This is a genomic window from Nonomuraea sp. NPDC049269 (genome assembly GCF_043197155.1).
In the GTDB taxonomy this organism is placed as follows: domain Bacteria; phylum Actinomycetota; class Actinomycetes; order Streptosporangiales; family Streptosporangiaceae; genus Nonomuraea.
The window spans coordinates 111,640-225,446 of sequence record NZ_JBICSO010000006.1 but is presented as its reverse complement, the minus strand read 5'-3'; the positions used below and the strand labels follow the sequence as shown (position 1 = coordinate 225,446).

General features: G+C 69.8%; 102 protein-coding genes, 1 tRNA gene and 1 pseudogene (1 of these 104 running past the window's edge). 60 read left to right on the top strand and 44 right to left on the bottom strand.

Annotated elements, in window-relative coordinates; genetic code table 11:
• The first annotated feature begins 45 nt into the window (after nt 1-45).
• The 17 genes from ACGFNP_RS32905 (at nt 46) to ACGFNP_RS32825 (ending at nt 15,921) form a co-directional block, all read left to right on the top strand.
• On the top strand, nt 46-444 hold the full coding sequence (locus tag ACGFNP_RS32905; RefSeq protein ID WP_358328325.1) for a signal peptidase I: 399 nt from the start codon (nt 46-48) through the stop codon (nt 442-444).
• 52 nt (nt 445-496) lie between these two features.
• A complete protein-coding gene (mfd, locus tag ACGFNP_RS32900; RefSeq protein ID WP_393325317.1) occupies nt 497-3,985 on the top strand; it encodes a transcription-repair coupling factor in 3,489 nt (1,162 codons plus the stop codon).
• A 26-nt stretch (nt 3,986-4,011) separates the two neighbouring features.
• Entirely contained in the window at nt 4,012-4,629 is a 618-nt protein-coding gene (locus ACGFNP_RS32895) for a SurA N-terminal domain-containing protein (RefSeq protein WP_393325315.1), read from the top strand.
• 2 nt (nt 4,630-4,631) lie between these two features.
• Nucleotides 4,632-5,576, top strand: coding sequence for a MazG family protein (locus ACGFNP_RS32890; RefSeq protein ID WP_393325313.1), 945 nt, complete (start codon nt 4,632-4,634; stop codon nt 5,574-5,576).
• Between the two features lie 122 nt (nt 5,577-5,698).
• A complete protein-coding gene (gene eno, locus ACGFNP_RS32885; RefSeq protein WP_358328336.1) occupies nt 5,699-6,976 on the top strand; it encodes a phosphopyruvate hydratase in 1,278 nt (425 codons plus the stop codon).
• Between the two features lie 123 nt (nt 6,977-7,099).
• Complete coding sequence (locus tag ACGFNP_RS32880; protein WP_358328339.1) at nt 7,100-7,492, top strand: septum formation initiator family protein; 393 nt, start codon at nt 7,100-7,102, stop codon at nt 7,490-7,492.
• The gene (locus tag ACGFNP_RS32875) at nt 7,473-7,994 is read left to right on the top strand and encodes a DUF501 domain-containing protein (protein ID WP_358328342.1); all 522 of its coding nucleotides are present in this window, start codon (nt 7,473-7,475) and stop codon (nt 7,992-7,994) included. Before ACGFNP_RS32880 ends, ACGFNP_RS32875 begins: the two co-directional genes overlap by 20 nt.
• Nucleotides 7,985-8,977 (top strand): Ppx/GppA phosphatase family protein, encoded by a 993-nt coding sequence (locus ACGFNP_RS32870; RefSeq protein WP_358328345.1) that lies wholly within the window; start codon nt 7,985-7,987, stop codon nt 8,975-8,977. Before ACGFNP_RS32875 ends, ACGFNP_RS32870 begins: the two co-directional genes overlap by 10 nt.
• A gap of 176 nt (nt 8,978-9,153) precedes the next feature.
• A complete protein-coding gene (locus tag ACGFNP_RS32865) occupies nt 9,154-10,587 on the top strand; it encodes a hypothetical protein (RefSeq protein ID WP_393325309.1) in 1,434 nt (477 codons plus the stop codon).
• Between the two features lie 68 nt (nt 10,588-10,655).
• Nucleotides 10,656-11,450, top strand: coding sequence for a uracil-DNA glycosylase (locus tag ACGFNP_RS32860; RefSeq protein ID WP_358328350.1), 795 nt, complete (start codon nt 10,656-10,658; stop codon nt 11,448-11,450).
• Between the two features lie 96 nt (nt 11,451-11,546).
• Nucleotides 11,547-12,863, top strand: coding sequence for an NAD(P)/FAD-dependent oxidoreductase (locus ACGFNP_RS32855; protein ID WP_358328353.1), 1,317 nt, complete (start codon nt 11,547-11,549; stop codon nt 12,861-12,863).
• An 86-nt stretch (nt 12,864-12,949) separates the two neighbouring features.
• Nucleotides 12,950-13,462 (top strand): glycine cleavage system protein R, encoded by a 513-nt coding sequence (locus ACGFNP_RS32850; RefSeq protein WP_214639633.1) that lies wholly within the window; start codon nt 12,950-12,952, stop codon nt 13,460-13,462.
• Nucleotides 13,459-13,983 (top strand): peptide deformylase, encoded by a 525-nt coding sequence (locus ACGFNP_RS32845; RefSeq protein WP_393325306.1) that lies wholly within the window; start codon nt 13,459-13,461, stop codon nt 13,981-13,983. The genes ACGFNP_RS32850 and ACGFNP_RS32845 overlap by 4 nt, the downstream gene beginning before the upstream one ends.
• Nucleotides 13,984-14,032: 49 nt before the next feature.
• Nucleotides 14,033-14,105 (top strand) — tRNA-Leu (locus tag ACGFNP_RS32840).
• Between the two features lie 171 nt (nt 14,106-14,276).
• Nucleotides 14,277-15,065, top strand: coding sequence for a Bax inhibitor-1/YccA family protein (locus ACGFNP_RS32835; protein WP_358328357.1), 789 nt, complete (start codon nt 14,277-14,279; stop codon nt 15,063-15,065).
• Between the two features lie 156 nt (nt 15,066-15,221).
• Nucleotides 15,222-15,455: a DUF4287 domain-containing protein gene (locus ACGFNP_RS32830; protein WP_214639636.1), complete on the top strand. Its 234-nt coding sequence runs from the start codon at nt 15,222-15,224 to the stop codon at nt 15,453-15,455.
• Nucleotides 15,456-15,510: 55 nt separating this feature from the next.
• Entirely contained in the window at nt 15,511-15,921 is a 411-nt protein-coding gene (locus ACGFNP_RS32825) for a PPOX class F420-dependent oxidoreductase (RefSeq protein WP_358328361.1), read from the top strand.
• A gap of 129 nt (nt 15,922-16,050) precedes the next feature.
• Here ACGFNP_RS32825 and ACGFNP_RS32820 read toward each other — a convergent pair whose 3' ends face one another.
• The 3 genes from ACGFNP_RS32820 to ACGFNP_RS32810 form a co-directional block, all read right to left on the bottom strand.
• Complete coding sequence (locus ACGFNP_RS32820) at nt 16,051-17,268, bottom strand: acetyl-CoA C-acetyltransferase (protein WP_358328364.1); 1,218 nt, start codon at nt 17,266-17,268, stop codon at nt 16,051-16,053.
• Between the two features lie 77 nt (nt 17,269-17,345).
• Entirely contained in the window at nt 17,346-18,692 is a 1,347-nt protein-coding gene (locus tag ACGFNP_RS32815) for a PQQ-binding-like beta-propeller repeat protein (RefSeq protein ID WP_393325302.1), read from the bottom strand.
• 58 nt (nt 18,693-18,750) lie between these two features.
• Nucleotides 18,751-19,734: an SGNH/GDSL hydrolase family protein gene (locus tag ACGFNP_RS32810; RefSeq protein WP_358328369.1), complete on the bottom strand. Its 984-nt coding sequence runs from the start codon at nt 19,732-19,734 to the stop codon at nt 18,751-18,753.
• A gap of 129 nt (nt 19,735-19,863) precedes the next feature.
• On the opposite strand from ACGFNP_RS32810, the gene ACGFNP_RS32805 reads away from it, so the two are divergent.
• Nucleotides 19,864-21,234 carry a cystathionine beta-synthase gene (locus ACGFNP_RS32805; protein WP_393325300.1) on the top strand — a complete coding sequence of 457 codons (1,371 nt, stop codon included), beginning with the start codon at nt 19,864-19,866 and terminating at the stop codon, nt 21,232-21,234.
• On the opposite strand, the gene ACGFNP_RS32800 is transcribed toward ACGFNP_RS32805, so the two are convergent.
• Nucleotides 21,231-22,088, bottom strand: coding sequence for an NAD(P)-binding domain-containing protein (locus tag ACGFNP_RS32800; RefSeq protein WP_358328375.1), 858 nt, complete (start codon nt 22,086-22,088; stop codon nt 21,231-21,233). The two genes, ACGFNP_RS32805 and ACGFNP_RS32800, sit on opposite strands and share 4 nt — an antisense overlap.
• 66 nt (nt 22,089-22,154) lie before the next feature.
• On the opposite strand from ACGFNP_RS32800, the gene ACGFNP_RS32795 reads away from it, so the two are divergent.
• A complete protein-coding gene (locus ACGFNP_RS32795; protein ID WP_393325298.1) occupies nt 22,155-25,892 on the top strand; it encodes a BTAD domain-containing putative transcriptional regulator in 3,738 nt (1,245 codons plus the stop codon).
• Here ACGFNP_RS32795 and ACGFNP_RS32790 read toward each other — a convergent pair.
• A pseudogene (locus tag ACGFNP_RS32790) lies at nt 25,815-26,435 on the bottom strand (sensor histidine kinase); the annotation flags it as partial. The gene ACGFNP_RS32795 and the pseudogene ACGFNP_RS32790 overlap by 78 nt on opposite strands.
• Before the next feature lie 587 nt (nt 26,436-27,022).
• Here ACGFNP_RS32790 and ACGFNP_RS32785 point away from each other — a divergent pair.
• Entirely contained in the window at nt 27,023-27,232 is a 210-nt protein-coding gene (locus ACGFNP_RS32785; protein WP_358328380.1) for a hypothetical protein, read from the top strand.
• 169 nt (nt 27,233-27,401) lie between these two features.
• The gene (locus ACGFNP_RS32780; protein WP_358328383.1) at nt 27,402-28,541 is read left to right on the top strand and encodes a cystathionine gamma-synthase; all 1,140 of its coding nucleotides are present in this window, start codon (nt 27,402-27,404) and stop codon (nt 28,539-28,541) included.
• On the opposite strand, the gene ACGFNP_RS32775 is transcribed toward ACGFNP_RS32780, so the two are convergent.
• Together ACGFNP_RS32775 and ACGFNP_RS32770 are read right to left on the bottom strand one after the other, a co-directional pair.
• A complete protein-coding gene (locus ACGFNP_RS32775) occupies nt 28,538-28,969 on the bottom strand; it encodes a DUF2269 family protein (RefSeq protein ID WP_358328386.1) in 432 nt (143 codons plus the stop codon). The two genes, ACGFNP_RS32780 and ACGFNP_RS32775, sit on opposite strands and share 4 nt — an antisense overlap.
• A gap of 10 nt (nt 28,970-28,979) precedes the next feature.
• Nucleotides 28,980-29,105: a hypothetical protein gene (locus tag ACGFNP_RS32770; protein WP_263655728.1), complete on the bottom strand. Its 126-nt coding sequence runs from the start codon at nt 29,103-29,105 to the stop codon at nt 28,980-28,982.
• A 140-nt stretch (nt 29,106-29,245) separates the two neighbouring features.
• Between ACGFNP_RS32770 and ACGFNP_RS32765 the strand changes: the two genes are divergently transcribed.
• The gene (locus ACGFNP_RS32765) at nt 29,246-29,668 is read left to right on the top strand and encodes a DUF6292 family protein (RefSeq protein ID WP_358328389.1); all 423 of its coding nucleotides are present in this window, start codon (nt 29,246-29,248) and stop codon (nt 29,666-29,668) included.
• A 28-nt stretch (nt 29,669-29,696) separates the two neighbouring features.
• Here the strand turns inward: ACGFNP_RS32765 and ACGFNP_RS32760 are convergent, their stop codons facing one another.
• The 3 genes from ACGFNP_RS32760 to ACGFNP_RS32750 form a co-directional block, all read right to left on the bottom strand.
• Nucleotides 29,697-31,652 carry a hypothetical protein gene (locus tag ACGFNP_RS32760; RefSeq protein ID WP_358328895.1) on the bottom strand — a complete coding sequence of 652 codons (1,956 nt, stop codon included), beginning with the start codon at nt 31,650-31,652 and terminating at the stop codon, nt 29,697-29,699.
• 30 nt (nt 31,653-31,682) lie between these two features.
• Nucleotides 31,683-32,435: a hypothetical protein gene (locus tag ACGFNP_RS32755; protein WP_393325294.1), complete on the bottom strand. Its 753-nt coding sequence runs from the start codon at nt 32,433-32,435 to the stop codon at nt 31,683-31,685.
• 63 nt (nt 32,436-32,498) lie between these two features.
• Nucleotides 32,499-33,890, bottom strand: a complete 1,392-nt coding sequence (locus ACGFNP_RS32750) for a sigma 54-interacting transcriptional regulator (RefSeq protein WP_393325292.1) — start codon at nt 33,888-33,890, stop codon at nt 32,499-32,501.
• A 171-nt stretch (nt 33,891-34,061) separates the two neighbouring features.
• Here ACGFNP_RS32750 and ACGFNP_RS32745 point away from each other — a divergent pair, with 171 nt between their 5' ends.
• On the top strand, nt 34,062-35,246 hold the full coding sequence (locus tag ACGFNP_RS32745) for an FIST N-terminal domain-containing protein (RefSeq protein WP_358328898.1): 1,185 nt from the start codon (nt 34,062-34,064) through the stop codon (nt 35,244-35,246).
• Between the two features lie 4 nt (nt 35,247-35,250).
• Here ACGFNP_RS32745 and ACGFNP_RS32740 read toward each other — a convergent pair whose 3' ends face one another.
• Both ACGFNP_RS32740 and hppD read right to left on the bottom strand, forming a co-directional pair.
• The gene (locus ACGFNP_RS32740) at nt 35,251-36,666 is read right to left on the bottom strand and encodes a M1 family metallopeptidase (protein ID WP_393325290.1); all 1,416 of its coding nucleotides are present in this window, start codon (nt 36,664-36,666) and stop codon (nt 35,251-35,253) included.
• A gap of 145 nt (nt 36,667-36,811) precedes the next feature.
• Nucleotides 36,812-37,921 carry a 4-hydroxyphenylpyruvate dioxygenase gene (gene hppD / locus ACGFNP_RS32735; protein WP_358328397.1) on the bottom strand — a complete coding sequence of 370 codons (1,110 nt, stop codon included), beginning with the start codon at nt 37,919-37,921 and terminating at the stop codon, nt 36,812-36,814.
• A gap of 103 nt (nt 37,922-38,024) precedes the next feature.
• Between hppD and ACGFNP_RS32730 the strand changes: the two genes are divergently transcribed.
• Together ACGFNP_RS32730 and ACGFNP_RS32725 are read left to right on the top strand one after the other, a co-directional pair.
• Nucleotides 38,025-38,504 carry an Lrp/AsnC family transcriptional regulator gene (locus ACGFNP_RS32730; protein WP_358328400.1) on the top strand — a complete coding sequence of 160 codons (480 nt, stop codon included), beginning with the start codon at nt 38,025-38,027 and terminating at the stop codon, nt 38,502-38,504.
• 145 nt (nt 38,505-38,649) lie between these two features.
• Nucleotides 38,650-40,713, top strand: a complete 2,064-nt coding sequence (locus ACGFNP_RS32725; RefSeq protein ID WP_393325287.1) for a transglycosylase domain-containing protein — start codon at nt 38,650-38,652, stop codon at nt 40,711-40,713.
• Here the strand turns inward: ACGFNP_RS32725 and ACGFNP_RS32720 are convergent.
• Nucleotides 40,699-42,663 carry a thioredoxin domain-containing protein gene (locus ACGFNP_RS32720; RefSeq protein ID WP_393325285.1) on the bottom strand — a complete coding sequence of 655 codons (1,965 nt, stop codon included), beginning with the start codon at nt 42,661-42,663 and terminating at the stop codon, nt 40,699-40,701. The genes ACGFNP_RS32725 and ACGFNP_RS32720 overlap by 15 nt on opposite strands.
• Nucleotides 42,664-42,759: 96 nt before the next feature.
• On the opposite strand from ACGFNP_RS32720, the gene ACGFNP_RS32715 reads away from it, so the two are divergent.
• Complete coding sequence (locus ACGFNP_RS32715; RefSeq protein ID WP_358328408.1) at nt 42,760-43,911, top strand: hypothetical protein; 1,152 nt, start codon at nt 42,760-42,762, stop codon at nt 43,909-43,911.
• On the opposite strand, the gene ACGFNP_RS32710 is transcribed toward ACGFNP_RS32715, so the two are convergent.
• Genes ACGFNP_RS32710 through mca form a run of 3 tightly spaced genes read right to left on the bottom strand, consistent with a single transcriptional unit; the run spans nt 43,897 to nt 45,274 of the window.
• Nucleotides 43,897-44,190 (bottom strand): GNAT family N-acetyltransferase, encoded by a 294-nt coding sequence (locus ACGFNP_RS32710; protein WP_358328410.1) that lies wholly within the window; start codon nt 44,188-44,190, stop codon nt 43,897-43,899. The two genes, ACGFNP_RS32715 and ACGFNP_RS32710, sit on opposite strands and share 15 nt — an antisense overlap.
• Complete coding sequence (locus tag ACGFNP_RS32705; protein WP_358328413.1) at nt 44,191-44,355, bottom strand: hypothetical protein; 165 nt, start codon at nt 44,353-44,355, stop codon at nt 44,191-44,193.
• Nucleotides 44,356-44,389: 34 nt separating this feature from the next.
• Nucleotides 44,390-45,274, bottom strand: a complete 885-nt coding sequence (gene mca, locus ACGFNP_RS32700) for a mycothiol conjugate amidase Mca (protein ID WP_358328416.1) — start codon at nt 45,272-45,274, stop codon at nt 44,390-44,392.
• A 134-nt stretch (nt 45,275-45,408) separates the two neighbouring features.
• Between mca and ACGFNP_RS32695 the strand changes: the two genes are divergently transcribed.
• From ACGFNP_RS32695 to ACGFNP_RS32655, 9 genes are all read left to right on the top strand, one after another.
• Nucleotides 45,409-45,828, top strand: coding sequence for a DUF4307 domain-containing protein (locus ACGFNP_RS32695; RefSeq protein WP_358328419.1), 420 nt, complete (start codon nt 45,409-45,411; stop codon nt 45,826-45,828).
• Nucleotides 45,829-45,936: 108 nt separating this feature from the next.
• A complete protein-coding gene (gene greA / locus ACGFNP_RS32690) occupies nt 45,937-46,437 on the top strand; it encodes a transcription elongation factor GreA (protein ID WP_219534083.1) in 501 nt (166 codons plus the stop codon).
• Between the two features lie 137 nt (nt 46,438-46,574).
• Nucleotides 46,575-47,717 carry a C40 family peptidase gene (locus ACGFNP_RS32685; RefSeq protein ID WP_393325281.1) on the top strand — a complete coding sequence of 381 codons (1,143 nt, stop codon included), beginning with the start codon at nt 46,575-46,577 and terminating at the stop codon, nt 47,715-47,717.
• Nucleotides 47,718-47,789: 72 nt separating this feature from the next.
• Entirely contained in the window at nt 47,790-48,311 is a 522-nt protein-coding gene (locus ACGFNP_RS32680; RefSeq protein ID WP_393325279.1) for a hypothetical protein, read from the top strand.
• A 250-nt stretch (nt 48,312-48,561) separates the two neighbouring features.
• A complete protein-coding gene (locus ACGFNP_RS32675) occupies nt 48,562-50,427 on the top strand; it encodes a phosphoenolpyruvate carboxykinase (GTP) (protein ID WP_358328425.1) in 1,866 nt (621 codons plus the stop codon).
• Nucleotides 50,428-50,515: 88 nt separating this feature from the next.
• On the top strand, nt 50,516-51,349 hold the full coding sequence (locus ACGFNP_RS32670; RefSeq protein ID WP_358328427.1) for an amidohydrolase family protein: 834 nt from the start codon (nt 50,516-50,518) through the stop codon (nt 51,347-51,349).
• Between the two features lie 19 nt (nt 51,350-51,368).
• Complete coding sequence (locus tag ACGFNP_RS32665; protein WP_358328430.1) at nt 51,369-51,905, top strand: hypothetical protein; 537 nt, start codon at nt 51,369-51,371, stop codon at nt 51,903-51,905.
• Nucleotides 51,906-51,987: 82 nt separating this feature from the next.
• Nucleotides 51,988-52,749 carry an isoprenyl transferase gene (locus tag ACGFNP_RS32660; protein WP_358328433.1) on the top strand — a complete coding sequence of 254 codons (762 nt, stop codon included), beginning with the start codon at nt 51,988-51,990 and terminating at the stop codon, nt 52,747-52,749.
• A gap of 207 nt (nt 52,750-52,956) precedes the next feature.
• Nucleotides 52,957-54,276, top strand: coding sequence for a PhoH family protein (locus ACGFNP_RS32655; RefSeq protein ID WP_358328436.1), 1,320 nt, complete (start codon nt 52,957-52,959; stop codon nt 54,274-54,276).
• Between the two features lie 9 nt (nt 54,277-54,285).
• On the opposite strand, the gene ACGFNP_RS32650 is transcribed toward ACGFNP_RS32655, so the two are convergent.
• The 3 genes from ACGFNP_RS32650 to ACGFNP_RS32640 are packed head-to-tail and all read right to left on the bottom strand — an operon-like array spanning nt 54,286 to nt 56,874.
• The gene (locus tag ACGFNP_RS32650; RefSeq protein ID WP_393325275.1) at nt 54,286-54,798 is read right to left on the bottom strand and encodes a hypothetical protein; all 513 of its coding nucleotides are present in this window, start codon (nt 54,796-54,798) and stop codon (nt 54,286-54,288) included.
• Nucleotides 54,791-56,203, bottom strand: coding sequence for a HAMP domain-containing sensor histidine kinase (locus ACGFNP_RS32645; RefSeq protein ID WP_358328442.1), 1,413 nt, complete (start codon nt 56,201-56,203; stop codon nt 54,791-54,793). Before ACGFNP_RS32645 ends, ACGFNP_RS32650 begins: the two co-directional genes overlap by 8 nt.
• Nucleotides 56,200-56,874 carry a response regulator transcription factor gene (locus ACGFNP_RS32640; protein WP_358328446.1) on the bottom strand — a complete coding sequence of 225 codons (675 nt, stop codon included), beginning with the start codon at nt 56,872-56,874 and terminating at the stop codon, nt 56,200-56,202. The genes ACGFNP_RS32645 and ACGFNP_RS32640 overlap by 4 nt, the downstream gene beginning before the upstream one ends.
• A 361-nt stretch (nt 56,875-57,235) precedes the next feature.
• Here ACGFNP_RS32640 and ACGFNP_RS32635 point away from each other — a divergent pair, with 361 nt between their 5' ends.
• On the top strand, nt 57,236-57,859 hold the full coding sequence (locus ACGFNP_RS32635; RefSeq protein ID WP_358328449.1) for a lytic transglycosylase domain-containing protein: 624 nt from the start codon (nt 57,236-57,238) through the stop codon (nt 57,857-57,859).
• 70 nt (nt 57,860-57,929) lie between these two features.
• On the top strand, nt 57,930-59,927 hold the full coding sequence (locus ACGFNP_RS32630) for a glycosyltransferase family 2 protein (RefSeq protein WP_358328452.1): 1,998 nt from the start codon (nt 57,930-57,932) through the stop codon (nt 59,925-59,927).
• Here the strand turns inward: ACGFNP_RS32630 and ACGFNP_RS32625 are convergent.
• Genes ACGFNP_RS32625 through ACGFNP_RS32605 form a run of 5 tightly spaced genes read right to left on the bottom strand, consistent with a single transcriptional unit; the run spans nt 59,917 to nt 65,958 of the window.
• Nucleotides 59,917-61,047 carry a tannase/feruloyl esterase family alpha/beta hydrolase gene (locus ACGFNP_RS32625; protein ID WP_393325272.1) on the bottom strand — a complete coding sequence of 377 codons (1,131 nt, stop codon included), beginning with the start codon at nt 61,045-61,047 and terminating at the stop codon, nt 59,917-59,919. The genes ACGFNP_RS32630 and ACGFNP_RS32625 overlap by 11 nt on opposite strands.
• Nucleotides 61,047-62,045, bottom strand: a complete 999-nt coding sequence (locus ACGFNP_RS32620; protein ID WP_393325270.1) for an alpha/beta fold hydrolase — start codon at nt 62,043-62,045, stop codon at nt 61,047-61,049. Before ACGFNP_RS32620 ends, ACGFNP_RS32625 begins: the two co-directional genes overlap by 1 nt.
• Nucleotides 62,042-63,313, bottom strand: coding sequence for an MFS transporter (locus ACGFNP_RS32615; RefSeq protein ID WP_358328459.1), 1,272 nt, complete (start codon nt 63,311-63,313; stop codon nt 62,042-62,044). Before ACGFNP_RS32615 ends, ACGFNP_RS32620 begins: the two co-directional genes overlap by 4 nt.
• 30 nt (nt 63,314-63,343) lie before the next feature.
• Complete coding sequence (locus ACGFNP_RS32610) at nt 63,344-65,203, bottom strand: helix-turn-helix domain-containing protein (protein WP_393325267.1); 1,860 nt, start codon at nt 65,201-65,203, stop codon at nt 63,344-63,346.
• Nucleotides 65,204-65,205: 2 nt separating this feature from the next.
• Nucleotides 65,206-65,958 carry a 3-hydroxybutyrate dehydrogenase gene (locus ACGFNP_RS32605; RefSeq protein ID WP_358328465.1) on the bottom strand — a complete coding sequence of 251 codons (753 nt, stop codon included), beginning with the start codon at nt 65,956-65,958 and terminating at the stop codon, nt 65,206-65,208.
• A gap of 214 nt (nt 65,959-66,172) precedes the next feature.
• Between ACGFNP_RS32605 and trpD the strand changes: the two genes are divergently transcribed.
• Nucleotides 66,173-67,255, top strand: coding sequence for an anthranilate phosphoribosyltransferase (gene trpD, locus ACGFNP_RS32600; RefSeq protein ID WP_358328468.1), 1,083 nt, complete (start codon nt 66,173-66,175; stop codon nt 67,253-67,255).
• Between the two features lie 9 nt (nt 67,256-67,264).
• On the opposite strand, the gene ACGFNP_RS32595 is transcribed toward trpD, so the two are convergent.
• The 3 genes from ACGFNP_RS32595 to ACGFNP_RS32585 all read right to left on the bottom strand — a co-directional run bounded on the left by ACGFNP_RS32595 (nt 67,265) and on the right by ACGFNP_RS32585 (nt 71,765).
• On the bottom strand, nt 67,265-68,656 hold the full coding sequence (locus ACGFNP_RS32595) for a class II fumarate hydratase (protein WP_358328471.1): 1,392 nt from the start codon (nt 68,654-68,656) through the stop codon (nt 67,265-67,267).
• A gap of 62 nt (nt 68,657-68,718) precedes the next feature.
• A complete protein-coding gene (locus ACGFNP_RS32590; protein WP_358328474.1) occupies nt 68,719-70,620 on the bottom strand; it encodes a serine/threonine-protein kinase in 1,902 nt (633 codons plus the stop codon).
• A gap of 35 nt (nt 70,621-70,655) precedes the next feature.
• Complete coding sequence (locus tag ACGFNP_RS32585; protein WP_358328477.1) at nt 70,656-71,765, bottom strand: serine/threonine-protein kinase; 1,110 nt, start codon at nt 71,763-71,765, stop codon at nt 70,656-70,658.
• Between the two features lie 818 nt (nt 71,766-72,583).
• On the opposite strand from ACGFNP_RS32585, the gene ACGFNP_RS32580 reads away from it, so the two are divergent.
• Complete coding sequence (locus ACGFNP_RS32580; RefSeq protein ID WP_214639679.1) at nt 72,584-72,772, top strand: DUF5999 family protein; 189 nt, start codon at nt 72,584-72,586, stop codon at nt 72,770-72,772.
• Between the two features lie 83 nt (nt 72,773-72,855).
• On the opposite strand, the gene ACGFNP_RS32575 is transcribed toward ACGFNP_RS32580, so the two are convergent.
• Nucleotides 72,856-74,508, bottom strand: a complete 1,653-nt coding sequence (locus tag ACGFNP_RS32575; RefSeq protein WP_393325263.1) for a fumarate hydratase — start codon at nt 74,506-74,508, stop codon at nt 72,856-72,858.
• Between the two features lie 164 nt (nt 74,509-74,672).
• Nucleotides 74,673-75,536, bottom strand: coding sequence for a DMT family transporter (locus tag ACGFNP_RS32570; protein WP_393325261.1), 864 nt, complete (start codon nt 75,534-75,536; stop codon nt 74,673-74,675).
• A 68-nt stretch (nt 75,537-75,604) separates the two neighbouring features.
• Here ACGFNP_RS32570 and ACGFNP_RS32565 point away from each other — a divergent pair, with 68 nt between their 5' ends.
• A complete protein-coding gene (locus ACGFNP_RS32565; RefSeq protein ID WP_393325259.1) occupies nt 75,605-76,993 on the top strand; it encodes a PLP-dependent aminotransferase family protein in 1,389 nt (462 codons plus the stop codon).
• Nucleotides 76,994-77,081: 88 nt separating this feature from the next.
• Here the strand turns inward: ACGFNP_RS32565 and ACGFNP_RS32560 are convergent, their stop codons facing one another.
• From ACGFNP_RS32560 to ACGFNP_RS32545, 4 genes are all read right to left on the bottom strand, one after another.
• Complete coding sequence (locus tag ACGFNP_RS32560) at nt 77,082-78,242, bottom strand: MFS transporter (protein WP_358328488.1); 1,161 nt, start codon at nt 78,240-78,242, stop codon at nt 77,082-77,084.
• A 34-nt stretch (nt 78,243-78,276) separates the two neighbouring features.
• Nucleotides 78,277-78,954, bottom strand: a complete 678-nt coding sequence (locus tag ACGFNP_RS32555) for a DUF998 domain-containing protein (RefSeq protein WP_358328491.1) — start codon at nt 78,952-78,954, stop codon at nt 78,277-78,279.
• A 64-nt stretch (nt 78,955-79,018) separates the two neighbouring features.
• Nucleotides 79,019-79,813 (bottom strand): SDR family NAD(P)-dependent oxidoreductase, encoded by a 795-nt coding sequence (locus ACGFNP_RS32550; protein ID WP_358328494.1) that lies wholly within the window; start codon nt 79,811-79,813, stop codon nt 79,019-79,021.
• Nucleotides 79,810-80,517: an SDR family oxidoreductase gene (locus tag ACGFNP_RS32545; protein WP_358328498.1), complete on the bottom strand. Its 708-nt coding sequence runs from the start codon at nt 80,515-80,517 to the stop codon at nt 79,810-79,812. Before ACGFNP_RS32545 ends, ACGFNP_RS32550 begins: the two co-directional genes overlap by 4 nt.
• A gap of 74 nt (nt 80,518-80,591) precedes the next feature.
• Between ACGFNP_RS32545 and ACGFNP_RS32540 the strand changes: the two genes are divergently transcribed.
• Both ACGFNP_RS32540 and ACGFNP_RS32535 read left to right on the top strand, forming a co-directional pair.
• The gene (locus tag ACGFNP_RS32540; protein ID WP_358328501.1) at nt 80,592-81,143 is read left to right on the top strand and encodes a TetR/AcrR family transcriptional regulator; all 552 of its coding nucleotides are present in this window, start codon (nt 80,592-80,594) and stop codon (nt 81,141-81,143) included.
• A 77-nt stretch (nt 81,144-81,220) separates the two neighbouring features.
• Nucleotides 81,221-81,871, top strand: a complete 651-nt coding sequence (locus tag ACGFNP_RS32535) for a DUF1707 domain-containing protein (protein WP_358328504.1) — start codon at nt 81,221-81,223, stop codon at nt 81,869-81,871.
• Between the two features lie 9 nt (nt 81,872-81,880).
• Here ACGFNP_RS32535 and glpX read toward each other — a convergent pair whose 3' ends face one another.
• Nucleotides 81,881-82,915, bottom strand: a complete 1,035-nt coding sequence (glpX, locus tag ACGFNP_RS32530) for a class II fructose-bisphosphatase (RefSeq protein WP_358328507.1) — start codon at nt 82,913-82,915, stop codon at nt 81,881-81,883.
• 82 nt (nt 82,916-82,997) lie between these two features.
• Between glpX and ACGFNP_RS32525 the strand changes: the two genes are divergently transcribed.
• The 3 genes from ACGFNP_RS32525 (at nt 82,998) to ACGFNP_RS32515 (ending at nt 84,473) form a co-directional block, all read left to right on the top strand.
• Nucleotides 82,998-83,609, top strand: a complete 612-nt coding sequence (locus ACGFNP_RS32525; protein ID WP_358328510.1) for a TetR/AcrR family transcriptional regulator — start codon at nt 82,998-83,000, stop codon at nt 83,607-83,609.
• A gap of 11 nt (nt 83,610-83,620) precedes the next feature.
• Entirely contained in the window at nt 83,621-84,157 is a 537-nt protein-coding gene (locus ACGFNP_RS32520) for a DUF4245 domain-containing protein (RefSeq protein WP_393325255.1), read from the top strand.
• A 79-nt stretch (nt 84,158-84,236) separates the two neighbouring features.
• Nucleotides 84,237-84,473, top strand: coding sequence for an exodeoxyribonuclease VII small subunit (locus tag ACGFNP_RS32515; RefSeq protein ID WP_358328516.1), 237 nt, complete (start codon nt 84,237-84,239; stop codon nt 84,471-84,473).
• Nucleotides 84,474-84,534: 61 nt separating this feature from the next.
• Here ACGFNP_RS32515 and ACGFNP_RS32510 read toward each other — a convergent pair whose 3' ends face one another.
• Complete coding sequence (locus ACGFNP_RS32510) at nt 84,535-84,945, bottom strand: nitroreductase family deazaflavin-dependent oxidoreductase (RefSeq protein WP_358328519.1); 411 nt, start codon at nt 84,943-84,945, stop codon at nt 84,535-84,537.
• Between the two features lie 87 nt (nt 84,946-85,032).
• Here ACGFNP_RS32510 and ACGFNP_RS32505 point away from each other — a divergent pair, with 87 nt between their 5' ends.
• Nucleotides 85,033-85,629: a helix-turn-helix domain-containing protein gene (locus ACGFNP_RS32505; RefSeq protein WP_358328522.1), complete on the top strand. Its 597-nt coding sequence runs from the start codon at nt 85,033-85,035 to the stop codon at nt 85,627-85,629.
• A gap of 8 nt (nt 85,630-85,637) precedes the next feature.
• Here the strand turns inward: ACGFNP_RS32505 and xseA are convergent, their stop codons facing one another.
• Together xseA and ACGFNP_RS32495 are read right to left on the bottom strand one after the other, a co-directional pair.
• Entirely contained in the window at nt 85,638-86,903 is a 1,266-nt protein-coding gene (gene xseA, locus ACGFNP_RS32500) for an exodeoxyribonuclease VII large subunit (protein WP_358328525.1), read from the bottom strand.
• A gap of 27 nt (nt 86,904-86,930) precedes the next feature.
• A complete protein-coding gene (locus tag ACGFNP_RS32495) occupies nt 86,931-87,965 on the bottom strand; it encodes a hypothetical protein (protein ID WP_393325252.1) in 1,035 nt (344 codons plus the stop codon).
• Nucleotides 87,966-88,063: 98 nt separating this feature from the next.
• Between ACGFNP_RS32495 and ACGFNP_RS32490 the strand changes: the two genes are divergently transcribed.
• A complete protein-coding gene (locus ACGFNP_RS32490; RefSeq protein WP_214639695.1) occupies nt 88,064-89,029 on the top strand; it encodes a 4-hydroxy-3-methylbut-2-enyl diphosphate reductase in 966 nt (321 codons plus the stop codon).
• Nucleotides 89,030-89,293: 264 nt separating this feature from the next.
• Here ACGFNP_RS32490 and ACGFNP_RS32485 read toward each other — a convergent pair whose 3' ends face one another.
• On the bottom strand, nt 89,294-89,803 hold the full coding sequence (locus tag ACGFNP_RS32485) for a DUF6542 domain-containing protein (RefSeq protein ID WP_358328530.1): 510 nt from the start codon (nt 89,801-89,803) through the stop codon (nt 89,294-89,296).
• Nucleotides 89,804-89,816: 13 nt separating this feature from the next.
• Complete coding sequence (locus ACGFNP_RS32480) at nt 89,817-91,019, bottom strand: DNA recombination protein RmuC (protein ID WP_358328901.1); 1,203 nt, start codon at nt 91,017-91,019, stop codon at nt 89,817-89,819.
• A 164-nt stretch (nt 91,020-91,183) separates the two neighbouring features.
• On the opposite strand from ACGFNP_RS32480, the gene ACGFNP_RS32475 reads away from it, so the two are divergent.
• From ACGFNP_RS32475 to ACGFNP_RS32415, 13 genes are all read left to right on the top strand, one after another.
• Entirely contained in the window at nt 91,184-91,957 is a 774-nt protein-coding gene (locus ACGFNP_RS32475) for a hypothetical protein (protein WP_393325249.1), read from the top strand.
• Nucleotides 91,958-91,968: 11 nt separating this feature from the next.
• On the top strand, nt 91,969-93,045 hold the full coding sequence (ychF, locus tag ACGFNP_RS32470) for a redox-regulated ATPase YchF (RefSeq protein ID WP_358328536.1): 1,077 nt from the start codon (nt 91,969-91,971) through the stop codon (nt 93,043-93,045).
• An 84-nt stretch (nt 93,046-93,129) separates the two neighbouring features.
• The gene (locus tag ACGFNP_RS32465; RefSeq protein WP_358328539.1) at nt 93,130-93,429 is read left to right on the top strand and encodes a hypothetical protein; all 300 of its coding nucleotides are present in this window, start codon (nt 93,130-93,132) and stop codon (nt 93,427-93,429) included.
• Nucleotides 93,430-94,057: 628 nt separating this feature from the next.
• Entirely contained in the window at nt 94,058-94,810 is a 753-nt protein-coding gene (locus ACGFNP_RS32460; RefSeq protein WP_358328542.1) for a conjugal transfer protein, read from the top strand.
• A 72-nt stretch (nt 94,811-94,882) separates the two neighbouring features.
• Nucleotides 94,883-95,137, top strand: a complete 255-nt coding sequence (locus ACGFNP_RS32455) for a hypothetical protein (protein WP_358328904.1) — start codon at nt 94,883-94,885, stop codon at nt 95,135-95,137.
• A 56-nt stretch (nt 95,138-95,193) separates the two neighbouring features.
• Nucleotides 95,194-98,403 (top strand): TcpE family conjugal transfer membrane protein, encoded by a 3,210-nt coding sequence (locus ACGFNP_RS32450; RefSeq protein WP_393325246.1) that lies wholly within the window; start codon nt 95,194-95,196, stop codon nt 98,401-98,403.
• 47 nt (nt 98,404-98,450) lie between these two features.
• Entirely contained in the window at nt 98,451-100,931 is a 2,481-nt protein-coding gene (locus ACGFNP_RS32445) for an ATP-binding protein (protein ID WP_358328548.1), read from the top strand.
• Nucleotides 100,928-103,228: a type IV secretion system protein gene (locus ACGFNP_RS32440; RefSeq protein ID WP_393325243.1), complete on the top strand. Its 2,301-nt coding sequence runs from the start codon at nt 100,928-100,930 to the stop codon at nt 103,226-103,228. Before ACGFNP_RS32445 ends, ACGFNP_RS32440 begins: the two co-directional genes overlap by 4 nt.
• 2 nt (nt 103,229-103,230) lie before the next feature.
• Nucleotides 103,231-103,860 (top strand): hypothetical protein, encoded by a 630-nt coding sequence (locus tag ACGFNP_RS32435; RefSeq protein ID WP_358328553.1) that lies wholly within the window; start codon nt 103,231-103,233, stop codon nt 103,858-103,860.
• Nucleotides 103,857-104,957 carry an NlpC/P60 family protein gene (locus tag ACGFNP_RS32430; RefSeq protein WP_393325241.1) on the top strand — a complete coding sequence of 367 codons (1,101 nt, stop codon included), beginning with the start codon at nt 103,857-103,859 and terminating at the stop codon, nt 104,955-104,957. Before ACGFNP_RS32435 ends, ACGFNP_RS32430 begins: the two co-directional genes overlap by 4 nt.
• Nucleotides 104,954-105,346, top strand: coding sequence for a (deoxy)nucleoside triphosphate pyrophosphohydrolase (locus ACGFNP_RS32425; protein ID WP_393325239.1), 393 nt, complete (start codon nt 104,954-104,956; stop codon nt 105,344-105,346). The genes ACGFNP_RS32430 and ACGFNP_RS32425 overlap by 4 nt, the downstream gene beginning before the upstream one ends.
• Before the next feature lie 855 nt (nt 105,347-106,201).
• On the top strand, nt 106,202-107,170 hold the full coding sequence (locus ACGFNP_RS32420) for a hypothetical protein (RefSeq protein WP_393325237.1): 969 nt from the start codon (nt 106,202-106,204) through the stop codon (nt 107,168-107,170).
• Between the two features lie 74 nt (nt 107,171-107,244).
• On the top strand, nt 107,245-108,642 hold the full coding sequence (locus ACGFNP_RS32415; RefSeq protein ID WP_393325235.1) for a hypothetical protein: 1,398 nt from the start codon (nt 107,245-107,247) through the stop codon (nt 108,640-108,642).
• A gap of 329 nt (nt 108,643-108,971) precedes the next feature.
• Here ACGFNP_RS32415 and ACGFNP_RS32410 read toward each other — a convergent pair whose 3' ends face one another.
• The 5 genes from ACGFNP_RS32410 to ACGFNP_RS32390 form a co-directional block, all read right to left on the bottom strand.
• Nucleotides 108,972-109,787 (bottom strand): oxidoreductase, encoded by an 816-nt coding sequence (locus ACGFNP_RS32410; RefSeq protein WP_393325233.1) that lies wholly within the window; start codon nt 109,785-109,787, stop codon nt 108,972-108,974.
• A gap of 14 nt (nt 109,788-109,801) precedes the next feature.
• The gene (locus ACGFNP_RS32405; protein WP_393325231.1) at nt 109,802-110,602 is read right to left on the bottom strand and encodes a class I SAM-dependent methyltransferase; all 801 of its coding nucleotides are present in this window, start codon (nt 110,600-110,602) and stop codon (nt 109,802-109,804) included.
• 3 nt (nt 110,603-110,605) lie between these two features.
• The gene (locus tag ACGFNP_RS32400) at nt 110,606-111,310 is read right to left on the bottom strand and encodes a TetR/AcrR family transcriptional regulator (RefSeq protein WP_393325229.1); all 705 of its coding nucleotides are present in this window, start codon (nt 111,308-111,310) and stop codon (nt 110,606-110,608) included.
• A 116-nt stretch (nt 111,311-111,426) separates the two neighbouring features.
• Nucleotides 111,427-112,179: a succinate dehydrogenase/fumarate reductase iron-sulfur subunit gene (locus ACGFNP_RS32395; RefSeq protein ID WP_225300743.1), complete on the bottom strand. Its 753-nt coding sequence runs from the start codon at nt 112,177-112,179 to the stop codon at nt 111,427-111,429.
• Nucleotides 112,176-113,807, bottom strand: the 3' portion of a protein-coding gene (locus tag ACGFNP_RS32390) for a fumarate reductase/succinate dehydrogenase flavoprotein subunit (RefSeq protein WP_393325227.1). 258 nt of this gene lie beyond the right edge of the window; the window shows 1,632 of its 1,890 coding nt (coding positions 259-1,890); its start codon lies off the right edge, out of view; it ends in the stop codon at nt 112,176-112,178. Before ACGFNP_RS32390 ends, ACGFNP_RS32395 begins: the two co-directional genes overlap by 4 nt.

Genomic DNA, 113,807 nt, shown 5'->3' with positions numbered 1-113,807 from the left:
AATCGACGCCAATTAGTAAGGCATTTCCCTGCTAGCTTCTGCGCCGTGAGTGATCTCGTGTACGTGGGCAACGCGAACGTCGACGCCGCGATGGACCATGGCTGGCTCCTGGGTCATTTCAAACCCTACGGGGACCCGAGACACAGCAATGACGTGGAAATCAAATGGGGCACCCACCTTCCGGGCGACGAGCGCGCCGAGTGGGTGAAAGGCGAAGAACGTACGGCGCTGCTGATCCTCATCTCGGGCCGCTTCCGCGTCGAACTACCGGGGAGAAGCGTGCTGCTCGCCGAGCGAGGCGACTACGTGGTCTGGGGCAAGGGCGTGGACCACTCCTGGCGCGCGGAGGAGGAGTCGGTGGTCCTGACGGTCCGCTGGCCGTCCGTCCCGGGCTACAAGGTCGCCGAGCAGGACGGGGGCGTGGGGCAGATGCGAATAGAGTAGAGGCACCCCCACGCCCGCCGGCTGGGGGTAATCGTCGTGGGGCTATCGAAAAATGAGTCTGTCCGGGCTTCTTGATCTTGTCATCTCCGACCCCAAGCTGACCGCCGCTCTGGAAGAGGGCGGAGACATCTCACTGGTGGCGCCGTCCGCGCTGCGGCCGTTCGGGGTGGCCGCGCTGGCCGGGCACGATCAGCGGGCCGTGCTGGCGATCACCGCCACCGGCCGCGAGGCGGAGGACCTGGCGAGCGCGCTGACCAGCCTGATCGAGCCCAGCTCCGTGGCCGTCTTCCCCGCCTGGGAGACGCTGCCGCACGAGCGGCTCTCCCCGCGCAGCGACACCGTGGGACAGCGGCTGGCGGTGCTCAGGAGGCTCTCGCACCCGGTCAAGGACGACCCGTCGGCCGGGCCGCTCAGCGTGGTCGTGGCCCCGATCAGGGCGCTGCTCCAGCCGATCATGAAGGGTCTGGGCGACCTGGAGCCGACCCGCCTGCGCGCGGGTGACGACGCCGACCTCGACGAGGTCGTGCGGCGCCTGGTCGAGAACGGCTATCACCGGGTCGACATGGTGGAGAAGCGGGGCGAGGTGGCGGTCCGCGGCGGGCTGCTCGACGTGTTCCCGCCGACCGAGGAGCATCCGCTGCGGCTGGAGTTCTGGGGCGACACCGTCGAGGAGATCCGCTGGTTCAAGGTGGCCGACCAGCGGTCGCTGGAGGCCGCGGACGGCGGGTTGTTCGCGCCGCCCTGCCGTGAGCTGCTGCTCACCGCCGAGGTCAGGGAGCGGGCGCGCGAGCTGGGCCGGGAGCACCCGGCGCTGGCCGACGTGCTCGACCAGCTCGCCGAGGGGACGCCGGTCGAGGGCATGGAGGCGTTCGCGCCCGTGCTGGCGGGGGAGATGGACCTGCTGGTCGACCACCTGCCCGCCAACGCCGCGGTGTTCGTCTGCGACCCCGAGCGGATCAGGAGCCGGGCCGAGGAGCTCGTCCGCACCTCGCAGGAGTTCCTGGAGGCGTCGTGGATCAACGCCGCGGCCGGGGGCGAGGCGCCGATCGATCTCGGCGCGGCGGCGTTCCGCTCGCTCGAGGAGATCCGCGGGCACGCCGACGTGCTGGGGCAGCCGTGGTGGACGATGGCGCCGTTCGGGGCCGGGGTCGAGCTCGACGCGCAGGACTCCGAGGCGTACCGGGGCGACACCAGGAAGGCGCTCGACGACGTCAAGGGCTGGCTGGCCGAGGACAAGGCGGTCGTGCTGCTCAGCGAGGGGCACGGCCCGGCCGAGCGCATGGTCGAGGTCCTCAAGGGCGTGGACGTTCCCGCCCGGTTGGTGAAATATCTGGATAAGTCGCCAGATCCGAAGGTTGTCCATGTCTCGACGGGGTTGATCGAGCACGGGTTCATCACCCCCAACCTCGCGGTGCTCACCCACCTCGACCTCGTCGGCCAGAAGGCGTCCACCAAGGACATGCGCCGCCTGCCGTCCCGCCGCCGCAACATGGTCGACCCGCTCCAGCTCAAGGTCGGCGACCACGTGGTGCACGAGCAGCACGGCGTCGGCCGCTACGTCGAGATGGTGCAGCGGACGGTCCAGGGCGCGACGCGCGAATACCTGGTCATCGAGTACGCCAAGGGCGACCGCCTGTACGTGCCGACGGACCAGCTGGACGAGGTCACCCGCTACGTCGGCGGCGAGGCCCCGACGCTCAACCGGATGGGCGGCGCCGACTGGGCCAAGGCCAAGTCCCGGGCGAAGAAGGCGGTCAAGGAGATCGCGGGCGAGCTCATCCGCCTCTACTCCGCGCGCATGGCCTCGCCCGGCCACGCCTTCGCCGCCGACTCCCCGTGGCAGCGTGAGATGGAGGACGCCTTCCCGTACGCCGAGACCGGCGACCAGTTGGAGGCCATCGACGAGGTCAAGCGCGACATGGAGCGCGGCGTCCCGATGGACCGGCTGATCTGCGGCGACGTCGGCTACGGCAAGACCGAGATCGCGGTGCGGGCGGCGTTCAAGGCGGTCCAGGACGGCAAGCAGGTGGCTGTGCTGGTGCCGACCACGCTGCTGGTGCAGCAGCACATGTCGACGTTTACCGAGCGGTTCTCCAGCTTTCCCGTCGCGCTCAGGCCGGTCTCCCGCTTCCAGACCGACGGCGAGGTCAAGGGCACCCTGGAGGGGCTCCGCAGCGGCGCCGTGGACCTGGTGATCGGCACCCACCGGCTGCTCAGCCCCGAGGTCAGGTTCAAGGACCTGGGGCTGATCATCATCGACGAGGAGCAGCGGTTCGGCGTCGAGCACAAGGAGGCCATGAAGCACCTGCGCACCCAGGTGGACGTGCTGGCCATGTCGGCCACGCCTATCCCGCGCACGCTGGAGATGGGCCTGACCGGCATCAGGGAGATGTCGACCATCCTCACCCCGCCGGAGGAGCGGCACCCGATCCTCACCTTCGTCGGACCGTACGACGAGAAGCAGATCGCGGCCGCCATCAGGCGCGAGCTGATGCGTGACGGTCAGATCTTCTTCGTGCACAACCGGGTGGCCTCGATCAACCGGGTGGCCGCCCGGATCAGGGAGCTGGTGCCCGAGGCGCGCATCGCGGTGGCGCACGGGCAGCTCAACGAGCACCAGCTGGAGAAGATCATGGTCGGCTTCTGGGAGCGCGAGTACGACCTGCTGGTCTGCACCACGATCGTGGAGTCCGGCCTCGACGTGCCCAACGCCAACACGCTGATCGTCGACCGGGCGGACAACTACGGCCTCTCGCAGCTGCACCAGCTGAGGGGCCGGGTCGGGCGAGGCAGGGAGCGGGGTTACGCCTACTTCCTCTACCCGCCGGAGAAGCCGCTCACCGAGACCGCCCACGAGCGGCTGGCGACGATCTCGCAGCACACCGAGATGGGCGCGGGCATGTACGTCGCGATGAAGGACCTGGAGATCCGCGGCGCGGGCAACGTGCTCGGCGCCGAGCAGTCGGGCTTCATCGCGGGTGTCGGCTTCGACCTGTACGTTCGGCTCATGGCCGAGGCCGTGCAGGAGCAGAAGGCCAAGCTGTCCGGCGTGGAGGTGGCGGAGGAGCACCACGACGTCAAGGTCGAGCTGCCGATCAACGCGCACATCCCGCATGACTACGTGACCTCCGAACGGCTGCGCCTGGAGGCGTACAAGCGGATCGCCGCCATCTCGGCCGACATCCACATCGACGAGGTCCGCGCCGAGCTGACGGACAGATACGGCAAGCCGCCCGTCGAGGTGGAGAACTTGCTGGCCGTCGCGCGTTTCCGCATCCGGGCCCGCCAGGCCGGGCTCACCGATGTCACGCTGATGGGCCAGAACATCAAGTTCGGCCCGGTCAGGTTGCGGGAGTCGCAGCAGGTACGCCTCGACCGGCTGTACAAGAAGGCCATCTACAAGCAGGCGGCGGAGACGCTGCTGGTCCCGGCGCCGAAGACCAAGCCGCTGGGCGGGCAGCCGCTTCGCGACCTCAACCTGCTCAAATGGTGCGGGGACCTGGTCGAGGCGATGTTCCTTGAGCCGGCGAGGGTAAGCTAGCCGCGGTTTTGTCGGAAAGGACGCACGTGAAGTCGATTCGAGTGGCAGTGGCCGCTGCAGTGGTGGGTGTCGCGCTGACCGCCTGCTCCTCGCCCATGGAGGCCGGTGCCGTGGCCGTGGTGGGGCATGAGCGGATCTCGGCGCGCGACCTGAACAAGAACGTCCAGGCGTACGAGGCCGCGCTGCGGAAGGTCAACATCGAGCCGTCGCAGCTCGGTGTGTCGGTCAACCAGTTCGTCCTGTCCAGGATGGCCGAGCAGAGCCGGCAGCAGCAGCTGGCCGACAAGTTCGGGGTGCAGGTCAGCGACACGGAGATCGACACCGCCGCCCAGGACAAGGGTGAGCAGCAGACGCCCGAGATGAACCTGCTGTCCAAGGCCGTCGACCCGACCGACCCGCGCGGCTACCTGCGGGCGATGATCGGCGTGAACAAGGTGATCGAGAAGTTCGGCGGTTCGCAGAACCAGCAGGCCGTGGAGAAGTTCAAGGTCGAGTACAACGCGCTCGCCCCGGTCTTCAGCCCCCGCTACGGCAAGATCGGGCAGCAGGGCTTCGTCGACGCCGGCCGCTTCGGCAAGCCGTCGGAGACCACCGAGCAGACCGACCAGGCCCAGCAGCAACAGCAGCAGCAGTCGCAGGGCTAGTCGTGCCGCTGATCGTCGTCACCACCTCGCCGCGGGTCGCGCCCGGTCTGCTGAGCCACCAGGCGTGGCAGGCGTTCGGTTCGGGCCCCGTGCTGACCGGGTCCGAGGATCATCCGCAGCTGCCCTACCTGGCCGAGGCCGGGGTCGAGGTGGCCGTCGTCACGCCCGACCCCGCCGCGCTGGCGCGGCGGGCGGTGACGGAGACGGTGGTCTGGCTGGCCGCCGCCGACTCCGAGGACTTCATGCGCTCGGTCGGCCACGCCGCCGTCGCGATGGCCGAGCCGCCGCTGATCGAGGTGGTGCCGGGCTCGTACGATCTGCCGGGCGCGCGGGTGCTCGACCTGGTCGCGGTGATGGACCGGCTGCGCACCGAGTGCCCGTGGGACCGCAAGCAGACGCACGAGACCTTGGTGCCGTACCTGCTCGAAGAGGCATACGAGGTGCTGGAGACGATCGAGCAGGGCGACTACCCGGCGCTCCGCGAGGAGCTGGGCGACCTGTTGCTCCAGGTGGCCTTCCACGCGCGGGTGGCCGACGGGTTCGACATGGACGACGTGGCCGAGGGGATCGTCGAGAAGCTGGTGCGGCGCCATCCGCACGTGTTCGGCTCGGTGCGGGCGGAGACCGCCGACGAGGTGAACGACAACTGGGAGGCGATCAAGGCGGCCGAGCGCGCGTCGAAGGGCGACGCCCCGTCGGTGCTCGACGGGGTGCCGATGGGGCAACCCGCGCTGTCGCTGGCGGCCCAGTTGGTGCGCCGGGCCGAGCGCGCAGGCGCCCCCGATGGGCTGGCTGCCGCGATCGGGCAGGGGGTGGGGCGCGAGCTGTTCGACCTCGTCCGCCGCGCCCAGGACGCGGGCCTCGACGCCGAAGCCGAGCTCCGCGCCGCCGCCCGCTACTACCGTGACCGCGTGCTCCGCTGGGAGTCCGGGCGCGAGTCGCCGTAACCCCGCCGCCACGCGGGTTCTCCGGGGATTTGGCGGAGTGTCATGCTTCCGGCTGCTGCCTGGTCCCGGCCGACCGATAGGCTCTGAAGGCATATTTGCCTTTCGATTTAGGAGCGCTACCCGTGGCTACCATCGAGGTCGTATACGCTCGCGAGATCCTCGACTCCAGGGGCAACCCGACCGTCGAGGTCGAGGTGATCCTCGACGACGGCGGCAGGGGACGCGCGGCGGTGCCCAGCGGCGCGTCGACCGGCCAGTTCGAGGCCGTGGAGCTGCGTGACGGAGACGAGCGTTACGGCGGCAAGGGCGTGGAGAAGGCCGTGCTCGCCGTCACCGACGAGATCTTCGAAGAGATCAACGGCATCGAGGCCGAGGACCAGCGCATCATCGACCAGATCATGATCGACCTCGACGCGACGCCCAACAAGTCCAAGCTGGGCGCCAACGCCATCCTGGGCGTCTCGCTGGCCGTGGCCAAGGCCGCCGCCGACAGCGCCGAGCTGCCGCTGTTCCGTTACCTGGGCGGCCCCAACGCCCACGTGCTGCCCGTGCCGATGATGAACATCCTCAACGGCGGCGCCCACGCCGACACCAACGTCGACATCCAGGAGTTCATGATCGCGCCGATCGGGGCGCCCACGTTCCGCGAGGCCGTGCGCATGGGCACCGAGGTCTACCACGCGCTCAAGGGCGTGCTGAAGGAGAAGGGCTACGCCACGGGGCTGGGCGACGAGGGCGGCTTCGCGCCCAACCTGCCGTCCAACCGCGACGCGCTCGACCTGATCCTGGTCGCGATCGAGCGGGCCGGCTACACGCCGGGCGAGGACGTCGCGCTGGCGCTCGACGTGGCCGCGTCCGAGTTCCACAAGGACGGCGTCTACACGATCGACGGCAAGGGCGTGTCGGCCCAGGAGCTCATCGCCTTCTACGCGGACCTGGTCGACAACTACCCGCTCGTGTCGATCGAGGACCCGCTCGACGAGGAGGACTGGGCCGGCTGGAAGGCCATCACCGAGGCCATCGGCGACAAGGTCCAGCTCGTCGGCGACGACCTGTTCGTGACCAACCCGGAGCGGCTCGGGCGCGGCATCGCCGAAGGCACCGCCAACGCGCTGCTGGTCAAGGTCAACCAGATCGGCACCCTGTCCGAGACCCTCGACGCGGTAGACCTGGCCCACCGCAGCGGCTACCGGTGCATGATGAGCCACCGTTCCGGCGAGACCGAGGACACGACGATCGCCGACCTGGCCGTGGCGGTCAACTGCGGCCAGATCAAGACCGGCGCCCCCGCCCGCTCGGACCGGGTGGCCAAGTACAACCAGCTCCTGCGCATCGAGGAAATTCTCGACGACGCCGCTCGCTACGCGGGTCGCGCGGCTTTTCCGCGCTTCCGGCGCTAGTTTCGGGTACGGCTCGCGGCATGGCGGGTGTGCCGCGAGCCGCTCAGAATCGGCGAACACGACTGTCCGCCCAGGCCTGGGCCGGTCGCCACGCCGGGCCGGGCACTGAGGGGGTATGGAGCGTTGGCGAAGAGGCCACAACTGACCGGACGGGCCGCCATCCTCGCGATCGTGGTGTGCGCGATCGCCATGAGCCTGGCCTATCCTGTGCGCGAGTACATCGCGCAGCGCCGCGGCATCGCGGAGTTGCAGGCGGAGAAGGCGCGGGTCGAGGCCGACCGCCAGGCGCTGGCCGCTCAGGCGGAGCAGATCCGCGATCCCAACTGGATCAAGCGGACGGCCAAGGAACGGCTGCACTACTGCGGGCCGGGCGAGAAGTGCTACGTGGTCATGGACGCCGAGCCGGACAAGACCGAGAAGACGGTCAAGCAGCCCGCGACGCGGCCGCCGTGGTACCAGACGCTGTGGGAATCGGTCGAGGCCGTCGACACGGGCCATGGCCGCAAGGCCGGATAAGACGGGGAGAGCGTTGGACAGCAGTGACGTCGAAGCGGTGCAGCGGCAACTGGGGCGCCCGCCGAGAGGGCCGCGCGAGGTGGCGCACCGCTGCCCGTGCGGCAACCCCGACGTGGTGGAGACCGCGCCGAGGCTGCCCGACGGCTCACCGTTCCCCACCCTCTACTACCTGACCTGCCCCAAGGCGGCCTCCGCGATCGGCACCCTGGAGGGCTCGGGGCTGATGCGGGAGATGCAGGCCAGGCTGGCCACCGATCCCGAGCTGGCCGCCGCCTACCAGGCCGCTCACGACGACTACGTGGCCAGGCGCGACAAGGCGGCGGAGGATCAGGGCCTGGAGCCGCTGCCGCGCGACATGCAGAGCACCGGCGGCATGCCGCTGAGGGTGAAATGCCTGCACGCGCTCGTCGCGCACGAGCTGGCGGTGCCCGGATCCAACCCGTTCGGCCGGGAGGCGCTGGATGCCCTCCCCGATTGGTGGAGTGACGGACCATGCGTGTAGCCGCCGTTGACTGCGGCACCAACTCCGTACGCCTGCTGATCGCCGACATCGCCGACACCGGCCATGAGGTTTCCGACGGCACGCGGGCCCACGGCGGGCCGGTCGACGTCGAGCGGCGGATGGAGATCGTCCGGCTGGGCGAGGGGGTCGACAAGACGGGGCGACTGGCTCCCGAGGCGCTGGAGCGGACGTTCGCCGCGATGCGGATCTACCGCAAGCTCATCGACCAGCACGGCGCCACGGCGACCCGGGTGGTGGCGACCAGCGCGACGCGTGACGCCGCCAACAGGCAGGAGTTCGTCGACGGGGTGCGCGAGATCTTCGGGGTCGAGCCCGAGGTGGTGACGGGCGCGGAGGAGGCCGAGCTGTCGTTCGTCGGCGCGACCAGAGGGCTGGTCCGCTTGTCGCGCGAGACCGGGATGCCGCAGGGGCCGCTCCCGCCCTACCTGGTCGTCGACATCGGCGGCGGCTCGACCGAGTTCGTGGTCGGCTCCGAGCACGTCATCGGCGCGCTGTCGGTCGACATCGGCTGCGTACGGCTGACGGAGCGTCACCTGCGCACAGCGGGGGCCGCCCCGGAAGAACCGCCGTCGGTGCGCGCGCTGGAGGCCATGGTGGCCGACATCGAGGCCGCGCTCGATCGGGTGGCCGAGGCGGTGCCGGTTCGGGAGGCGCACACACTGGTCGGTCTGGCCGGCTCCGTCACGACGGTGGCGGGCATCGCGCTCGACCTTCCCGCGTACGTTCCGGAGCGGATCCATCACTCCCGGATCACCGCCCAGCAGGTTCACGACGTCACCCGGCGACTGCTCGCGATGACCCATAGTGAGCGGGCCCGGATTCCGGTGATGCATCCCGGAAGAGTTGACGTGATTTGTGCCGGAGCGCTGATTCTGGACCGCCTCGTACGGCGTTTCGCGTTTCCGCAGGTAGTCGTGAGTGAACACGACATCCTTGATGGAATCGCCTACTCCATAGCCTGATATTTCGACGAAACCCGGACATACGGGGTTTTCAGTTGTGTTGAGCGTGCAATCAGTTTTGTGCTTAGGTATGGGCAGCATTGCGGGGGCTTTGCCATATCGCCGGACACGGATGGTGTCGGCGTGGCAACCGTTCCCGAGCGCGTCTTTTCCCTAACGGAATGGAGCACTCTCAGATGAAGTCCTCTCCTTTAGCGCGGAAGGCGGCGGCGTTCGGCGCCTCCACCGCCGTGCTGGGCGCCATGATCGCGGGGCTGGCAGCCGCTCCCGCGCAGGCGTCCACCCAGGCCACCGCGGGTAAGGCCAGCACCGCGGCCACCTCCTCCAAGGCCCGGCCCAAGGTCTCGGTGTCCACGCCCAAGGCGTCGACCCGCGACTACGACGGTGCCTGCCCGGTCAAGGTCGGCATCACGGCCAAGGTCAACGTCAAGCTCGACGGCAAGACCGACCTCGCCTACCGCTGGCTCCACGGTGACGGCTCCAAGGGCAAGGTCAAGGTCCTGAAGCTCAAGGGCCACGGCACCAAGTCGGTCAAGATCGGCCAGACGCTGTCCTTCGACGAGGACGTCAAGGGCTGGGAGGCCGTGCAGGTCCTCAGCCCCCGCAAGGTGACGTCCAAGAAGGGCTACTTCTCGGTCAGTTGCCAGAAGGAAGTCGTCATCGACGACAACGGTGACGACAAGAAGGTCTCGGTCAGCGCCTGGGCCGACCCGAGCTCGTACACCGGCCCCTGTACCCCCGGCGACAAGATCAACTTTGTTGGCCGGATCAAGGTCAGCGACCCGTCGTGGGTCAGGTACCGCTGGGTGCTGGACGGCCGCGTCGTCGACTCCGGCAACGCCAGGGTGCGCCACTCGCGGACCGTCTCCTTCGGGTACTCGCCGCGGGTCAGCGAGCGCGGCTACGCCCTGCTGCAGGTCGTCGGTAACGACGGTCGCTCGTCCGACCGGGCCTACTACAAGGTCACGTGTGAAGACCCGGCTCCCTCGGTGAAGGTCACGGCCACCAACCTGGTGACCGCCACCAACAACGACGGCTGCAAGGTCGGCGCGCACGCCACCATCAACTCGACCGGCCGTGCGCGGGTCGAGTACGTGTGGTCGGTCAACGGCAGGCCCGTCGACAAGGACGCGGTCTACTTCGGCCGCGAGGGCTCGCGTACCGTCGACCTGTCGGACCGCGTTCTGTCCGGTGACGCGACCAAGGGTGGAAAGGTCACCCTGACCGTCTCCGGTCCGAGCAACAACGACTCGATCACGCAGTCCTACGCCGCGTGCGTGGCGCCGAAGCCGAAGATCACGGTTTCGAGCATCACGGTCGGCCAGCGCAACGACTTCTGTGCCGACAAGCGCGGCCCGGGCGTCGACTTCAAGGCCACGATCTCCAGCTCCGCTCCGACCACCGTCAAGTACTACTGGGTGATCGACGGCAAGCGGGAGAACCCGGACCTTGAGCGTCAGGTCAGCGGCAGTGTCGACGTGACCTGGGGCATCGCCGGCGCGCAGAGCGCCAACGAGACCAAGGGCTCTGTCTCGCTCGTGGTCGTCAGCCCCGACGCCGCGTCTTCGGCCACCGCCTTCTCGGTGACCTGCCCGAAGCCCAGCGTCTGATCGGTTGAACCGAACCGGGTGGTGCCCTCCGGCGCCACCCGGTTTTTCGTTGTCGCTACCGTTGCGACGTGAGCTTCGTACCTCCCGGCACCGGCTGGCCCGGCGACCCGGCGACCGCTGACACCCCGGTCGCCCACGACCCCGCCGACGTGCGCCGTCTGGCCGCCGCCGGCGGCACTCTGGCGGAGCTCACCGCCGCGCAGTCCGTGTGCCGGGCCTGCCCGCGCCTGGTGGAATGGCGCGAGGACGTGGCCGAGGTGAAGCGGCGCGCGTTCATGGACGAGACGTACTGGGGGCGGCCGGTCGCCGGGTGGGGCGACGACGAGCCGCGTGTCCTGCTCGTCGGCCTCGCTCCGGCCGCGCATGGGGGCAACAGGACCGGGCGGATCTTCACGGGTGACCGCAGCGGCGACTGGCTGTTCGCTTCGCTGTACCGCGTCGGCCTCGCCGTACAGGAGACGAGCACGCACGCCGGTGACGGGCAGAGGCTGATCGGCGCCCGGATGCTGGCCTCGGTGCGGTGCGCGCCGCCCGCGAACAAGCCCACGCCCGAGGAGCGGGCCACCTGCCTGCCGTGGATGTCCCGTGAGCTCGCGCTGACCGCGCCGAGCGTGCGGGTGGTCGTGGCGCTGGGCGGGTTCGCCTGGCAGGCCATGTGGCCCGCGCTCAAGGAGGCCGGTTACTCGCTGCCGCGCAGTAGGCCGCCGTTCGGGCACGGCGTCGAGGTCCAGGTCTCCTACGGCCAGGCGCCGGTGACCCTGCTGGGCTGCTATCACCCCAGCCAGCAGAACACCTTCACCGGCAGGGTGACCGCCCGGATGCTCGACGACGTCTTCGCCAGAGCCAGGGAGCTGGGGGTGTGACGTGTCGCACGACCTGGGGATTGGCTTTTGGGGATGTCTTTGACGTAACCTTGTGAATAGTTTCACAAGCTCCCCCGCAAGGGATGGGACCAGAGGATGAACAAGCACATTCTGATCGTCGGCGGCGGTTACGTCGGCCTCTACACGGCATTGCGACTGCAGCACAAGCTCCGCACGGAGCTGCGCGACGGCGAAGTGCGCATCACGATCATCGACCCCCACTCCTACATGACCTACCAGCCGTTCCTGCCTGAGGCGGCGGCCGGCAACCTCTCCCCGCGGCACGTGGTCGCCCCGCTGCGCCGGGTGCTGCCCAAGGTGAGCGTGCTCAACGGCACGGTCACCGCGATCGACCACGGAGAGCGGTCCGTCACCTTCCAGCCGGCCAAGGGCGAGCCCCGCCAGATCGCCTACGACGTGATCGTGATGGCCGCCGGCTCGATCTCGCGTACGCTGCCGATCCCGGGGCTGACCGACATCGGCATCGGGTTCAAGACCGTGGGCGAGGCCATCGCGCTGCGCAACCGGGTCCTGCACCTGCTCGATGTCGCCGAGTCGACCGAGGACGTGGAGGCGCGCCGCCGGGCGCTCACGTTCGTCGTCGTCGGCGCGGGCTTCGCGGGCGTCGAGGCGCTGGCCGAGCTCGAGGACATGGCCAAGCACTCGACCCGCTACTACCGCAACATCAAGCCGGCCGACATCCGCTGGGTGCTGGTGGAGGCCACGAACCGGGTGCTGCCCGAGGTCGGCCCAGAGATGGGCAAGTGGACGCTGGAGCAGCTGCGCGAGCGCGGCATCGAGGTGAAGCTCGACACGCGCCTGGAGTCGTGCGAGGGCGGCCACGTGGTGCTCTCCGACGGCACCGAGTTCGACGCCGAGACCCTCGTGTGGACCGCGGGCGTCAAGCCCAGCCCGGTGGTCAACGACGGCGGTCTGCCGCTCGACGAGCGCGGCCGGATCAAGACCACGACCAGGCTGACCGTCGCGGGCGTCACGGACGCCTTCGCCGCCGGTGACGCGGCGGGCGTGCCCGACGTGACGAACCCCGGCCAGTATTGCGCGCCCAACGCCCAGCACGCCGTACGTCAGGCCAAGGTGCTGGCCGACAACCTGGTCCGCCATCTGCGGGGGCAGGAACTGGTCGACTACCGCCACAAGTATGTCGGATCGGTCGCCGGTCTCGGTCTGCATCAGGGGGTCGCGAACGTCTATGGCGTCAAGCTTCGCGGATTCCCTGCGTGGTTCATGCACCGCACTTACCATCTGTCGCGGGTGCCGACGCTGAACCGCAAGGTCCGTGTCGTCGTCGACTGGACGCTGGCCTTGTTCTTCAAGCGGGAGACCATCTCACTGGGCGAGATGGAGCACCCGCGCGACGGGTTCAGGGCCGCCGTGGCGACGACCCGCCGCTAGCCGCCAGCTCGTGTACAGCAGCGCCCCGGTGCGGCCGCGTCGGGGCGTTCCGGCATCCTCGGCCTCGATAGAGAGGGGACCCACGAGTGGGGCTCTCAGCGGTGACGGTGCTCGGCGTGGACCGGCCCGGCGTGATCGCCGCGGTCACCGGCTCGCTCGCCGACTGCGGGGCGAACATCCAGGACTCGACCATGACGCTGCTCGGCGGCCATGTCGCGATGATGCTGCTGGTCTCGGGCGATCTGAGCGCCGAGGAGCTCTGCAAGCACCTCTGCGCGCCGGAGCTGGTGGTGACCGCCTCGGCCGTCGAGGCCCGCCGTTATTTCGGCAGGCGGCCGACCGGTCTCGGCTACGTCCTGACCGTTCACGGCCCCGACCGGCCGGGCATCATCTCGGCCATCAGCGCCGTGCTCGCCTCGGTGGGCGGCAACATCACCGGCATGAGCACTCGGCTCACCGGCCGGCTCTACGTCCTGATCGCCGACGTCGAGTTGCCCGAGGAGGTCGATGTAGCCGGGCTGATGCGCCGGCTGGCCACGGTCGGCTCGGGTCTCGAGTCCGAGATCACCTTCCGCCCCGTTGAACCGGACCTGCTGTGACCTGGCCGGACGGGATCGTCCGCGGCGTCCTCGACGCTCCGCACCCGCTCCTGTCCGCCCGGGCCCAGCAGGTGGACCCAACAGACCCCCGCGTGGTGGCCGCGGCGGCCGACCTCCTCGCCACCCTGCGCAGCGAGCCGAGGACGGCGGGCCTGGCTGCCCCCCAGATCGGGCTGAGCTGGCGGCTGATCGCCTTCGACGCCGCGGGGCACCCAAGGGGTCGGTCCTGGGCCGGCGAGCTCGTGGTGGTCAATCCACGCCTCGCTGAGGCGTCCCGCTGGAGCGCGGGGCGCGAGGGGTGCGTCTCGATCGCGGATCTTACCGGTGACGTACGGCGAGCGACCCGTATCACAGTGTTCGGCAGCTTGCCTGGGACGGGAGATCCCGTCACCATCGAGGCGGATGCATTCGAAGCTAGGTGCATTCAGCATCAACTGGACCATCTCGACGGCGTTCTGTTCCTGGACAGAGTGCCAGGAGCCCTATCACTTCACCGCAGACTTCACAGTTGTGACGCCTGATACGAAGTTGTGCTCCTCGGGAGCATGGTCCGTTTCGTATGATTGCGGCGCCCCCGTAGCCCAAAGGCAGAGGCAAACCCCTTAAAAGGGTTGTAGTGCGGGTTCGAATCCCGCCGGGGGCACCCGCGTCTACCATAGGAAATGCCCCATTAAACAACCCACAGTAACCGCGGGAACTCAGGAACGCACTCGTTCGTTGTCCACCACGCTGAAGTCTCGAAACCACATAGATCTGAGCGCCGGTTGACCTAGGCGACGCCGGGTCCAATAAGCTCGGCGCACAGGAGGCAGCGATGGAGAGCAAGAACCCCGTTTTCAACAGGTCAAGGCAGTCGGCCGGGTGGCAGGGCACGACGCCGACGCCCGGCGACCTGCAGAACATGTACGACTCGCCGTCGTACGCCCCTTCGGCCCCGCCCGCCTACCGGACGATGACGATCGACGACGTCGTGGTCCGCGGATTCATGACCCTGGGCACGCTCGTCGTGGCCGCGGCCGCGGCCTGGTATCTGAACGTCTCCCTGGGTGTGGCCATCGGCGCGGCCATCGTCGCGCTCGTCCTGGGGTTGATCGCCTCGTTCAGGATGAGCACCAACCCGGTGTTGATCCTCAGCTACGCCGCGTTCGAAGGAATCTTCCTCGGCGCGATCAGCAGCGCCTACGAGAATCTCTACAACGGGATCGTGCTCCAGGCGGTGCTCGGCACCGCGTTCGCTTTCGGCGGAGTCCTGACCGTCTACGCGTTGCGCATCGTCAGGGTGACGCCGAAGTTCATCCGGTTCGTGGTCGCCGCCGGCATCGCGGCCATCGGGCTGATGCTCGTCAACCTGATCGCCGGCTTCTTCGTCGCGGGCGGCATCGGCCTGCGTACCGACTCCCCGCTCGGCTGGATCTTCAGTGTCGCGATGATCCTGCTCGGCTGCTTCTTCCTGCTGCTCGACTTCAACTCGGTCGAGGAAGGCGTCCGGCAGGGCGCGCCGGAGAAGTTCGCCTGGCAGTGCGCCTTCGGGCTCACGCTGACCCTCGTGTGGATCTACCTCGAGGTCCTGCGGTTCATCAGCATTTTCACTCGCAGCGACTGACCGTTCGCCTCCTGGACCCCGTCGAACCGGCGGGGTCCTTCGCTTTGCGCGACCGAAAATCTACCCGCCGTCACAAAATGGTCGGAGGTTGGGGCTTGTCAATCCGGGGGACGTGTTGCAGTGTCGAGCAAAGGACCTTAATCCGTGGAGGTGCCCATGTCCTTGAACCACTCACCGGAGACGCACACGAAGCTCATCGCCAGGGTCCCAACGATAACGGGACGCGAACTCCCAGAGTGGTTTCAAGCCATCGACAACGGCCCGTCCTTCCTGAGGTGTGACGAGCGGGCCAACTGGCTCGCCGACGAGCACGGGCTGACCCATGGCTACGCCGCCGCGATCGTGCACGAACACGAGCGGTTCCGCCATAACCGCACGGGCTTCCTGTAGGCCCGCACTCCGATCCGCGCCCGTGCCGTTGGCACGGGCGCGTAATCATGGGTGCATGGACCTAGACGACGCACGTGACTTCCTGCGGCACAACCACCGCGCCATCCTCCTCACCAGGCACGGCGACGGCCGTCCGCAGATGTCCCCGGTGGCGGTGGGCGTGGACGCCGAGGGCTACCTCGTCATCAGCACCAGGGAGACGGCCGCGAAGACCCGCAACATCCGCCGCGACAACAGGGTGGCGATCTGTGCCTTCACGGACGCCTTCTACGGGAACTGGATCCAGGTAGAGGGCGAGGCGGAGATCATCTCCCTCCCGGATGCCATGGATCACCTGATCGCCTACTACCGCGGCATCTCGGGCGAACATCCGGACTGGCCGGACTACGAGGCGGCGATGGTCCGCGACAAGAGGGTCATCGTCCGGGTGACTCCGGTTCAGGCCGGGCCGGACCGCCACGGGTAGGGGAAGTCCGAAGAAGACGGCCAAGGACGCGCACGTCACGGCGGGCGGCCCGCATCGCCGGAGGAGCGTTCCCCTGGACGGGCGCCAACCCCGTATGGCGGTTGGCGCCCACCGGGCCGGCCGTAAAAGCTAGGAAAGGCGTTCCAGGACCATCGCCATGCCCTGCCCGCCGCCCACGCACATGGTCTCCAGGCCGATCGACTTGTCGTGATGCCGGAGGCTGTTGATCAGCGTGGAGGTGATGCGCGCGCCCGTCATGCCGAACGGGTGCCCGACGGCGATCGCGCCGCCGTTGACGTTGAGCCGGTCGAGGTCGATGCCCAGATCCCGGTAGGAAGGGATGACCTGCGCGGCGAACGCCTCGTTGATCTCCACCAGGTCGACGTCGTCGATCGCCATCCCCGCGCGGGCGAGCGCCTGCTTCGAGGCCTCGACCGGGCCGAGGCCCATGATCTCGGGGGACAGGCCCGTGACGCCGGTGGAGACGATCCGCGCCAGCGGCGTGATGCCCAGTTCGGCCGCCCGCGTGTCGCTCATCACGATGACGGCGGCGGCGCCGTCGTTGAGCGGGCAGCAGTTGCCGGCCGTGACCGTGCCGTCGGGGCGGAAGACCGGCTTCAGCCCCGCCACCCCCTCGTACGTGGTCCCGGCCCGCGGGCCGTCGTCCTTGCTGACCACGGTGCCGTCGGGGAGCGTCGCCGGGGTGATGTCCTTCTGCCAGAAGCCGTCGGCCAGCGCCTTCTCGGCGAGGTTTTGCGAGCGTACGCCGAACTCGTCCTGGTCGCGCCGGGTGACGCCCTTGATCTGGGCGAGGTTCTCGGCGGTCTGGCCCATCGCGATGTAGATGTCGGGGATCGTGTCGTCCTCGCGCGGGTCGTGCCAGGTCCGCCCGCCCTCGGCGAACGCCTTGCTGCGCCCGATGGCGTCGTGGAAGATCGGGTTCTGGGTGTCGGGCAGCGAGTCGGAGTTGCCCTTGACGAACCGCGACACCATCTCCACGCCCGCGGACACGAACACGTCGCCCTCGCCCGCCTTGATCGCGTGGAAGGCCATCCTGGTGGTCTGCAGCGACGACGAGCAGTAGCGGGTGACGGTGGTGCCCGGCACGCTGTCGAGGCCGAGCATCACCGACACGACGCGGGCCATGTTGAAGCCCTGCTCGCCGCCGGGCAGGCCGCAGCCGAGCATGAGGTCGTCGATCGTGGTGGGGTCGAGCTGGGGCACCTTGGCCAGCGCGGCCTTGATCATCTGCACGGTGAGGTCGTCGGGACGGATGTCCTTCATCGAACCCTTGAAAGCCCGCCCAATGGGTGAGCGCGCGGTAGCGACGATCACAGCTTCAGCCATCTTCATCCTCCTGTGTCCGGCCTTTAGAACTATATTCCAGTCCTATCGGCAGGGCACGGTGGCCCCGGCCCGGGTTGCTAGCCGTACATGCCCGGAGCCGTGGCCGCGCCGTCGTTGACCGCGTGGACGCCGCCCTTCTCGTCCCGCCAGAGGCGCCAGCCGTCCTGGCTGCCGGTGAACCAGGGGGGCGGTGCCGCCGAGGTCCCGAGCCGTTTGCCGGTCGACAGGTCGTACTCGCAGATGGCCGCTATCGAGTAGAAGCCGGGGGCCTGGGCGCGGAGCGGGAGCGGCTTGGGGTCGGTGACGCAGAAGGACCAGCCGCGCTGGTTGTCGACCGGGACCGAGGTGCCCGTCGTCAGGTCGAAGGCGGCGCCCTTGGCGTCGTGCTTGAGGAAGCCCAGCCTCTCCATGTGGTCGGGGAAGGCCAGCCACCAGCCGGAGCCGGGCACCTCGGAGGCGGCGATCTGGCCGACGACCCGGCCGCTCTCCGAGTCGAGCCGGGCGAAGCCGCCGTAGGTGCCCTGCTGGTCGACCGGGCGCACTACGGGGGCGTATCCGGGGCTGCCGCTGGGGTAGACGCGGACGACCGAGGGACGCATCCAGTTGATCGTGCCGTCGCCGATCTTGACGGAGAACAGGCCGAACGTGGAGACCTTCTTCGTCTGCGGGTTCGTGTAGGGGGCGACGTAGCCGATCAGGTTGTCGCTCGTCGAGCCGAAGGCCCATCCGCCCGACATGTCGATGCCGGGACCGAGCGCCTGCTCGATCGGCTGCTGCCACTGCAGCTTGCCGGTCTTGAGCTCGTACGACTCGATCATGGGGTGGGCGGCCAGGCGGAGCAGCAGCACCCGGTCGGCGTCGGACCACTCGACCTCGGCGATGCCGGGCAGCTTCCACAGCTGCTTGCCGGTGGCCGGGTCGAGCACCACCACGCGGGCGCTGGCGAGCGCGGTGTGCTCCGACAGGCAGATGTAGGTGCCGCAGCGCTGGGGGCCGAACGTGGAATGCACGGGCCGCGTCCACTTCTGCGTGCCGGTGCGCGCGTCGCGGGCGACGAGGGCGGCGTTCCAGCGGCCCTTCTTGGCCGGGTCGATCGCCACGACGACGGCCTGGCCGGGGGCCGTCTCCACGATGGCGGGCGCGGAGACGCCCATGCCGGGCAGTCTGCCCGCCATGGTGGCCGGCTGGGCCCAGAGCTTGTTGCCGTGGGCGAGGTCGACGGCGACGGTCTCCAGCGTGCCGTCGGGCTTCATGGAGGTGGTCGCGACGACCCCGCCTGCGGCCGCCATCCGGCTGACCGCGTCGATCTCGGAGTTGTGCCAGGTCGGGAAGTCGGCCGTGGCCGCGCCGCTGTCATCGGAACAGCCGGCCAGGGCCAGGATTCCGGCGAGTGTGAGGGCGGCGTTCGCGAGGGGCCGGAGCACGAGCAATCCACTCCAAAGGGACGAGGAGTGACGGCTTCGGCTCGGAGGGTGACCGGGGTCAGGCGTCGTTGAGCGTCTCCCCCAGCCGGCGGCGGAACAACGTCACCCACTTGCCGTGGGGACCCGTCGCCCGCCCGGCGACCCGGGTCGCGGAGACCTCGGTGCCGGACTCCTCCGCGGCCGTAGCCGCCGCAAGGTAAATCGGTTGCAATCCTTCGCCGCGCGCGGGTCTCGGCTCGGGCCACAACCTCAACGCAGCGCATACAGAAGGTAGCACTGCGTAAGCTGCCTGTGCGTAACCTCGGGCAGATGGATGGAAACGATCCGGTCCGAACATTTCGCCGGGGTTTGTCGCGAATTCCGGTCCCAGGACGTCGGCGAACGCGACCGTACGCCCGCCCGCGTCGACCACCGCGACCGTCTGCGCCGCGGCCAGCTGGCGGCTCCAGCGCCGCGTCACCCAGCGCAGCGGCTGCGCGATGGGCCGTACCGTGCCGAGATCGGGACAGGTGCCCACGACCACCTCGGCGCCCGCCTCGCGCAGCCGTCGCACGGCCTTGCTCAGGTGTCGTACGGCCGCCGCCGGCGGGGTCTGGGTGGTGACGTCGTTCGCGCCGACGAAGATGACGGCCAGGTCGGGTTCCGCTTTGAGCGCCCGGTCGACCTGGCCGGAGAGTTCGGCCGACGGGGCTCCCGACTTGCCGACCACGTGGAGGCGTACCGGGCGTTCGGACACGGAGGCCAGGCCGTGCGCGAGGAGCACCCCCGGCGTCAAGGCCGGGTCGGTCATCCCCAGGCCGACGGAGAGGGAATCGCCCAGCAGGACCATGGAGATCGGGGTGCCGGAGAAGTCGCCGTAGACGCCGTCGGAAGGCGGTCCCTCCATGCCGTGCGGCCGTCCGATCGCCTTCCTGGCCAGCAAGCTCTCGGCGATCAGGAGGGCGTACGCGGTGGCGCCGAGAGCGGTCAGACCGCCGCCTCCGAGCGCCGCCGCCGTCGCGATCTTGCGCGCCGCGCGCGCCGTGCCCGGTGCCCAGACCACCTACGTTGCTCCCTTCGACTGAACTCGGCGGTAGCGTTTGCTTGAAAACTAGCCGAGCGCTCGCCACCCCCACGGGATCTCGGCCTTCGGCAAGCTGACCAAGCTTCGGCAAAGAAGGTGAACACCTCGGTGCGCGTTTACGATTCCCTGGTCGAGTTGATGGGCAATACGCCGCTCGTCAGGATGCACAAGGTCTCCGCTGGCCTGACCGCCCAGGTGCTCGCCAAAGTCGAGTACTTCAACCCGGGCGGCTCGGTCAAGGACCGCATCGCGGTCCGCATGATCGACGCGGCGGAGGCGTCGGGGGAGCTCCGTCCCGGTGGCGTGATCGTCGAGCCGACGTCCGGCAACACCGGTGTGGGCCTGGCCCTCGTGGCCCAGCAGCGGGGCTACAAGTGCTTGTTCGTGGTGCCCGACAAGGTGGCCCAGGACAAGATCGCGGTGCTGCGCGCCTATGGCGCCGACGTCGTGGTCTGCCCGACCGCCGTGTCGCCCGACCACCCCGACTCCTACTACTCGGTTTCCGACCGGCTGGCCCGCGAGGTGCCCAACGCCTGGAAGCCCGACCAGTACTCCAACGTCAACAACCCCGACTCCCACTACTACTCGACAGGACCCGAGGTGTGGGAGCAGACCGAGGGCCGGATCACCCACTTCGTGGCGGGCATCGGCACCGGGGGCACGATCAGCGGCACCGGACGCTACCTCAAGGAGATCTCCCAGGGCCGCGTGAAGATCATCGGGGCCGACCCGGAGGGCTCCGTCTACTCGGGCGGTTCCGGCCGGCCGTATCTCGTGGAGGGCGTCGGCGAGGACATCTGGCCCGCCACCTACGACACGAAGATCTGCGACGAGATCATCGCGGTGTCCGACAAGGACTCGTTCAACATGACCCGGAGGCTCGCCCGCGAAGAGGGCCTGCTGGTCGGCGGCTCATGCGGGATGGCCGTGGTGGCGGCGCTGGAGGTGGCGGCCAAGGCGGGGCCCGACGACGTGGTGGTCGTCCTCCTGCCCGACGGCGGGCGCGGCTACCTGTCCAAGATCTTCAACGACGACTGGATGGCCGACTACGGCTTCCTGATCACCCCGTCCGAGGAGGGCCTGGTACGTGACGTACTGGACCGCAAGGGGGCGGGCCTGCCGGAGTTCGTGCATGTGCACCCGCACGAGTCGGTCGGCACGGCCATCGCCATCATGCGCGAATACTCCGTGTCGCAGCTCCCGGTGATGAAGGAGGAGCCGCCGGTCATGGCGGCCGAGGTGGTCGGCTCCATCGTCGAGCGCGACCTGCTCGAAGCCCTCTACCGCGGCCGGCTCTCCTCCGAGGACACGATCGCCGAGCACATGTCGTCGCCGCTGCCGATGATCGGCAGCGGCGAATCGGTGGCGCGCGCGGTGGAGGCGCTGGAGAAGGCGGACGCCGCCGTGGTGCTCGAAGACGGCAAGCCCGCCGGGCTACTGACCCGCCAGGACCTGCTCGCCTTCCTCGCCAACCACTAGGGCTTCCTGATCGACTCGATCACGGTGCCGAGCCCCTCCAGGCCGCGCCCCTCGGCGTCGGCGCGCTCGAACAGCTCCTTGAGCGCGTTCGGCACCGTGATCTCCAGCCCGGCGTCCTTCAGCGCGTGGACGGCGTGGCCCAGGCCGACCGCCTGCATGCGCAGGGAGTTCAGCTCGCCCGGGTACACCCCGGCCTCGACCTCCTCGGCCAGGATCTTGGCGAACCCCATCGGCCCGTCACCCCCGAGCTGCGTGAAGGTCTCCCTGGCGAACGGCAGGAAGTCCCCGGGCGCCACTCCTGCCGTGCCGAGCAGCGCGAGCGCGTGCATGTAGCTGGTCAGGCTGGACCAGAAGATCAGCAACTGCGCCTGGTAGTACATCATCGCCAGGCCCTGGTCCTCGCCCACGTAGGTGATCGTGGCCAGCGACTTGAGCGTCTCCGCGTGCCGGTCGACGGCGTCCTTGGGGCCGCTGTAGAAGGTGTACGCCATGGGCAGGCCGATGCCGGGCGGCGGCACCATGATCCCTCCGGTGACGAGCGTGCCGCCCCGCCCGGCCACCCACCCCGCCGCCGCACGCAGCTCCTCCGGGGTGCCGGAGCTGAGGTTGACCAGCACCTTCCCGTCCAGCCGCGCGTCGCCCAGGCTGTCGTACATGGCCTGGTAGCTGACCTGGCTGATGACCAGCAACTCACCTTCGGCCGCCTCGGCCGCCCGCCTTGCGCCCTTGTTCACCAGGGGCTCTGTCTTGCTCGCCGTACGGTTCCACACGGTCACCTCGTGGCCCGCCGCGAGGAACGTCTCCGCCATCTTCGACCCCATCGGGCCCATTCCGATCACTGTCACTCGACTCATGACCCACAGCCTCGGATGTCCCCCTACGGAAATCCTTCCGCCTCGCTACGGGTTGTCCCTGGCGTGGTGAGTTTCGGGGTACTCGGGCCGCTGGCCGTCTGGACGGACGACGGCCGGCGGATCGAGGTGACGGAGCCCAGGATGCGGGCGCTGCTGGCCGACCTCCTGGCGCACGGGGGCGGCCCGGTCTCGATGGACCGGCTGATCGACGACCTGTGGGGGGACCGGCCCTCCCGCAACCCCGTCGGCACTCTTCAGGCCCGCGTCTCCCAGCTCCGCCGCGTGCTCGGCGGCTCCGGCTCGATCGTCCACACCCCGGCCGGCTACCGCCTGGCTACCGTCGCGAACCCCTCACCGGCTGAGCCGGACGCCCTCCACGCCGGGGCGGACGCCTTCCACGTCGGGCCGGACCCTTTTCGGGACCGGTGGCGCGACGCGGACCGCTCCGAGGGTCGGCACGCTTTGGGCCGTTTCGGGGCGGGTGGTGATGCTGGTCGCTTCCGTATCGCGGTCGACGCGGACCGCTTCCTCGAGCTCGCCGGCCGCCGTTCCGCCGACCCGCATGAGCGGGCCGCTCAGCTCCACGAGGCTCTGACCTTGTGGCGCGGCCCCGCGTACGCCGATCTCGCCGACGAGGAGTTCCTCCGCCCGGAGATCGCGCGCCTGGAGGAGGCGCGCCTGTCCGCGCTCGAAGAGCAGGCAGAGGTACGGCTGGCGCTGGGCGAGGACGTAGACCTGGCCGACCTGGTCGCCCAGCACCCGCTACGCGAACGCCTCCGAGCCCAGCACATGACAGCCCTGTACCGGGGCGGCCGCCAAGGCGAGGCCCTGGCCAGCTACGACGATCTACGCGAGCGGCTCGCAGGAGAACTGGGCCTGGACCCCACACCCGAGCTGGCCGCGCTCCAGGAGGCCATCCTCCGCCAGGACCCCTCACTCACCGCCCGGCCGCCCCACTCCAACCTGCCGACCCCCCTCACGGAGCTGATCGGCAGAGACGCCGAGCTCGCCCAGCTCCGCGACCTGCTGAACACCGCCCGCCTGGTGACGCTCACGGGCCCCGGCGGCGTCGGCAAGACCCGCCTCGCCCTGGAAACCGCCCGCTCCCTCCTCGACGAAAGCCCCGCCTTCCCCGACGGGGTGTGGCTGGTGGAGCTGGGCGGGATCGCCGACGTGGCTGAGGCGGTCGCGGACGTCCTCGGCGTACGCGACGACGACGCCGCGCCCCTGGCACCGAGGCTGGCGACCGCCCTGGCGGCCAAACGGGCGCTGCTCGTGATCGACAACTGCGAGCACCTGGTGGAGGAGGCGGCCGCGCTCGTGTCGGCGCTGCTGCGGGCCGCCCCGGGGCTACGGGTCCTGACGACGAGCAGGGAACCGCTCTGCGTCACCGGCGAACGCGTCCACGTGGTGCCACCACTGACCGAGCCCGACGCCGTACGCCTCTTCACGGCCCGCGCCGACCTCAAACCGAACGAACCACACGCGACCACTGCGGCGGACCCGACCACCACGCTTGACACGACCACCGAGACCACCGAGACCACCGCGACCACCGCGACCACCGCGACGACGGGGCCTGCCGCGACTGACGCGACCAGTTGGCCGAGCAGGGCGAACGAGCTGGACGGCCGGGACGAGGTGGGCGAGGCGGTCGCGACCATCTGCAGGCGGCTCGACGGCATCCCGCTGGCGTTGGAGCTGGCCGCGACTCGGGTGCGTGCGCTGGGCGTACGGGAGGTGGCCGAGCGGCTGGACGACAGGTTCCGCCTGCTCAGCTCCGGCATGCGGGACGCCCCGTCGAGGCAGCGGACGCTCCGGGCAGTGATCGACTGGAGCTGGGACCTGCTGTCCGGCCACGAGCGGGTCGTGCTGCGGCGGCTTGCCGTACACGCGGACGGGTGCACGCTGGAGGCGGCCGAGACGATCTGTGCCGAGCCCGGCGTGGACGTGGTGGACGTACTGGCTCGGCTGGTCGACCGCTCGCTGGTGGTGGTGACCACCGGCCCCAGGTACCGGCTGCTGGAATCGGTCGCGGCCTACTGCGCCGAACGCCTGGCTGAGGCGGGAGAGCACGGGCGGATCGCCGCTCGTCACGCCCGCTACTACACGTCGCTGGCCGAACGGGCGGACCTGCGCGGCCCAGGACAGAGGCAGTGGCTCGAACGCCTGGACACCGAGACCGCCAACCTCCGACTCGCCCTGTCGGGCCCGGAACCGCTACGCCTGGTCAACGCCCTCGCCTGGTACTGGTTCCTACGCGGCCGCATGGGTGAGGCTCGCCGCTCCTTGGCCACCGCCCTTTCCAGAACCACCCCGACACCAACCCCACGCCCGCCGGACCGCCCCGCCACCACCTCGCTCACCATGGACCGGCCCTCCACGGACGCGTCCGTGACCGATGCGTCCGCGAGTGGCCTGCCTATGACCGGCCCGCTTGCCATCGGCGTGCCCGCCGCCAGTTCGTTCGCGGCGGGTCGGCCCGTCGGCGTCGCGTTTGCGGCCGATCCGTCTGTGAGTGGTCCGCTTGTCACCAGCGCCCCCGCTGTCGACCGACCCGTCGGTGAGGCGGCGGTCGCGTCTGTGTGGCTGGCGGGGATGGCGTTGGCGGTTGGGGAGGTGGCGCCGCCGGTGCGGGAGGCGGGGCTCGATGTTGAGGGGCGGGCACTGGCCGACTGGTTTCTGACCCACGTGCGCTGGGCGTACGGCGATCAGGCGGCGCATCAGGCGGCGGTGAGCCGGGCGTTGGCCGCGTTCGAGGTGCTTGGCGATCGGTGGGGGATCGCCGCCGCGCTCAGTCTGCGGGCGAAGCTGGCGGTGGGCCGGGCGGATCTGACCGCGATGGAGCGGGACGGTCGGCGGAGTCTGGAGTTGTTCAGTCAGCTGGGGGACGGGTGGGGGCAGCTGGAGGCCATGGACGCGCTCGACCGGCTGGCTGAGATACGTGGTGACTATGCCGAGGCCGCCAGATTGCGCGTGGAGCAGTTGCGGCTGGCGGAGGAGCTCGGGTTCGAGGTCGCGTTCAAACTGGCCGGACTGGGCCGTGTGGCGCTCCTGGCGGGCCAGTACGAGCGGGCCGACCACTACCACGAGCGGGCCAGGCGGCTGGCCGTGGAACAGTCCTACAAGGCCGCGGAGGAGCATGCCGTGCTCGGGCTGGCACTGAGCGCCAGGCGCCAGGGCAGGTACGAGCGGGCGGAGGGGCTCCTGATGCCGTGGCTCGGCTGGTTGCGGGAGGTGCGGGGGACGCCCGGCATCGCGTTCCTCATGGCCGAACTGGGTTTCGCCGCCGAGCAGCGCGGCGACGCCGGAACGGCGCTCGCCAGGCAGCGGGAGGGTTACGAGGCGGCCCAGACCACCGGAGACCCCAGAGCGATCGCGCTCGCCCTGGAGGGCCTGGCAGGCGCACTGTCACTCATGGCCGAGCAAGGCGAGCAGCACGGACAGGCCAAGCAGGGCAGGCAGGCCAAGCAGGGCGAGCAGGCCGACCAGACCGAGCAGTACCGGGAGGCGGCCGGATTGGTCGGGGTGGCGGGCGCGCTCAGAGAGGCGGTAGGTGTGCCTCTGCCCGTTCCCGAGCGCGCCGACGTCGACCGGATCGCCGCCAGGTTGCGCGGGGCGATGGGGGAGGAGGCGTTCGACGCGGCCCGCGCCTCAGGCCGCGGGAAACTCCGCGACCACTTCCCAGGCGCCGTCGGCGCCGGGCCCGGCGTGGAGGCGGCCGCCCAGGGCCTCCACCCGTTCGGCCATTCCGACCAGGCCGAACCCGCCTCCCAGACGGGAGAGCCTGGGGTCGGCGGCTGAGCCGAAGTTGCGGATGCGCAACAGCACGCGCTGGTCGAACCGCCGCAGCTCGGCCTCCACCCAGCTGGCCCCCGGCGCGTGCTTGCGGATGTTGGTGAGCGCCTCCCGTAGCACCCGGTGGATCGTCGTCATGACCTCCGGCGGCAGGGTGCGGTCGTCGATGCCCGACCCGATCTCGAACGCGACGCGCGGCCCGTTCGCCGAGAACCGTTCCGTCAGCAGGCGCAGATCGGCCAGCGACGTGCCGGGCCGCCTGTCGGCCTCGTCCTCGGTCCTCAGCACGGTGACCAGGCGCCGCATCGAGGTGAGCGCCTCCGTGCCGGCGGCGGCGATGGCGTCGAGGGCGGGCAGCACGGCGTCGGGCTTCATGTCGGCGACCGTACGGGCGGCCTGGGCCTGTACGACGATGCCGGTGATGTGGTGGGCGACCAGGTCGTGCAGCTCCCTGGCCAGCTCCAGGCGTTCGGCCCGCCGTACGGAATGGACGGCCTCCTTGCGGCGCTCCTGCTGGAAGCGGAGGTAGCCGCCGACGGCGGCGGTCATCGTCCAGGCGGTGAAGAGCATGAACGAGAAGACCAGCTCGTTGCGGGGATCACGCGCGATGCCCTCCGCCATGAGGGCGACCAGTGCGGCGCCCCCGAACACGGCGGCCCTCTTGACCGGCTCGACGTGGCGGAGCACGCCGATGGTCAGGATGATCAGCGCGCCGGTCTCCGCGGAGCCGGGCACGCCGGCGAACCCGGTCACGCCGATCACCATCGACACGACGAACGACAGGGCCAGCACGGCGACGAACGTCTCGACCCGCAAACGGCGCCGCAGGATGACGGCCGCGATGCCCGCGACCCCGCAGATCGCCACCGCCCACTGGACGCCGCCCCTGGTGGCGGCCACGGCGAAGTCCACGAGAAGCATCATGGCCAGCCAGCCGATCGCGGCGATCTCGCTCAGCCGGCGGATCCAGTAGACGACGCGCTTGGATTCCCCCACTCCTGGAAGCCTAAGCCGGAAGTCGGACGGCGAGTATCGACCGTTCGGCCGATGGGGAGCGCCGAGGACCAGCCCTTCAGCGGAGGCGGTGGCGGGGGGCCGTCGACGATGCTGGTACATGTCCGGAAGGGGGACGGGAAATGGTTCTCATTGGGTTCGTACTACTGGGTGTCGGGCTGGTCATCGGGCTGTTGCTGGCGGTGGCCGACCCCGTACTGCTCTCCCGCATCAACGGGGAGGAAGCGGAGGGCGGCAGCGGCCGCCACATCGAGGTGCCCGCGCCGAACGCCGACGTGGTGCGCCTGACGCCCCGAGCGGGCGGCGACAGGCACGAGCCCCAAGCGGCCTGAGCCCTGACGCACAACAGGCCTGCCGCACAACAGAAATGAAAAACACGACAGACCTGGCTCGTGCGGGCATGGCGTGCGAGTCACGCGGGCGCGCTTTGGGGACGGCGCCCGCCTCGGCCCGCGATCCGTTGGGGAACGGATCGCGGGCCGCTTCCGTTACCGTGGGCCTATGACGAACGGTTTCGAAACTCTGGCGATCCACGCAGGTCAGGAGCCTGACCCGCTGACCGGCGCGGTCGTGCCGCCGATTTACGCGACGTCCACCTACAAGCAGGACGGCGTGGGGGGCCTGCGTTCCGGATACGAGTACAGCCGCTCGGCCAACCCCACCAGGACCGCGCTCGAAGAGGCGCTGGCCGCGGTCGAGGGCGGCGCGCGCGGGCTGGCGTTCGCGTCGGGCCTGGCGGCCGAGGACGCCCTGCTGCGTACCGTCTGCAGGCCGCAGGACCACGTCATCATCCCCAACGACGCGTACGGCGGCACGTACCGGCTGTTCGCGAAGGTCAACGAGCGCTGGGGCCTGCACTACGACCCGGTGCCGCTCGGCGATCTGGACGCCGTGGCCGCGGCCATGACGCAGAAGACGCGGATCGTCTGGGTAGAGACGCCGACGAACCCGCTGCTCGGCATCGCCGACATCGCCGCACTCGCCCAGCTCGCCCACGACAACGGGGCGCTGCTGGTCGTCGACAACACCTTCGCCTCTCCCTACCTGCAGCAGCCGCTCGCGCTGGGCGCGGACGTGGTCGTGCACTCCACCACCAAATACGTCGGCGGGCATTCCGACGTCGTCGGCGGCGCGCTGATCGCGGCCGACCAGGCGGTCGGCGACGAGCTGGCCTACCACCAGAACGCGATGGGCGCGGTGGCCGGCCCATTCGACGCCTGGCTGACGCTGCGCGGGCTCAAGACCTTGGGCGTCCGGATGGACCGCCACTGCGACAACGCCGAGCGGGTCGTCGATCTGCTGCTCGCGCACCCGCGCGTGACGCAGGTGCTCTACCCGGGGATGGGCGAGCACCCCGGGCACGAGGTGGCCGCCAAGCAGATGAAGCGGTTCGGCGGCATGGTGTCGTTCCGCGTCGCGGGCGGCGAGGAAGAGGCCGTCGCGGTGTGCAACCGGGCGAAGCTGTTCACCCTGGGCGAGTCGCTGGGCGGCGTCGAGTCGCTCATCGAGCACCCGGGCAGGATGACGCACGCCTCGGCGGCCGGCTCGCCGCTGGAGGTGCCGGGCGATCTGGTGCGGCTGTCGGTCGGCATCGAGACGGTCGACGACCTGCTCGCCGACCTCAAGCAGGCGCTCGGCTAACCGGGTACGACCATCAGGAACAGGATCACCAGCCAGATCACGGACAGCAGCCCGCTGATGGCGGCGATCCGGCCGTTCTGCACCTTGGCGTCGTCGTCCGGGTTCTCGGTCTCGAGGACCCGGACGGCGGTGCGCAGGTCGCGGTCGATGATGACGAGCAGCACGATGGCCACGATGAACAGCGTCATCGAGGCCGTCATGTACCACTTGCCGAGCACGCCGGCCCCGATGGACAGGCCCAGGGCCAGTCCGAAGATCAGCACCCCCAGCGAACCGATGCTGTAGATCCGGGTGGTCCGCTGGATGTTCTGCAGGACGGGCACGTTCTTACCTCGGATGGCGCGCGGTGCCGCCATGGTGGCCGCCGTGAGCGGGCCGATCGTGAAGATCGCGAAGCCGATGTGCAGCCAGAGAAGCAGGGACGACATGCGAAGGAGACTAGTCCCCGACGATCTCGCCCGTGGACTCGACACTCTGTTTACCTTCCGAGGAGCAACGCATGATCAGCTCGGTGGCCGCGATGGCGACCACCATCAGCACGATCAGAAGAATCATGGCAATCATGAGACACCCCTCCTTCCCCGTGTGGGACGTAAATATCGTCCGTAATGACTAGACGCTCTGGCAACGGAATAAGTTCAGCGCGGGTATGGTTGCTAACCGTCGCTTTTTCCTTACCTTCTGGGCACAAGGGGGTGCCGTCCGTGGCCGTCAGGCATGTCGAGCCGTATACCGACGAGTGGCTGCAGCAGCCGACCGGCTATGTGCAGCGGGTCGTCGACCTGCTCGGAGCCGAGGTCGCCGACTGGTGGGAAGGCCCCTGCGAGCCGCGTGACGCGACCGTCCGCCTGACGGACGGCAGCGCGCTGGTGTGGGACGAGGAGAGCGGGTGGCGGCTCGGGAGCTTCGTCTCCGGTGGTCGCGGCGAGCACACCCAGCTCGACGGCGTCCGCTATCTGGGCGGCGGGCTGCTGCCCCGGCCCGAGCGCGTGCCGTCGGCGCTGAGCGACGCCCGCGTGGGTGTGGGCGCCAGCTCCGCGTGGCGCCCCTGCTACCGCTCCCACCGCAACTGCCGCGACGGCTTCGACGTCGCGCTCGACTTCTACGCCCCCCTCGTCGAGGCGTGACCACCTGACCGCCTGAAGACGCCGAGGGTCAGCGGGACCGGCGCACCCGCAGGAAGTCGCTCACCACGTACTCGCCCAGCCGCTCCGCGCTGGGGGAGAACACCCGCCCGCCGTTCCGCCGCGCCACCTCGTCGACGAACTCCTTGAGCCGATCGTCACCCGCCAGCATGAAGATGTTGAGCGTCGCCCGCCGCCGCGTCATCTTGTCCACCTCGGCCAGCGTGAGCTCCAGCGTCTCGTTCGACGGCGGCCACTCGAAGGCCGACTGCCCGTTGCGCATCAGGTGAGCCGTCGGCTCGCCGTCGGTGACCACGAGCACGACCGGCTCGAAGTCGGGATGGCGATCCAGGTGCCGGCCCGCGATGAGCAGCGCGTGGTGCAGGTTCGTCCCCTGGACCATGTCCCAGTCGAGACCGGCCAGCTCGTCCGGCTGCAGTACCCGCGCGTAGTTGGAGAACCCGATGATCTGCACGGCGTCCTGCGGGAACTTCGAGGCGACCAGCGCCTGAAGGGCGAGCGCGGTCTGCTTGGCCGCCGCCCAGGTCCCGCGCAGGGCCATCGAGTACGACAGGTCGACCAGCAGGCAGACGGCCGCCGCGCTGCGCCGCTCGGTCTCGGCCACCTCGAAGTCGTCGACGGAGAGCCGGACCGCGCCCGACTCCGTCTGGACGCCGCCGTTGCGGACGCCGTTGACCAGCGTGCGGACCACGTCGATCGGCTGCTCGTCGCCGAACCGCCAGGGCCGCGACGAGCCGGTCAGCTCGCCGGCCGAGCCCGCGTCGTGCTGGTCGTGGTCGCCGCGCCGGCCCGCGTCGAGCGAGGAGAACACCCGGCGCAGCGCGGTCTCGCCGAGCCGCCTGACGGCCTTGGGAGTGAGCTCCAGCTTGCCCCGGCGGCGCAGGAGGTAGCCCTGCTCCTCCAGTTCACGTTCGATCCGCTTGAGTGCCTCCAGGTCGTCGACCGCCGACCGGCCGAGCGCGCGGCGGACCGCGGACTCGTCGATGTCGTCGAGCCTGGCGCCCGGGTAGTCCTGCCGGAGCGAGGTCTCCAGCTGGGAGAGGTCGGCCAGCTCCTCCAGGGCGGTGACGGCGTCGCCCATGCCCAGCGGCTCCTCGCCGGTGAGCCGGTCGGGGGTGTCCCAGGCCAGGTCGGGACGGCGGGCCTGGAGCGCCTCGCCGAGACGGCGCATCTGGTCGGAGAGCCCGGCCTGGTCGAGCGTCTGGTTGATCAGGTTGGCCAGCTCCTCGCGCTGGCGTGGGGTCATCGAGGCGAGCATGCGCTGGGTCGCGGCGGCCCGCCGGGCCAGGACGTCGACGAGTTCCTCGAGGTTGCGCGGCTTCTCCGGGAACAGATCGCCGTAGTTCTTCATGAACGCCTCGAAGTCCGCCTGGGTGTGCTGACCTTTGGCGTCCTTGTCGAGCATGTCGTTGAGATCCGACATCATCTGCCGGACGCGTTCCATGGCCGCCGGGTCCGGCTGGGCCAGCGCGTCGCGCATCCCTCTGAACTGGCTGTCGAGCACTTCGCGGCGCAGCAGGTCGCGCAGCTCCTCGAAGGTCTGCCGGGCGGCGGCGGAGCGCCACTCGTACGAGGTCAGCTGCTGGATCGCGCTGGCCGTGTCGTCGGGAAGCGAGTCGAGCTCGCTCTCGCGCAGTCGCGCGTCGTCGGACGGGTCGGGGAACAGCTCGGCCCGCTCCTGGCCGATGGCCTTGTCGAGGAGTGCCCGCGCCTTCTCCAGCGTGCCGTCGAGGCGGCCGCTCTCGCGCAGGTCCCGGCGGCGGCGCCGTACCTCTCTGAGCATGTCGTCGAGACCCCGGCGGTCCTGGGCGCCGGGCAGCCCGCGCTTGAGCAGGTCGCGCAGGGCGTGTACGGGGGTGGAGCCGGACAGGATGGCGTCGCCCATCTCGTCGAGCGCGGCGCGCACGTCGTACGGCGGGGCGAGGGGGTCGGGGCCATCGTTGAACTCGCCATAGCGGTAGGCCATCACGAACACACGCTAACCCGATATACGGGCCTACGCGTCCCCAAATACCTCACGCACCCCGGAGAGTTCGTTGACCTGGGGCGCGTAATCGACCTGGACGAGCACCGGGTGCCCGACCGATTTGAGGGCTTTGGTGAAGTCGCGGCTCTGGCACGGCTTCTTGCCGAGCCCGTGCCTGTCGGCGTTGACCGGCTTGCCGGCCAGCCAGCCGTCGCCGCAGCGCCTGGTGGTCCTGCCGAACGTCATCAGGTTGGTGTAGCCGAACTTGAGCGTCCTGCCCGCCCCGGTGAACAGGACCGTGGTGTCGTCGATCCGCTTGACCGTACCGCGGGCGGTGCGCGGGTCGGGCCGGTTGGCGAGCACTTCGTTGATCTTGACGGCCGTGGTGCCGCGGTACTCCACGCGGACGGCACTGGGCCCGAACGCCAGGTCGGCGGTCAGGTCGCCCGGCCCGCAGACGGTGCTGCCCAGGCCCTTGCGGTCGAGGGCCACCCGTCCTTCGGTCTCCTTGAGGTCGCAGGCGACGGTCACCCGACGGAACGCGGCCTTGGCGTAGTCGAGCCGCAGCTCCCTGGCGCCGGGAATGGCCTTGAACGTGTGGAGCGGCTTGCGGTACGTGGCGGCCATGGGGGTGATGCGGATCCCGGTCCCGCCGGTGGACCAGGCCCAGCCGTACACGGCCTTCGTGGCAGTGGTCCCAGTGGTCCCAGTGGCCTCGGCGGCCTCAGCGGGTACGGCGAAAGCGCTCAAGGACAAGGCGATGGCAAAGACGAGCGGACGCATGGGCGGTCTCCCCCGACGGCGTGATCAAAACATCACGTTCGACGCGCGAGACCGCCCCAATGTTCACGTCCGGTAGACGGTGACTCCGTCCAGGTCCTCCTTGGACAGGCGGCGCATGAGGTACAGGCCCTCCAGGGCGAACTCCAGCGCGGCCGCCGCGTGTCCGGGCGACTCCTCGCCCGCGCCCATGCTCAGCCGCGACATGACCTTCGCCAGGCCGCTGACCGGGCCGATGCGGCGCAGCAGCTCGGCGGCCGGGATCAGCTCGCCGGACTCCACCTGGTTGCCCTCGGCGAACTTGTCCGTCAGCGCTGACAGATCCATCCCGCCCAACCGGCTCCTGAACGTCTCGGCCGTGGCCCGGCGGAGCAGGTGGGCGAGGATCTCGGTCTCCCTGCCCTCCTCGCTGACCTCGAACTCCACCTTGCCGCGCAGGCTGTGGACGACGCTGGCCAGGTCGCAGACGCGGGCGACGGCCTGCTCCTCGCCGGCGATCGCCGCTCTGCGTACGGCGGAGGCCATGGCGGTCTCGGCGGCCGCGATCGAGAACCGCGCCGAGACGCCCGAGCGGGCGTCGACCGCCGTGGACTCGCGGACCAGGCGGGTGAACCGGGCGATCACTTCGACCAGGTGCTCGGGAATGTCGGCCCCGATGTCCGGCATGGACTCCTGGCGGATGAGTACCAGCTCGTCCTCGACCGTCAGCGGGTAGTGGGTGCGGATCTCGGCGCCGAAGCGGTCCTTCAGCGGGGTGATGATCCGGCCCCTGTTGGTGTAGTCCTCGGGGTTGGCGCTGGCGATGAGCAGGATGTCGAGCGGCAGGCGCAGGTTGTAGCCGCGCACCTGGATGTCGCGCTCCTCCAGCACGTTGAGCAGCGACACCTGGATGCGCTCCGCCAGGTCGGGCAGCTCGTTGACGGAGAACACACCCCGGTTGGTGCGCGGCACCAGCCCGTAGTGGACGGTCTCCGGGTCGCCGAGCGTCCGGCCTTCGGCGATCTTGATCGGGTCGACGTCGCCGATCAGGTCGCCGACGGAGGTGTCGGGCGTCGCGAGCTTCTCGCCGTAGCGCTCGTCGCGATGCTTCCACGCCACGGGCAGCTCGTCGCCCAGCTCCCGGGCGAGCGCGAGGCAGCGCGTACAGGCCGGCGCGTACGGATGGTCGTTGATCTCGCACCCGTCGACCACCGGCGTCCACTCGTCGAGCAGGCCGGTAACTGTGCGGATGAGTCGGGTCTTGCCCTGGCCCCGCTCACCGAGCAGGACGAGGTCGTGCCCGGCGAGTAGCGCCCGCTCCAAATGGGGCAGGACGGAGTCGTCGAAGCCCACGATGCCTGGAAAACGGGGCTCACCTGCTCGCAGCTTGGCCAGCAGATTTTCGCGGACCTCTGCTTTCACGGTGCGATGAACGTGACCGCTCTCTCGCAGCTCGCGGAGATTTAGAGGCTGATGCACGGGATCGAGACTACGTCCCCCGGGACCACTGCGGCAGACAGTTTCCCATCTGGCGGAGATTTCGGATCTTGACTATTGCGTGACGGTTCGTGCGCGTGCTTGTCCCTTTACTGGGGAGAATCCGTTCCTAGGGAACTTCGACCCGCCGAGGAGGCGAGATCTGTGGCTGTGATGACGAGCCGTTTCGCCGACGGTCTCGCCGTGGGGTCCGACCTGGTGGAGGCCGCGGAGCGTGCTGTCGGTCAGGCCCTGTCGAGGCTCAGCGGCGAGGCGGACCTGGTGTGCTTTTTCATCTGCGGCGACGACCCCGACGACGTGGCCAGGGCGGGGGAGCGCGCGATGAGGCTGGCCCCCGAGGCCCACGTGATCGGATGCAGCGCCACCGGCGTGATCGGTGACGGGCAGGGGGTCGAGCTGACGTCCGCCGTGAGCGCGTGGGCGGCCACGCTGGACGGGGCCGAGCTGACCACGTTCGCGCTGGAGACGCTGACCGCCGAGGACCGGTTCGTGGTGGTGGGGCTGCCCGAGCGGACGTCGGACGATCACGTGGCGATCCTGCTGGCCGACCCGTACACCTTCCCCACGGACGCGTTCGTGGAGCGTTCGGCGGACGTGCTGGGCAACCTGCCGTTGATCGGCGGGCTGGCCAACGGGATACGGGGCCGCGGCTCCGTCCGGCTCTTCGCCGACGGCGAGGTCTACACCGAGGGCGCGATCGGCGTGCTGCTCAGCGGCGCCGTACAGGTCAGCACGGTGGTCAGCCAGGGCTGCCGGCCGATCGGCCCGACCATGGTCGTCACCCGCTCCGAGGAGAACCTGCTGCTGGAGCTGGCCGGCCAGCCCGCCCTGGCCCGGCTGGAGGACATCGTCAGCGAGCTCGACGAGGACGACCGCGAGCTGGTCGCCGCCGGCCTGCAGATCGGCGTGGCCATGAACGAGTACGCCGAACGGCACGAACGAGGCGACTTCCTCATCAGAGGCGTGATCGGCATCGACCCGGAACGCGAGGGCGTGGCCATCGGCGACGTCGTGGACGTCGGCAGGACCGTGCGCTTCCACGTGCGCGACGCGGCCACGGCCGACGAGGACCTCTACGACCTGCTCGACGCGCACCGGGAGGAGCTCGGCCGGATCGACGGCGCGCTGCTGTTCTCCTGCAACGGCCGGGGCTCGGCGATGTTCGGCACCGCCGACCACGATCCGGTGGCGCTGCGCGACACGCTCGGGCCGATCGGGGTCGCGGGCTTCTTCGCCGCGGGCGAGGTCGGCCCGGTCGGTGGCCAGAACCACGTGCACGGCTTCACGGCGTCCGTCCTGATCTTCTCCACGCCCTCGGGCGGGGCGGGCAGCCCGTGATCCGTCAGTCGGGCTTGGCCGCGGTGAAGAGCCAGGCGTTGAACAGCGAGGTCAGGTCCTTGCCCGAGAGCTTCTCGGCCAGCGCGATGAACTCCTCGGTGGTGACCGAGCCGTATTTGTGGTCGGCCGTCCACGTCTTCAGCAGCTTGAAGAAGGTCTCGTCGCCGATGGCCTTGCGCAGGGCGTGGAGGGTCATCCCGCCCCGGGTGTAGACCGAGTCATTGAACAGGTCACGGGCTTGGGCGCGACCGGGGGGGTATTTCCAGATCGGGTCGCTCGCGGGGCGGGCGTGGAAGGTCTGGAAGAGCTGGTCGGCGGTGTTGGTGCCCTTGTGCTCGGCCCAGAGCCACTCGGCATAGGTGGCGAAGCCCTCGTTGAGCCAGAGGTCCCGCCAGCGCTTGATGCTCAGGCTGTCGCCGAACCACTGGTGGGCCAGCTCGTGCGCGATGATGCTCTGGTCGGGGGCGAAGCCGCCGTAGAGCGGCTTGGTCTGGTTCTCCAGGGCGTAGCCGGCCGCGAAGTCGTCGATCATGCCGCCGGTGGAGGAGAACGGGTAAGGCCCGAAGATCTTGCTCCAGTAGTCGGTGACCTCGCCCGACACGTTGAAGAGGTTGTTGAGCGAGCCGCGGTGCTTGGGATCGACCGCCGCGAAGTTGGGGATGCCACCCGGCGTGCGGCCCTTGTGCAGCTCGAACTTGCCGATCGTGGCGGTGGCGAGATAGCTCACCATCGGGTGCTTCTCGCGCCACCGGAACGTGGTCTTGCCGTCCGCGGTCGTGGGCTCGCCGACCTGCTCGCCGTTGGCCAGCGCGGTCACGCCCTCGGGCACGGTGATGGTGAAGTCGTAGGACGCCTTGTCGGCGGGGTGGTCGTTGGCTGGGTACCAGGTCTTGGCACCGTCGGGCTCGCAGGCCACGAACGCGCCGTCGGGCGTCGGGATGAAGCCGAACGTGCCCAGGTTGGAGGAGTCCTTCACCGGTTTGGGCACCCCGGCGTAGGTCACCTTGACGGCGAACGCGGCCTTGTCGCCGAGCGGCGTCGCGGGCAGCACGCTCAGCTCGCTGCCGGTGCGCGAGAAGATGGCCTTCTCCCCGTTGACCGTGACATCGCTCACCTCGAGACCGGACAGGTCGAGGTTGAAGCGCGAGAGCGGCTGCGTGGTCGTGGCGTTGATCGTCGCCACGCCGTCGAGGTGCTTGCTGCTCGGCGTGTAGCCGATCGCCAGGCCGTAGTGGGAGACGTCGTAGCCGCCGTTGCCGTCGAAGGGGAAGTCGGGGTCGCCGATGCCGGGCGCGCCCATGCTCGCGTTCGGCTGCCGGCTGCCTGAGGCCGCGGGGACGATGGCCCCCTCGGACGGCGCGCAGGCGAGCATGCTCAGAAGCGCCACGAGCGAAGCGACCACGCGCTGGTCAAACCCCATAGGCTGCGCTCTCCCCTTCGCTAAGTGACCGGAATTCTACGCGGAGTCAGGCGTCGACCAGACCGTCTTCGCGGCTTTGCCGGGCAAAGCCTGCTCGCGGGGGTCGAACAGAATCCAGCCTAGGTCGAGGAGGTGCGTGCGCGGGTTAAAGATTGCCCCTGCGCTCCTGCTCCCGCTCGATCGCCTCGAACAGCGCCTTGAAGTTGCCCTTGCCGAAGCCGAGCGAGCCGTGCCGCTCGATGAGCTCGAAGAAGACGGTGGGCCGGTCCTGCACCGGCTTGGTGAAGATCTGCAGCAGGTAACCGTCCTCGTCCCGGTCGACCAGGATCCTGCGCTTCTTCAGCTCCTCGATCGGTGCCCTGACCTGCCCGATACGGCTCCGCAGCTCAGGGTCGTCGTAGTAGGAGTCGGGCGTGTCGAGGAAGCTCACGCCGGCCGCGCGCATGTGGTCGACCGTGGTCAGGATGTCGTTGGTGGCCAGCGCGACGTGCTGCACGCCCGGCCCGCGATAGAACTCCAGATACTCGTCGATCTGCGACTTCTTGCGGCTCACGGCCGGCTCGTTCAGCGGGAACTTGACCTTGCGGGTCCCGTCGGCCACGACCTTGGACATCAGCGCCGAATACTCGGTGGCGATGTCGTCGCCGACGAACTCCGCCATGTTGGTGAAGCCCATCACGTTCTTGTAGAACTCCACCCACTCGTCCATCCGGCCCAGCTCGACGTTGCCCACACAGTGGTCGATGGCCTGGAACAGCCGCCCGGTCCTGGTCGCGGGCGGGGCGACGAGCGGCTCGGCGGGCACGTAGCCGGGCAGGTAGGCGCCGCTGTAGTTGGACCTGTCGACGAGCGTGTGCCGCGTCTCCCCGTAGGTGGCGATCGCCGCGAGCACCACCTTGCCCCGCTCGTCCTCCAGCGTGTACGGCTCCGCCAGCCCGCGCGCCCCCTGCTCGACGGCGTGCCGGTAGGCGCCTTCCACGTCCGGCACCTCGAGGGCCAGGTCGATCACCCCGTCACCGTGCTCGGCGACGTGCCCGGCCAGGTCGGTCCCCGGCCGGATCGAGGCCCTGAACTCGAACCTGGCGCCCCCCGAGGTCAGCACGTAGGCCACCTCGTCGCGGCTGCCGTTCTCCGGCCCGCGATAGGCCGTCAACCGCATGCCGAACGCGGTCGAGTAGTAGTGAGCCGCCTGCCTGGCGTTGCCCACGGCGAACACCACGGCGTCCATCCCATTGACCGGAAAAACATCGCTCATAGCACCAATCCTCGAATTTCCTCGACGAGTTGTGCAACAGAAGCTTCGTAGGCTGGACAATCTGCATAGTCTTAACCGCGAATGATCGGGAGATCTGTACACCATGACGATCGACCAACTGGACGCCCGGCTGATCGCGCTGCTGGCCGCCGAGCCGCGCCTGGGCGTGTTGGAGTGCTCGCGCCGGCTCGGCGTGGCCCGCGGCACCGTGCAGGCCCGGCTCGACCGGCTGATCGACAGGGGAGTGATCACCGGGTTCGGGCCGGACATATCGCCCGAGGCGCTCGGCTACGACGTCACCGCGTTCGTGACGATGGAGATCAGGCAGGTCGCCGGGCACGACCCGGTGGCGCACCGGCTGGCCCACATTCCCGAGGTGCTGGAGGTCCACACGATCACGGGCGGCAGCGACCTGCTCTGCCGGGTGGTGGCCCGGACGAACGCCGATCTGCAGCGGGTGATCGATCGGATCGTCGAGGTTCAGGGTGTTCTCAGGACTTCTTCGATCATCGCCCTCGACACTCCTGTTCCCTACCGCGTATTGCCATTGGTGGCGAATGTTCCGCAGCGTGTTACGCGCTAGTCGTACTATCGCGGGAGGGGATGAGGCACCGGTACCGATCGCTTAGCCTTGACATTCTCCCAGCTAACGGGGGTGTGATCGGGGGTCGTGGGTGCGGAGTGGTGGTGAGAAAGGCATGGGGAAGCGCCGGATCCTTCGACGCCTGTTGATCGTATTCGGCGCCGGGATCGTCTTGGCCATAGGCCTGTTCGCCGTCGCGTGGGCGATGACCCCGATCCCCGACAGCACGCAGAAAGAGGCCACGGCCCAGGGGTCGGTGATCTACTACCGCGACGGCAAGACCGTGCTCGCGAAGAAGGGCATCGACCGCAGGACCGTGCCGCTGGCCAAGGTGCCCCAGCACGTACGCGACGCGGTGATAGCGGCCGAGAACCGCTCGTTCTACGAGGACGGCGGCGTCTCCGTCAAGGGCACCGTGCGGGCCGTGTGGTCCACCGTCTCCGGGCAGCAGCTCCAGGGTGGCTCGACGATCACCCAGCAGCTGGTCCGCAACTACTACAGCGGTCTCAGCCAGGAGCGGTCCATCGCCCGCAAGTTCAAGGAGATCATGATCTCCATCAAGGTCGACCAGTCCAAGTCCAAGGACTGGGTCCTTGAGCAGTACCTCAACACGATCTACTTCGGCCGCGGCGCCAACGGTGTCCAGGCGGCCGCGCAGGCGTACTTCGGCAAGAACGTCGACAAGCTGAGCGTGGCCGAGGGCGCCTACCTGGCCGCGGTGATCCAGCAGCCCAGCCGCTTCGCCGACCCCAAGGGCGCCGATCTCGCCGCCGCCGAGGCTCGCTGGCGGGCCGTGATCGACGCCATGCGCCAGACCGGCTCGCTCACCGCCGAGCAGGCCGCCGCCCAGACGTTCCCGCCGCTCAAGGCGCCGAAGCGGCCTTTCGAGCTCAAGGGCCAGGCCCAGTACATGCTCGACCAGGTCACCGCCGAGCTGAACCGGCGCGGCTACACCGACGAGGACATCAACGGCGGCGGGCTCAGGGTCGTCACCACGTTCGACAAGAAGCTCATGCAGGCGGCCGAGAGCGCGGTCAAGAACACGCTGCCCGAAGCGACGCCCAAGAAGGTGCGCACCGGGCTGGCCGCCGTCGATCCGGCCACCGGCGAGGTGGTCGCCTTCTACGGTGGCCGTCCCGACCGCTCCGAGTACGACAACGCCTTCTCGGCCAAGGTGATGGCCGGCTCCACCTTCAAGCCGTACACGCTGGCCGCCGCGCTCAACAACGGCTTCGACCTGTCCACCCGGGTCAACGGCAACTCGCCGATGCGCGTGGCCTCGGCGACCAAGCCCATCCCGAACGACAGCGACCGCTCGTACGGCGAGATCAACCTGATCAGCGCCACCCAGAACTCCGTCAACACCGCGTTCGTCGACCTCGGCCAGAAGGTCGGCCTCGACAAGGTGGCCGCCACCGCGGAGGCGGCCGGCATCCCGGAGGCGCAGCTCAAGCAGCACGAGGCGGCCGCCACGTTCCCGCTCGGCGTCGCCTCGGTGAGCGCCGTGCAGAACGCCTCCGGCTTCTCCACCTTCGCCAACGGCGGCGTCCACATGGAGGCGCACGTCGTGAAGTCGGTGGCCCGTCCCAACAGCAAGAAGAACGTGGTCGATCCCACCTCGACCCAGGTGGTCAGCGAGCAGGCCGCCGCCGACACCACGTACGCCATGCAGCAGGTCGTCAAGTACGGCACGGGCACCGCGGCCAGGCTGTACGACCGCCCGGTGGCCGGCAAGACCGGCACGACGGACAGCTCCAAGGCGGTCTGGTTCAACGGCTTCACGCCGCAGCTCGCCGTCGCGGTCGACATGTTCCGCGACGACAACAAGCCGGTCGAGATCCCCGGCTACGGGGTGCAGTTCGGTGGCCAGCTGCCCGCGCAGGTCTGGCGGGCGTTCATGACCGAGGCCATGGCGAACAAGCCCGTCATGGAGTTCCCGGAGCCGTCCGACTACGGCTACGGCTCCGAATGGGGCCGGCCCGACCAGCAGCAGGACACGCCGCAGGACACGCCGCAGACCCAGCAGCCCGACCCGTGGGCCACGCCCACCCCCGACACCCCCGAGCCGTCGGTCACGGAGGCGCCCACCACGCAGGAGCCCGAGACCCAGGATCCGCCGCAGCAGAACGACACCGGCCAGCCCACCGGCGACCCGGCCGTTCCCACGGCCGGGCCCGACGGGAACGACGGCCGGTCACCGGTCGGCTAGCTCGGCCCGCAGCTCCTCGGGGGTGGTGACGGGCATCCGGCAGGTGAAGTCCCGGCACACGTACGCGGCAGGGGATCCGCCGACCGTCCCGCGGCCCTCCAGCAGCGCGGGGCCGTCCGGCGGCGCTCCCTCGCCGTCTCCCAGCGCGACGACCAGGCCGGGAACGTCCGCCAGCAGCGCCTCGCGGTGCAGCGCCCGCGTACGCGGGTCGTCCGGCGGCCCGACGACCGCCACCTCGACCGGACCGTCGAGCGCCGCCCGCGCCACGGCCAGCCCCCAGCCGGCGAACCTCGCGTGCCCGGTGGCCAGCACGGACACCGTGCCCAGCGCCGCGTAGGCGGCCTCACGGTGCCGCGTGGACCCGGTCAGCGCCGAGTAGGCGAGCAGCGCCCCGGCCGCCGCGTACTGGCCCGACGGGGTCGCGTTGTCGGTGGGATCCTGCGGTCGCTGGAACAGGCGTTCGGCGTCGTCGGCCGTGTCGTAGAACCCGCCCACGTCGTCGCCGAACCGGTCGAGCACGGTGTCGAGCAGCGAGCCCGCCAGCCGGTGCCAGCGCGTCTCGCCGGTCACGCCGTAGAGGGCGATCAGCCCCTCGGCCAGGTTCGCGTAGTCCTCCAGCACGCCGGCGTTGCGGCCGGCCCGTCCGTCGCGTGAGGTCCGCAGCAGTCTGCCGCCGTCCATGTGCACGTCTTCGAGCAACTCCGCCGCCTGCCGGGCGGCGTCCACCAGGTCCGGCCGGTCGAACACCGTGCCGGTCTCGGCCAGCGCGGCGATGGCCAGCCCGTTCCACGAGGCCACGACCTTGTCGTCACGTCCCGGGCGGACCCGCCCGCCCCGGGCGGCGAGCAGCCGGGCCCGGACGTCGTCGAACCGCGCGGCGTCGTCCGGGTCGGCGAGCAGTTGCAGCACGGACGTGCCGTGCTCGAACGTGCCCCGCACCTCGAAGAGCCGGGTGGCCCATTCCCCGTCGTCGTCGCCGAGCACCTCGCCCAGCTGCTCCGGCGTCCAGACGTAGAACCTGCCCTCCTCGCCCTCGCTGTCGGCGTCGAGCGCCGAGGCGAAGCCGCCCTCCGCGGTGCGCATCTCGCGCAGCAGCCAGTCGGCCGTCTCCAGGGCGACCCGCCGGGCGAGGGGCTCCCGGCTCGCCTTCCACCAGTGCGTGTAGACGCGCAGCAGCAGCGCGTTGTCGTACAGCATCTTCTCGAAGTGCGGCACCACCCAGCCCGCGTCGACGCTGTAGCGGGCGAAACCGCCGCCGAGCTGGTCGTACATCCCGCCGCGCGCCATCGCGTCCAGCGTGCGGCCGCTCATCTCGCTCTCCCCGGAGCGCAGCAGGAACTCCAGCACCATCGACGGCGGGAACTTGGGCGCCCCGCCGAACCCGCCGCGCTCCTTGTCGAACGACTCCCGCAGGTTCGCCACGGCCAGCGCCAGCGTCTCCTCGCCGGGCAGCGGCCCGCTGGGCAGTGTCGTGTGCGCGTTGAGCGCCTCGACCACCTTCGACCCCTGCTCCGTCACGGTCGCCCGGTCGCCGGTCCACGCGTCGTGCACGCCTCGCAGCAGCCGCTGGAACTGGGCTCGCGGGAAGTAGGTGCCGCAGTAGAACGGGTGACCCTCAGGCGTCGCGAACACCGTCATCGGCCAGCCGCCCTGGTGGATCATGGCCTGGGTGGCGGTCATGTAGACGGCGTCGACGTCGGGCCGCTCCTCGCGGTCCACTTTGACGTTGACGAAGTGCTCGTTCATCAGCCGCGCGGTGCCGGCGTCCTCGAAGCTCTCGTGTGCCATTACGTGACACCAGTGACACGCTGAGTAACCAACGCTGATCAGCAGCGGCACATCGCGCCGGCGCGCCTCGGCGAAGGCCTCCTCGCCCCAGGGGTGCCAATCGACGGGGTTGTCCGCGTGTTGCAGCAGATAAGGGCTCGTCGCGTCCTTCAAGCGGTTCATCAGGTCCTCCCTTGTGCACTCTACGACCACGCCCGGCGGACACGGGGTGGGCGGCAACACGTGTGGTGGGGACGGCGGGGGCGTAGGTTACGGAGCGTGGATCTGGACTTCGTGTGCACGCATGCGGGGCGCCCCGCCGCCGCCCTCACCCGCAGGGATGTGGCCCGCGCGCTGCTCGCCGTGCCCTCAGGGGTGGCGCTGGTGGCGCTGCCCGACCTGCGGCGCTCGTTGATGGCCGCGGGCAACCCGCTCTCGCTGGCGTTCTGGGACTCGGCCCGGTCGACGCTCGGCATGATCGAATCGGGCGCCGCCACGGTCGGCGACGTGCAGCGCTGGGTCGAGTCGACCGGCACCGAGCCGATGCTGATGACGCCCGGCTACTTCGTCTGGCCGGAGGAGGACGAGCGCGGGCCGGTGGCCGAGGAGATGTTCTCGCTGCTCGTGGCGTATCTGGAGGAACGCGTCAGCGCGGGTGAGATCGACCCCGACGCGCTGGTCGTGGGCGATCCTGAGGCCCGCAGAACGTACGAGGACCTGCAGGAACGCTGGCTGAGCGCGCCGCAGCCCGACGGCCGGGTGCCCGGGTTCGCGGTCAGTGACGAGCAGGACGAGGAGCTGTTCGCGGCCTGGGACGAGGAGGAGGCGTTCGCGCTGGCCGAGCTGCGGCGGATCGTCGCCGAGCTGCCCAAGCCGCCCGAGCTGCCCGCCGTCGAGCTGCGGCGGGCCGGGATGCGGCTGCGCGAGCTGATCGGCCTGCCCGGCTATCCGGCGAACGTGCTGCGGGCCTGCGCCGGGCTCGACGACCGGCCGATGCCCGACGACGACGGTGAGCTCTGGCTGTCGGTGGCGGCCGGCATCGCCGGGCCCATCGCCGATCTGTCGGAGGCCGGAGACAGCCTGGAGGAGTTCGCGGACCTCGACGGCGACCTCAGTCACGAGGACTCCGTGCTGGCCAACCTCTGCGCCATCCAGCACGCCGACTGGCTGGCCGCGGTGGCGGCCCTGACCAGGCTCGGTCCCGGAGTGCTCGCCTCGCCCGAGCGGCTGGCCCGCCTCATCGCCGAGTCGGAGGACATCGACATCGACGACCAGGACGCCGACGACCTCGACGCCACCGAGCGCCTGTTCGTGCCGGTGGTGAGCCTGTGGGGCTACCTGGGCATCGTCGACACCGAGGAGGTGCTCACCCCGCTGGGCTGGTGGGGGCTGCCGAAGGCGCTCGAACGCGCCTGGTCACCCTCCGACTGAGTCGTCGACCAGGTCCTTGTACGGGGGATGACGCTCGATGTACTTGGCCACGTAAGGGCAGAGTGGCACCACTCGCAGGCCGGTGTCCCTGCTCGCGTCGAGCGCGTGCCCGACCAGCTTGCCGGCCAGGCCCTGGCCCTCGTACTCGGGCCGCACCTCGGTGTGCGTGAAGACGATCTTCGTGGGCAGCAGCCGGTAGTCGGCGAACCCGGCGACCGTGCCGTCCACGAGGATCTCGAACCGGCTGTGCTCGGTGTTGTCGACTATTTCGACCGGCATCTATTCGGCCTTCTTGTCGTCGATATCGGCCGCCCTGGGTACCTGGATCTTCGACATCTGCTTGTTCATCGATTTGATCAGGATGTACAGGGCGACACCGATGAGGGCGACGACGACGAAGCCGAGCAGGCCCGGACTCACATCACCCGCTACGAGAGTTGTCACCCCTTCAGTCTGCCACCGAGGGGTCATGCTCCGGTCAGTGGCAGGCGGGGGAGACCTCTTCTGCGTGGATGCCCGTGAACAGATCGTCCTCCGGCAGCTCGGTGTCGACCAGCGAGCGCGCCAGGTGATAGTCCTCGGTCGGCCAGATCTCGCGCTGGAGGTCACGCGGGCAGACGAACCAGAAGCCGTCGGGATCCACCTGGGTGGCGTGCGCGAGCAGCGCCTCGTCCCGCAGCTCGAAGTAGTCGCCGCAGGGCACCCGGGTCGTCACCGGCCACTTGGCGGGCCGGTCCTCCCAGCGGGAGATCCAGTCGGAGTAGGGGGAGCCCATGCCGCGCGTGGTCATCGCCTCGTGCAGCGCCTCGAACCGCTCCTTGGTGAAGCCCATCTGGTAGTAAAGCTTCAGCGGCTGCCACGGGTCGCCCGTGCCCGGGTAGCGGTCGGGGTCGCCGGCCGCCTCGAACGCCTCCACGGAGACCTTGTTCGTCATGATGTGGTCGGGGTGCGGGTAGCCGCCGTCGTCGTCGTAGGTCAGGATCACGTGCGGCCTGAACTCACGCACCGCGGCGACAAGGGGCGCGGAGGCGTCTTCGAGCTTCTGCAGCGCGAAGCAGCCCTCGGGCAGCTCCTCCTCCTCGCTCTCCGGCAGACCGGAGTCGACGAAGCCCATGAACTCCTGCCGGACGCCGAGGATCTCGCGCGCGCGGGCCATCTCGGCCTTGCGGACCTCGCCGATGTTGTCGACGATCTCCGGCCGGTCCATCTTGGGGTTGAGCACCGAGCCGCGCTCACCGCCGGTGAGCGTACAGACCAGCACTTCCACGCCTTCGCGGACGTAGCGCGCCATGGTGGCGGCGCCCTTGCTCGACTCGTCGTCAGGATGGGCGTGGACGGCCATCAGCCTCAACGGTGCACTCACGGGCTCGATGTCTCCTCAGTTGGACCGATCACTTGCCCAGACAGGTTAGGTTCTGCTGGGCGGTCGCGAGGGCGTGACCCCCTCGGGCGACAATTGTCTCGGATAACGCTGAGGGAGTGCAGGGAGATTCCGCCATGGCCACCGAAGATGTCGAGAACCGTCCAGTTCTCGGCACACCCGACGACTTCCCCGACCGTCCCGAGCGACGGGGCCGTTTCGTCGTGCACGTCGTCATCGGCGTGCTGGTGGCCATCATCGCAGGTGGCTGGGGCTACGTGATGTGGTCGATGACCGGCGGCAACACCGGGGCCGTCCCGCAGGTGGTGTCGTTCGTGGTAGACCGTCCGAACGAGGCCGAGATCATCTTCGAGGTGAGCAAGCCGGACGACCGGGCGGCCATATGCCGTATCAGGGCAGTCGATGTCAACCACGCAGAAGTGGGCAGCAGGGAAGTAAGAATTCCGGCCGGTGCGGGTAGTAAGCAGCTCAAAGAGCGCTTGGACACGAGTGCCCAGGCCGCATCCGTCCACATCCAGTACTGCAATCTCGTATAATGAGACGTTTGAGGAAGCGTTCGAGCTGTTGAGTTGTTAGCCTTTCGCAATTCAACCGTACGCAACCTCGAGTGATCTCAGGGCCCCCTAGGCAAGCAAGGAGAACCCGTGGCCGACTCTCGCGATGAGAACGTCACATGGCTGACGCAGGAGGCGTACGACCGTCTCAAGGCGGAGTACGAATACCTCTCGGGCCCAGGGCGCGTCGACATCGCCAAGAAGATCGAGGCCGCCCGTGAGGAAGGTGACCTGAAGGAGAACGGCGGCTATCACGCGGCCAAGGATGAGCAGGGCAAGATGGAGGCCCGCATCTTCCACCTCCGGCAGATCATCGACAACGCCAAGGTGGGAGAGGCACCGAAGACCGAAGGGGTCGTCGGCCCCGGCATGACCGTGACGATCCGGTTCGTCCGCGACGACGACGAGGTGACCTTCCTGCTCGCGTCCCGGGAGGAGAGCGGCGCTCCGATCGACGTGTATTCGCCGAAATCGCCCCTTGGGGCGGCGATCAATGGTAAGAAGATCGGCGAGAAGGCGACCTATTCCATGCCCAACGGTCGCCAGAACACCGTCGAGATCCTCGAGGCCGTTCCGTACATCGGCAACTGACTTCAGAAGAGACGACCCGCCGGGCCAACGTCGGCCCGGCGGATTTTTCGCGTTCCTCCGGTATTCGGCAGGACCTCAGCTTCCTGGTCCGCTCCAGGAAGCGGCGTGACCACCACAAGCTGGTCCCGTTCATCGTGGTGTCGCTCGTCGCGGTGCTGACCGCCGACCTGATGCTGCTCGTGCAGGCGAGCGAACGGCAGGCGGTCGGGCAGCAGCCCGCGGCCGCCGTGCGGCAGCAGCAGCACCGTCCGGAGCCCCAGAAGACCCTGGCGGCCGAGGAGAACAAGCAGGGCAACACCCCGCAGCCGGTGAAGCCGCTGGGCCAGTTACACAAGCCCAACCTCTTCGTGGTCACCCGTAAGCCGCTGACCAACGAACTGCTGCGCAAGGTCGCGCGGGTGAGCGGGGTGACCGCGCTGGAGCTGGCCGACGCCGCCTCGATCACGCTCGACGGGAAGCGGGTGCAGACCCTGGCGGTCGACCCCTCGACCTTCCGCGCCTACACCCCCAAGGTGACGGCGGCCTCCGACGCGCTGTGGAACAACGTGGCCGCCGGTGACGTGGCGGTCTCGTTCGTGCTCGGCAACGACGGCGGGCTGAGCCTGCACAGCCGGGTGAGCGGGCCCGCGGGGTCGCTGCGCATCGGGGCCTACGCCACGACCGGTTTCGGGGCGGTCGACGCCGTCGTCTCCCGCGAGGTCGGGCGGACGCTCGGCCTGCCGCACGACAACGCGCTGATCGTGAGCGCGCCGAAGACCAACTCCGACAAGCTGCGCAAGGCCCTGCTCAAGGTGCTGGGCAAGGGCACCCAGGTGGCCATGGTCAACCCGGTGCTGCCCCCGGCGCAGGCCAAGGTCCGCACCTATGCGGCCGGCTCGTTCATGAGCGGCGAGCAGATCACCGTCGCGCTCAGGGCCGCCGCCTCCAAGCTGGGCAGGCCGTACGTGTGGGGCGCGGAAGGCCCTGACACCTTCGACTGCTCGGGCCTGGTCCAGTGGGCCTTCGCGCAGGCGGGGGTGCGCGTGCCGCGGGTGACGCACCAGCAGTGGCTGGCCGGGCCGCAGGTGCCGCTCGCCCAGATCCAGCCGGGCGACCTGATCTTCTGGCGCCTCGACCCGACCAATCCCGGCTACATCTCGCATGTGGCGATCTACTGGGGCGGCGGCAAGATGGTGGTGGCCCCGCGCACCGGCGACGTGGTCAAGATCGCCCCGATCAACACCCGGAACCTGGCCGGAATCGTCCGGGTCAGCCCGGCGCTCGCGGCGCGCGTTCGCTGACGAAAGCTTTACCGCGAAAGAGACCCTCCTTCGGCACGTGCTTTTTCCGCGCAACCATGTAATTGTGATTACATGGCAACTGATGAAGCAACGGCCCCGATCAAGGGCTGGTTCACCGGGCGGCTGCCCGAGGGATGGTTCACCGGAGCGCCGGAGATCGTCAGAGACCGCGAGGAGATCGCGGTGCTCGGCACGCTGCCGGAGCCCGACTTCGAGGGATCGGACACTGAGAGGGCGGCCCTGATCGAGGGGCTCATCGGGCGGTTCAGGGAAGAGACCCGCGAGCGCCGCATCGAGATCGCCAAGGAGGCCGAACGGCGATTCGGGCAGAAGGTCTCCTGGGGCGTCGTCTGCGGTGATACGACTGTGATGTTCACCACTCTTTCCGTGCCCGTCATGACCCGCCTGCGGCAGCAGGAACGCCAGGTGCTCGACACGCTCGTCGCCGCCGGCGTGGCCCGGAGTCGCAGCGACGCGCTGGCCTGGTGCGTACGACTCGTCGGAAAGAACACCGACACCTGGCTGTCCGAATTGCGAGACGCGTTGCAACACGTCGACCGAGTTCGCTCCGCAGGGCCGGACGTCAATTCCTGAGAGTGCGCAGGAGAAACTCCCCGGCGAATGGACTAAACCACTTGCGAAATTGGTTTAGACCAGCCGCATTCGCCGGGACGGTGGGTGAGTCGATTTCTTTTGAAACCGCTTCGCCGGGGTAGGCTCCCCCAATCATCAAGGCCGCAGCCTGCGGCGACGGTGGAATCCAGGCATAGGTCTATGCCAATTGGCTTTTCGCCGCCGTCGTCGTGAATGATGTTTGGGCCTGAAGAGTGGAGGAGCCGTAGCCGTGTCCGTTTCCGTGGAAGTACCCGCCCCGACGAGCAATGCCGAATTGGTCGCCTGGGTGAACCAGATCGCCGCATTGACCCAGCCCGACCGGATCGAGTGGTGCGATGGCTCGGAGGAGGAGTGGACGCGCCTGACCAACCTGCTCGTCGAGCAGGGCACGTTCACGCGCCTGGCCCAGCGGCCCAACAGCTTCTACGCCAAGTCCGACCCGACCGACGTGGCCCGGGTGGAGGACCGGACGTTCATCTGCTCCGAGCGCTCGGAGGACGCCGGGCCGACGAACAACTGGGTTGCGCCCGCCGAGATGCGCCGGACGTTCGGCGAGCTGTTCAAGGGCAGCATGCGCGGCCGGACCATGTACGTCGTGCCGTTCTGCATGGGCCCGCTGGGCGGCGAGATCTCCCAGCTCGGCGTCGAGATCACCGACTCGGCGTACGTGGCCGTGTCGATGCGCGTCATGACCAGGATGGGGGAGCGCGCGCTGCGCCTGATCGAGGAGCGCGGAGCGGCGCGAAAGGCCGGAGAGAGCGAGGAACGAGCCAACGGAGGCCGCAGCAAGCGCGACCATGAGCAGAGCGAGTTCGTCAAGTGCGTCCACTCCGTCGGCGCGCCGCTGGCGCCCGGCCAGGAGGACGTGCCGTGGCCGTGCAGCTCGACCAAGTACATCAGCCACTTCCCGGAGACCCGCGAGATCTGGTCCTACGGGTCCGGCTACGGCGGCAACGCGCTGCTCGGCAAGAAGTGCTACGCCCTGCGCATCGCCAGCGTCATGGCCCGCGACGAGGGCTGGCTGGCCGAGCACATGCTCATCCTCAAGCTGACCCCGCCCTCCGGCGAGACCCGCTACATCGCGGCCGCCTTCCCGAGCGCCTGTGGCAAGACCAACCTCGCCATGCTCCAGCCGACGATCCCCGGCTGGAAAGTCGAGACGGTCGGTGACGACATCGCCTGGATGCGGTTCGGCGACGACGGCCGCCTCTACGCCATCAACCCCGAGGCCGGCTTCTTCGGCGTCGCGCCCGGCACCGGCGAGGTCACCAACGCCAACGCGGTCAAGACGCTCTGGGGCAACAGCATCTTCACCAACGTCGCGCTGACCGACGACGGCGACGTGTGGTGGGAGGGGCTCACCGCCGAGCCCCCCGCGCACCTGACCGACTGGAAGGGCCGCTCGTGGACGCCGGAGTCCGATGAGCCCGCCGCCCATCCGAACGCGCGCTTCACCACACCCGCCGCCCAGTGCCCGACCATCGCCCCCGAATGGCAGGACCCCAAGGGCGTGCCCATCTCGGCGATCCTGTTCGGCGGCCGGCGCGCCACCGCGGTGCCGCTGGTCACCGAATCGCTGAGCTGGGAACACGGCGTCTTCCTCGGAGCCAACGTCGCCTCCGAGAAGACCGCCGCCGCCGAGGGCAAGGTCGGCGAGCTGCGCTACGACCCGTTCGCGATGCTGCCGTTCTGCGGCTACAACATGGGCGACTACTTCGCCCACTGGCTGGAGATCGGCCGCCGCAAGAACGCCAAGCTGCCGCGCATCTACTACGTGAACTGGTTCCGCAAGAACGCCGACGGCAAGTTCATCTGGCCCGGCTTCGGCGAGAACAGCCGCGTGCTCAAGTGGATCGTGGACCGGCTCAACGGCGAGGCCAAGGCCGTGCCCACCCCGATCGGCCTGCTGCCGGAGGGGCTCGACGTCGAGGGCCTGGACCTGCCGGAAGAGGACCTGCGCACGCTGCTCTCGGTCGACCGCGAGGTGTGGCGGGAGGAGGCGGCGCTGATCCCGGCGCACTTCGACACGTTCGGCTCGCACCTGCCCAAGGAGCTGTGGGAGGAGTACAACGATCTGCTCGACCGCCTGAGCTGATCCACCGGCACCGACCGCGCCGGCCGTCTTCGTGACGGTCGGCGCGACCTCTTGCTCTGGTATATCCAGACATCCTAGGTTTTGTCGGATGATGGTTGATGCGCACCAGCATTTCTGGAATGTCGACACCGGCTGGTACACCTGGCTGACCCCCGACCTCGGCCCGCTCTACCGCACCTACGCCCCGGACGATCTGCGGCCGGAGCTCGACGCCACCGGCATCGAGGCCACGGTCCTGGTCCAGGCCGCCAACTCCTACGACGACACCGACGCCATGCTGGCCCAGGCCGACGCGCACGACTTCATCGCCGCCGTCGTCGGCTGGGTGCCGCTGGACCGGCCGGAGGAGGCGGCGGAGGCCATCGGCCGCTACCGGAGACATCCGAAGTTTGCCGGTGTCCGCCATCTCATCCACGACGAACCCGACCCCGACTGGGTGGTCCAGGACACCGTGCTGGAGTCGCTCGGACTGCTGGCCGAGGCCGGGCTGACGCTCGACGTGCCGTCGCTGCTGCCGCGGCACCTCGACCACGTGGTCACGCTCGCCGAACGCCACCCGAGCCTGAAGATCGTCATCGACCACCTGTCCAAGCCGCGGATCAAGGACCACGAGTGGGAGCCGTGGGCCGCCCAGCTCACCCGTGCCGCCGCCTGCCCCAACGTGTACGCCAAGGTCTCGGGGCTGGTCACCGAGGCCGACCACCGCGCCTGGACCGTGGAGGACCTCAGGCCCTACGTCGAGCACGCGGTCGAGACGTTCGGGCCCGAGCGGCTGATGTACGGCAGCGACTGGCCCGTCGCCCTGCTGGCGGCCGACTACCGGACGGTCTGGGAGGTGGCCACGGCCCTGCTCGGCGGTACCGACAAGGACCGGGTATTTGGTGACACAGCTAGGTATTTCTACGGGTTTGACCGAGTTTGACGACGGATACTCTCTGGACATGGGAGGACTTCGCTGTGTCGACGGTTCGTACCTGACCGTCACGCCCATCCCGTGCATGGACAGCGTCGGCACGCCGTACGAGATCACTCTGGAGCTCCGCCGCGACGGCACCCCGTACGGGATCGTCGGCGAGAGGTGCGGCTGGCTGCTGGCGCGGCTGGCGCTCGGGGTGAGCCGGGCACGCGAGGGGCAGGGTCCGGCGGGACCCGGCGAAGCGGGCAAGTGGCCGGATCCCGACGACAGATTCCCGGTGGGCGAGGGCGGGAGCGAGTTGTTCTCGTTCCAATATCGCGCGAGGTCCGGCGCGATGACCGGCGGGGAGCTACGCTGCCAGCTCAGGACGATCCCCATCTGGCTTCCCGGCAAGCGTGAGTGGCGCGTGACGCGGAGGGCCTTCGTGGAAGCCTGGGGCTCCAGCGGAGTCGGGATGCGGGCGGTTCTGACATCGTCCGAGTTGGCCGCGTTCGTGCACGGACTGGTCGACGAGGTGGAGGACTGCCTCGGCGGCGGAGAAGGGCCCCGGGAATCCGGTTGAGGGAGCAGGCTGGGGTGAAACGCGGTGATAATTGCCTGTTGGGTCATTCGACCATAGGCACGGCACCGATGGGGAGGACTCCGTGGGCCTGCGCGATCTGGTCTACCGGCTGTACGAGCACCGGCTGGAGACCAAGCTGTCGAAGGACAGCGTCCCCCGGCACGTCGGGGTCATCATCGATGGCAACCGGCGGTGGGCGCGGGCCATGGGGATGCGCGACGTGGCCAGCGGGCACCGTAAGGGTGCCGACAAGATAGCCGAGCTGGTCACCTGGTGCCGCGAGACCGGCGTCGAGGTGGTCACCATCTGGATGCTGTCCAACGACAACCTCAACCGGCCGGCCGAAGAGCTGGAGCCGCTGCTGCGCATCATCGAGGACGTGACCCAGGAGCTGGTGGAGTCGGGCTGGCGGATCAGCCCGGTCGGAGCGCTGGACCTGCTGCCCGACAGGACGGCGAATGTCCTGAAAAATGCAAAAGAAGTCACATCACACCGTCCCGGCCTGATTGTGAACGTTGCAGTTGGGTATGGAGGAAGGCGTGAGATTGCCGATGCGGTGCGCTCACTCCTCCAGGAGCACGCCAGCAAGGGTGCGAGCATCGAGGACCTCGTCGAGGTACTCGATGTCGAGCACATCGCGGAGCATCTCTACACTCGCGGCCAACCCGACCCGGACCTCCTCATCCGGACTTCAGGCGAGCAGCGCCTGTCGGGCTTCATGCTGTGGCAGAGCGCTCATTCCGAGTTCTACTTCCATGAGGCGTACTGGCCTGACTTCCGCAGGGTGGATTTCCTGCGGGCGCTGCGCGACTACGCCGCGAGGCATCGACGTTACGGTTCCTGACGGGACATCTGGGTATCCAGTACGTAACGTGAGAAGTGTCCGGTCACAGGCCGGACACTCCGGAGAGGGCCCGCCTTTGCACCACTATCTGCCGCGGGGGGCCGGAATCCGGCGCCGCCGGCATGTCGTGGTCGGGGACGCGGGTCCGGTCCGGTTCCCACCTCGTCTGCAGGGTGCCCGCTCGTATGGGCGCCCGGGGGAGAACGTGTGGCAGTGTCCTCGAGCAACCCTTCGACCAACCCGGCCAAGCGCACGTACGTGCTGGACACATCTGTCCTGCTAGCGGACCCGGCGGCCACGACCCGGTTCGCGGAGCACGACGTGGTCCTCCCAATCGTGGTGATCACCGAACTGGAGGGCAAGCGACACCACCCCGAACTCGGCTACTTCGCCAGGAAAGCCCTGCGCTACCTCGACGATCTGCGAGTTCAGTACGGCCGGCTGGACGAGCCGATGCCGACGGGAGACGGCACGATCAGGGTTGAGCTCAACCACAGCGATCCATCCATCCTGCCGGTCGGATTCCGACTAGGTGACAACGACACCCGCATCCTGACCGTGGCGCGCTCGCTCGCCGCCGAAGGCTGCGATGTCGTGCTGGTCTCCAAGGACCTGCCCATGCGGGTCAAGGCCGCCTCGATCGGCCTGGCGGCCGAGGAGTACCGCGCCGAGCTGGTCGTGGAGTCGGGCTGGACCGGGATGGCCGAGGTCCAGGTGACCACGGACGACGTGGGGACGCTCTTCGAGCACGGCACGGCCGACCTGGCGGAGGCCAGAGACCTGCCGACGCACACCGGCCTGCGGATGCTGTCGGCCAAGGGCTCGGCCCTCGGCCGCGTGCTGCCGGACAAGTCGGTACGGCTGGTGCGTGGGGACCGGGAGGTGTTCGGCCTGCACGGCCGGTCCGCGGAGCAGCGCATCGCGCTCGACCTGCTGATGGACCCGGAGATCGGGATCGTCTCGCTGGGCGGGCGCGCGGGCACCGGCAAGTCGGCGCTGGCACTCTGCGCGGGCCTGGAGGCCGTGCTGGAGCGCCGTCAGCACCGCAAGGTGGTCGTCTTCCGCCCGCTGTACGCCGTGGGCGGCCAGGAGCTCGGCTACCTGCCCGGCTCCGAGGGCGAGAAGATGGGGCCGTGGGCGCAGGCGGTCTTCGACACCCTGGGAGCGATCAGCTCTCCCGAGGTGATCGAGGAGGTGCTCGACCGCGGCATGCTGGAGGTGCTGCCGCTCACGCACATCCGCGGCCGCTCGCTGCACGACGCGTTCGTGATCGTGGACGAGGCCCAGTCGCTGGAGCGCGGGGTGCTGCTGACCGTGCTGAGCAGGATCGGCGCCAACTCCCGGGTGGTGCTCACCCACGACATCGCCCAGCGTGACAACCTGCGGGTCGGCAGGCACGACGGCGTGGTGGCGGTGGTGGAGAAGCTGAAGGGCCATCCGCTGTTCGCGCACGTCACGCTGACCAGGTCGGAGCGGTCCCCGATCGCCGCGCTGGTGACGGAGATGCTGGAGGACATCACCCTCTAGCTCGACAGATCACTTCAGTTCGCCGCAGATGAACCGTCCCTCCGTCTTGGAGGGGCGGTTCTCCGGGTATACGTGGATGATCTTGACCTGCTCGAACGCCGCGTCCTGCTGGGCCGTACAGACGATCTGGGCCTTGGCCAGCCTGCTGAGCGTGCCCTCGCCCCTGACGAAGACGGTCAGCGTCGAGGTCCGCGGCAGTTGGACCTCGTCGCGCTGAATGGGGTTGAGCGAGTCCTCGATGCGCTCGAAGGTGAAGCCGCGCAGGGCGGTGTCCCGGTCGCCCAGCGGCAGGCCGGAGGCGTCGAACAGGGCGGTGAGCAGGCTGCTGACCGTGTCGGAGTCGACGTCGGCCGGCTCCAGCGTCAGCTTGCCGTTCTTGAGCAGGTAGATCGTCTTCGAGGGCGGCGGCACCTCGATGACCGGCGGCGTGGCCCGTACCTCGACGTCTGTGGGGGAGATGCCGCAGGCGGCCACCGTCAGGAGGGCGAGGAGGGCGGCGGCGAGGGCGCGACGGTCAGCCATGGGGCAGCCAGACCGTGAAGAGCGTGCCCGGATCCTGCCGGCGCACCGAGATCGTGCCGCCGTGCAGGTGCACGTTGGCCCGCGCGATGGCCAGGCCGAGACCGCTGCCCTGGCTGCGCGCCCGGCCCGCGCCGGCCTTGAAGAAGCGGTCGAAGACGTGGGCCATCGCCTCGGCCGGGATGCCCTTGCCGTGGTCGCGTACCTTGACCTCCAGCCCGTTCTTCGTGGCCCTGGCGGTGACCACCACGGGGGGCAGCCCGTGCTTGAGCGCGTTGCCGACGAGGTTGGCCACGATGACGTCGAACCTCCTGGGGTCGAGGTTGACCGTCAGCACGTGGGAGGCGGCGACCTCCACCTGCTCGCCCCAGCCGCGTACCTCCAGGCAGTCGAGGATGGCGTCGGCCACGTTGACCGGCTCCAGGTTGAGCGTCGCGGTGCCCGCGTCGAAGCGGCTGATCTCGATGAGGTGCTCGACCAGCCCGCGCAGCCGCTCGATCTCCCGCAGCACCAGGCGTACCGCCTCCGCGGGCGCGCTGGGCAGGCGCTCGGCCTCCTCAGAGAGCATGTCGGCCACGGCGGTCATCGCGGTGAGCGGGGTGCGCAGCTCGTGCGAGACGTCGGCGACGAAGCGGCGCGACAGCGCCTCCAGCGAGCGCAGCTCCGACACGCTGAGCTCCAGCGCCGCCGCCGCGTCGTTGAACCTGGAGGTGAGCTCGGCCAGCTCGTCCTGACCGTGCACGGGCAGGCGCGTGTCGAGGCGGCCCTGGCCGAGCGCCTGCGCGGCGGCGCTGAGCCGCCTGACGGGCAGCAGCACCTGCCTGGCCGACAGCAGGGCCACGACCAGGGCGATCAGCAGGATGACCACGCCGCCCTGGGTGAGCTTGCCCTTCAGCGTGGCCAGCTCGCGCTCGTCGTCGCGCAGCGGGAAGAACACGAAGGCCCGCAGGCCGGTGGCCTCGGGTTCGGTGCTGGTCTCGCGGTAGACCTCGGCGCCGACGACGAGCCAGAGCTCGTCGTGGATGAGCTTGCGCTGGGTGACGACGTTCCGCTTGGCCCGGCCGTACAGCTCGTTGGGCACGTCGTTCATGTTGAGCGGGCCCTCGGCGTAGGTCAGGTTCTTGTACTCGACCACGACGCTGCGGCCGGGTCCGTTGAGTGACTGGGCGACGTTCTCCAGGTTCTTGGTGGTGGGCGGGGCCTCGCCCTGCCTGAGCGTGCCTACCGGGAAGGTGATGCGGCCCAGTTCCCTGGTCACCAGGTCGATGGAGGTGTCCTCGGCCCGCTTGACGAGCGCCGACTTGGCCAGCTCGAAGCCGATGGTCGCGACGAGGAAGGAGGCGGTGACGGCGACCAGGGTGAACGTGATGACCAGGCGCGCGCGCAGCCCGGTGGGCAGCGGTATCACGGAGGGCTGAACCGGTAGCCGAACCCGCGCACGGTGTGGATGAACACCGGCTCCGCGGGCTTCGGCTCGATTTTCGCGCGTACCCGCTGCACGCAGGCGTCGACCAGCCGCGAGTCGGCCACGTGGGTGTGGTCCCAGACGGCCCGCAGCAGGTAGCGGCGGTTGAGCACCTGGCCGGGATGCCGGACGAGCTCCAGCAGCAGCCGCAGCTCGGTCGGGGTCAGGTGGATCTCCTTGCTGGCCAGCGTGACCTTCAGCGCGCCCCGGTCGATCATGAGGTCGCCGAACGAGATCCGGTCGGAGGCGGAGGACTCGGCCCGGCGCAGGATGGCGCGGATGCGCGCGTCCAGGACCCGCGGCTCGACCGGCTTGACCACGTAGTCGTCAGCGCCCGCCTCCAGCCCGACCACCACGTCGAGGTCGTCGCCGCGCGCGGTGAGCAGGATGACCGGGAGCTGGTCGAGTCGGCGGATGCGCCGGCACACCTCGACCCCGTCGATGCCGGGCAGCATGACGTCGAGGATGGCGATCTCGGGACGGCGGGACCTGATGTGGTCGAGCGCTTCCTCGCCGGTCGCGTAAGACGTGACGGAGTGCCCCTGCCTGGTCAGCGCCAGCTCCAGAGCAGTGCGGACGGAGGGATCGTCTTCGACGAGGAGGATGCCAGCCACGCGAACATTATTCTTCCATGCCGACTGTCCTTGCGTTCCGTCATGAAACTGTGACATGGCGCGCACAGGACTACAAACAACGACGGGCACGCTTAAAGCGGCCCTCCCTTCGGTTACGGGCGCCCGAGGGGCGGGCCGGTGATGTGAGGAAAATCACATGTTTCGGGAAACTGGCCGCCAACCAGCCTGTTAGTAAATGCGGCGCCAACCAGATGTCCCGTTTCGGTTGCGGACCACCCCCCATGACAGGGCAAGCTCATGGGTCGTGAGCCCTGGTCCGCAGTTGAGTGAGCGTCCCGCGTCGGAAACCTCCCGCTCGGCACGCCGACCGGCCCGTTCGTCCGCGCAGAAGGTGAAGCGCGTGGCGGTCATCGGGTTGTCCGTCGTGATCGTCTGTGGTGGCGGTGGTTTCGTCGCCTACCGAGCGATCCAGAACGCCAACACCCCGCCCACGCCGATCTCGGCGGAGGACTTCGGCCGGATCGCCAGCGGCGACCTCTACGCGCCCGACCCCGCCAGCGACGCGCTCAAGGAGGCGGGAGTCAAGGCGTACCAGGCGAAGAAGCTCAAGGAAGGCCGTAAGAACACCAAGGCCGACTTCGACTGGATCGAGGTCAAGAAGAAGGGTCCGGGCGGCGACGGGTTCCCGCCCGCCAACTTCCCGCCGGGCAGCGACCCCTCGCCGGGCAGCAACAAGGCCGTCGCCAAGCAGATGCTGTCCGGAGCCGGCTTCGGCAGCGACCAGTGGGGCTGCCTGGAGCGGCTCTGGCAGAAGGAGAGCGGCTGGAACGAGCGGGCGATGAACCGCTACTCCGGCGCCTACGGCATCCCGCAGTCCCTGCCCGGCAGCAAGATGGCCAGCGCGGGCGGTGACTGGCAGACCAACGCCGCCACCCAGATCAAATGGGGTCTCGGCTATATCAAGGGCCGCTACGGCACGCCCTGCGGCGCCTGGGGGCACTCGCAGTCCACGGGATGGTATTAACAGCCCATCTTTCCCTCTGCAATCGGCAAGCCGCCACGCCCGATGAGACAGCCCGGCGCACCCTGTCCGCATGGGTGTGAAGGTCAGTGTGATCGTCAGTGTCCACAACCCGGGAAGCCGTGCGGACGCGTGCATCCGCTCCGTCCTGGAGCAGAGCATGCCCTCGGACGACTATGAAGTGATCTTCGTGGACGACGGCTCCATGGACGGGATCGCGGAGCGACTCGACACGGTCGCCGCCGTCCGCAGGAACGTCCGCGTGCTGCACCTTCCGCACACCGGCTCACCGATGCGGGGACGCAACGTCGGCATGGCCGCCGCCAAGGGCGACTACGTGTACCTGATGGAGCAGGGCGACCGGCTGGAGCGCGACGCGCTGCTCAGCATGTACGAACGGGCCGTCGAGACCGACGCCGACGTCCTGGTCGGCCGCCTGGTGCGGGACACGGGGCCGCCGGTGACCGCGTTCGTCCGCAACCGGGGACGCGCCGACCTGCTGCGCGACCGGCTGCTCAGCCTGCTCACGCCGCACAAGCTCTACCGCCGCGCCTTCCTGGAGGAGCACGAGCTGGGCTTCCCCGTGCCCGGCGGGCAGGTGGCCGAGCAGGCGTTCTCGGTCCGGGCCTACCTGCAGGCCAAGGTCGTCGCCGTGCTGGCCGACCAGATCTGCTGCCACATCGGCGAGCGCGACGAGGCGGCGGAGGACCCGCGCACCGCCGTGGCCGAGCTCCGGACGCTGCTCGCCGCCATCGACGCCTACGTGGGCGACGGCCGCCAGCGTGACCGCATGTACGGCCACTGGTTCCGCTCCACCGTGCTCAAGCCGCTGCTGACCAGCCGGTTCGCCGCCTCGTCCGTGGACCGGGGCATGCACTTCAGGCTGATCAGGCAGCTCGTGCTCGACAGCTTCCCCGAGCGCCTCGACCAGTACCTGCCCGTCCAGCTGCGGGTCGTGGCCGCCTTCGTCCGCGCCGGGCGGCTGGATCAGCTCGTCGTCCTGGCCAACTCCTCCAAGCGGGCCGGGCTGCGCGCGGACCTGAGCGAGGTCCGCTGGGACGCGCAGGTTCTGGTGCTCGAGCTCTCCGTGGAGGTCCTGGGCGGCGACGGGGGGCCGGCCAGGTTCCGTACGAGCGGTGAGCGCCTGCTGTGGCAGCCGCCCCGCTCGGTCGACGCCAAGCTGCTGCCCGACAGCGTCACGGACGTCACCGGCGCCGTCGAGCGCGCCCGCATGGAGGTGTACGTACGGCACAGCGAGACGGGCGTCATCCACTACCTGCCGGTCGCCTACCGGGTCGAACGGGTCCCGGACGGGCGTCGCCACGTCCGGATCCAGATCGTCGGCGAGGCCAGGGTCGACGTGACCGCGGCGGCGCTCGGCGAGCCGCTCAAGGCCGGCCAGTGGGAGGTGCACGTCCGCATGTTCGGCGGCGCGCACCAGGCCAGGAGCCGGGTCCGCCGCCCGGACGGCCCGCTCAACTGCCTCGGCGTGCTCGCCCAGCAGCCCAGGATGCGCCTGGTGCTGCCCTGCTGGAGCGACGCGGGCGAGCTCGGGCTCGCCATCGAGCCGCGCTCGTTCTCGGAGTCGATCGCGCTGGTGTCGCCGGGCGTGACCATCAGGCGGCAGGAGGGGCACCTGTACGTCGTGCTGCCCGTGCCGTACGTGCCGCCGAGCGGCGGCCCCGCGCTGGAGCTGGTGCTGCGCAACACCTCGCGCCGGCCACGAGAGGTGTCCGCGCCCGCGCTGGTCGAGCCGGGGGTGCCGGGCAAGATCGCCGGCCAGCTGGTGGCCAAGGTGCCGGTCAAGCGGATGCTGCCGGGCAAGGACAGCCTCGGCCCCGGCGCCTGGCTCTCCTCGCTGCGCACCGCCGACGACGAGACCGGCCTGCGGTTCGGGCTGGAGGTACGCAGGGGCAGGATCGAGGTGCGGCCGTCGGCGGCCATGGATCCCGAGCGGCGCTCGCCGATGGGCGGGGACACACTGCTGCACCGGCTCGGCCGCCGCCTGCCCGGCGCGCGGCACATGGTGCGTCTGGCGCGCGCGGGCAAGCATCGCTACCTCAGGGACTGACCCAGTCCTCCAGCTCCGTGAAGGAGTCCCTGAAGACCGGCAGGAGCGGCTTCAGCTTGCCGGGGTAGACGTCCACCAGACCGTCGAGGTGGTTGCCGCCCTCGACCCGGTGGTAGCGGAACGGCCGGTGCGGGCCGACCATCTTGGCGTAGACGTCGGAGTCGCGGGAGATCGGCAGCAGTGAGTCGAGCGTGCCGTGGATGGTGATGAGCGGCTTGGTGATCCGGCCGGTCAGCGCGATCTTGGCGATGGCCGCGTACGGCTTGCGCGCGTCGTAGTCGTAGTCCGCCGGGGCGCCCTCGTACGACGGGTCGAGCTCCTTCTGGTAGAGCTGCTGGGTGAGCTCCCAGTAGTACTGCCGGTGGAAGGGCCACAGGAACTCCGAGCCCGCGGCGAAGCCCGCCTGTTCCGGAGACCCCTTCAGCGCCTGGGGCAGGAAGTTGAGCAGGTTGTCGCCCTTGACCCGCCAGAGCGTGCCCTCCCAGTCGACGCCGCCGTCGTACAGGTGGCCGCGGTTCTCCAGTTGCCAGCGGACGAGGTAGCCGCCGTTGGAGATGCCGGCCATGAACGTGCGCCGGGGCGGCCGGCCGTACCGCTGCCTGACCACGGCCTTGGCCGCGACCGTCAGCTGGGTGACGCGCTCGTTCCACTCGGCGATCGCGTCTCCGGGGCGGCGGCCGTCGGTGTGGAACTGCGGGCCGGTGTTGCCCTTGTCCGTGGCGGCGAACGCGTAGCCCTTCGACAGCACCCAGTCGGAGATCGTGAAGTCGTTGGCGTACTGCTCCCTGTTGCCCGGGGTGCCGGTGACGACCAGGCCGCCGTTCCAGTTCTCGGGGAGCCTGATGACGAACTGGGAGTCGTGGTTCCAGCCGTGGTTGGTGTTGGTGGCCGAGGTGTCGGGGAAGTAGCCGTCGATCTGGACGCCGGGGACGCCGGTGGGGTTGACGGTGGCCGCAGAGTGCAGCCCGGCCCAGTCGGCCGGGTCGGTGTGACCCGTCCCGACGGTGCCCGCGGTGGTCAGGTCGTCCAGGCGGGCGCTGACCGTGTACTCGGCGCCGGGCACCGCCGGGCCCTGGCCGGGGGTCAGCAGGCTCGCCACCAGGGTTAACGCGACGATCATCAGGACTCCGCGAGATGGTCGGCCAGCAGGCGCTGGAAGTCGGCGGGTCGCTCCAGGTGCGGGCTGTGGCCGCACTCGTCGAGCACGGCCTCCCGATAGCGGCCGTAGCGGTCGAGCACGACCCTGGTCTGGGTCACCATGGGCTGCGCGGTGGTGCCGGGCGAGCCGGGCACCACGCCCAGCGCGCCGAGGTGGGCCAGGTCGAACAGCGAGGTGTCGGAGACGATCACGTCGTCGGTGCCCCTGATCCACAGGATGGGCGGCTTGGGGTCGATCTCGTGCAGGTCGCCGATCCGGAAGTGGGTGGGGGCCAAGGCGTTGAGCACGCCGTGCTTGCCCGGCGCCACGCCCGGCCACCGCGCCGACCCGACGGGGTCGCCCGGGTAATGGGCCTCGCCGACCCGGGTGGTGAGCATGGAGCGGAGGTAGAAGTCCTCATCGGGCACCGGATTCTTCACGTACGTGGCCCGGAACACCGAGCGAGGCGACGTCGGGGATTCGTCCGACATGTCGCCCGCCTTCAGGCGGGACACGAAGTCCGGATTGGCGCCCCCGGCACCCGCTCCCGTGCCGTCCGGGTGGGTGAGTCTGCCGTCCGCGCCCTCCGTGCCACCGAAGCCGTACGGGGAGACGGGGTTCACCAGCGTGACGCTCCCGACCATCGCGGGACGGTCGCGCAGCAGCTGCAGGACGATGCCGCCGCCCATGCTCCAGCCGACCAGGTGGACCCGCTCCAGGCCCAGCCGGTCGACCAGCTCGATCAGGTCGTCGGAGTAGTCGCGCAGGCCCCGCGTGGCGTCCACGGGCTCGGCGTCGGTCTCGCCGAACCCGCGCAGGTCCACCGCGAGCGGCCGGTACGCCTCGGGCAGGGCTGCCATGGTGTCCCGCCAGAACGCGCTCGACGAGACATTGCCGTGGACGAACAGCACGGGCTCGCCGGTCTCCCTGCCGTCCACGGTCAGGACGTGCTGGGTGAGCCTCGGCGTGGTGACCTTCATACGCGCACCTTCTCGGCCAGGTCGCGGCCCTGGGTCTCCCTGGCGGCGAAGACCGCGACCAGGGTGAGGACGGCCGCCAGGCCGAGGTAGATGGAGATCGGCAGGCTGCTGCCGTAGCTCTTCAGCAGCGCGACCGCGATGATCGGGGCCAGTGCCCCGGCCACGATCGCCGACAGCTGGGCGCCGATCGACACCCCGGTGTAGCGCATTCTGGTGCCGAACAGCTCGGCGAAGAAGGCCGCCTGCGGGCCGTACATCATGCCGTGGAAGAGCAGGCCCACGGTGACGGCGAGGGTGATGGCCAGGAAGTTGCCGGTGTTGACGAGCGGGAAGAACGCGAAGATCCACAGCCCGATGCCGGCCGCCCCGGCCAGGTACATCGGGCGGCGGCCGATCCGGTCCGACAGCGCGCCCCACATGGGGATCGTGACGAAGTGGATGGCCGAGGCGATCAGCACGGCGTTGAGCACGGTGGAGTTCTCGATCTTGTTGGCCTTCGCGTAGGTGATGACGAAGACCGTGAGCAGGTAGAAGGAGATGTTCTCCGCCAGCCGGGCGCCGATCGCGGTGACGACGTCCCGCCAGTGGTGGCGCAGCACGCCGATGATCGGCGCCGTCTCCTCCGGCTCGGCCTGCTGGAACACCGGCGACTCGGTGATCGACAGCCGGATCCACAGGCCGATCAGCACCAGCACGCCCGACAGCAGGAACGGCACCCGCCAGCCCCATGCCAGGAACGCCTCGTCCGACTGCCAGGCGGCCAGTATCGCCAGCACGCCGGTGGCCAGCAGGTTGCCGCCCGGCGCGCCCGCCTGCGGCCAGGAGGCCCAGAAGCCGCGCCGCGCCGCGTCGCCGTGCTCGGAGACGATCAGCACCGCGCCGCCCCACTCGCCGCCCAGCGCGAAGCCCTGCACCAGCCGGAGCAGGGTCAGCAGCAGCGGCGCGGCGGCGCCCACGCCCGCGTACGTCGGCAGGCAGCCGATCAGGAACGTGGCGGCGCCCATCAGCAGCAGGCTGACCACCAGCAGCCGTTTGCGGCCGAGCCGGTCGCCGAAGTGGCCGAAGATCAGGCCGCCGAGCGGACGGGCGACGAACCCGACGGCGTAGGTGAGGAACGCGAGAAGCGTCCCGGTCAGGGGGTCCTCGTTGGGGAAGAAGAGCTTGTTGAAGACGAGAGCGGCTGCCGAGCCGTACAGGAAGAAGTCGTACCACTCGATGGTGGTGCCGATCAGGCTCGCGGCGACGATCTTCTTGATGGAAGTGGCCATGCCGTCACGCTAGGGAGTGACCGGCGTCACTCATATGGCGTCGGGGCCCACAGTCTGTCGTGGGGATGTGTGGCCGAGCCGGTGCAGGCGGAGCGCGAGCTGGATCTCCAGCGCTCGCTCCGGCTCCAGCCAGCCGTCGCCCAGGAGCTTGCCGATGCGGTCGAGCCGCTGGGTGACGGTGTTGACGTGGATGTGCATGGCGTCGGCCGTACGGGAGGGCGAGCCGCCCGAGCCGAAATAGGCGGTCAGCGTGTCGGCCAGCACGGTGCCCCTGCGGGCGTCGTACTCGACCACCGGCCCGAGCACCGAGCCGACGTAGCCGGGCACGTCGCGGACGTCGCCGATCAGCAGGCCGACGAAGCCGAGCTCGCTCGCGCTCGCGCCGTCACCCGTCCGGCCCAGCGCGATGAGCGCCTCCGCGCAGCGCCGCGCCTCCTGGTAGGCCGCGGCGACGTCGCTCTTGCGCGACGCCCCGGCCGTGGCGGGGGTGTGCAGGGACGCGCTCAGCTCGGCCGCGACACGCTGCGCGATGGCGCCCGCGTCGCCGCCGGGCAGCAGCAGGACGACCTCTCCGGCTCGCCCGGCCGCCAGCCCATGGCGTACGGCCGCCTGGGACGACGCCCAGAACGCGGCCCGCTCGCGCTGCCCCTCATGCCGGACCACCACCATGACGTGCGGCGCGGTCAGGTCCACGCCCAGCCGGCGCGCCCGGTCGGTCAGCCCAGGAGAGCCGGGTCGGGAGATCAGGTCATCGAGCAGCTCGCCCCGCACCCGCCCCTCCGCCTCGGCCACGCTCCGGCGGAACAGCAACAGCAGCGCGCAGACCAGCGCCGCCCGCTCCAGGATGCGCTCGTCGGCGTCGTCGCTGCGCAGGATCAGCGTGCACAGTGGCTCGCCGCCGACGTCCACCGACGCGATCAGCAGATCCGCCCGGCGCACGGTACGGCCCAGCGCCCTGGACGCCTGCGCGGCCTCGAACACGCCCGGATCCAGCTCGCCGACGTCTCCGGTGATCGGCCGGCCCAGGTCGTCGAGTACGGCCAGCGAACCGCCGAGCACGTCGGTCACCACGGCGGCCACGTCCTCGATGCCGCCGCCCCGCAGCACCAGCGAGGTCATCCGGTCGTGGGCCAGCGCGGCGCGTTCGACGGCCTGGCCGTGCTCCCTGACCGTGCGGTGCGCGGTGGACAGCTCTTCGAGGGCGTTCCTGGTCTCCTGGAGCAGCCTGGCGTTGTCGATCGCGACGGCCGCGTGCGCCGCCAGGCTCGCCAGCAGCGACACCTCCTCCTGCAGGAACGGCCTGGCGCTGCGGTTGGCGGCGAACAGCACGCCGATCACCCGCTGCCCCAGCCGCAGCGGCACGCCGAGGATCGCGACCAGCCCTTCCTCGGTGACGGCTTCGTCGATGTGGTTCTTGTGGTGGAAGCGGGCGTCGGCGAAGTAGTCGGCGGTCGCGTACGGCGTGGCGCTCTGCGCGACCAGCCCGCCCAGCCCCGCGCCCATGGCCAGCCGGAGCGCCCGGAATTTGGCCGAGATCGAACCGTCCGTCACCTGCATGTACGTGTCGCCGCGGGCGGGATCGTGCAGCGTGAGGTAGGCGGTGTCGGTCGCGAGCAACTGCCTGGCGCGGTGCACGATCGCCTCCAGCACCGCATCGAGGTCGCGCAGCGCGGCCAGGTCGTTGGCGGTGTCGTAGAGCGCCGACAGCTCGGCCTCGCGCCTGGCCCGGCGTTTCAGCAGCGCGCGCACCTTGAGCGCGTCGACCTTGGCCAGCTCCAGCTCCTCGACCGTCGCCGCGTCGGCGCCCGCGGCCCTGGCCTGGATGATCGGCCCCTCGAACTCGACCGCCGACGCCTCCCGGGCCAACAGTTCCAGAAAGCGCCTGCTCATTGTTAGCGCGCCGTCCAGCCGCCGTCGACGGGGAGGGAGACGCCGGTGATGAACGACCCGGCCGGGCCGCAGAGGTAGGCGACCAGTTCGGCCACCTCCTCGGGCTCGATCAGCCGCTTGATCGCCGCGGGCTGGAGCATGATGTCCTCGACGACCTCGCCCGGGTCGATGTCGTGCGCCTTCGCCTGGTCGGCGATCTGGCTCTCGACCAGCCCGGTCCGTACGTACGCCGGGCACACGCAGGTGGAGGTCACCCCGTGGGCCGCCCCTTCGAGCGCGACGACCTTGGAGAACCCCTCCAGCCCATGCTTGGCCGCCGTGTACGCCGACTTGTACGGCGAAGCCCGCAGCCCGTGCACCGACGAGATGTTGACGAACCGCCCCCAGCCCCGCTCGTACATCCCCGGCAGCACCTGCCGCGCGATCAGGAACGGTGCCTCGACCATGACCCGCAGCATCGTCCCGAACACCGCGGGCGGGAACTCCTCGATCGGCGCCACATGCTGGAACCCCGCGTTGTTGACCACGATGTCGACGGGCTCCTCCGGCAGGGCGCGGACGAACTCCGGATCGCTCAGGTCCGCCACCACCGGCACCCCGCCGAGCTCGGCGGCCACCTTCTCCGCGGACTCCGCGCTCCGGTCGACGACCAGCACCCTCGCCCCGCCGGCGGCCAGCCGTCTCGCGCAGGCGGCCCCGATCCCGGCTCCGCCCCCTGTGACCAGCGCCGTCCGCCCAGTCAGCTCCTTCGCCATGTCTCCGACCCTAAGCGCTCGCGGGGCGAACATGGCATGGGTGTCCACTACATAGATCGTTATCGCCTTATGTGGTGTGTCTGGGAGGCCGCGCCGCCCGCCTCCCTGATACGGTTTCCCTATGCACGCGTATTCGTACTCCTGGTGGCCCGCCTTCTAGGCGGTCCTCCTAGCGCATACGCACCCCGGCCGCCTCGACGAGGCGGCCGTCGTCATGTCCGGACCCCCTTGTCGAGCACCCCAGACGAAAGGGCGTTCCGTGACAACCTGGCCAGCGCTGCTCAGCACACTCCTCGACGGCACCTCGCTCACCTCCGTTCAGGCCGCCTGGGCCATGGACCAGATCATGTCGGGCGCCGCCACGGACGCCCAGATCGCTGCCTTCGCCATCGCCCTGCGGGCCAAGGGCGAGACCGTGGCGGAGGTCTCCGGCCTGGCCGACGGCATGCTCGCCAGATCGGCGGCCATCAGGATCCCCGGCGACCCGGTCGACCTGGTCGGCACCGGCGGCGACCGGGCCAACACGGTCAACGTCTCGACCATGGCGGCCATCGTGGCGGCGGCGGCCGGAGCCAAGGTCGTCAAGCACGGCGGCCGGGCCGCCTCATCGAGCACCGGGGCCGCCGACCTGCTGGAGGAGCTCGGCCTGGTCATCGACCTGCCGCCGGCCGGCGTCGCCCGGGTCGTGGAGGAGGTCGGCATCACGTTCTGCTTCGCGCCGACCTTCCACCCGGCGCTGAAACGCACCTCCGGGGCGCGGCGGGAGCTGGGCGTGCCGACGGTCTTCAACTTCCTCGGCCCCCTCACCAACCCCGCCCTGCCGGCCGCGCAGGCGGTCGGCGTCTTCCACCCGGACCTGGCGCCGGTCATCGCGGGCGTCCTCGCGGAGCGCGGCGGCTCCTCGCTGGTCTTCCGTGGCGACGACGGCCTCGACGAGCTCACCACCTCCGGCCCCTCGGCCGTCTGGCTCGTACGCAGGGGCACCGTGACCCCGACCCGCTTCGACCCGGCGGACCTGTCGATCCCGCGAGCACACCCGTCCGACCTGGTCGGCGGCGACGCGGCGCACAACGCGGCAGTGGCCAGGGCGGTCCTCGCGGGCGAGCGGGGGCCGGTCCGCGACATCGTGCTCCTGAACGCGGCAGCCGCCCTGGTGGCGGCCGACGGCACACCCCCGGCCGACGGCCTCACCACGGCTCTCGCCCAGGCCTACAAGCGAGCGGGTGACGCCGTCGACTCAGGTGCCGCCTCGACCCTGCTCACCCGCTGGATCCACGCCACCCACCGGGCGGTTTGAAGCTGTCCGTCACTTGGCGGGCCGGGTCATGGAGAGCACGTCCAGCAGGGCGTCGAGTTGCTCCTCCGTGAGCCGGCCGGCCGCCACGTGGCCGCGTTCGATGACCACCTCGCGGATCGTCTTGCGCTCCGCCAACGCCTGCTTGGCGATCTTCGCCGCCTCCTCGTAGCCCACATACCGGTTCAGCGGCGTGACGATCGACGGCGACGACTCCGCGTACTCCCGCAGCCGCGGCACGTTCGCCGTGATCCCGGCCACGCACCGGTCGGCCAGCAGCCGTGAGACGTTCGCCAGCAGCCGGATCGACTCCAGGATGTTGCGCGCGATGACCGGCAGCTGCACGTTCAGCTCGAAGCTGCCCGACGCGCCCGCGAACGTGATCGCCGCGTCGTTGCCGATGACCTGCGCCGCGACCATGGCCGTGGCCTCGGGGATCACCGGGTTGACCTTGCCGGGCATGATGGACGACCCCGGCTGCAGGTCCGGCAGGTTGATCTCACCGAGCCCGGCGCGCGGCCCGGAGCCCATCCACCGGAGATCGTTGGCGATCTTGTTGAGCGAGACCGCCACCACCTTCAGCTGCCCCGAGAGCTCGACGATGGAGTCCTGCGCGCTCTGCGCCTCGAAGTGGTCCATCGCCTCCCGGAACGGGATCCCGGTCGCCTCACGCAGCTTCTCGATCGCCAGGTTCGCGAAGCCCGGCGGGGTGTTGATGCCAGTGCCCACCGCCGTGCCGCCCAGGGGCAGCTCGAGTACGTGCCCGAGCGCCGACCTCACCCGTACGGAGCCGTGCTCGATCTGCGTGGCGTAGCCGCCGAACTCCTGCCCCAGCGTCACGGGCGTGGCGTCCATGAGATGCGTCCGGCCCGACTTCACCACCTGGTCGAACTGGATCGCCTTGGCGCGCAGCGCCGCCGCCAGGTGTTCCAGCGAGGGCAGCAGGTGGTAGGTCACCTCCGTCGCCGCCGCCACGTGGATCGAGGTCGGGAACACGTCATTGGACGACTGCGAGGCGTTGACGTGGTCGTTCGGGTGCACGGGCCGGCCCAGCCGCTCCTGGGCCAGCGTCGCGATGACCTCGTTGGCGTTCATGTTGGACGAGGTGCCGGAACCGGTCTGGAAGACGTCGATCGGGAAGTGGTCGTCGTGCTCGTTCTCCGCGACGTCGGCCGCGGCCTGCGCGATGGCCTCGGACAGATCCTTTTCGAGTACGCCGAGCTCTCCGTTGACCTCGGCGGCGACCGCCTTGATCAGGCCGAGCGCGGCGATGTGCGACGGCTCCAGCGGCCGTCCGGACACCGGGAAGTTCTCCACCGCCCGCTGTGTCTGCGCGCGCCATCTGGCTCCGACCGGAACGCGCACCTCACCCATGGAGTCATGTTCAATGCGGAACTCGCTCATGCCTCCCAGTCTGGCTCACGCCTGCCGGATCACCCCGAAAGGGGCGTCCCGCCGACGCTGGGTCAGCTTGAGAGGAGTGCCACGATGAGGACGGCGATCACCACGGCGGCGGCCGCGGCCACGGCCATCAGGACCAGCATGCCGTTGCGGTTGCCGGTGGGGCGCTGTTCGGGCTCCTTCGCGATGGCGAACAGATCCGTGCCCAGCCCCTGCCCGGCCTGGCGCTCCTGCCCCATCGGGGGTGGCGCCTGCTGCGGACCCGTCGGCGGTCCGGGCCGCGGTCCCATCTGCGGGCCTCGCGGTCCTGGCTGGGGGTGCTGTTGGGGTGGGGGCAGCGGGTAGACCTGCTGTCCCGGGGCCTGGTGGATGCGGGTGGTGACGGTGCTCTCCTCGTCGGAGCCACGTCGTGGCGGGTCCTGCGGCCTGGGGGCCTTCGGACGCGCCACGCTGATGGTCCGCTCGGGGTCGTACGCACCGCTGGGCTGAGGCCCGGTCGGAACGCCGCGCCCAGCACCACCCGGGCCCTGCTGACCACCGGGGCCCTGCGGAGCGCCGACGGGGCCGGACGGGGCGCCCGAGGGTCCATGCGGTTGGGCTCCGCCCATCGGGTTGGCGGTCCGCGCGTCGGGGGCCGCGCCTGCCCGTGCTGCCTGCGGTCCTGTCGCGGGGCCCTGAGGGGATGTGCCGGGCGCATTCGGCCGCGACCCGGTCCCACGCCCCTGCGGCCCGCCTACCGGTCCCTGGGGCCCGCCCATCGGCCCCTGACCGCCCCTCGCTTGCCCGCCCTGAGCACTCTGGCCGCTCTGAGCCGCTTGCCAGCCTTGACCGGCTTGCCCGCCCGGACCCGCGGAGCCGCTCTGGCCACCCTGCCCACCTCGACCAGCTTGTCCGCCTTGACCGGCCGGACCGCCTACCCCGGCCGGTGCCGATCCGCTCGGACCGGTCGCCGCGTGCGGAGCCTGCGCATCTCGACCGGGTCCCGACGGCCCGCCCTGCGCTCCCCAGCCGGGCGCGGCGGGTGGGGTGCCCCACTGGCCGGCCGCCTTGGGGGCCTGTACGGCGGGTGCCGTGTCGTTCGAGTCGGGCACGCCGGCCTCCTGGGCGATCAGGGCCTCGGCCGTGATCGCCTGCATCTCGCTCGTGGGCGTGTCGGCGACCATCCGGAGCAGGGTCTCCGCCTTGGCCGCCGTCAGGCGCCGCTTGTGGTCCTTGTCCAGCAGCCCGGTCAGCACCGGCAGCAGCGCCCCGGCCTGGGTGGGCGGGTCGGCGTTCTCGCTCAGCAGCGCGGCGAGCGTCTCCGCGATCGTGGCCCGCTCGTACGCCGGCCGGCCCTCGACCGCGAAGTACAGCGTCGCCCCGAGCGACCAGACGTCGGACTCAGGCCCGGTGTATTCGCCCCTGGCCCGCTCCGGCGCCGTGTAGCCGGGCGAGCCGATGACCATGCCGGTCTTGGTGAGCCGGGAGTCGCCCTCGGCCTTGGCGATGCCGAAGTCGGTCAGCACCACCCGGCCGTTCTCGGTGATGAGCACGTTGCCCGGCTTGACGTCGCGATGCGTGATGCCCTGGGCGTGCGCCGCGCGCAGCGCGCCGAGCAGGTCGACGCCGATCTCCGCCACCAGCCGGGGCGGCAGCGGGCCCTCTTCGTCGATCACCTGCTCCAGGGAGCGGGCCTCGATGAGCTCCATGATGATCCACGGGCTCTTGTCGTGGATGAGCACGTCGTGGATGGCGGCGACTGACGGGTGGTTGATCCGGGCGGCGATACGCCCCTCGCGGACCATGCGCTCGCGCAGCTCGGCCCGTTGTTCCTCGGTGAGACCCTGGTCCTGGCGGATTTCCTTGACCGCCACCTCGCGCCCGAGCGCGCGATCACGGGCGCGCCACACCGTGCCCATTGTCCCTCGACCGAGGGGTGCGATGAGCTCGTAGCGCTCCGCGAGCAGGCGTGTCTGCTGTTCCGGCATGAGAAGAAGATATCGATTCTCGCTTGGGAAGTGCTTTACCCTCGCTTGCGAAGTTCTCTTGGCCAGAACCGTCGAGGAAGGCACAACTTTATCACCGTCGCTTTGAAACGGGCATAAGCGGACGGAGTAGGTCGAGGCTCGACTCTCTTCCGATGGACGCCTTCGCCCTGCCGTCGTTCTTGACGTGGTGGCGGCACCGCCAGGGCGGCCGCCGTGGCCTCTGCCCGGTGCAGCCCGCGGTGCGCGGGCCTGCGCGCGAAAGAGGGTGCGGTGATCACCGGCGTCGGCCGGCCCGATCCGCTGGGGGCCAGCGGCTCCTCCGCGGAGCCGCCCGCGGCCACCCTGGCCAGCATCAACGAGGCGCGTACTGAGTCGAGCCTGGTCTGCGGGTCGATGCGGAGCAGCGCGTCGAGAACCGGCGCCAGCGGCCCGGCCTTCGTCATCGGGATCGGCTCGCCACTGGTGAGCGCGGCCAGCGCGGCGGCGGCCGTACGGCGTCCATGCAGGCCCCTGCCCTCGACGGCGGTGTAGAGGGTCGCGCCGAGCGACCACAGATCACCGGCCGGACTGGCCTTCGAGCCCAGCACCCGCTCTGGAGCGATGTATCCGGCGGAACCCAGCACGATGCCCGCCTGGGTGATGGAAACGTCACCTTCCAGTGCGGCCAGCCCGAAGTCGGTCAGGACCGCCCGGTCCTCCATCACCAGCACGTTGCTGGGCTTCACGTCGCGGTGCAGGATCCCCTTGGCGTGTACGGCCCGCAGCGCGCCGAGGATCTGCCGGCCGATCTCGGCGGCCTTGCGCGGATGGAGCGGTCCGCCCTCCAGGATGAGCTGCTCAAGGGACCTGGCCTGGAGCAGCTCCATGACGATCCACGGCCGGTCGTCCTCGGTGACCACGTCGAACACGGTGATGACCGACGGGTGCGCGACCATCGCGGTCGCCCTGCCCTCACGCTCGGTGCGGGCGCACAGCTCGGCCCGCAACTCCTCGTCGAGCACGGCCGGCAGCCGGACCTCCTTGACCGCCACGTCGCGGTCGAGCAGCTCGTCGTGCGCTCGCCAAACGGTACCCATGCCGCCGCGACCGACCGGTTCGAGAAGCCGGTAGCGCGCGGCGAGTAGGTAACCGGAGGGCGCACGCATGGCAGGCAGCTTACCTATTTGTGTAAACCGACCAGTAGAGGCGGGGCCGATAAAATGTTGCGAAGTTAAGTCAACTCGTCTGACTCGTGACGTCAGCAAACCTGTCGGCTACATCGGTCCCCGTTGATCAGGCTCCACAGACATTGCGATACCGCGAGTAGTAGGCGTGCTCCCAAGCGTGGTGTTCCCATGATGGTGGCAAATCGGCCCGATGACCAGTCTGCCCCCGCTGGAACGTTCGACCATGCCGAGATGGTCGGCTCCCGGCCGGCGTGTCCAGGGTGCCGCCGGCGCCGCGGACGGACCCGGCCTGGTGCGGCGACAAGGTCTCGCCGGTGATGCCGGGCTCGGGGTCAGGCGTACGGGCGGGGTAGCGGTGCCGCTCGTTCTCAGGCCCCTGACCTGCCGATACAGCGCCCGGCCCAGGTTGGTCGCGAGGAATGCGCGCGATGCCCGGCAAGAACTTCGCAGGCATCCGGCAGGCTGTGCCGACAGCGGTCTGACGAAGCCGTCAGCGACTTGTAAGGGTGTCGTAAGGGCTCTGGGGCACAGTGGAGTTAAGGGGAACTCATGGACCCACCGGCGGCCGAAACTGTCAGTGTCGGCGGTCACACTGGGAACATACGGCCCTGGTGCTTTACCGGAACGAATAGCCATGACGAGTTCGTTGAGGGACGTGATGAGGATGCGCCGCAGTCAGGTTCGTCGCCGACCGACGAAGAGGCCGATCGTGCCCGCGCTGGACCTTCGCACGCCGTCGGGGCGACAGCTGCCCTTTTGAAACCCACACAACTGGAGCGTCACCCGAGAGGTGCACGATGTGCAGTCACTACCCGCTCTGTCCCACCGCCGACTCACCCGACCGTGAGGCTTCCCACGTGATCTCGGCCCACCCTGACCAGGGCTGGAGCCTGCTGTGTAATGGCGTGGTGCTGTTCGAGGACACCGGGTTGCTCCTTCCCGACGGCTCCGTCGTCGCGCCCCACCGCGGTCTCGTGGCCGCCTGAGCGTCACCCGTCCGGTGCCGAGCGGCCCGAAACGGCCCACCCGGCACCCTTCGGCGACCGATTGACGAGACAAGACGAGAGCGTCAGCGGCGGCCTATCGACAGGACCGGTCCGGTGCGATCGGTGAAGAAGTCGTCGCCCTTGTCGTCGACGACGATGAACGCGGGGAAGTCGACCACCTCGATCTTCCACACCGCCTCCATCCCCAGCTCCGGATATTCCAGGACCTCCACCTTCTTGATGCAGTCCTGAGCCAGCCTGGCCGCAGGGCCGCCGATGGACCCCAGGTAGAAGCCTCCGTGCTCCTTGCAGGCGTCGGTCACCTGCTTCGACCGGTTGCCCTTGGCCAGCATCACCATCGAGCCGCCGGCGGCCTGGAAGCGCTCCACGTAGGAGTCCATCCGCCCCGCGGTCGTGGGGCCGAACGAGCCCGACGCGTAGCCCTCCGGGGTCTTGGCCGGACCCGCGTAGTAGACCGCGTGATCCTTCAGGTACTGCGGCATCTCGCCGCCCGCGTCGAGCAGGTCGGCGATCTTCGCGTGCGCGATGTCGCGGGCGACCACGAGCGGGCCGGTCAGCGAGAGCCGCGTCTTCACCGGATATTTCGACAGCTCGGCAAGGACGTCCGGCATGGGTCGGTTGAGATCGATGTTGACGACGTCGTCCGAGAGGTGCTCGTCGGTGGTCTCCGGCAGGAAGCGGGCCGGATCGGTCTCCAGCTTCTCCAGGAAGACGCCCTCCGGCGTGATCTTGGCCAGCGCCTGCCGGTCGGCCGAGCAGGACACGGCGATGGCCACCGGGCAGGAGGCGCCGTGCCGGGGCAGCCGGATGACGCGTACGTCGTGGCAGAAGTACTTGCCGCCGAACTGGGCGCCGATCCCGAGCTTCTGCGTCAGCTCGAAGACCTTGGCCTCCAGGTCCAGATCGCGGAAGCCGTGCGCCGAGGGGGAGCCCGAGGTGGGGATCGAGTCGAGGTAGCGGGCGCTGGCGTACTTGGCCGTCTTCAGCGCGTACTCGGCCGACGTGCCGCCGACCACGATCGCCAGATGGTACGGCGGGCAGGCCGCGGTGCCGAGCGAGCGGATCTTCTCCTCCAGGAAGGCCAGCATCCGCTTCTCGTTCAGCACGGCCTTGGTCTCCTGGTACAGGAACGACTTGTTGGCCGATCCGCCGCCCTTGGCCATGAACAGCAGTTTGTACTCGTCCGCGTGGCCGTAGGGGTCCTCGGCGTAGAGCTCGATCTGGGCGGGCAGGTTGCTGCCGGTGTTCTTCTCCTCCCACATGCTCAGCGGCGCCATCTGCGAGTAGCGCAGGTTGAGGCGCGTGTAGGCGTCGTAGACGCCGCGCGAGATGTGCTCGGCGTCGCGCCCGTCGGTGAGCACGTGGCGGCCACGCTTGCCCATGACGATGGCGGTGCCGGTGTCCTGGCACATGGGCAGCACGCCGCCGGCCGAGATGGAGGCGTTCTTCAGCAGGTCGAGCGCGACGAACCGGTCGTTGCCGCTGGACTCGGGGTCGTCGACGATCTTCCGCAGCTGGGCGAGGTGGGAGGGGCGGAGGAAGTGCGAGATGTCGTGGATCGCGGTCTCGGTGAGCAGCCGCAGCGCCTCGGGGTCCACCTCCAGGAAGCTGCGCCCGGCCGCCTCGACCCGCCGCACACCGTCCGGCGTGATCAGCCGGTATTCGGTCTCGTCGGCGCCCAACGGGAGCAACTCGCTGTAATCGAACTCGCCCATGATCCTCCCCATTCGCCGCACAGAGCCTATCTTTTCTACCAGTCTTTACGGCCGGCCCGGTGGGCCCCACCCGCCGTCCAAGCTGGGCTCTGTCCAGGGGCACGCTCCTCCGGTGGAGGTGGCCGGCCGCCGTGACGTGCGTATCGCCGGCCGTCTGGGTGGTTTCAAAGGACGTGAGCCGGCTCCCGCTGCCTCGTAGTGGTCAGCCCGACCAGGATGCCCGCGATCACCAGCGACGCGCCGAGCAGGTCGAAGACCGTTGGGGTGGCGATGCCCAGGACGAGGCCGGTGGTGATCGCCCCGACCGGGATGAGGCCGGCGAACAGGCCCGCGTGGCCGGGGCCGAGCTTGGGCAGCGCGGTGTACCAGAGGAAGAAGGCCAGGACGGTCACCACGACCGCCAGGTAGACGAAGCCGAGGGCCTGTGCAGAGGTCGGTGGCCGGAGCATGCCGGTGCCCTCCTTGACCAGGCCGATCGTGGCCAGCAGGGGGACCGCCAGCATCGTCGAGTACGCCGACAGCCGGATCGCCCCCAGCTTCGGCAGCAGCGGGATCGCCAGCATCGAGAAGCTGACCTCGCCCACGAGCGCCCCCAGACTCCACAGCAGGCCGGGCAGGTTGCCGCTGCCCAGCCCGGTGGCCAGTGTCGCGCCCGCGACCACGACGACCGCGCCGGCCAGCAGCCGGGGCGCCGGACGGCCGCTGAGCAGCGCCAGGGCGAGTGGCACTGTGCCCAGGACGGTGCCGACCAGTCCGGGGCCCGCGGCACGGGCCGACTCGATCACGCACATGTTGAAGAACACCAGCCCGAGCAGCGTCAGCGCGACGAGCAGCAGCGTCTCGCGCCTGGTCAGCCGGACGAACCGCAGCCCGAGCACCCGGATCACGACCAGCCAGATCACCGCCGCGGCCAGGTAGCGCACCGCTTGCCCGCCGTACACCGGATAGTCCTGGATCAGGCCCGACACACCCGCCAGCGTCCCCACGAGGAACATGGCGGCGGCCGCCCCGACGACTCCGTTTCTCATGGAAGGGAGGCTAGGGACAGAATGGCTCAGGCAAGGAGTCCAATGTCCCACTAAAAGGATGGACCAATGTGGCTGACCTACACATCCTGATAAATCGCGATCAGGGGGGCATAGCTGGGCAGATCGCTTCGGAGCTTCGCGAGGCCATCCGGGGGGGTCGCCTCACGCCGGGCACCCGGCTCCCGGCCAGCCGCGACCTGGCCACCGATCTCCAGGTCTCGCGCGGTGTCGTGGTCGAGGCCTACGAGCAACTGGTGGCCGAGGGCTTCCTGATCTCCCGCGTCGGCGCGGGCACCCAGGTGGCGCCCGCGCCGTCCCGAGGCTCGGTGGCGGCCGCCGCCCGCCCGGAGGTCACCGCGTGCGGCCCGCACTACGGTCACCGCCCTACCTCGCCCGACCTCGGGTGCTTCCCCCGGGAGCGCTGGCTGGCCTCCGTACGCCATGTGCTCACCACGATGCACTCCGACGTGTTCGACTACGGCGACCCCGGCGGCGTCCTGGAGTTGCGCGACGAACTGGCCGGCTACCTGAGACGGGTCCGGGCCGCGGACGTGCACCCCGACAACCTGGTGATCGTCGGGGGCGTGGCCCAGGGCCTCAGCCTGGCGCTGCACGTGCTCGCCCAGCGGATCGACGGCCTGCGGCTGGCCATGGAGGACCCGAACAGCCACCGCCAGGTTCCCCTCCTCCGCCGGGCGGGCGCCGAGCTCGTGCCCGTCCCAGTGGACGACCAGGGCTTCGACGTGACGGCGCTGCGGGCCAGCGGCGCGCACGCGGTCCTGGTCACCCCCGCCCATCAGTACCCGACCGGCGTCGTGCTCTCCCCGGCCCGGCGGGCCGCCCTGATGGAGTGGGCCGCCGAGAGCGACGGTGTGGTCCTGGAGGACGACTACGACGCCGAGTTCCGCTTCGACCGTGATCCCGTCGGCTGCCTGCAGGGCCTGGCCCCCGGCCGGGTGATCCTCTCCGGCAGTGTGAGCAAGGCGCTCGCCCCCGGGCTGCGGCTCGGCTGGGTGGCGGCCCCGGCCGACCTGGCCGAGTCCATCCGGCAGGCGCGCGGCGAGCTCGACCTGGGCTCCCCGGTCATCGACCAGTACGCGCTGGCCCACTTCCTGCGTACCGGCGGCTACGACAAGCACCTGCGCCGGATGCGCAGGGAGTACCGGCGCCGCAGGGACGCCCTGGTCAAGGCGGTGGCCGAGCACCTGCCCGAGGTGCGGGTCCGGGGCATCGAGGCGGGCCTGCACGCCTACCTGGATCTGCCGCCGGGCTGGGACGAGGACGCCTTCGTGGGGCCGGCACGGGAGCTGGGCCTGGCCGCCGATCCGGTCGGCCCGACGCGCCTCACCCCGGGCCCGCCCGCGGTCGTGGTCGGCTTCGCCCGCCTCCCCGCTCATCGGGCGGCGGAGGTCATCCACGGCTTAAAGGTAAGAATGTCAGGACAAAATATTGACTGATGGAGAAGGTCACGCTTAGAAAGAAATCCCCACCACATTGGAGGCGCCATGCGCGTGGGACTGCTGGGCTTGGGCCGGCCCGCCGCGGTCAGGCGGCTTCCTTGACCCGTCGTGGCTCGAACCCCCTGGCCAGTGCGATGATCACGGCGGACAGCACCAGCGGCGCGGCGAACGCCACCTGCATGTCGCTGGCGCTGGCGATGCCGCCGACCAGCGCCGCGCCCACGATGAAGCCGACGTAGTTGAACAGGTTGACCCGCGCGATGGCCACCCCGGTCCCCGCCGGGTCGAGCCGTCCCGCAGCCGAGAACGACTGCGGCGCGACCACCGACAGTCCCACCCCGGTCAGGCCGAACGCCAGGATGGCCAGCGGCTGGTTGGGCGCCAGGACGATGCCCAGGAAGCCGAGGGTGGCGATCGCGCCGCCGATCCTGACGATCGCCGCCGGCCCATACTTCCTGACCGCGACGTCGCCGCCGAGCCTGATCAGCAGCGTGGTGGCCTGGTAGGCGGCGTAGGCCAGCGGGATGACGCCGGGGCTCGCGGCGAGGACCTGCTGCATGTAGACGGTGCTGAAGTTGGAGACCGAGGCGTCGCCGACGTACAGGAACGCCATCGCCAGGCAGAGCGGGATGATCGGCTTCCACGGGAACCCACCGGCGGCCGTCGCGGTGGTGTCCTCGACCTTCTCCTCCTCGATCGTGCACAGGAGCGGCCCGGCGTACAGGGAGCCGCCCACCGCCACGACCATCGGGATCGCCATCGTGACCGCCAGCGGCAGCTCGGCCGCGGCCGACGCCCAGAGCGCCCCGGCCGTGCTGAACACGCTCCACATGCAGTGGAAGCCGTTCAGTACGGCCCGGCCGTACTTGCGCTCGACCGCCACGCCCTGCATGTTGATGCCCGCGTCGACCGCGCCGACCCCGAGGCCGAACAGCAGCAGTGCGGGCACCAGCAGCGGCACGCTCGGCGCGAGGGCGACGAGCACCACGGCGAGGGCCACGACCGGCTGCGCGACGCGGAGCAGCGGCTTGCTGCCCCTGCGCGCGGCGAACGAGCCGGCCGCCACGCTGCCCAGCCCGGCGAAGACCGGCACGATGAGCAGCAGGATCGTCAGTGCGCCCTCGTCGAGCCGGTGTTTGGTCTGCAGGTTCGCGACCTGGGCGAGCAGCGTGATGAACGAGAGGCCCTGCACCGCGTACACGACGAACGTGGCTATGCGGGCCTGGCGATCACGAGGAGTCGGCACGGCGGCCTCCAGATGGGGGGAACGTGAGGCGCGGTCAGGTTAGCCGCTTGGCCAGCTCTTTCGCCACCTCGTCGCCACCCTGTGATCTTGCGAGCGCGGGTGTGTGCGCGGCGGCCCAGACGCCCAGGGCGATCAGCGCGGCCACCTCGGTGACCGCCAGCACACGTTCGACCAGGCCGAGTGGCATGACCCGCCACCACGGCAGCCCGTTGTGCGCTCCGTACAGCGCCATCGCGGCCATGCCCGCCACCCACAGCACCGAGCCCAGCCCGAACGCGAACGCGGTCAGCGCGGCCCCCCGCCGCTCCGCGCGCCGCCAGGACCGCGCGATGACCACGGCCGCGATGGGCAGGCTGAGGAAGGCCACGAAGCTGCCGGCCCGGTGGAAGCTGCCGCTCAAGGTCGGCGCGAGGGACCAGTCCTGCTTGGGGAACCAGGCGGCGACGAACAGCCCGGCGCTCCAGAGCGTCAACGTCAGCGTCCCGACGATCCCGGCCAGCCGCCTGCGGGCCAGCGACACGCAGATCGCCGCGGACCCGGCCGCCAGCAGCGCGACGCCGAGCCCGAAGATCCAGCCCTCGGGCCCGAGGCCGTGCTGGCTGATGGTCCGCCGCAGCGGGTCGATCTCGCCGAGGCTGGTCACATCGAGACCGACGATCACCGCGGCGCCAGCCGCCACCGCGCCCAGTCCCCATCGTGCGGGTTGATGCACGAGGCCCCCTCTCCGCCGTCTTTGTCGAGACAACGGCGGGAAAAGGGCACGGATTCCTTGTGGATCAGCCCAGCGCCCGTCGTACGAGGTCATCGCTGAGCTCGCGCAGCCGCTTGCGCGCCGCGAGGTCGTAGGCCTGGGCGTCGGCCCGGCTCTCCCGCTGCCCGTTGAAATAGTGGCCGCTCACGCCGTCGAGCCCGTCGATCAGCCGCCGCGTCGCCGCCACGCCCTCGTCGACCGTGCTCATCACCGGCGCCCCCGCCTCGCGGACCATGGTGGTGTCCATGTACGTGGCCGGGTGCAGGGCGTTGACCGTCACGCCCTGCCCGGCCAGTTCCTCCGCCAGGTCGAAGGTGAACATGATCTGCGCCAGCTTGCTCTGGCTGTAGGCGCGCTGCCGCCCGTAGCCGCGGGTCAGCATCGGGTCGGCGAAGTCGATCGCCTGCTGCCCGGCCGAGGCGACGTTCACCACCCGCGACGGCGCCGACCTGACGAGCAGCGGGATCAGCCGCCGGGTCAGGTGGTATCCGGCCAGGTAGTTGACCGCGAAGCGGAGCTCGACGCCGTCCTTGCTCTCCTCGCGGCCGGAGCCCGGCGGGCCGCCGCCCATCCCGGCGTTGTTGACCAGCACGTCGATCCGGTCGAACCGGTCGAGCACCTCGTCTGCCAGCCGGTCCACCTGGCTCAGGTCGGCCAGGTCGGCCAGGATGCCCTCGGTGGTGCCGCCCGCGCCGGCCCGTGCCTGCCGTACCCGCTCAGGATCGCGACCGTGCACGATGACGCGCTCGTCGGCGGCGAGCCGTCGCGCCAGCTCCCGCCCGAGCCCGTCCGTCGCGCCGGTGATCAGGATCGTCCTCATGCCTTCAGCCTGCCTCCTCCGTCGACGGTCAGCACCGTTCCGGTGACGAACGAGTTGCCCACCACGTAGGCGATCGTCGCCGCGACGTCCTCCGGCCTGCCTGTCCGGCCGACCGGCGAGCGCCCCGCGAAGTCGGCGAACACGGCCGCCCGCGCCTCGGCGGGCAGCCCGGACCACCACTCGGTGTCGATCACGCCGGGGGAGACGGCGTTCACCCGGATCGGGCCGAGCTCGACCGCCAGGCCGGGCACCGCGGACTCGATCGCGCCGTTCACCGCCGCCAGAGCGGAGACGCCGGGGAAGGCCGAGCCCGCCGACGCCGCCGTCACGAACGTGATCGAACCCTCGGGGGCGAGCACGTCCAGAGCGGCCTGCGCGGTCAGCAGGTGCGGGATCAGCTTGTCCTGTACGGCCCCGACCAGCGCCTCCTGCGTCAGCGAGCGCAGCGGCCCGGCGGGGCCGCGGCCGGTCACGGTGACGATCAGATGGTCGACGACACCCGTCCGGCTGAAGAAATCGCGCATCGCCTCGGTGTCGCGGGCGTCCACGGCCTCGCCGGAGGCCCGGTCGCCCAGCTGCTTCACCGCGGCCGCCACCCGCTCGGCGGACCGGCCGGTGATGACGACCTCGGCGCCGTCGTCCGCCAGCCGGGCCGCCGTCGCCAGCCCGATGCCCGTGGTGCCGCCAATGATCACGACTCGCATCGTGTTCCTCCTAATTCGATACACCTTGCCTCGAAACTATAAAACGAGGCACGCTGTCTTGTAAAGTGACGGGCATGGTAGGCAGACCACGCAGCGAGGTGGCCAGAAAGGCGATCCTCAAGGCCGCGCTCGACCTGTGCGAGCGCGACGGATACCCGAATGTCACCCTGAAGGGCATCGCCGACGCGGCGGGTGTCGGCAGGCAGACCCTCTACCGCTGGTGGCAGTCCAAGGGTGAGGTGCTGATGGAGGCGATGACCGACCTGGTGGGCGCCGAGCTGCGGCCCCCGCCCGTCAGCGGCGACGCGGGCGCGGACCTGGTCGCGTTCCTGCGCGAGACCTTCGCGCTGGCCCACGGCGTGGCCGGGCGGGTAGTCGTGGGCCTCATGGCCGAGGCCCAGTCAGACCCCGCGTTCGGCGCTGAGCTGCGGGCCAGGCTCATCGGCCCGCGCCGGCAGGCCCTGCGCTCGGTGCTGGAACGCGGCGCGCTCCCCGCCGACGTGGACGTTGAGCTCGCGGTCGATCTGATCTTCGGTGCCATGTGGTACCGCTTGCTCAACCGCCACGCCGACGTCGACGAGACACTCGCGGAGGAGATCGCGGCCCTGGTCGCGCGAATCGGCTGACTTTCGGCGCGTACTTTTGGCTGAGGTGGCGTCCGAGGCACGAGCGAACCGCCCGGCTGCCGGATATCGTCAGAAGTGTGAATGAACGCCCGGGATCCTGGTTGCCACGCCTGCAAGAAGTCGGAGAACGGCTGGCCGAGGAATGGGTCTCGGCACGCCGCCCCAAAGAAGATGAAAACGCACTTCCCCCGCACGAACTACGGGCCTCCGACGACGATCGCGAGCGTTTCGTCCAGGTGCTGCAGGACGCCCACGCCGACGGCCGCCTCATGCTCGACGAGCTGGAGGAACGGCTCGGAGTCGTCTACTCGGCGCGGACGCTGGGCGAGCTCGCCGCGGTGACGGCCGACCTGCTGCCCGCGGAGCAGCAGCCGCTCAACCTCGACGGCCGGCCGGTGTCGGCGTTCTTCAAGCAGGAGCAGCGCGGCGGACGCTGGGTGGTGCCCGCTGAACTGACCGTCACGGCCATGTTCGGCACCACCAAGCTGGACCTCCGCGAGGCCATCCTGCAGAACCGGCGCATCGTGATCAACGCCACGCTGGTCTTCGGCGGCCTCGAGATCCACGTACCCGAGGGTCTCGAGGTGATCCGCGTCGCGAAGGGCAGCACGGTCCGGCTGACCAAGCAGCCGACCGAGCCGGGAGCACCGGTGGTCGAGGTGCGCACCACGAACTTCGCGGGCGACGTCAAGGTCAAGGAACCACCGCGCCGCAAGCGCCGCCGCTGAGCCCTTGTCCTATCCGGCGGTGTCGAAGTTGATCGCGCTGTAGGCGCGCAGCTTCGAGAGCTGGTGTTCGCTGTCCACCTTGCGGATGGTGCCGGAACGCCCGCGCATCACCAGCGAGTGCGTCAGCGCCACCCCGCCCCTGAACCGGACGCCCTGCATGAGCTCGCCCTGCGTGATGCCCGTCGCCGCGAAGAACACGTCCTCGGACCGCACCAGGTCGTTCGTGGTCAGCACCTGGCCGAGGTCGTGCCCGGCGTCGATCGCCTTCTGCCGCTCGGCGTCGTCACGCGGCCACAGCTTGCCCTGGATCACGCCGCCCAGGCACTTGAGCGCGCACGCGGCCACGATGCCCTCGGGCGTGCCGCCGATGCCCAGCATCAGGTCGATGCCGGTGTCGGCGCGGGCCGCCATGATCGCGCCCGCCACGTCGCCGTCGACGATGAACTTGATCCGCGCCCCGGTCTCCCTGATCTCCTTGACCATCTGCTCGTGCCGCGGGCGGTCGAGTACGACGACCGTCACGTCAGAGGCCGAGACCCCCTTGGCCCTGGCGACGGCCTGGATGTTCGCCGACACCGGAGCCTCGATGTCGACCACGTCGGCGGCCTCGCAGCCGGTGACCAGCTTCTCCATGTAGAACACGGCGGACGGGTCGTACATCGAGCCACGCTCGCTCACCGCGATCACCGACACCGCGTCGGGCATGCCGAGCGCGGTCAGCCGGGTGCCGTCGATCGGGTCGACGGCCACGTCGCAGTCGGCGCCGCTGCCGTCGCCGACGCGCTCGCCGTTGAACAGCATCGGGGCGTGGTCCTTCTCGCCCTCCCCGATGACCACCACCCCGTTCATCGACACGGTGTTGATCAACTGGCGCATCGCGTTCACCGCCGCGCCGTCCGCGCCGTTCTTGTCCCCCCTGCCCACCCAGCGGGCCGCCGCCATCGCGGCCGCCTCGGTGACGCGTACGAGTTCCAGAGCCAGGTTGCGATCAGGGGCGCGCTCTCCCGTGGCCAGCGCTGGGGGTACGGACGACTGATCGGACATGATGAAGGCCCTCCTTGTGGACAAACTGTCTCGATGGTAGTTGTCCCTGTATCCCCGGTCAGCGGAGGATAATGTGCCTGCCATGAGCAGCGATGTGGAACAACCGGCGACAGCCCGCACCTCCGGGCGAGGTGCGGCCACGCGCAGCGCGCTACTCCAGGCCGCCCGGGACGTCTTCGTCTCCAAGGGCTTCGCCGAGGCCGGCGTGACCGACGTGGTGGCCAAGGCCGACGCCAGCGTCGGCAGCCTCTACCACCACTTCTCCGGCAAGGCCGACCTCTACCTCACGCTGTTCGAGGAGTGGCAGGCCAGGCAGGCCCAGCGGACCAAGCAGGCCGCCCGCGAGGCCCGCGCCGAGGGGGAGAACGACCCGATGCGGGTCTTCATCCGCGCCGCCCGCGCCTACCTCGACGGCTGCATCGAGGAACGCGAGCTCGCCGCGCTGTTCCTGCGCGGCGACGGGCCGCCCGGCTTCGAGCTGGTCATGCGCGCCCGCCTGCGCAAGTGGGCCGAACGCAACGCCGCGCTCTTCGAGGACGACGAGGGAGCGCTGGTCGTCGTCCTCACCGGCGCCCTCGCGGCCGCCGTCTCCGAGGTCGTGCTCTCGGACGACCCCAAGCTGGCCGCGGACGTGCTCGCCATCATCGGCCAGATCCGCCCGGCCGCTTCGGCGGGCGGCCCCACCAGCGGGTAATCTCGCCAGTTGTGCGACGGTTCACCGAAGGTTTCTACGGCTACGCGGTAGCCCTGCTCGTCTGTCTCGTGGGGGTGGGGCTGTTCCTGCTGGTCACGCCGCAGAGCCGGGAGCAGCACATTCCCAAGCTCGACTACTCGATGACCGTCGCCAACTTCGGCCATGAAGTGCCGTACCAGGTGTGGGCGCCCGAGAAGGACCCGGCGGGCTGGGTCCCCAACAGCAACAAGATCGCCAAGGGCTCCGGCGGGGCCCAGGTGCTCTACCTGGGCTACGCGACGGCCAAGAATCAGCACGCCATGTTCGTGCAGAGCGACGAGAAGCCGGCCACCGGGTTCGCCGACCGGATGGCCAACTCCAACCGGGTCGTGGGCACCCAGCAGGTGGCCGGGCAGCCGTGGGAGCAGCGCTTCCGCGAGGACAAGAACCAGCGCACCCTGGTCCGGGTGCTGCCGGAGGTCACGCTGGTCGTCACCGGCACGGCCGACTGGGCCGAGCTGGGCGAGCTGGCCGCCGGCCTGCGGCAGCGGCCGAAGCCGACGGGCTGACCCGTGGCGCGGCTCTCCTCGGCGGGCTACTCGGCGGGCCGGTCCGCGGATGTCGGTTCCTGACCCTAAGGTGGTGCGCGTGGCAGACGAGAAGGCACCCTCATACGAGCAGGCCCGCGAGGAGCTGACCGAGGTGGTGCGCCGCCTGGAGACGGGCGGGCTCACCCTGGAGCAGTCGATCGAGCTGTGGGAGCGCGGCGAGAAGCTGGCCGCCATCTGCGAGGAGTGGTTGCAGGGCGCCAGGGTGAAGCTCGCCGCCGCCATGGCCCGCCGCGCCGATCCCACCGCCGGCCAGTCGGACGACGCGCCGTTCTAGCCACTCAGCTGGTCAGGCATTCCCGCCGCGCACAGCGTCAGGTTCAGTAGCCGCTTGTCGCTCAGGCGGCGCGGTGAAGGGCCACCACCGGGATGCGGCGGGTGGTCTTCTGCTGATACTCCGCGAAACCCGGAGCGATCTCCACCACGCGGGCATAGAGCTTGTCGCGCTCCTCGTCCCCCACGACCTCGGCCGTGACCTCGAACGTCTCCGTCCCGATCTCGACGGTCACCTCCGGGTTGGCGACCAGGTTGTGGTACCACGCAGGGTGGTGGTCCGCGCCCGCGTACGAGGCGATGACGATGTAGCGGCCATCGTCCTCGAAGTACATCACCGGGCTCGTCGTGCGCTTGCCGCTCTTGGCGCCCGTGGTCGTGAGAAGTACCAGATTGGCACCCTCGAACATGCCGCCGACCTTGCCCTCGTTGGCACGGAACTCGGCGATGATCTTCTCGTTGAACTCGTTGGCCATGCTCGGCTCCTTGAATCGGAAATTTCTCCGGTTAAGGCGCCCAGCCTAACCGGAGAAATTTCCGGTTACAACGATTATGCTCGCCTTGTGGGTGAGCGCCGAATGCTGCCGATCCTCGGGCAGCCTCAGCCCGAGCGGGCCGACGCGGCGCGCAACAGGCAGAAGATCGTCGAGGTGGCCACCAAGATGATCGCCGACGGGTCCCTCGACCAGCTCTCCCTCGACGAGGTCGCCCGTGAGGCATGCGTGGGGGTCGGCACGGTCTACCGCCGATTCGGGGATCGGGCCGGGCTGGTGCTGGCGCTGATCGACGATCGGGAGCGGCGTTTCCAGGCGGCCTTCCTGAACGGCCCGCCGCCGGTCGGGCCGGGGGCGCCTCCTGCCGAGCGGATCAGGGCGTTCCTGCACGCGCTGATCGATCGGGTGGTCGAGCAGCTGGACCTGTTCCTGCTGCTGGAGCTCGGGCCGCCGGCCGCCCGGCTCAGCGGGCCGTACAGGGTGCATCACACCCACCTGGCCGCGCTGCTCGCCCAGGTGCGTCCAGAAGGCGCGGACTTCCTGGCCGACGCGCTGCTGGCGCCGATCAGCGCTCATCTGCTCCGCCATCAGCGGGACGTACGCGGCATGTCGGTCGATGAGATCAAGGCCGGATTCGACGCCCTGACCCAGGCGATCAGGGCCTGAGCCAGATTTCAGTCGGTTTCATCAGTGGCCTTCTTGCGGGGTTTGCGGGGTTTGGTGGTGGCTGTTGGCGTGCCGTCTTCCGTACGGACGGTCAGGCGGTCGTCTGTGAACCTGATCGTCAGCACGGAGCCGGGGGCCACGTTCTTGGCCAGCCGGACGACCTCCCCGGACGGATCCTGGACGATGGCGTAGCCGCGTTCCAGCGTGGCGGCGGGTGACAGGGCGACGAGCCGGGCACGGAGATGCGACAGCGAGTCCTCCGCGCGGTCGAGAGAGCCGCTCAGCGAGCGCCTGGACCGGTCACGGAGCGCGTCGACCTGCTCGGCCCGGCGTTCGAGCTCGCGCACCGGGTCGGCCAGCGAAGGCCGGGAGCGCGCCGACGTCAGCCAGGACATCTCCCGGTCGAGCCAGCCGCCGAGCACCCTGCGCCCCCTGTCGCGCAGCTGGCGTACCAGCGTGAGCTGCTCGCCCACGTCGGGCACCACCTTCTTGGCGGCGTCGGTCGGCGTCGAGGCCCGCACGTCGGCCACCAGGTCGAGCAGCGGATTGTCCTGCTCGTGGCCGATCGCGCTCACCACGGGCGTGCGGCAGGCGGCCACGGACCGCACCAGCGTTTCGTCGGAGAACGGCAGCAGGTCCTCCAGGGAGCCGCCGCCACGGGCGACGACGATCACCTCGACCTCGGAGTCCGCGTCGAACTTCCGCAGCGCCTCGGTGACCTCGCCCACGGCGTACGGGCCCTGGACGGCGACCTCCTCGACCTTGAAGCGCACGGCGGGCCAGCGGCGCCGGGAGTTCTCCAGCACGTCGCGCTCCGCCGCCGAGTCACGGCCGCAGATCAGCCCGACCGTGCCGGGCAGGAACGGCAGCCGCCGCTTCCTGTCGGCGTTGAACAGGCCCTCGGCGGCCAGCAACTGGCGCAGCCGTTCGAGCCGCGCGAGCAGCTCGCCCACGCCGATCGGCCTGATCTCCAGCGCGGTGAAGGCGAACGAGCCCCTGTTGACCCAGAAGTCGGGCTTGACGTGCACCACGACCCTCGCGCCGTCGGCCGGTCGCGGCACCGCCGCCTCGTAGACGCCGCGCGGGGCGGTGACCCGGGCCGACACGTTGGCCACCGGGTCGCGCAGCGTCATGAACACCGTGCCGCCACGCGCGCTCAGGTCGGTGATCTGGCCCTCGACCCAGACCGTCCCCAGCTTGCCGATCCAGCCGCCCACCATCTGCAGGACGGTGCGGATCGGCAGCGGAGACTCGGGCGAGGTCTTCGAGGTCATGTCGGAAGACTACGGTGCCAGGGGGACTTATTCCCCGGCCTGCAGCTTGGCCAGGCGGTTCTCGTACATCCGGACGACCTCGGCGCGCGCGCTCGTGGCCTGCTCGTACGCGATGAGCGCGCTGATCTGGTCGGCCGACTTGCCGCGCATCCTGGCGCGCAGCGAGGCGACGGTCAGCTCGGAGTAGCCGGGCAGCGGCTCGACCAGGCCGTTGGCGGCCGGCGCCGCGGCGGCGGTTTCCTTGGTGGCGGTCGTCTCGGCGGCGGTCGCCGGCTCCGTGGCGGCCTTGGCCTTGGCAGCGGCCCTCGGCTTGGCAGCGGCCCTCGGCTTGGCAGCGGTACGCGGCTTGGCGGCCCGCTTGGGCTTGACCTCAGCGGCCTCCGGCGCGGCCACCGGTTCCGGCGCGGCCACCGGCTCGGCAGCGACGACGGGCTCAACGGCAGCGACCTCGGGCTCAGGGGCGGCCTCGGGCTCAGGCGCGGCGGCGGGCTCGGGGACGACAGCGGCCTCAGGCTCGGGGACGACGGTCGGTTCAGGAGCGACAGCGGGCTCGACCGTGGCGGCCTTGGGCTCGGGGGCGGCCTTGGGCTCAGGGGCGGCGGCGGGCTCCGGAGCGACGGTCGGCTCGGGGGCGGTCGCCGGGGCGGCGGCGGTTTCGGTGGTGGCCTCGGGCTTCGGCTTGGCCGCCGGGCTGAAGATGACCGGGTCCGGCTTGGTCTTGGCGGAGCCGTTGGGCGCGGCGGCGTCCGACGGGGTGGGGCGCGGCGCGAAGATGACCGGCTCCTTGCGAGCGGGCTTCGCCGCCACCTCCTCATCCGCCGGCGCGGGCGCGGCCACCTGGTCGGCGGCGGACGGACGGGAGTCGTAGTCCGCCTCCTTGTTCTCCTTGTTGCCCAGCCCCTTGATCGAGTTCTTCATCCGATCGACGACCAGCAGTGCCTGACCGGCCGCGCTCAGAGTGGTCTGGATGACGAGGAGCGGAAAGTCCTTCGCCTTCTCCTTCAGCTCGTCTTTGTTGGTGATGGTCTTCGTGATGTTGCGTATCACGTCGCTGAGGGACATGACGTCTCCCTGGGAGGTCTGTATTGGACGGCCAGTCTGGCACGGCGGGCAACCACGCACGCGCGGGCCTGTCGGCCGCTCCACGTAGCATAAGAAGTATGGAGCCCCAGACCCCCACTTCCCGCCGAGTCCTCGTAGCCCGGCCACGCGGCTACTGTGCCGGAGTCGATCGAGCCGTGGTGGCGGTCGAGAAAGCCCTGGAGCAATACGGAGCGCCCGTCTACGTGCGTAAGCAGATCGTGCACAACACGCATGTGGTCAAGACTCTGGAGGCCAGAGGCGCGATCTTCGTCGAGGAGACCGACGAGGTGCCCGAGGGCGAGATCGTGGTGTTCTCGGCCCACGGAGTCTCGCCCGCCGTGCACGACGAGGCCAAGCAGCGCGGGTTGCGCACGATCGACGCTACCTGCCCACTGGTCACAAAGGTGCACAACGAGGCAAAGAGGTTCGCGGGCCAGGAGTACGACATCCTGCTGATCGGCCACGAAGGGCACGAGGAGGTCGAAGGCACTGCCGGTGAGGCGCCCGACCACATCCAGCTCGTCGACGGCCTCGACTCCGTCGACCGGATCCAGGTGAAGGACCCGTCCAAGCTGGTCTGGCTGTCGCAGACCACGCTCTCGGTCGACGAGACCAATGAGACGGTGGCCAAGCTCAAGGAGCGCTTCCCCACGCTGATCGACCCGCCCAGCGACGACATCTGCTACGCGACCCAGAACCGCCAGGTCGCGGTGAAGGAGATCGCCGCCGAGTCGCAGCTGGTCATCGTGGTCGGGTCGGAAAACTCCTCCAACTCCAAGCGCCTGGTCGAGGTGGCCAAGGACTACGGCGCCGACGCGTCCTACCTGGTCGACAACGCCACCTTCATCCGCGACGAGTGGCTCGACGGCGTGACCACGGTCGGCGTGACCAGCGGCGCCTCGGTGCCGGAAGAGCTGGTCGCCGAGGTGCTCGCCCGGCTGGCCGCGCACGGGTTCGACGACGTCGCGGAGGTTGAGCCGGTCCACGAGAGCGTGCGCTTCGCCCTTCCCCACGAGCTCCGCAAGGACCTCCGAGTCTCCTAGCCCCGCCTGCGCGGCCGCGTCGGTCCCCGGGCGCTCCCGGGTGCCTCGCGCCGCGCGGCGTGGTCAGCCCTCGACGGGCGGCCCGTCGTGCCGCGTGGCCGGTCCTTGGCAGGCAGCGCGTCGTGTGGCCTGACCGGTCTTCGACAGGCGGCCCGTTGTACGGCGTGGCCGGTTCTCGGTGGGCAGCCCGCCATGCGTTCCCGAGGATCAGCCCGCCGTGCGCACCGGTCGGTCCTCGATGGGCGGCTCGCCGGCTGGGCCGGGTCAGTCCTCGGTGCGCGGTGTGCCGTACACCTTGGGCTCGAAGTAGCCCTCCGGCTCCGGTACGAACGACTGGCGCGGGCGCGGCGCCTCGGCGCCCGCCCGTAGCTCCTCGCGCAGGTCGCGTACGTTGTCGCGCAGCCCGCGCCGCCAGGCGACGACGAGCACGATCGCCGAGCCCGCGAACAGCCAGGGAGCCCCCTGCGACAGCGAGGCGATCAGGCCGAGCAAGAGCGACTGCGTGATCGACACCGAGCCGAGCGCCCGGCCCAGCTCGACGAAGAGCGTCGCCACGAAGAACACCAGCGGCGGCGTGACCACCAGCGACAGCAGTTCGCGCGGGTTGACCAGGAGCACGCCGAGCAGGCTCGCCACCACGAAAACCGGCCCGACCACGATCGGCAGGTTGATCAGGGCAGCCACGACATAGGCCGCCAGTGTGGCGATCAGGGCGAGCGCGATGGCACCGCGAGCGGTCAGCCTGACGGCCGATCGCTTGCCTTTCTCACTCATTGCCCCCGCCCCCCTACTGCGACCCGTTGGCCAACTTACCGTTCGCGTGCGAGATCAGAGACGAGGTTTCCAGCAGTTCGGGCGAGGCCAGTGGCCTGGGCAGGCCCTCCAGCATCTCCGGAGAGTCGAGCTCGCGGTCGACGACGCCCAGATCGTGCAGCTTGCGTGCGCTGACGAGTACGCGGCTTTCGAGGGATCCCACAGTCTTGTTGTACGCCTCGACGGCCCGGCTCAGGGACTTGCCCAGGGACTCGACATTCCTTCCCAGCGACGAGAGCCGCTCGTACAGCTCCTTGCCCAGCTCGAACACCGCGCGCGCGTTCTCGCTCAGCGCGGCCTGCTGCCAGGCGTACTGGGCGGTGCGCAGCATGGTGATCAGCGTGGTCGGGGTGGCGATGTGCACACGGCGCGTCATCGCGTACTCCAGCAGCGCCGGATCCCGCTCCAGCGCGGGCGCCAGGAACGCCTCGCCGGGGATGAACAGCACCACGAACTCCGGCGACGGGTTGAACCCCTGCCAGTACGCCTTGGCGGCCAGCCGGTCGACGTGCTCGCGTACGTGCCTGGCGTGCGCGTCGAGCCGCACGGAGGCCAGCGAGTCGTCGGACGCCTCCGCGGCCTCCAGGTAGGCGGCCAGCGACACCTTGGAGTCGATCACGATGTTCTTGCCGCCGGCCAGCCGTACGATCATGTCGGGCCGCATGGCGCCCTCGGTGACCTGCTCGTCGAAGTCGCAGTAGCGCTGCATCCCGGCGATCTCGGCGACCCTGCGCAGCTGCAGCTCGCCCCACCGGCCACGGGCCTCGGGCCGTTGCAGCGCCCGGACCAGCGCCGTGGTCTGCGAACGCAGCTCCAGGTTGCTCTGCCGGACGAACTCCATCTGCTTGGCCAGCTCGGCACGGCCGGCACGCTGCCCCGACTCGGTGTCGCGCAACTGCGCCTCGACCCGCGTGAGCGCGTCCTTCAGCGGCTCGACCAGATGCTCGACCGCCTGCCTGCGCTGGTCGAGGTCGCCGCTCGCCTCGGCGCGGCTGGCGGCCAGCCTGGTCTCGGCCAGCTCCAGGAAGCGGATGTTGTTGACGTCGAGTGCCCGGGTGGACAGGGCCTGGAAGCGCTCGGCGAGCTGCTCCTCGACGTAGACGAGCTTGTCGGCGGCCGATTTGGCCCTGGCGTCGGACTCGGCCACTCGCACCGCCGCCCGGGTGCGGGCGATCATGAACCCGATGGCCAACCCAACGGCCAGGCCGATGAGAAGCGAGACGACATCCACTCCATCGCTATCCACTCCATTGATGATTGCAGGACATCGGTCGTGGATCTCCCCGACACGCTTGGGCGTTCCGCTTGTGCGGCTCCCCGATCGTCACCCAGAGTACTTGTATGATTACCGGATCGCGGCGTGCGCTGCCGCTCGTGGCGGCGATCGCGGTGACGGCCGGTGTGCTCGCGCTGGCGACGGTCGTCGTCCGCGCCCACTCCGCGAGCCCCGTCGCCGCCCCGGACCCCGGGCCGGCGTTGCGGTGGGAGCCCGGGGCGTGCGTGCGCAGTTCCGCGGAGCGCTACGACCTGACGCCGTGCAATGGCGGCGACTCCGAGGTGGTCGCCGTGACCGCCGATCCGCCGGGTCCCGGCGCCTGCCCCGACGACGTCGACGACGTCCTGCGCATCGACGGAGGACGCGCGGCCTGCGTACGCAACTTCCTCGACCCGCACCCCGGCGCACCGGGCGGCGGCGGGGGAGTGCTCAGGCCGGGCGACTGCGTCGCGCTCGACGGCCGCGAGCGGCCGTGTTCTCAGTCTGGCTGGTACGGCAGAGCCGTCGCGCTCGTCCGTACAGCGTCGAACTGTCCCGCGAACACCCTCGACACGCTCACCTTCGACCACGCGGCACCCGGCACGCTGACCGGGGACGCGGTGATCTGTCTCGGCGCCGGTGGCAAGGTGCTCGACCGGGGAATGTGCGTGGCCGAGCCGGGCCCCGGCGTGGTGACCAGGTCGGCGATCGACCGGGTCTCCTGCGCGTCGCGGCGGGCCTGGGCGCGGGTGGACGCCTTCACCGAGTCCGCCGAAAGCTGCCCCGACAGCTCCGAGCGCTACTTGGAGGCGCGAGGCGCCTATCGTCCCGTGACCTGTCTGCGTCTTGTGAGCAAGTAAACTCGGCGAACGTGAGTCTCTCCATTGGCATCGTCGGTCTGCCCAACGTCGGCAAGTCCACGCTCTTCAACGCGTTGACCAAGACCGGCAACGCCCTAGCCGCGAACTACCCGTTCGCCACCATCGAGCCCAACGTGGGCATCGTGGGCGTGCCCGACGACCGCCTGCCCAAGCTGGCCGAGATCTTCTCCTCGGCCAAGGTGCTGCCCGCCAAGGTGGAGTTCGTCGACATCGCGGGCCTGGTCAAGGGTGCGTCGGAGGGGCAGGGGCGGGGCAACCAGTTCCTCGCCAACATCCGCGACACCGACGCGATCTGCCAGGTGATCCGGGTCTTCACCGACCCCGACGTCACGCACGTCGACGGCGAGATCTCCCCCAAGCGTGACATCGAGACCATCAACACCGAGTTGATCATGGCCGACCTGCAGACGGTCGAGAAGGCCGTCCCGCGCCTGCAGAAGGAGGCGCGGCACAACAAGGACAAGAAGGCCGCGCTGGAGGCCGCTGAGGCCGCCCTGGCCGTGCTCGAGACCGGCAAGACCATCTTCGAGAGCGGACTCGACCGCGACGAGCTTCGTGAGCTCCACCTGCTGACGGCCAAGCCGTTCCTGTACGTGTTCAACCTCGACGCCGACGAGCTGATCGACTCCGCGCTCCGAGAGCAGCTCTCCGCCCTCGTCGCCCCGGCCGAGGCGGTCTTCCTCGACGCCAAGATCGAGTCGGAGCTGGTGGAGCTCGACGACGAGGAGGCGCTGGAGCTGCTGCAGTCGGTGGGCCAGGAGGAGTCCGGCCTGTCGCAGCTGGCCAGGGTGGGCTTCGAGACGCTCGGCCTGCAGACCTACCTGACGGCCGGGCCCAAGGAGACCAGGGCCTGGACGATCCGCAAGGGCGCCACCGCTCCCGAGGCCGCCGGCGTGATCCACACTGACTTCCAGCGCGGTTTCATCAAGGCCGAGGTCGTGTCGTTCGACGACCTGGTCGAGGCGGGCTCCATCGCCAGCGCCCGCTCGGTGGGCAAGGCCCGCATCGAGGGCAAGGACTACGTCATGCGCGACGGCGACGTGGTGGAGTTCCGCTTTAACGTCTGATTTCCGGATAGGTGAGACGTCAACCACTTTGGGCCCCTACGCGTCGAATCGTCACAGCGTTTACGCTGACTCGGGAGGGCCCTCATGATCCGTCGCATCATCCGGAAACGACGTCCAGCACCTTCACTCGCGGGTATCAGCCTCGAAGAGGAGCTCGCCCTGTTGCGGGTCGAGCTCATGTACGGCCTGCGCGTCAATCGCGAGGCGTACTTGCGCAGGAAAGTGGACGAGCGCGAAGAGCTCGCCACGCGGATGCGTGACCAGGACGCCGCCACCATGCTCGAAGACCTCCGCGGCTCCCTGGAGCGGTCGGTACGGCCCACGGTGGTCGATCTGCGGAGTAGGAGACGACACGACCCGGGACAGGACTCAGAGCCTGCCTGAGGGCGCGCAACGCACCAGGCCGCGGACCCCTGAGGGGGTGTGCGGCCGTTCGCGTGCTATACCAATTCCGCAGGTCAAAGAGAGTCCATGGCTGCTTTGGACAGGAACCCATGGCCGCCGGGCTATGCCAATACCGGCCTCTGGCCTGGTCAAATGCCCATTTGGCAGGGCAAATTGCAAGGGTTGGCGCTCCAGCGTGTCATGCGCACCTGGTTTGCCCATGGACGGCGATGCCTGCAGCATGGGCGTGGCTTTCCTGGAACAATGGCGGAGGCAGGTAGTGTGACTGCTTTACCGCAGATGATGGGGATCGGCAACGGACGACACCGCGCCAGCCCGGGGGATCGGCGCGAGCGGAGGCGTGATGGCTCGTAGGTCAACCGTCCAGCAGGGTCCTCGGATCCCTGGCGACCCCGAGCTTTCGGCACGCCACGACATGGCTGATTTCGACGTGTCGCCTGCCCGCAGGCCGCGCCGGGGCGGTTGGTCGGGCGCCGGCGGGCGATGGCTGGTGTGGACCGGTCGCATCATTCTCTGGGCACTTATCGCGGTTATCGTGGTTAATGGGGTCCGTGCCCCATTTGAGAGGTTTACTCAGGGGAGCGCGGCGACTCCGAATGAGGCGCCCGTGGCCAATCACGGATTCCCGGTCGACCGTGGCATGGCGTTCGCCGCCCAGTTCGCCGGCGTCTATCTGAATTTCAGCCCGGCCGACGCGCAGAGCAGGGCGGGCAAGCTGGCCGCGTTCCTGGCCGACGGCATGGATCAGCAGATGGGCTGGGACGGCAACGGCAAGCTGGCCGCCGTCGCGATCCAGCCGTACGACATCGAGGCCACCGACGCCAACGACGCGGTCGTCACCGTGGCCTTCCAGACGGGCTCCCGCCGGATGATGCTGTCGGTCCCGATCTACTACTCGGCTGACGGGGCCGGCAAGTTCGTCGTCTCCGGCCGGCCCGCGATACTGCCGGCGCCGGGCCGGGCCGATCTGCCCCAGCTCGCCAAGCCCGAGAACGACGACGCCGTCGCCGCGGAGCTCAAGCCGCAGATGGAAGACTTCTTCAAGAACTACGGCTCGGGCGACACGACGGGTTTGCAGCGCTACGTCGCCGCGGGCAAGAGCATCGCGAGTTTCGGCGGGGCGTTCACCTTCGCCGAGCTCAAGGAGATCGTGGTGCCTGTGGGGGGCGCCACCAGGGAGATCCAGGTGGTCGTGGTGTGGACCGTGCCCAGTGGCGCGGCCCCGTCAGCCGACACGAGTAACACCGACCTCAACGCGGCCGGTGCCCGCCTGGAGCAGGCATACCGCCTCACCGTCGAGAAGCAGGGCGACAAATGGTACGTCGATGACATCCGCGGCGCCGGTCGGGCCGTTGGGTAGACGCACTCACGCACTGCTGATCGGTAACCCCGGGAGGACAAAGAAGTGATCTTGAAAACGATACTGCTCAACATGATGGAACTGGCGCCAACACCCGCCCCCACCGGGATCGACTCCGCGGGGCTCGCCAACTTCCTGCGGGCCTTCTTCGCTCCGCTCTTCCTCGTCGTCGTGTCCGTGGTCGCCCTCTTTTTCCTCTTCACGAGGGAGATCACGAGGTTCGTCCAGTTCCTCATCCTGGCCATCGCCATCGGCGTGATCTTCTACGTTCCCAACATCATTGAGGTGACGGCGAAGGCAATCGCGGGAGCACTGGGCATCAAGTAAAGGGTTGAGACCGCTCAGGGGCGGTCATTGTACGAGCGGGTGGAGAGGAGGACCGCGTGGACCTGCCCACGTATACCAATATTTGGCGAATCGAGAAGCGGCTCTACAAGCTGTACGACCTACGGCTGCCGATGCCGCTTCCCATCGTGTGGATCGGCGTGTTCGTCGGCGTCCTGGCTCCATGGTCCCTGCTCCTCATGCTCGTGGGCATCCAATTTCACGCACCATGGCACGTGCTTTACCTGGTGCCGCCGGGCATCGTCACCTGGCTGTCCACCCGGCCGGTGATCGAGAACAAGCGCCTGACCGAGCTCCTGCAGTCCCAGCTGCGTTACGTGGGCGAGCCGCGGGCCTGGTGCCGGATGGCGCCGACGGCCGAGCCGGAGGTGATCACCTTCGCGGGCCGCGTCTGGCGGGTCACGCCCAAGCGGGCCAAGGCACCACGCAAGGCGCGCCAGCCCCAGCGCAAGCGCCGCGCCGAGCTCGCCATCGCCGCCGAGTCCGTCGCCGGGGCCAAACTGTCTGCCGCCGGTAGCAATCTGTCTGTCGCCGGCACCAAGCCGGCTGTCGGCGCCGAGCCGGTGACCGGGCCGCGCCAGGTCCGCCCAGCGGTCGCGGCCGCCGCTGCTGCGGCGGCGCAGGCTCCGGTCGCGGAGTCCAGGCCCGCCCGTCCCGGCTGGGGCTCGGCCCCGCGTCGCGGCACCGCCCCCGCCCTGGGCGCCGACCTGGCCGAGACTCCCACGAGCCCGGACAAGACACTCGCGATGGGCTCCTCTCGGTCGACGTCGGGGCTGGGATCGCGGGGAGGTACACGGCCGGAGGAGACGCCTCTGGTCGAGGGCGGCCGCGAGGTCCCCTGGGCGGACGAGCGGCGCCGGGGCGCCACGGGGCGGGGCGACGAGCCGTCCTCGGTGGTGCGCGGGAAGAGCGCGGCTCGGGAGGGCGTCTCTGACATCGCCCGTATGGCTGGGTTCGTGCCGGGCGCTGACGAGGCGCAGGCCGTACGGGAAGCGGACGCTGTACGGGGAACGCGGGAAGTACGGGAAGCGTCGGTTGAGTCGCTGTCGCTGTCGCCGGAAGGGGCGGCGGAGATTCGGAACGCGTCGCGTGAGGACCGGCCCGCCGCAGCCGGGAAGCCGATCGACACGGAGGCACTACGGCGGCTCCGCAAGCTCGCCGCGAGCGCCGACACCCCACCGTCCAGCGAGCCGGCGCCCGCCGAAGTCGCCCGCGCGGATGCTGCCCGCGCAGAGATGACGCGTGCTGAGGCAGCGCGTCCAGAAACGGTCCATGCTGAGGTCGCGCGCACAGAAGCGGGCCGCGTGGAGGCAACCCGCCCGGAGACAGCGGACCCGGAGACGGCGGGCTCGAAGACGGCAAGTCTGGAGACGGCGGGGCCGGAGACGGCGCGCGCTGAAACGACCCGTACTGAGGCGGCCCGCGCGGAGACAGCGCACTCGGAGGCGACCCGCTCGGAGGCGGCGCGCACTGAGGTGCTGGGTGGCGGGGTGGGGTCTCGGGATGTCGCGGCTGGCGGAGTGGTGGAGGAGGGGCAGCGAGCTGAGGCGGGCGAGTCCTCAGGTGTGGGCCGGGGTGAGGAATCGCGGCAGGACGAGAGTGACGGTCCTGAGGAGGTTCGCGCGGTTGGGGCGGACGAGGTGGCGCGTGATCAGCACCGGAAGGGGCAGCCGCCCAGGCAGGGGCCGCCGCTGGTGCTGCCGGACGCGCAACGGCTCTGGCCGGTCAGTCCCGACGGCAAGCCGGTGCGGTTCATCCGGCCGGTGACGGGCGATGACGAGGCGCAGGAGACCGAGACGGCTCCTGTCGGGCATGACGAGCCCACGACCACCGCGTCCGTCCACGAGATCGGCCCGGCCAGGAGCGAGCGAGCTCGTCAAGACGTCGGCCCCGCCAGGGGCGATCGGGCCCGTCAGGACGCTGGACCCGCCAGGGGCGGGCGGGCCGGTCAGGATGCCGGACCCGCTAGGAGCGGGCGGGCCGGTCAAGACGCTGGACCTGCCAGGGGCGGGCGGGCCGGTCAAGACGCTGGACCCGCTAGGGGCGGGTGGGCCGGTCAAGACACCGGTCCCGCCAAAACCGAGCGGGCCCGTCAAGACGTCGGTCCCACGAAGAGCGGGCGAGCCGAGTCGGATGCGAGCGAGTCCGGTAGCGCCGCCGCGTCCGGGGCCGAGCCGTCGGGAAGCGGGACGTTCGAGAGCGGGCCGTTCGAGAGTGGGCCGGTTGAGCGGGAGCCGGGCGGGCGGGCGCCTGCGGCCAGGCAGGTTGCCCCGGGACCCAAGCCCGGCGAAAAGGTGCGGCGGGTCGAGTCCGTGGTGGGCCGGGACTCCGGTGGCTGGCGGCGGATCGCGCAGGTGGTCGTCGGTGGCGGCAATGTGCGGACCGACGGATCGGAGATCGACGAGGCCAGGGCGCGGGCGGTGTTCAGCGGCAGTCGCCGGGTCGTGGTGCTCGGCTGCACCGGTGGCGCCGGGCAGAGCACGACCGCGCTGATGCTGGGCCACACGTTCGCCCAGTATCGGGACGACCGGGTCGTGGCCATCGACGCCAACACCGGCGGCAACACCCTGACCAGCAAGATCGAGCCGGAGACCCCCGAGACGCTGGCCTCGCTGCTGTCGGGGCTCGACCGGGTCAGCGGCTACCTGACCATGCGGGGCTACACCACCCGCACCTCGTCGGGGCTCGAGGTGATCGGCGCCGACACCGACGCGGGCGCCGAGCAGCGGTTGTCCGACCGGACGCTGTTCTCCGACCATCGGCTGGGCCAGGTCATGCACCTGCTCGACCGGCACTACAAGCTGGCCGTCATGGATCCGGCCGCCGCGCTCGCGGCCCGCGTACTCCCGTACGCCGACCAGCTGGTTTTGGTGGTCCCCGCGAGTGAGGAGGCGGCGGAGGCGGTGGCGATGACGTACGAGTGGCTCGACGGGCACGGCTGCGCGGACCTGCGCAGGCGGGCGGTCATGGTGGTCAACGGCGTGAGCAGGCGTTCGATGGCCGATGTCGAGCAGGCGGAGTCGGTGGCCAGGGGCAGGTGCCGGGCCATCGTCAGGGTCCCGTGGGAAGACGACCTGGCGCCGAGTGGCGACGGGGTCGTCGATCCCGGGCAGTTGCGCGCGGCCGGGCGGCGGGCCTATCTCGCCCTCGCCGGAGTCGTGGTCGCGGGCTTTGCGGCAAAGACGGTCCGTCCGAGCGAAGAGGAGTTGGCGAGTGACCCCCCGGGCACGAGAATCGGTGAGCGATAAGTGAACGTGCGAGCAGGTCTGACTTGTTCATGCGCCGAGGGGGCGGCATGAGCAGGGCGTCCCGAGCGCATCAGCGCCTGGCGGTCCGCTATTTCGACGACCGCATCCTGCTCACCAACACCTCCGCATGGGCGTATTTCCGCCTTCCGACGGTCAGCTATGAGTTTGTCACGCCCGAAGAGCGTGAGGCGCTGGCCACCAACATCACGATCGCGCTGGCCACGATCAGGATGCCCGACGCCGAGGTACACCTCAGGGTCGCGCACCGCACCTATCCCGCGGCCGAATGGGCGATGGCGCTCAACGCCACCTCCGACGAGGGGTCGGGCTGGCGCGACTACCTGGAGGAGATGTACCGGCACGTCTGGGCCAAGGACTTCTGGTCCAAGGAGGTCTACATCGGCGTCCGCCTCGGCCCCCGGGGCAAGCAGATGGGCGAAGGCGTGCTGTCGCAGCTCTTCGGCTTCTACCAGCGTACGGAGAAGGCGCTCGGGATCGAGGACGACCATGTGCCGGACAGCGAGATCGGCAGATGGACCGAACAGGCCGAACGGCTGGGCCGAGCACTCGCCTCCAGCGCCCTCTACGCCAGGCACGCCACCTCCGTAGAGGTGGCGTGGCTGTTCCAGCACTCGGCCGCAGGCGCGCTCGGTGACCCGCCGCCGTCGGCGAGCCCGAAGCGGCGCTGGGGCAAGGGCGAGATCGAGTCGCTGGTCGAGGGTGAGATCCACAACGGCAGGTCGCTGCTGCGCATCGTGCAGCCGCAGGGCGACTCCTATGTCGCGCAGCTGTCGTTCGCCCGTTTCCCGGACATCATGCCGTTCCCGGACGGCGAGCCGTGGTTGCACTTCGCCGACCAACTGCCCTTCCCCGTCGAGGTCTCGTCGCGGATGCGGCTCATCCCGCCGGTCAAGGCGTCGAAGGACGTCGCGCGCAAGCTCGCGCACGCGCGCGACATGGACATCCACATCCGCGAGGCCGGCGCGGAGGCGCCGCTCGCGCTGGCCGAGCAGATCGACGCGGCCCGCATGCTGGAGCACGGCATCACGAAGGAACGACTGCCCTTCGTGTACGGCTGGCACCGGCTGATCGTGTCGGCCCCGACTGAGGAGATGTGCGTCCAGCGGGTCGAAGCGGTCGTCGAGCACTACCGTGACATGGGCATCGACGTGGTCAACTCGACCGGCGACCAGTTCTCGCTGTTCTGCGAGGCGCTGCCGGGGGAGAAGGTCAGGGTCAACGCCTACGCCCAGCGGCAGCCGCTGCGGACGATCGCCGGCGGCATGGCCACGGCGACCGTGGACCTGGGCGACCGGCTGGGCGACGGCAGCGAAGGCTGGCTCGGTCCCTATATCGGCGAGACCGTCGGCAGGGCCCGCAGCATCGTGCACTTCGACCCGCTCGTCGCGGCCACCCGCAACCGGCCGACGGCCATCGCGATCACCGGCGAGCCCGGCGGCGGCAAGACCACGCTCGCGCTGCTGATGATCTACCAGATGGCGCTGCGCGGCGTCACCGTCGCCGTGATCGACCCCAAGGGCGACGCCGAGTCGCTGGTCCAGCTACTGCAGAAGCGCGACCGCAAGGCCCGCGTCATCCCGCTCGGCTCGGCCGCGCCCGGCCTGCTCGACCCGTTCTCGTTCGGCGACGACATCGCGGCCAAGAAGACCATGGCCACGGAGACGCTGCGGCTGCTGCTGCCCCGGATGTCGGAGGAACGCGAGTCGGCGATGATCCAGGCCGTCGCGGCGGTGTCCAACGGTGTGGATCCGTCGCTCGGCAAGGTGGTGGAGTTCCTGGAGCAGTCCGCGGACGCCGCCTCCAAGAACCTGGGCGCCGTGCTCCGCTCCATGTCGGAGATGCGGCTGGCCAAGCTCTGCTTCGACCCTTCAGGAGGCGACCAGGTCGACACCGAAGGCTGGACGACCGTGTTCACGCTCGGCGGTCTGACGCTGCCCGACGTGGCCACGGGCCGTGATGACTACTCCTATGAGCAGCGGCTGTCGGTCGCGCTGCTCTACCTGGTCTCCCAGTTCGCCCGGCGGCTGATGAACAGCCTGGACCGCCGTGCGCCGAAGGCGATCTTCCTCGACGAGGCGTGGGCGATCACGTCCACGCCGGAGGGCGCGAAGCTGGTGCCGGAGGTCAGCCGCATGGGTCGTTCCCGCAACACCGCGCTGGTGCTCGTCTCTCAGAACGCCGGTGACCTGCTGAACGAGCAGGTCACCAACTGCCTGTCCTCGGTCTTCGCGTTCAGGTCCACCGAGCGGGTGGAGGTCGATCACGTCATGTCACTGCTCGGTGTGGAGGCGTCGGAAGAGCACAAGGCCGTACTGAGATCGCTCGGCAACGGCGAATGCATTTTCCGCGATCTGGATGGCAGGGCGGGGCGCATCGGAGTAGACCTGATCTCCGATGACCTGCTTCGTTGGCTCGATACGAATCCGACACACGACAAACCCAGCGACAGCGGGCATCATGATCGTCAAGGGGGAGTAGGCGGCAGAGCGCAGGAGGTGCGGTCATGAAGTTCCGGCTACCCAGACGTTTCGCGCTCGCTTTGGCTCTGCTCGTGAGCATCCTCGTGGTGCCGATCGTGGTGGGCGCGCTCTCACCCGCCAGCGCCGCGGCTCCCTGCGACCTGTCCGGCGCGCTCGCTCCCGAGGTGATCGGCAGCGGCTCCGACGGCATGATGATGCCGCCCGTGCCCGAGGGCGGCCCGGCCGCGCCGACCACCAACTACGCCCAGTTCGGCATGAGCGGGCAGTTCTGGCACACGTACGACCTGGGCTGCTCCGACTTCGCCGCGGTGCTCGGCAACACCTGGGCCAACACGATCTTCCTGTGGGCCAAGGCGATCGACCGGGTGACCATCACCACCTACCAGGCCGCCGCCACGGAAGGGCCGCTCCAGTCCATCAAGGACGTGGTCGACGACATCGTGGTGAACCTGTCGAACGCCATGTACTGGCCGTTGCTCCGGCCCCTCGTCATCATCGGCGCCATCTGGCTGGCCTGGTACGGGCTGATCCGCAAGCGGGCCACCACCACCGCCGAAGGCATCATCTGGATGGTGCTCGCGGTCACGGTCGCGACCTGGTTCTTCAGCAGGCCCGGCGACTTCACCGGCCTCGGCAAGATCGTCACGGACAAGACCGGCGAGGTGGTCAACTCGGCCTTCTCCGGCCTGCCCGGTGCGGGCGGCGCCTCCTGCCTGCCCGGCCCCGGCCAGACGAACCCGGAGGTCAAGGCGGGCGGCTACGGCCAGACCGGCACACCGGGGGTCGACCAGAACGCCGAGGCGCTGTGGTCCACGCTGGTCTGCAAGCCGTGGCTGATGGGCCTGTTCGGCACCGCCGACCCCAACCAGCCGATCGTGCGCGACTTCGGCCGTACGATGCTGGAGACCCAGTCGATCCCGGCCGCCACGGCCAATCAACCGGCTCCGGACGTCGGCGCTCACCAGGCAAAATACGCTGAGATCGCGGAGAAGCTCAAGAACGACTCGCGCTATATGATCTTCTCTGGCCGAGACTGGACCAGCCGGCTCGGCGTGGCCATCGGCGCGCTGATCGCCGCTCTGGTCGCCGGGGTGCTCATCTTCCTGGTGGCGGTCTCGCTGCTGGTGCTGAAGGTCGGCTTCCTGCTGCTGCTCATACTCGGGCCGGTGTTCCTGCTGATCGGCGTGCATCCGGGCAGCGGGCGGATCATCGCCATGCGGTGGGTGGAGATGCTGATCGGCACGCTGCTCCGGCAGGCCGTGCTCGCGCTCGTGCTCGGCGTGCTGGTGTACGGCTACGCGCTGATCATCTCGACCGCCATGCCGTGGGGGTTGCAGATCCTGTTCATGGCGTTGCTGACGATCGCGGTGTTCTTCTACCGGCGGCCGTTCCAGCACCTGTTCGCCTCGATGAACGGGCACACGCTGACCACGCGGATGCTCGGCGAGGCCGCGAGCTCCTCCGTACTGGAGCGGTCGTCCTCGGCGCTGCCGCCGGTGGCGGCGGCCAGGATCGGCCGCTGGGGCGCGCGCAAGGCCGAGCCCCTCATCCAGGCGGCCGCGATGGGCGCTTCGGCGGGCACCGCGGCGGCCGCGGCCACGGTCGCCCAGGGCCGGGCCCGCGGGCAGGAGGGCGCGGAGGGCACGGCCGCCTCCGGCACCCGGGTGCCCGCCACGGCCGCGCCGCTGAACACCGACCAGCAGGGCGGGAAGGCCGCGGGCAGGCAGGTGCCGGCGCCGCGTGCCGGGGCCGCGCCACCGCTCAACCTGAGCGGCACGCCGACCCGTACCCGTGGCACTCCGGCATCCGGTGGATCACGGCCGTCGGGCGGCTCGTCAGGCGGTTCCGCTGGTTCCACGGCCGGCGCCGGGAGTGGCGCGGGCGGCTCCGGTGGCTGGTTCGGCGGGCGTTCCGGGGGCGGCTGGGCTTCGCGCGGTGGCTCGGGCGGCTCCGGTGGCACCAGGTCGGGTGGCACCCGGTTCGGCGGATCAGGCGGGTCGGGCGGGTCTCGATCGGGCGGTTCCGGGTCGGGCGGGTCCTGGCTGGGTGGCTCAGGTCGTTCTGGTGGCTCGGGTGGTTCCGGCGGCTCCGGCGGATCCGGCGGTTCGGGCGGGGCCCGGCCGGCGAGTCGTGGTTCGTCGGGTGGCGGGATGTTCGGTGGCGGCGGTGGTTCGGGTTCGCGTCGCCCGGCCGACGAGCCGGCGAGCCGCTCTTCCGAGGCGCCGCCGCTCTGGCTGCCGAGCAGCCGCCGCGGCGGCAGCTCCGGTGGTGACGAGCCGTCCGTGCCGTTCTGGCTCAAGCCCAGCAATCCGGACAGGGACTGATCATGGCGCAGCCGGGTGACAGGCGGGGCGTCGCCTTCGCCGCCATCGTGGCGGTCATCGCCGCCGTCGGCATCTACCTGACGATGTGGCCGGATTCCGGTGACACGGACGCCGGGCAGCCGTCCGCCGGCCGGACCACGACCGTCTCACCGGCTGCGCCGAGCAAGCCGCTGGCGACCGCCAGCGGCAAGCCGTTCGACATCTACTCCTATCTGCCGATGACGAAGGAGCAACTCGCCGCGGCGGCCGACCTGGCTGAGCGGTTCACCGCCGCGTACGGGACGTTCCGCTACGACGAGGAGCCGTCGGCTTACGCGAATCGGGTCAAGGTGTTCACCACCGCAGATTTCGGCAACGTGCTGGCCAGGACGCGCACCTCGCCCGGCACTGTCGACCATGACCGAGCCGACGAGGTCGTGGCCGCCGGGACGGCCAAGATGAAGGAGATCAGGCAGGTCGAGCAGTCGTCGGTCGTCTTCGTGGTCACCGGGACGCAGCAGATCACCGCCAAGAGCGGCAACAAGCAACTCGTGGACGACTACGCGGTCACGGTGAGTCAGATGGGCTCCGACTGGCGGGTCTTCGACCTGCAACCCGCCGCCGACGGCCAGGACGGAGACACCCAGGAGTGAACAGCTCCCGCGCCCACGTCGCCCTGGCGATCGGAGCCGCCGGGGTGCTGCTCCTCGCCGTCATCATCATGTCGCCGATGCTCATGACCTCGATCCCGTCGTTCCTCGGCAGCGGAGGCACCGGCCGTACCGACTGCCTCGATGGCGGCACCCCCGTACAGGAGGTGTCCGACACCGGCGCCGCGGACATCCCGGCCGACTACCTGGAGCTCTACAAGAAGTTCGGCAAGAAGATCGGCGTCCAGTGGAACATCCTGGCCGCCGTCGGCAAACGCGAGACCGACCACGGCCGTTCGAACATGGCGGGCGTCAAGAGCGGCACCAACTACGCGGGCGCGGCCGGGCCGATGCAGTTCCTGATCAGCACGTGGGGCGGCAAGGCGCAGATCGCGATGTCGTCGAAGTTCAGTGGGTACGCCTCCGACGGCAACGGCGACGGCGTCGGCAACGTCTACGACCCCGCCGACGCCATCCTGGGCGCCGCGAAGATGCTCAAGCGCAACGGCGCTCCGGAGAAGGTACGGCAGGCGCTGTTCATCTACAACCGCGCCTGGTGGTACGTCGACCAGGTCGAGCAGATCGCCAAGGGCTACGCCAAGTCCGGTGACGTCGAGGTGCCGCCGCAGGCCGACGACGCCTGCGACGATCCGCTGGTCGAGGCCGCGCCGAGCGACGTGGTGGCCAAGATCCTGGAGTTCGCGCTGGCCCAGCGCGGCAAGCCGTACCTGTGGGGCGGGACCGGGCCCGACGCGTTCGACTGCTCCGGCATCATCTACGCCGCCTACCGGGCGGCGGGGCTGCTGATCCCGCGGACCACGTTCGGGCAGTGGCCGTTCGGCGTGAAGATCTCGCAGGGCGAGGAACAGGCGGGCGACCTGGTGTTCTTCAACGCCGGGCCGGGCACGGGACCCGACAGCCCCGGACATGTCGGGATGGTCGTGTCGAAGGGCAAGATGGTGGAGGCGCGCTGCACGCTCTGCGGGCCGATCAAGGTGACGAGCTACCAGGCGCGCGACAATATCGTGGGTTTCACCCGACCGTTACAGAACCCAGACGTGCTCGAACAGCTGAAGAAGCTGCAGAATGCCGCACTATGACAGTGATCGTGGTAGCCGCAGTGATCGTTTCGTCGGACGGGCGCGTGCTCGCCGCGCAACGGGCCGAGCCGCCTACGCTCGCCGGCGGGTGGGAGTTCCCGGGCGGCAAGGTGGATCCCGGCGAGGCTGAGATCGAGGCGCTGATCCGGGAGTGCCGCGAGGAACTCGGGGTGACCGTGTCCGTGGGCGCGCGGGTCGGCGGTGACTGGCCGCTGTCCGAGGGGTACGTGATGCGGGCCTGGCTGGCCAGGGTGGTCTCGGGGGTGCCGGAGGCCAAGGAGCATCTGGCGTTGCGGTGGCTCGGGCCCGGCGAGTACTACGACGTGGCGTGGCTCCAGGCGGATCTGCCGCTCATGAACGCCGTGGAAGATCTGCTCCGGCAGGATTAACCGTCTCCTCTGAGTGACATAACGATTACTGCGAGTAATGTCACTCGACCGGGGGGAGGCGACGTGGTCAGACATGGCTGGATCGTGGCGGGGGCACTGGCCTTCGCCGGGGCGTCGGTTGTGGTGGGCATCCAGTGCGAGCCCGTGGCGGCCCAGGTCTTCAGGGCCGCTGGAGCGGCTGGGATGGCGCTGGTGTTCGAGCGGCTGGGCGATCCGGCCGACTTCGGGAAGTGGGTACGGACCGGGGACGCGCTGCGGTTCCGGGTGAGTCTGGACGGGCTGGGGCATGACGCCCGGCTCGCGGTGGCGACCAGTCCGGCGCGGGCCCTCACGTCGATGACGTGTCCTGGCTTGCCCGTCGCGACCCCTGGGGGATCGGGCGCGGGGCTGGGTGAAAGCGGGCTTCAGGCAGGCGGACTTCAGACGGGTGGACTTCAGGCGGGCGGCCGGCCGGTCGGAGGACTTCAGGTAGGCGGGCGGCCGGTCGGCGGTGAGCCGGCACTAGACGGTGCCTTGGCGGCCCGGACCGCGGCGGTGAACGCGCTCGCGGGTGAGGCGGCTGGTGGACAGGCGATTGACCGGGCGTCTACGGGTGGACAGGCGATTGGCGGGGCGTCTACGGGTGGGCAGGTGACTGGCGGACAGGGGTTCGGGCTGGTCGGGGCCGAGCCGGCATCGGTCGGTGTCCTGGCGTCCGGGCCATCGTCGATGATGACCGCGTCGGTGGTCACCGCGCCAGCCGCGACCGCGCCGACAGCGACCGTGCCGGGCGGGGGCGTGCCGGGCGGGGTTGTGCCGAGGGTTGTTCCTGAGGCTCGGGTGTGCGCGCTGGGTGACGCGGCGGAGGATCGGTCCGTGGACGTGCTGCTCACCGTGCCGCGCGGACCGCAGGAGGTCGTGCTCACGGCGGCTGCTCGGGCGCGTGAGATGGCGGGCGGTGTTGTCACGACCGTCGTCGGCTCCACCGCGACACCCGTCAAACCGCCTGTTAAAGCGGCGTCTTTTGCGAACCTCTCAAAAGGGGCGAAAACCTCTGTTGAGGGCCTCTCGAACGGGACGAAGCCGACTGGTGAGGGCCTCTCGAACAGGACGAAGGCAACTGCTGAGGGCCTTTCGAAGAGAACGCGCGGTGAGGTGGCGGCCCGCGGGGAGTCCGCCGACGACCGCACGGGGACGTTCGTCGAGATCCCGCGTGGTGACGTCGCGCTGAACGGCCGGGCGGTGCGTGTCAGGCCCGGAGTCGACGACGCTCACCCGGCCGGCAAGGCACCTGCTGAAAGGCAGAGTCTCAGAAACGGCCATCCGGGCAAGTCCCACCTGCGGACCGTCTCGACCGGTCACGGGCACGCGTCTGGCGGAATCCCGGGCGGCACGACCGTACAGGCCCAGGTGCTCCCACCGGAGACGCACCGCGAGCCCGCACTGAGACTGCCTCAGGTCGCTCCCCCCGTGACGTCCGGAACCGTCCTTGGCGGCACCTCAGGGTTGGCCACTCCGGGAGTCGGCCCCGCAGGGACTTCGGGGCTCGGCACTGGCGTTACTCCGGGACCCGGCACCCCAGAACAAGGCACCCAGGGACTTGGTACTCCCGGTTTTGGCGCGGGCGCGGTGACTGGATGGGGCGCGATGACTTCGGCCGAAGAAGTCGGGGCGCCACTGCCTCTCGCCATTTCCGGCAAGCGCTTTCACCCGGCCGAGCGGGTGAATCCCCTGGCAGGCGTACGCGGGCTGCCGTGGGCCGCCGGCGGGATCGCGGTGCTGCTGGGAGGGCTGTGGCTGGTCGCCAGGGCACAACGCGCGCGATTGTGGCGAAAGGTGTTGTAATTCCGTCTTTACTGTTACTTTTACCCGGCTAGGATTCCCTTGACCATGGTTTCGGGACTGCGCGGAGGGCACAGGTGGCACGTACGCGAGCGACGGCCGTGTCCGCACTGATCCTGGCCTTGGGATTGACCGGCGCCGGTGTGGTCCCCTTCGTCATCCAGAGCGCGAGCGCCTCCGCGGTGGCCTACGACCCCACCGTCGATCCTTGCGATGCCGGGGAAGTGTGCGACACCACACCGGAGACCACCGTCACCATCACCACGACGCTGGGCACCCCCACGCCGGACCCGGAAACGACGATCACCAAGACCGTCACCGCGCCCACGAAGACGACGACGAAGACGTCCACCCCGAAGCAGTCGAAGAAGCCGAGCGCGTCCAGCACTCCCAGCACCCCGAAGACCACGCCCTCGCAGCTGCAGCCGCTCCCGTCGCAGAGCGTGGACGTGCCGTCCGTGACCCCCTCGGCCACGCCCGAGGACACGGACCCGGCCGTCATCCTGCCCAGCGTGGCGGCGCCCACCCCGACTCCCTCGACGTCGCCATCGCTGACCTCGGCGGAGAGCCCGACGGACGAGTCCGTCGGGCTCGAACTGCGTAACGCGGCCCCCGAGTACGACCAGCGGACGGTGGCCCAGCAGCTCAGCATCCCGGCGCTCATCCTGGTGCTGCTCGCGCTGTTCGCGGTGCTCATCTTCGAGGGCCGCCTGCGCCGGATGGCCCACGCGGCGGCCGTACGCAAGGCGGGCCCGCAGCTCGGCCCGGGTCAGCCCGGCTTCCCGGGAGCCCCCGGTGGTCCTGGTGCCCCTGGTGGGCCGGGACCGACCGGCTACCCGGCAGGTCCCGGCTATGCCACGGCAGCCTTCCCGGCGCCCGGTTATCCGGGTGGCACGGCGTACGCGCCGATCATCAGCTTTGTCCCTGTACAGACCTATCCGGGCGGACAGGTCCAGTACGGCGCGGTCTATCAGGACCCGAACATGTACGGGCAGCCCGGCTACGGCACCGAGCAGCCGCCCATGGCCCCGAGTGAGCCTGTGGTGCTGCATCCGGATGAGTTCGACTCGTTCAGCCACGAGCCCGCCAAGCCCGACTTCGATGCCTTCAGCCGCCCCGAGGAGGAGCCGTATCGGGCTCCGTTCGAGGCTCTGGTGCCCGCTGAGCAGCCGCCGGCCGACATCCCTCCCGGGGGCTCCGGCCCGTACGACGACTCGCCTGAGCGGCCCCTGGGCGCCGCCTCGGCCGCCGAGACCGGCGACGCCGAGCCGTGGGACGCTTTCGGCCCCGCCACCCCGGCCGACGCACCGCACGCCGACGCACCGCACGCCGACGCACCGCACGCCGACGCACCGCACGCCGAGACGCCGCTGGCAGAGACGCTGTCGGCGGAGGCGCCTCCTGCCGACGACGTGACCGCCATCCAGCCGCTTCCTCCGCAGGAGCCCAAGCGTCGTTGGGGTCGTCGCTCATAACTCGGTCATGCGCGAGTCCGAAGAAGGCGGCTGAGAACGAGTCGTTACGGTGAGCGCCCCGTGAGCGTTCACGACCGGCGCTGGAATGTCGCGCGCCGACGTCGGTGGGGCGGGTAACCCATGCGAAGCCGTACAGGATGAAAAGAAGCACGCCGACGCCAGCGGGGCGCATAAAGGCGGGTCGGGCGCTCAGGCACGGGCGACGGAGACTCTGCGGGGCGCAGAAATCGGGGCGAGGCGCGTGTGGACGGCGGGAGTTCGGCGGTCAGCTCGGGTGCACGGTTGTTCGGTGGAAGCTTGAGATCGGATCACGGCTGTTCGACGAATACTCACGTCCGGGTGACGAGTTTGTCGAAGGTGCGGTCGGGGAGGAGGCAGTTCATTCGCAGGAGGAGTTTGGCCAGGTAGCCGACGGCGTAGCGCGGCTTCGGGGACGTGGACTCGATGGCGGCGCGGATGCACTGGGCGACCAGGGCCGGGTCCGAGGCCTTGCTTCCGGAGAAGGACTGTTCCGCGCGGTCCGCCATCGCGTTCGCCACGGCGGCATAAGCCCCCTTGCCGGAGACCTCTCTCAGGTCGAGGGGCGTGCTCGACTCGAATTCCGTCTTGATGAGGCCGGGCTCGATGAGCACCACCTTGATGCCGAACCGGCCGACCTCCTGGCGGAGAGTGTCGGTATAGCCTTCCAGAGCGTGTTTCGAGGCGTGATACCAGCCGCCGAGTGGGAGCGAGATCACCCCGCCGATCGAGGAGACGTTGACGATCGTGCCGGCGCCGCGCTCGCGCATCCGAGGCAGGACCAGCTGGATCAGCCGGGCGGGCCCGAACAGGTTGACCTCGAACTGGTGACGTCCGCTGTCGATCGGCACGTCCTCGGCGGCGCCGTACACGCCGACGCCGGCGTTGTTCACCAGCACGTCGATGCCCGGCTGTTCGTCGAGGACGGTGCTGACGACGCGCTCCAGGTCCTCCTCCTTCGTGACGTCCATCGCGAGGGTGTGACCGCCGGCCTGCCGGATGTCCTCCATCCGGTCGACGCGCCGGGCCACGCCGTAGACCGTGTGGCCGGCACGCAGCAGTTCGAGTGCGGTGGCGTGGCCGATGCCGGCCGAGGCGCCTGTGACGAGGCAGATCTTGGCTGCCATGGAACGACCTTTCCTCAGGTGTCACCTATGCGGTAGCGGAACAGCGACATGGCGTTCCGCATCCAGGCCATCCTCGTGAGGGCCTGGAGGGTCAGGCGGTAGTGGGGGGCTGCGATCAGTTCGAGGTCCGACAGGACGGGGACGCGGTCGAGCAGGGTGAGCCCGCCGGTCCAGCGCTCCGGCTCGTGCGGATCGGCGAGTGACGAGAGCTTCCAGCCGAGCGTCCTGGAGAAGGCGGCGAGCCAGGGGGCGATGGCGTCGAAGGCGAGCTCGCCGTGCGGGACGCGTTCGGCCAGCCGGACGAGGAGCTGCCTGACGTCCGGTCCCATGAGGTACATCAGCAATCCCTCGGCGATCACCAGCACGGGACGGCCGGTGGGGATCGACTCCAGCCAGCCGGGCTCTGTCACCGAGGAGGCGATCATCCGGTAGTGGTCGCGCTCGGGGTAGAGGCGCCCGCGCAGGTCGATGACCTCGGGGAAGTCGACGTCGATCCACTCGACGCCGGCCGGCGGGTCGATGCGCAGGACCCGGCTGTCCAGGCCGCAGCCCAGGTGCAGTACGGCGGCGTCGGGATGGCCGGCGAGGTACTGCCTGGTCCAGGTGTCGAGCCGCCTGGCCCGCAGCAGGCCCAGGTAGCGGTCGCCGGCCGCCATCTTGATCTTGAAGCGGTTGTAGTCGAGGCGGGCGAGCGTGTCGGCGGCCCAGGGGTCGTCGAGGATCGGTCGCGCCGAGCGGCTGTCGAGTGCCCTGAAGTACAGCGTGTACAGGAGGGTTTCCTTGGCGCCGGTGAGTTCCACCTTTTCTGTGCGCATCTGTCAGTCCCGTCTGATGGGGTACGCGCCGTAGAGCAACTCCCGATAAGGGGGGATCAGGGTGTCGTAGAGGGCGATGATCTCCGCGGCAGCGGCGGCGATCATCTGCGGGCCTGGCGGCACGGCCGGTTCGTACGCGTGCCGGACGATGTGCGCGAGCGCCTCGGCCTTGGCCACCAGGTCCGGCTCATCGGGCACCGGAGCCACGGTGTCGAGGAGGTAGAAGCCCGCCTGCGTCGCGGTCAGGCCGTACATCAGGTGCTCGACGTCGTCGCGGAACAGGCCGTATCGGAGCATCACCTCGTGGAAGCGCGCGGTGGCGAGCAGCTCGTTGCCGCGCGTCGCGCTCTCCGCCATCCTGCCCTGGAGCAGCGGCAGGTTGCCGGTGAGGAGCGCGCGCAGCACCGGCCTGCGGCTGACGACCAGGAACAGCGTGCTGATCATGCGGTGCGGCAGCACCACGGACGGGTCGCGGCGCAGCTCGCCGAGCAGCGTCTCGATGTAGATGACGGCCTCGCGCACGAACAGGGCCTCGAAGAGCTGCTGTTTGGTACGCCAGTGCAGGTAGACGGTGCCCTTGCCGATGTCGGCCCGCTGGGCGATGTCGTCGATCGTCACCTTGCGGGAGCCGAGGCGCACGGTCAGCTCGGCCGCCGCGTCGAGGATCCGGTCGGCGCGGTCGGCGGCTTCGCTCGGTCTTCCCAGCATCCGACCTCCATGGTGACTTGATGACCAGTTTAGCAAAACCAGTCAACAAGTCACACCCCCGGGCGACAGAAAGGCCGGTGAGGGGAGCCCTCACCGGCCTTGGTCTCGCTGTGACGTTACTTGGCGCGCTTGAAGATCTTGTTGCCCAGCCACACGATCGGGTCGTACTTCCGGTCCGCCACGCGCTCCTTCATCGGGATGAGCGCGTTGTCGGTGATCTTGATGTGCTCGGGGCAGACCTCGGTGCAGCACTTGGTGATGTTGCAGTAGCCCAGGCCGTGTTCCTCCTGGGCCGACTCCTGCCGGTCCGCCACGTCGTACGGGTGCATGTCGAGCTCCGCGATGCGCATGAGGAAGCGCGGCCCGGCGAAGGCGGGCTTGTTCTCCTCGTGGTCACGGATGACGTGGCAGATGTTGTTGCACATGAAGCATTCGATGCACTTGCGGAACTCCTGGGACCGCTCGACGTCGACCTGCTTCATCCGGTACTCGCCCGGCCGCACACCCTCCGGCGGAGTGAACGACGGGATTTCCCGCGCTTTTTCGTAGTTGAACGAGACGTCGGTGACGAGGTCCTTGATGACGGGGAAAGTCCGCATCGGGGTGACGGTGATCGTCTCGTCCTCGGTGAAGGTGGACATCCGCGTCATACAGCCCAGCCGCGGCTTCCCGTTGATCTCCATCGAGCAGGAGCCGCACTTGCCGGCCTTGCAGTTCCAGCGGACCGCCAGGTCGGGTGCCTGCGTGGCCTGCAGGCGGTGAATGATGTCGAGGACGACCTCGCCCTCGTTCACCTCGACGGTGAAGTCCTCGAGCTTGCCCTCACCGCCCTCACCGCGCCACACCTTGAACTTTGCCTTGTAACTCATGACTTTGCGATCCCGTCGAACTCGGTCATCTCTTCGTCGGTGAGGTATTTCGTCAGCTCGTCCCGGTCGAACAGCTTGATCAGGTGGTCGGCCATCGAAGGCTGGACCTTCTCCTCGACCGTGACGGACGAGCCGTCCTCCGTCGAGCAGACGAGCAGCTTGCGGCGCCACACCGGGTTCATGCCGGGGAAGTCGTCACGGGTGTGTCCGCCACGGCTCTCCTCGCGCAGCAGCGCGGCCCGCGCCACGCACTCCGATACGAGGACCATGTTGCGCAGGTCGATCGCGAGGTGCCAGCCGGGGTTGTAGATGCGCGAGCCGGCCGCGCCGACCAGCCGTACGCGCTCCTTGAGCTTCTCCACGACCTCCAGGGCCTCGGACACCTCTTCGGCCTTGCGGATGATGCCGACCAGGTCGTTCATCGTCCGCTGGAGCTCGTGGTGCACCTCGTAGGGGTTCTCGCCGGAGCGGCCCAGCGGCGCCAGGGCCTCGGTGTGCGCCTCCTCCACGAGTTCCTGGACCACCTTGGGCCTGGCCGGCAGGGCGTCGATGTACGCGGCGGCCCCGGCACCCGCCCGGCGGCCGAAGACCAGCAGGTCGGACAGCGAGTTGCCGCCCAGGCGGTTGGAGCCGTGCATGCCGCCCGAGACCTCGCCCGCGGCGAAGAGCCCTGGCACGGCCGCCGCACCGGTGTCGGCGTCGACCTCGACCCCGCCCATGATGTAGTGGCAGGTCGGGCCCACCTGCATGGGCTCGGCGGTGATGTCGACGTCCGCCAGTTCCTTGAACTGGTGGTGCATCGACGGGAGCCGCCGCTTGATCTCCTCGGCCGGGAGCCGGGTGGACACGTCGAGGAAGACGCCGCCCTGGGGCGAGCCACGGCCCGCCTTCACCTCGGCGTTGATCGCGCGGGCCACCTCGTCACGCGGCAGCAGCTCCGGGGGACGGCGGTTGTTGGCCTGGTCGGTGTACCAGCGGTCGCCCTCCTCCTCGGTGGTGGCGTACTTGTCCTTGAACACCTCGGGGATGTACTTGAACATGAAGCGTTCACCGTCGGAGTTGCGCAGCACGCCGCCGTCGCCGCGGACCGACTCGGTGACGAGGATGCCGCGCACGGACGGCGGCCAGACCATCCCGGTGGGGTGGAACTGGATGAACTCCATGTTGATCAGCTTCGCGCCGGCCAGCAGGGCCAGGGCGTGGCCGTCACCGGTGTACTCCCAGGAGTTGGAGGTCACCACGTAGGACTTGCCGATGCCGCCGGTCGCCAGCACCACCGCGGGCGCGTCGAAGACCACGAAATTTCCGGTCTCGCGCCAGTAGCCGAAGCCACCCGAGATACGGTCGCCGTCCTTGAGCAGGCGGGTGACCGTACATTCCGCGAAGACCTTGATGTAGGCCTCGTGATCGCCGTGTGTCTCGAAGTCCTCCTGCTGCAGCGCGACGACGCGCTGCTGCAGCGTGCGGATCAGCTCCAGGCCGGTGCGGTCGCCGACATGGGCCAGCCGGGGGTACTCGTGCCCGCCGAAGTTGCGCTGGCTGATCTTGCCGTCCTTGGTGCGGTCGAACAGCGCACCCCACGCCTCCAGCTCCCAGACCCGGTCGGGGGCCTCTTTGGCGTGGAGTTC

What these genes read in the sequence shown, in the direction of transcription:
- ACGFNP_RS32510 (WP_358328519.1), bottom strand. Translation starts at nt 84,945, where the DNA reads ATGGCCAACGAGTTCAACGAGAAGATCATCGCCGAGTTCCGTGCCAAC.
- ACGFNP_RS32830 (WP_214639636.1), top strand. Translation starts at nt 15,222, where the DNA reads ATGTCCTTGAACCACTCACCGGAGACGCACACGAAGCTCATCGCCAGG.
- ACGFNP_RS32400 (WP_393325229.1), bottom strand. Translation starts at nt 111,310, where the DNA reads ATGCTGGGAAGACCGAGCGAAGCCGCCGACCGCGCCGACCGGATCCTC.
- ACGFNP_RS32585 (WP_358328477.1), bottom strand. Translation starts at nt 71,765, where the DNA reads ATGCGTGCGCCCTCCGGTTACCTACTCGCCGCGCGCTACCGGCTTCTC.
- ACGFNP_RS32425 (WP_393325239.1), top strand. Translation starts at nt 104,954, where the DNA reads ATGACAGTGATCGTGGTAGCCGCAGTGATCGTTTCGTCGGACGGGCGC.
- ACGFNP_RS32650 (WP_393325275.1), bottom strand. Translation starts at nt 54,798, where the DNA reads ATGGCTGACCGTCGCGCCCTCGCCGCCGCCCTCCTCGCCCTCCTGACG.
- ACGFNP_RS32620 (WP_393325270.1), bottom strand. Translation starts at nt 62,045, where the DNA reads ATGAAGGTCACCACGCCGAGGCTCACCCAGCACGTCCTGACCGTGGAC.
- ACGFNP_RS32665 (WP_358328430.1), top strand. Translation starts at nt 51,369, where the DNA reads ATGGGAGGACTTCGCTGTGTCGACGGTTCGTACCTGACCGTCACGCCC.
- ACGFNP_RS32410 (WP_393325233.1), bottom strand. Translation starts at nt 109,787, where the DNA reads ATGGCAGCCAAGATCTGCCTCGTCACAGGCGCCTCGGCCGGCATCGGC.
- ACGFNP_RS32435 (WP_358328553.1), top strand. Translation starts at nt 103,231, where the DNA reads ATGGCGCAGCCGGGTGACAGGCGGGGCGTCGCCTTCGCCGCCATCGTG.
- mfd (WP_393325317.1), top strand. Translation starts at nt 497, where the DNA reads ATGAGTCTGTCCGGGCTTCTTGATCTTGTCATCTCCGACCCCAAGCTG.
- hppD (WP_358328397.1), bottom strand. Translation starts at nt 37,921, where the DNA reads ATGAGCGATGTTTTTCCGGTCAATGGGATGGACGCCGTGGTGTTCGCC.
- ACGFNP_RS32550 (WP_358328494.1), bottom strand. Translation starts at nt 79,813, where the DNA reads ATGAGGACGATCCTGATCACCGGCGCGACGGACGGGCTCGGGCGGGAG.
- ACGFNP_RS32820 (WP_358328364.1), bottom strand. Translation starts at nt 17,268, where the DNA reads ATGGCTGAAGCTGTGATCGTCGCTACCGCGCGCTCACCCATTGGGCGG.
- ACGFNP_RS32445 (WP_358328548.1), top strand. Translation starts at nt 98,451, where the DNA reads ATGAGCAGGGCGTCCCGAGCGCATCAGCGCCTGGCGGTCCGCTATTTC.
- ACGFNP_RS32610 (WP_393325267.1), bottom strand. Translation starts at nt 65,203, where the DNA reads ATGAGCAGGCGCTTTCTGGAACTGTTGGCCCGGGAGGCGTCGGCGGTC.
- ACGFNP_RS32570 (WP_393325261.1), bottom strand. Translation starts at nt 75,536, where the DNA reads ATGAGAAACGGAGTCGTCGGGGCGGCCGCCGCCATGTTCCTCGTGGGG.
- xseA (WP_358328525.1), bottom strand. Translation starts at nt 86,903, where the DNA reads ATGACCTCGAAGACCTCGCCCGAGTCTCCGCTGCCGATCCGCACCGTC.
- ACGFNP_RS32605 (WP_358328465.1), bottom strand. Translation starts at nt 65,958, where the DNA reads ATGGCGAAGGAGCTGACTGGGCGGACGGCGCTGGTCACAGGGGGCGGA.
- ACGFNP_RS32615 (WP_358328459.1), bottom strand. Translation starts at nt 63,313, where the DNA reads ATGGCCACTTCCATCAAGAAGATCGTCGCCGCGAGCCTGATCGGCACC.
- ACGFNP_RS32865 (WP_393325309.1), top strand. Translation starts at nt 9,154, where the DNA reads ATGAAGTCCTCTCCTTTAGCGCGGAAGGCGGCGGCGTTCGGCGCCTCC.
- glpX (WP_358328507.1), bottom strand. Translation starts at nt 82,915, where the DNA reads ATGTCCGATCAGTCGTCCGTACCCCCAGCGCTGGCCACGGGAGAGCGC.
- ACGFNP_RS32630 (WP_358328452.1), top strand. Translation starts at nt 57,930, where the DNA reads ATGGGTGTGAAGGTCAGTGTGATCGTCAGTGTCCACAACCCGGGAAGC.
- ACGFNP_RS32590 (WP_358328474.1), bottom strand. Translation starts at nt 70,620, where the DNA reads ATGCCGGAACAGCAGACACGCCTGCTCGCGGAGCGCTACGAGCTCATC.
- ACGFNP_RS32870 (WP_358328345.1), top strand. Translation starts at nt 7,985, where the DNA reads ATGCGTGTAGCCGCCGTTGACTGCGGCACCAACTCCGTACGCCTGCTG.
- ACGFNP_RS32730 (WP_358328400.1), top strand. Translation starts at nt 38,025, where the DNA reads ATGACGATCGACCAACTGGACGCCCGGCTGATCGCGCTGCTGGCCGCC.
- ACGFNP_RS32595 (WP_358328471.1), bottom strand. Translation starts at nt 68,656, where the DNA reads ATGAGCGAGTTCCGCATTGAACATGACTCCATGGGTGAGGTGCGCGTT.
- ACGFNP_RS32760 (WP_358328895.1), bottom strand. Translation starts at nt 31,652, where the DNA reads ATGGCCTACCGCTATGGCGAGTTCAACGATGGCCCCGACCCCCTCGCC.
- ACGFNP_RS32695 (WP_358328419.1), top strand. Translation starts at nt 45,409, where the DNA reads ATGGCCACCGAAGATGTCGAGAACCGTCCAGTTCTCGGCACACCCGAC.
- ACGFNP_RS32855 (WP_358328353.1), top strand. Translation starts at nt 11,547, where the DNA reads ATGAACAAGCACATTCTGATCGTCGGCGGCGGTTACGTCGGCCTCTAC.
- ACGFNP_RS32525 (WP_358328510.1), top strand. Translation starts at nt 82,998, where the DNA reads ATGAGCAGCGATGTGGAACAACCGGCGACAGCCCGCACCTCCGGGCGA.
- ACGFNP_RS32395 (WP_225300743.1), bottom strand. Translation starts at nt 112,179, where the DNA reads ATGAGTTACAAGGCAAAGTTCAAGGTGTGGCGCGGTGAGGGCGGTGAG.
- ACGFNP_RS32780 (WP_358328383.1), top strand. Translation starts at nt 27,402, where the DNA reads ATGACGAACGGTTTCGAAACTCTGGCGATCCACGCAGGTCAGGAGCCT.
- ACGFNP_RS32485 (WP_358328530.1), bottom strand. Translation starts at nt 89,803, where the DNA reads ATGAGTGAGAAAGGCAAGCGATCGGCCGTCAGGCTGACCGCTCGCGGT.
- ACGFNP_RS32495 (WP_393325252.1), bottom strand. Translation starts at nt 87,965, where the DNA reads ATGTCCCTCAGCGACGTGATACGCAACATCACGAAGACCATCACCAAC.
- ACGFNP_RS32670 (WP_358328427.1), top strand. Translation starts at nt 50,516, where the DNA reads ATGATGGTTGATGCGCACCAGCATTTCTGGAATGTCGACACCGGCTGG.
- ACGFNP_RS32625 (WP_393325272.1), bottom strand. Translation starts at nt 61,047, where the DNA reads ATGATCGTCGCGTTAACCCTGGTGGCGAGCCTGCTGACCCCCGGCCAG.
- ACGFNP_RS32580 (WP_214639679.1), top strand. Translation starts at nt 72,584, where the DNA reads ATGTGCAGTCACTACCCGCTCTGTCCCACCGCCGACTCACCCGACCGT.
- ACGFNP_RS32710 (WP_358328410.1), bottom strand. Translation starts at nt 44,190, where the DNA reads ATGCCGGTCGAAATAGTCGACAACACCGAGCACAGCCGGTTCGAGATC.
- ACGFNP_RS32575 (WP_393325263.1), bottom strand. Translation starts at nt 74,508, where the DNA reads ATGGGCGAGTTCGATTACAGCGAGTTGCTCCCGTTGGGCGCCGACGAG.
- ACGFNP_RS32540 (WP_358328501.1), top strand. Translation starts at nt 80,592, where the DNA reads ATGGTAGGCAGACCACGCAGCGAGGTGGCCAGAAAGGCGATCCTCAAG.
- ACGFNP_RS32440 (WP_393325243.1), top strand. Translation starts at nt 100,928, where the DNA reads ATGAAGTTCCGGCTACCCAGACGTTTCGCGCTCGCTTTGGCTCTGCTC.
- ACGFNP_RS32875 (WP_358328342.1), top strand. Translation starts at nt 7,473, where the DNA reads ATGGCCGCAAGGCCGGATAAGACGGGGAGAGCGTTGGACAGCAGTGAC.
- ACGFNP_RS32480 (WP_358328901.1), bottom strand. Translation starts at nt 91,019, where the DNA reads ATGATCGCCCGCACCCGGGCGGCGGTGCGAGTGGCCGAGTCCGACGCC.
- ACGFNP_RS32745 (WP_358328898.1), top strand. Translation starts at nt 34,062, where the DNA reads ATGACGAGCCGTTTCGCCGACGGTCTCGCCGTGGGGTCCGACCTGGTG.
- ACGFNP_RS32770 (WP_263655728.1), bottom strand. Translation starts at nt 29,105, where the DNA reads ATGATTGCCATGATTCTTCTGATCGTGCTGATGGTGGTCGCCATCGCG.
- ACGFNP_RS32800 (WP_358328375.1), bottom strand. Translation starts at nt 22,088, where the DNA reads ATGAGTCGAGTGACAGTGATCGGAATGGGCCCGATGGGGTCGAAGATG.
- ACGFNP_RS32455 (WP_358328904.1), top strand. Translation starts at nt 94,883, where the DNA reads ATGATGGAACTGGCGCCAACACCCGCCCCCACCGGGATCGACTCCGCG.
- ACGFNP_RS32680 (WP_393325279.1), top strand. Translation starts at nt 47,790, where the DNA reads ATGGCAACTGATGAAGCAACGGCCCCGATCAAGGGCTGGTTCACCGGG.
- ACGFNP_RS32740 (WP_393325290.1), bottom strand. Translation starts at nt 36,666, where the DNA reads ATGGGGTTTGACCAGCGCGTGGTCGCTTCGCTCGTGGCGCTTCTGAGC.
- ACGFNP_RS32755 (WP_393325294.1), bottom strand. Translation starts at nt 32,435, where the DNA reads ATGCGTCCGCTCGTCTTTGCCATCGCCTTGTCCTTGAGCGCTTTCGCC.
- ACGFNP_RS32720 (WP_393325285.1), bottom strand. Translation starts at nt 42,663, where the DNA reads ATGAACCGCTTGAAGGACGCGACGAGCCCTTATCTGCTGCAACACGCG.
- ACGFNP_RS32490 (WP_214639695.1), top strand. Translation starts at nt 88,064, where the DNA reads ATGGAGCCCCAGACCCCCACTTCCCGCCGAGTCCTCGTAGCCCGGCCA.
- ACGFNP_RS32835 (WP_358328357.1), top strand. Translation starts at nt 14,277, where the DNA reads ATGGAGAGCAAGAACCCCGTTTTCAACAGGTCAAGGCAGTCGGCCGGG.
- ACGFNP_RS32775 (WP_358328386.1), bottom strand. Translation starts at nt 28,969, where the DNA reads ATGTCGTCCCTGCTTCTCTGGCTGCACATCGGCTTCGCGATCTTCACG.
- ACGFNP_RS32475 (WP_393325249.1), top strand. Translation starts at nt 91,184, where the DNA reads ATGATTACCGGATCGCGGCGTGCGCTGCCGCTCGTGGCGGCGATCGCG.
- ACGFNP_RS32545 (WP_358328498.1), bottom strand. Translation starts at nt 80,517, where the DNA reads ATGCGAGTCGTGATCATTGGCGGCACCACGGGCATCGGGCTGGCGACG.
- ACGFNP_RS32825 (WP_358328361.1), top strand. Translation starts at nt 15,511, where the DNA reads ATGGACCTAGACGACGCACGTGACTTCCTGCGGCACAACCACCGCGCC.
- ACGFNP_RS32405 (WP_393325231.1), bottom strand. Translation starts at nt 110,602, where the DNA reads ATGCGCACAGAAAAGGTGGAACTCACCGGCGCCAAGGAAACCCTCCTG.
- ACGFNP_RS32785 (WP_358328380.1), top strand. Translation starts at nt 27,023, where the DNA reads ATGGTTCTCATTGGGTTCGTACTACTGGGTGTCGGGCTGGTCATCGGG.
- trpD (WP_358328468.1), top strand. Translation starts at nt 66,173, where the DNA reads ATGTCCGGACCCCCTTGTCGAGCACCCCAGACGAAAGGGCGTTCCGTG.
- ACGFNP_RS32465 (WP_358328539.1), top strand. Translation starts at nt 93,130, where the DNA reads ATGATCCGTCGCATCATCCGGAAACGACGTCCAGCACCTTCACTCGCG.